Annotated in this window: 106 protein-coding genes, 2 tRNA genes and 3 pseudogenes (2 of these 111 running past the window's edge); 76 read left to right on the top strand and 35 right to left on the bottom strand. The window is 31.0% G+C overall.

Annotation, left to right across the window (positions count from 1 at the left end):
- The 10 genes from NSQ15_RS09220 to NSQ15_RS09175 form a co-directional block, all read left to right on the top strand.
- Positions 1–983, top strand: partial view of a cysteine desulfurase gene (locus NSQ15_RS09220; RefSeq protein WP_176745282.1) — the 3' portion only. Its footprint begins 268 nt before the window's first position; 983 of the gene's 1,251 nt are visible here — the last part of the coding sequence; the start codon falls outside the window, past its left edge; it ends in the stop codon at positions 981–983.
- On the top strand, positions 973–1,434 hold the full coding sequence (sufU, locus tag NSQ15_RS09215) for a Fe-S cluster assembly sulfur transfer protein SufU (protein WP_017637467.1): 462 nt from the start codon (positions 973–975) through the stop codon (positions 1,432–1,434). Before NSQ15_RS09220 ends, sufU begins: the two co-directional genes overlap by 11 nt.
- 160 nt (positions 1,435–1,594) lie before the next feature.
- A complete protein-coding gene (sufB, locus tag NSQ15_RS09210; protein ID WP_017637466.1) occupies positions 1,595–2,992 on the top strand; it encodes a Fe-S cluster assembly protein SufB in 1,398 nt (465 codons plus the stop codon).
- 293 nt (positions 2,993–3,285) lie between these two features.
- A complete protein-coding gene (locus tag NSQ15_RS09205) occupies positions 3,286–4,308 on the top strand; it encodes a hemolysin family protein (protein ID WP_017637465.1) in 1,023 nt (340 codons plus the stop codon).
- A 22-nt stretch (positions 4,309–4,330) separates the two neighbouring features.
- Positions 4,331–5,407, top strand: a complete 1,077-nt coding sequence (locus tag NSQ15_RS09200) for an NAD(P)H-dependent flavin oxidoreductase (RefSeq protein WP_340747117.1) — start codon at positions 4,331–4,333, stop codon at positions 5,405–5,407.
- A gap of 218 nt (positions 5,408–5,625) precedes the next feature.
- Positions 5,626–6,474, top strand: a complete 849-nt coding sequence (locus tag NSQ15_RS09195; RefSeq protein WP_340747116.1) for a DUF72 domain-containing protein — start codon at positions 5,626–5,628, stop codon at positions 6,472–6,474.
- Positions 6,475–6,488: 14 nt separating this feature from the next.
- Positions 6,489–7,316, top strand: a complete 828-nt coding sequence (locus NSQ15_RS09190) for a sulfite exporter TauE/SafE family protein (RefSeq protein WP_017637462.1) — start codon at positions 6,489–6,491, stop codon at positions 7,314–7,316.
- 92 nt (positions 7,317–7,408) lie between these two features.
- Positions 7,409–8,728 carry a bifunctional metallophosphatase/5'-nucleotidase gene (locus NSQ15_RS09185; protein WP_070452360.1) on the top strand — a complete coding sequence of 440 codons (1,320 nt, stop codon included), beginning with the start codon at positions 7,409–7,411 and terminating at the stop codon, positions 8,726–8,728.
- 84 nt (positions 8,729–8,812) lie between these two features.
- Complete coding sequence (gene lipA, locus NSQ15_RS09180) at positions 8,813–9,730, top strand: lipoyl synthase (RefSeq protein ID WP_017637461.1); 918 nt, start codon at positions 8,813–8,815, stop codon at positions 9,728–9,730.
- 145 nt (positions 9,731–9,875) lie between these two features.
- Entirely contained in the window at positions 9,876–10,250 is a 375-nt protein-coding gene (locus NSQ15_RS09175) for a YutD family protein (protein WP_017637460.1), read from the top strand.
- Between the two features lie 99 nt (positions 10,251–10,349).
- On the opposite strand, the gene NSQ15_RS09170 is transcribed toward NSQ15_RS09175, so the two are convergent.
- Positions 10,350–10,616 (bottom strand): DUF3055 domain-containing protein, encoded by a 267-nt coding sequence (locus NSQ15_RS09170; protein WP_017637459.1) that lies wholly within the window; start codon positions 10,614–10,616, stop codon positions 10,350–10,352.
- 104 nt (positions 10,617–10,720) lie between these two features.
- Between NSQ15_RS09170 and NSQ15_RS09165 the strand changes: the two genes are divergently transcribed.
- The 8 genes from NSQ15_RS09165 (at position 10,721) to dltD (ending at position 17,563) form a co-directional block, all read left to right on the top strand.
- Positions 10,721–11,155 (top strand): DUF86 domain-containing protein, encoded by a 435-nt coding sequence (locus NSQ15_RS09165; RefSeq protein WP_017637458.1) that lies wholly within the window; start codon positions 10,721–10,723, stop codon positions 11,153–11,155.
- Complete coding sequence (locus NSQ15_RS09160; protein WP_017637457.1) at positions 11,155–11,934, top strand: TIGR01457 family HAD-type hydrolase; 780 nt, start codon at positions 11,155–11,157, stop codon at positions 11,932–11,934. The genes NSQ15_RS09165 and NSQ15_RS09160 overlap by 1 nt, the downstream gene beginning before the upstream one ends.
- Positions 11,935–11,956: 22 nt before the next feature.
- A complete protein-coding gene (locus NSQ15_RS09155) occupies positions 11,957–12,919 on the top strand; it encodes a 2-hydroxyacid dehydrogenase (protein WP_154835882.1) in 963 nt (320 codons plus the stop codon).
- Between the two features lie 364 nt (positions 12,920–13,283).
- Positions 13,284–13,436, top strand: coding sequence for a teichoic acid D-Ala incorporation-associated protein DltX (locus NSQ15_RS09150; RefSeq protein WP_017637455.1), 153 nt, complete (start codon positions 13,284–13,286; stop codon positions 13,434–13,436).
- Positions 13,437–13,450: 14 nt separating this feature from the next.
- Positions 13,451–14,908: a D-alanine--poly(phosphoribitol) ligase subunit DltA gene (gene dltA, locus NSQ15_RS09145; protein ID WP_340747115.1), complete on the top strand. Its 1,458-nt coding sequence runs from the start codon at positions 13,451–13,453 to the stop codon at positions 14,906–14,908.
- On the top strand, positions 14,905–16,119 hold the full coding sequence (gene dltB, locus NSQ15_RS09140) for a D-alanyl-lipoteichoic acid biosynthesis protein DltB (RefSeq protein ID WP_046466497.1): 1,215 nt from the start codon (positions 14,905–14,907) through the stop codon (positions 16,117–16,119). The genes dltA and dltB overlap by 4 nt, the downstream gene beginning before the upstream one ends.
- Positions 16,120–16,136: 17 nt before the next feature.
- Positions 16,137–16,373, top strand: a complete 237-nt coding sequence (gene dltC, locus NSQ15_RS09135; RefSeq protein ID WP_017637452.1) for a D-alanine--poly(phosphoribitol) ligase subunit 2 — start codon at positions 16,137–16,139, stop codon at positions 16,371–16,373.
- A complete protein-coding gene (gene dltD / locus NSQ15_RS09130) occupies positions 16,370–17,563 on the top strand; it encodes a D-alanyl-lipoteichoic acid biosynthesis protein DltD (RefSeq protein WP_029055600.1) in 1,194 nt (397 codons plus the stop codon). The genes dltC and dltD overlap by 4 nt, the downstream gene beginning before the upstream one ends.
- Positions 17,564–17,631: 68 nt before the next feature.
- Here dltD and NSQ15_RS09125 read toward each other — a convergent pair whose 3' ends face one another.
- Positions 17,632–18,624 carry a YeiH family protein gene (locus NSQ15_RS09125; RefSeq protein WP_017637450.1) on the bottom strand — a complete coding sequence of 331 codons (993 nt, stop codon included), beginning with the start codon at positions 18,622–18,624 and terminating at the stop codon, positions 17,632–17,634.
- Positions 18,625–18,758: 134 nt separating this feature from the next.
- Here NSQ15_RS09125 and NSQ15_RS09120 point away from each other — a divergent pair, with 134 nt between their 5' ends.
- A complete protein-coding gene (locus NSQ15_RS09120) occupies positions 18,759–19,613 on the top strand; it encodes a LysR family transcriptional regulator (RefSeq protein ID WP_046466499.1) in 855 nt (284 codons plus the stop codon).
- A 170-nt stretch (positions 19,614–19,783) separates the two neighbouring features.
- On the opposite strand, the gene NSQ15_RS09115 is transcribed toward NSQ15_RS09120, so the two are convergent.
- Positions 19,784–20,026 carry a NifU family protein gene (locus NSQ15_RS09115; protein ID WP_002433501.1) on the bottom strand — a complete coding sequence of 81 codons (243 nt, stop codon included), beginning with the start codon at positions 20,024–20,026 and terminating at the stop codon, positions 19,784–19,786.
- 99 nt (positions 20,027–20,125) lie between these two features.
- On the opposite strand from NSQ15_RS09115, the gene NSQ15_RS09110 reads away from it, so the two are divergent.
- A complete protein-coding gene (locus NSQ15_RS09110) occupies positions 20,126–20,440 on the top strand; it encodes a YuzD family protein (RefSeq protein ID WP_046466500.1) in 315 nt (104 codons plus the stop codon).
- A 214-nt stretch (positions 20,441–20,654) separates the two neighbouring features.
- On the opposite strand, the gene NSQ15_RS09105 is transcribed toward NSQ15_RS09110, so the two are convergent.
- Positions 20,655–21,719, bottom strand: a complete 1,065-nt coding sequence (locus tag NSQ15_RS09105) for an NAD(P)/FAD-dependent oxidoreductase (RefSeq protein WP_070452342.1) — start codon at positions 21,717–21,719, stop codon at positions 20,655–20,657.
- A 325-nt stretch (positions 21,720–22,044) separates the two neighbouring features.
- On the opposite strand from NSQ15_RS09105, the gene NSQ15_RS09100 reads away from it, so the two are divergent.
- From NSQ15_RS09100 to NSQ15_RS09075, 6 genes are all read left to right on the top strand, one after another.
- Positions 22,045–22,290, top strand: coding sequence for a YuzB family protein (locus NSQ15_RS09100; protein WP_017637446.1), 246 nt, complete (start codon positions 22,045–22,047; stop codon positions 22,288–22,290).
- A gap of 12 nt (positions 22,291–22,302) precedes the next feature.
- Positions 22,303–22,662: a HesB/IscA family protein gene (locus NSQ15_RS09095; protein WP_017637445.1), complete on the top strand. Its 360-nt coding sequence runs from the start codon at positions 22,303–22,305 to the stop codon at positions 22,660–22,662.
- A 261-nt stretch (positions 22,663–22,923) separates the two neighbouring features.
- On the top strand, positions 22,924–24,132 hold the full coding sequence (locus tag NSQ15_RS09090) for an NAD(P)/FAD-dependent oxidoreductase (RefSeq protein ID WP_017637444.1): 1,209 nt from the start codon (positions 22,924–22,926) through the stop codon (positions 24,130–24,132).
- Between the two features lie 182 nt (positions 24,133–24,314).
- Positions 24,315–25,799: a M17 family metallopeptidase gene (locus NSQ15_RS09085; RefSeq protein ID WP_070452339.1), complete on the top strand. Its 1,485-nt coding sequence runs from the start codon at positions 24,315–24,317 to the stop codon at positions 25,797–25,799.
- A gap of 152 nt (positions 25,800–25,951) precedes the next feature.
- Entirely contained in the window at positions 25,952–27,268 is a 1,317-nt protein-coding gene (locus tag NSQ15_RS09080) for a Na+/H+ antiporter family protein (protein ID WP_029055597.1), read from the top strand.
- Between the two features lie 21 nt (positions 27,269–27,289).
- Positions 27,290–27,664: a PaaI family thioesterase gene (locus NSQ15_RS09075; protein WP_017637441.1), complete on the top strand. Its 375-nt coding sequence runs from the start codon at positions 27,290–27,292 to the stop codon at positions 27,662–27,664.
- An 81-nt stretch (positions 27,665–27,745) separates the two neighbouring features.
- Here the strand turns inward: NSQ15_RS09075 and NSQ15_RS09070 are convergent, their stop codons facing one another.
- Positions 27,746–28,903, bottom strand: coding sequence for an NAD(P)-binding domain-containing protein (locus NSQ15_RS09070; protein ID WP_340747114.1), 1,158 nt, complete (start codon positions 28,901–28,903; stop codon positions 27,746–27,748).
- Positions 28,904–29,121: 218 nt separating this feature from the next.
- Between NSQ15_RS09070 and bioB the strand changes: the two genes are divergently transcribed.
- Positions 29,122–30,105 carry a biotin synthase BioB gene (bioB, locus tag NSQ15_RS09065; RefSeq protein WP_017637439.1) on the top strand — a complete coding sequence of 328 codons (984 nt, stop codon included), beginning with the start codon at positions 29,122–29,124 and terminating at the stop codon, positions 30,103–30,105.
- A 71-nt stretch (positions 30,106–30,176) separates the two neighbouring features.
- Here the strand turns inward: bioB and mnhG1 are convergent, their stop codons facing one another.
- The 8 genes from mnhG1 to kapB all read right to left on the bottom strand — a co-directional run bounded on the left by mnhG1 (position 30,177) and on the right by kapB (position 36,456).
- Positions 30,177–30,533, bottom strand: coding sequence for a Na+/H+ antiporter Mnh1 subunit G (gene mnhG1, locus NSQ15_RS09060; protein WP_017637438.1), 357 nt, complete (start codon positions 30,531–30,533; stop codon positions 30,177–30,179).
- Positions 30,511–30,804: a Na+/H+ antiporter Mnh1 subunit F gene (mnhF1, locus tag NSQ15_RS09055; protein WP_070452330.1), complete on the bottom strand. Its 294-nt coding sequence runs from the start codon at positions 30,802–30,804 to the stop codon at positions 30,511–30,513. The genes mnhG1 and mnhF1 overlap by 23 nt, the downstream gene beginning before the upstream one ends.
- Positions 30,801–31,283, bottom strand: a complete 483-nt coding sequence (gene mnhE1 / locus NSQ15_RS09050) for a Na+/H+ antiporter subunit E (protein ID WP_217193806.1) — start codon at positions 31,281–31,283, stop codon at positions 30,801–30,803. Before mnhE1 ends, mnhF1 begins: the two co-directional genes overlap by 4 nt.
- A 2-nt stretch (positions 31,284–31,285) precedes the next feature.
- Entirely contained in the window at positions 31,286–32,782 is a 1,497-nt protein-coding gene (gene mnhD1, locus NSQ15_RS09045; protein WP_124760746.1) for a Na+/H+ antiporter Mnh1 subunit D, read from the bottom strand.
- Positions 32,769–33,116: a Na+/H+ antiporter Mnh1 subunit C gene (gene mnhC1 / locus NSQ15_RS09040; protein ID WP_017637434.1), complete on the bottom strand. Its 348-nt coding sequence runs from the start codon at positions 33,114–33,116 to the stop codon at positions 32,769–32,771. Before mnhC1 ends, mnhD1 begins: the two co-directional genes overlap by 14 nt.
- A complete protein-coding gene (gene mnhB1 / locus NSQ15_RS09035) occupies positions 33,116–33,544 on the bottom strand; it encodes a Na+/H+ antiporter Mnh1 subunit B (RefSeq protein ID WP_017637433.1) in 429 nt (142 codons plus the stop codon). The genes mnhC1 and mnhB1 overlap by 1 nt, the downstream gene beginning before the upstream one ends.
- Positions 33,525–35,948 (bottom strand): Na+/H+ antiporter subunit A, encoded by a 2,424-nt coding sequence (locus NSQ15_RS09030; RefSeq protein WP_070452325.1) that lies wholly within the window; start codon positions 35,946–35,948, stop codon positions 33,525–33,527. The genes mnhB1 and NSQ15_RS09030 overlap by 20 nt, the downstream gene beginning before the upstream one ends.
- 127 nt (positions 35,949–36,075) lie before the next feature.
- Positions 36,076–36,456 carry a sporulation phosphorelay system protein KapB gene (gene kapB / locus NSQ15_RS09025; RefSeq protein ID WP_029055592.1) on the bottom strand — a complete coding sequence of 127 codons (381 nt, stop codon included), beginning with the start codon at positions 36,454–36,456 and terminating at the stop codon, positions 36,076–36,078.
- Between the two features lie 65 nt (positions 36,457–36,521).
- Between kapB and NSQ15_RS09020 the strand changes: the two genes are divergently transcribed.
- The 5 genes from NSQ15_RS09020 to NSQ15_RS09000 all read left to right on the top strand — a co-directional run bounded on the left by NSQ15_RS09020 (position 36,522) and on the right by NSQ15_RS09000 (position 42,107).
- Positions 36,522–37,115 (top strand): peptidylprolyl isomerase, encoded by a 594-nt coding sequence (locus NSQ15_RS09020; protein ID WP_017637430.1) that lies wholly within the window; start codon positions 36,522–36,524, stop codon positions 37,113–37,115.
- Between the two features lie 313 nt (positions 37,116–37,428).
- Complete coding sequence (ygs, locus tag NSQ15_RS09015; protein ID WP_017637429.1) at positions 37,429–37,809, top strand: S1 domain-containing post-transcriptional regulator Ygs; 381 nt, start codon at positions 37,429–37,431, stop codon at positions 37,807–37,809.
- A 235-nt stretch (positions 37,810–38,044) separates the two neighbouring features.
- Positions 38,045–39,172, top strand: coding sequence for an NADH-dependent flavin oxidoreductase (locus NSQ15_RS09010; RefSeq protein ID WP_340747113.1), 1,128 nt, complete (start codon positions 38,045–38,047; stop codon positions 39,170–39,172).
- Positions 39,173–39,562: 390 nt separating this feature from the next.
- Positions 39,563–40,753, top strand: coding sequence for an ornithine--oxo-acid transaminase (locus tag NSQ15_RS09005; protein ID WP_017637427.1), 1,191 nt, complete (start codon positions 39,563–39,565; stop codon positions 40,751–40,753).
- Positions 40,754–40,862: 109 nt separating this feature from the next.
- Positions 40,863–42,107, top strand: a complete 1,245-nt coding sequence (locus tag NSQ15_RS09000) for a Glu/Leu/Phe/Val family dehydrogenase (protein WP_029055589.1) — start codon at positions 40,863–40,865, stop codon at positions 42,105–42,107.
- 75 nt (positions 42,108–42,182) lie between these two features.
- On the opposite strand, the gene NSQ15_RS08995 is transcribed toward NSQ15_RS09000, so the two are convergent.
- The 5 genes from NSQ15_RS08995 to NSQ15_RS08975 form a co-directional block, all read right to left on the bottom strand.
- Positions 42,183–42,476, bottom strand: a complete 294-nt coding sequence (locus tag NSQ15_RS08995) for a TfoX/Sxy family protein (protein ID WP_046466505.1) — start codon at positions 42,474–42,476, stop codon at positions 42,183–42,185.
- Between the two features lie 62 nt (positions 42,477–42,538).
- The gene (locus NSQ15_RS08990; RefSeq protein ID WP_427704023.1) at positions 42,539–43,441 is read right to left on the bottom strand and encodes a glycerophosphodiester phosphodiesterase; all 903 of its coding nucleotides are present in this window, start codon (positions 43,439–43,441) and stop codon (positions 42,539–42,541) included.
- Between the two features lie 381 nt (positions 43,442–43,822).
- Complete coding sequence (locus NSQ15_RS08985) at positions 43,823–44,680, bottom strand: glycerophosphodiester phosphodiesterase (protein ID WP_217193808.1); 858 nt, start codon at positions 44,678–44,680, stop codon at positions 43,823–43,825.
- Positions 44,681–44,935: 255 nt separating this feature from the next.
- A complete protein-coding gene (gene argH / locus NSQ15_RS08980) occupies positions 44,936–46,315 on the bottom strand; it encodes an argininosuccinate lyase (protein ID WP_108016850.1) in 1,380 nt (459 codons plus the stop codon).
- Positions 46,308–47,510 (bottom strand): argininosuccinate synthase, encoded by a 1,203-nt coding sequence (locus NSQ15_RS08975; RefSeq protein ID WP_070452308.1) that lies wholly within the window; start codon positions 47,508–47,510, stop codon positions 46,308–46,310. The genes argH and NSQ15_RS08975 overlap by 8 nt, the downstream gene beginning before the upstream one ends.
- Before the next feature lie 323 nt (positions 47,511–47,833).
- On the opposite strand from NSQ15_RS08975, the gene NSQ15_RS08970 reads away from it, so the two are divergent.
- From NSQ15_RS08970 to NSQ15_RS08935, 8 genes are all read left to right on the top strand, one after another.
- Positions 47,834–49,165: a glucose-6-phosphate isomerase gene (locus NSQ15_RS08970; protein WP_029055583.1), complete on the top strand. Its 1,332-nt coding sequence runs from the start codon at positions 47,834–47,836 to the stop codon at positions 49,163–49,165.
- A gap of 205 nt (positions 49,166–49,370) precedes the next feature.
- Complete coding sequence (locus NSQ15_RS08965) at positions 49,371–49,946, top strand: TVP38/TMEM64 family protein (protein ID WP_017637418.1); 576 nt, start codon at positions 49,371–49,373, stop codon at positions 49,944–49,946.
- 4 nt (positions 49,947–49,950) lie between these two features.
- On the top strand, positions 49,951–50,472 hold the full coding sequence (gene lepB / locus NSQ15_RS08960) for a signal peptidase I (RefSeq protein WP_017637417.1): 522 nt from the start codon (positions 49,951–49,953) through the stop codon (positions 50,470–50,472).
- 18 nt (positions 50,473–50,490) lie between these two features.
- On the top strand, positions 50,491–51,066 hold the full coding sequence (lepB, locus tag NSQ15_RS08955; protein ID WP_017637416.1) for a signal peptidase I: 576 nt from the start codon (positions 50,491–50,493) through the stop codon (positions 51,064–51,066).
- A 462-nt stretch (positions 51,067–51,528) separates the two neighbouring features.
- Complete coding sequence (gene addB, locus NSQ15_RS08950) at positions 51,529–54,999, top strand: helicase-exonuclease AddAB subunit AddB (protein WP_124760744.1); 3,471 nt, start codon at positions 51,529–51,531, stop codon at positions 54,997–54,999.
- Entirely contained in the window at positions 54,996–58,655 is a 3,660-nt protein-coding gene (addA, locus tag NSQ15_RS08945; RefSeq protein ID WP_340747112.1) for a helicase-exonuclease AddAB subunit AddA, read from the top strand. The genes addB and addA overlap by 4 nt, the downstream gene beginning before the upstream one ends.
- 135 nt (positions 58,656–58,790) lie before the next feature.
- Positions 58,791–59,693 carry a fumarylacetoacetate hydrolase family protein gene (locus NSQ15_RS08940; RefSeq protein ID WP_017637413.1) on the top strand — a complete coding sequence of 301 codons (903 nt, stop codon included), beginning with the start codon at positions 58,791–58,793 and terminating at the stop codon, positions 59,691–59,693.
- A gap of 235 nt (positions 59,694–59,928) precedes the next feature.
- Complete coding sequence (locus NSQ15_RS08935) at positions 59,929–60,330, top strand: YisL family protein (RefSeq protein ID WP_070452299.1); 402 nt, start codon at positions 59,929–59,931, stop codon at positions 60,328–60,330.
- Between the two features lie 66 nt (positions 60,331–60,396).
- On the opposite strand, the gene NSQ15_RS08930 is transcribed toward NSQ15_RS08935, so the two are convergent.
- Together NSQ15_RS08930 and NSQ15_RS08925 are read right to left on the bottom strand one after the other, a co-directional pair.
- The gene (locus NSQ15_RS08930) at positions 60,397–61,713 is read right to left on the bottom strand and encodes a CoA-disulfide reductase (protein ID WP_107999944.1); all 1,317 of its coding nucleotides are present in this window, start codon (positions 61,711–61,713) and stop codon (positions 60,397–60,399) included.
- A gap of 76 nt (positions 61,714–61,789) precedes the next feature.
- Positions 61,790–62,614, bottom strand: a complete 825-nt coding sequence (locus NSQ15_RS08925) for a Cof-type HAD-IIB family hydrolase (RefSeq protein ID WP_070452293.1) — start codon at positions 62,612–62,614, stop codon at positions 61,790–61,792.
- A 112-nt stretch (positions 62,615–62,726) separates the two neighbouring features.
- Between NSQ15_RS08925 and NSQ15_RS08920 the strand changes: the two genes are divergently transcribed.
- From NSQ15_RS08920 to NSQ15_RS08905, 4 genes are all read left to right on the top strand, one after another.
- A complete protein-coding gene (locus NSQ15_RS08920; protein ID WP_017637409.1) occupies positions 62,727–63,035 on the top strand; it encodes a metal-sulfur cluster assembly factor in 309 nt (102 codons plus the stop codon).
- Between the two features lie 493 nt (positions 63,036–63,528).
- Positions 63,529–65,331, top strand: a complete 1,803-nt coding sequence (locus tag NSQ15_RS08915) for an acyltransferase family protein (RefSeq protein ID WP_029055577.1) — start codon at positions 63,529–63,531, stop codon at positions 65,329–65,331.
- 298 nt (positions 65,332–65,629) lie between these two features.
- On the top strand, positions 65,630–68,236 hold the full coding sequence (gene clpB / locus NSQ15_RS08910) for an ATP-dependent chaperone ClpB (protein ID WP_340747111.1): 2,607 nt from the start codon (positions 65,630–65,632) through the stop codon (positions 68,234–68,236).
- Between the two features lie 193 nt (positions 68,237–68,429).
- The gene (locus tag NSQ15_RS08905) at positions 68,430–68,945 is read left to right on the top strand and encodes a YbhB/YbcL family Raf kinase inhibitor-like protein (RefSeq protein WP_070452284.1); all 516 of its coding nucleotides are present in this window, start codon (positions 68,430–68,432) and stop codon (positions 68,943–68,945) included.
- Between the two features lie 73 nt (positions 68,946–69,018).
- On the opposite strand, the gene NSQ15_RS08900 is transcribed toward NSQ15_RS08905, so the two are convergent.
- Positions 69,019–69,213: a YjzD family protein gene (locus NSQ15_RS08900; RefSeq protein ID WP_017637405.1), complete on the bottom strand. Its 195-nt coding sequence runs from the start codon at positions 69,211–69,213 to the stop codon at positions 69,019–69,021.
- Positions 69,214–69,526: 313 nt separating this feature from the next.
- Here NSQ15_RS08900 and NSQ15_RS08895 point away from each other — a divergent pair, with 313 nt between their 5' ends.
- Positions 69,527–70,468 (top strand): beta-ketoacyl-ACP synthase III, encoded by a 942-nt coding sequence (locus NSQ15_RS08895; protein ID WP_017637404.1) that lies wholly within the window; start codon positions 69,527–69,529, stop codon positions 70,466–70,468.
- A gap of 11 nt (positions 70,469–70,479) precedes the next feature.
- Positions 70,480–71,721 (top strand): beta-ketoacyl-ACP synthase II, encoded by a 1,242-nt coding sequence (fabF, locus tag NSQ15_RS08890; protein WP_017637403.1) that lies wholly within the window; start codon positions 70,480–70,482, stop codon positions 71,719–71,721.
- Between the two features lie 44 nt (positions 71,722–71,765).
- Here the strand turns inward: fabF and NSQ15_RS08885 are convergent, their stop codons facing one another.
- Entirely contained in the window at positions 71,766–72,140 is a 375-nt protein-coding gene (locus tag NSQ15_RS08885) for a DUF3899 domain-containing protein (RefSeq protein WP_340747110.1), read from the bottom strand.
- A 208-nt stretch (positions 72,141–72,348) separates the two neighbouring features.
- On the opposite strand from NSQ15_RS08885, the gene opp3b reads away from it, so the two are divergent.
- The 5 genes and pseudogenes from opp3b (at position 72,349) to NSQ15_RS08860 (ending at position 78,041) form a co-directional block, all read left to right on the top strand.
- Positions 72,349–73,275 carry an oligopeptide ABC transporter permease gene (gene opp3b / locus NSQ15_RS08880; protein ID WP_046466517.1) on the top strand — a complete coding sequence of 309 codons (927 nt, stop codon included), beginning with the start codon at positions 72,349–72,351 and terminating at the stop codon, positions 73,273–73,275.
- Positions 73,275–74,333: an oligopeptide ABC transporter permease gene (gene opp3C / locus NSQ15_RS08875; RefSeq protein WP_046466518.1), complete on the top strand. Its 1,059-nt coding sequence runs from the start codon at positions 73,275–73,277 to the stop codon at positions 74,331–74,333. The genes opp3b and opp3C overlap by 1 nt, the downstream gene beginning before the upstream one ends.
- A gap of 18 nt (positions 74,334–74,351) precedes the next feature.
- On the top strand, positions 74,352–75,431 hold the full coding sequence (locus NSQ15_RS08870) for an ABC transporter ATP-binding protein (RefSeq protein ID WP_046466519.1): 1,080 nt from the start codon (positions 74,352–74,354) through the stop codon (positions 75,429–75,431).
- A pseudogene (locus tag NSQ15_RS08865) lies at positions 75,424–76,363 on the top strand (ABC transporter ATP-binding protein); the annotation flags it as partial. The gene NSQ15_RS08870 and the pseudogene NSQ15_RS08865, both read left to right, overlap by 8 nt.
- Positions 76,364–76,385: 22 nt before the next feature.
- Complete coding sequence (locus NSQ15_RS08860; protein WP_340747109.1) at positions 76,386–78,041, top strand: peptide ABC transporter substrate-binding protein; 1,656 nt, start codon at positions 76,386–76,388, stop codon at positions 78,039–78,041.
- A 76-nt stretch (positions 78,042–78,117) separates the two neighbouring features.
- Here the strand turns inward: NSQ15_RS08860 and NSQ15_RS08855 are convergent, their stop codons facing one another.
- Together NSQ15_RS08855 and trpS are read right to left on the bottom strand one after the other, a co-directional pair.
- The gene (locus NSQ15_RS08855; protein ID WP_340747108.1) at positions 78,118–78,609 is read right to left on the bottom strand and encodes a GNAT family N-acetyltransferase; all 492 of its coding nucleotides are present in this window, start codon (positions 78,607–78,609) and stop codon (positions 78,118–78,120) included.
- A gap of 97 nt (positions 78,610–78,706) precedes the next feature.
- The gene (gene trpS / locus NSQ15_RS08850) at positions 78,707–79,696 is read right to left on the bottom strand and encodes a tryptophan--tRNA ligase (protein WP_017637396.1); all 990 of its coding nucleotides are present in this window, start codon (positions 79,694–79,696) and stop codon (positions 78,707–78,709) included.
- A gap of 289 nt (positions 79,697–79,985) precedes the next feature.
- On the opposite strand from trpS, the gene spxA reads away from it, so the two are divergent.
- The 4 genes from spxA to pepF all read left to right on the top strand — a co-directional run bounded on the left by spxA (position 79,986) and on the right by pepF (position 84,324).
- Positions 79,986–80,381 carry a transcriptional regulator SpxA gene (spxA, locus tag NSQ15_RS08845; protein WP_002450775.1) on the top strand — a complete coding sequence of 132 codons (396 nt, stop codon included), beginning with the start codon at positions 79,986–79,988 and terminating at the stop codon, positions 80,379–80,381.
- 262 nt (positions 80,382–80,643) lie between these two features.
- Positions 80,644–81,363: an adaptor protein MecA gene (gene mecA / locus NSQ15_RS08840; protein WP_029055569.1), complete on the top strand. Its 720-nt coding sequence runs from the start codon at positions 80,644–80,646 to the stop codon at positions 81,361–81,363.
- A gap of 116 nt (positions 81,364–81,479) precedes the next feature.
- Positions 81,480–82,472 carry a competence protein CoiA gene (locus NSQ15_RS08835; RefSeq protein ID WP_070452270.1) on the top strand — a complete coding sequence of 331 codons (993 nt, stop codon included), beginning with the start codon at positions 81,480–81,482 and terminating at the stop codon, positions 82,470–82,472.
- A gap of 43 nt (positions 82,473–82,515) precedes the next feature.
- Entirely contained in the window at positions 82,516–84,324 is a 1,809-nt protein-coding gene (gene pepF / locus NSQ15_RS08830) for an oligoendopeptidase F (protein ID WP_124760739.1), read from the top strand.
- A gap of 320 nt (positions 84,325–84,644) precedes the next feature.
- Here pepF and yjbH read toward each other — a convergent pair whose 3' ends face one another.
- From yjbH to NSQ15_RS08815, 3 genes and pseudogenes are all read right to left on the bottom strand, one after another.
- Positions 84,645–85,454 (bottom strand): protease adaptor protein YjbH, encoded by an 810-nt coding sequence (gene yjbH / locus NSQ15_RS08825; RefSeq protein WP_340747107.1) that lies wholly within the window; start codon positions 85,452–85,454, stop codon positions 84,645–84,647.
- Positions 85,455–85,470: 16 nt separating this feature from the next.
- Positions 85,471–85,842: pseudogene (locus tag NSQ15_RS08820) on the bottom strand (truncated hemoglobin YjbI).
- A gap of 89 nt (positions 85,843–85,931) precedes the next feature.
- Positions 85,932–86,513 carry a CYTH domain-containing protein gene (locus NSQ15_RS08815; RefSeq protein ID WP_017637390.1) on the bottom strand — a complete coding sequence of 194 codons (582 nt, stop codon included), beginning with the start codon at positions 86,511–86,513 and terminating at the stop codon, positions 85,932–85,934.
- A 260-nt stretch (positions 86,514–86,773) separates the two neighbouring features.
- On the opposite strand from NSQ15_RS08815, the gene NSQ15_RS08810 reads away from it, so the two are divergent.
- From NSQ15_RS08810 to fabI, 7 genes are all read left to right on the top strand, one after another.
- Entirely contained in the window at positions 86,774–87,121 is a 348-nt protein-coding gene (locus NSQ15_RS08810) for a UPF0738 family protein (RefSeq protein ID WP_017637389.1), read from the top strand.
- Positions 87,122–87,137: 16 nt separating this feature from the next.
- On the top strand, positions 87,138–87,773 hold the full coding sequence (locus NSQ15_RS08805) for a GTP pyrophosphokinase (protein WP_017637388.1): 636 nt from the start codon (positions 87,138–87,140) through the stop codon (positions 87,771–87,773).
- Between the two features lie 12 nt (positions 87,774–87,785).
- Positions 87,786–88,595, top strand: coding sequence for an NAD kinase (locus NSQ15_RS08800; protein WP_070452261.1), 810 nt, complete (start codon positions 87,786–87,788; stop codon positions 88,593–88,595).
- Entirely contained in the window at positions 88,592–89,446 is an 855-nt protein-coding gene (locus NSQ15_RS08795) for an RluA family pseudouridine synthase (protein WP_029055564.1), read from the top strand. The genes NSQ15_RS08800 and NSQ15_RS08795 overlap by 4 nt, the downstream gene beginning before the upstream one ends.
- 41 nt (positions 89,447–89,487) lie before the next feature.
- Entirely contained in the window at positions 89,488–90,861 is a 1,374-nt protein-coding gene (gene mgtE / locus NSQ15_RS08790; protein WP_445684189.1) for a magnesium transporter, read from the top strand.
- A gap of 10 nt (positions 90,862–90,871) precedes the next feature.
- Complete coding sequence (locus NSQ15_RS08785; protein WP_017637384.1) at positions 90,872–92,716, top strand: monovalent cation:proton antiporter family protein; 1,845 nt, start codon at positions 90,872–90,874, stop codon at positions 92,714–92,716.
- 212 nt (positions 92,717–92,928) lie between these two features.
- Entirely contained in the window at positions 92,929–93,699 is a 771-nt protein-coding gene (gene fabI / locus NSQ15_RS08780; RefSeq protein WP_340747105.1) for an enoyl-ACP reductase FabI, read from the top strand.
- 193 nt (positions 93,700–93,892) lie between these two features.
- Here the strand turns inward: fabI and cozEa are convergent, their stop codons facing one another.
- Entirely contained in the window at positions 93,893–94,978 is a 1,086-nt protein-coding gene (gene cozEa / locus NSQ15_RS08775) for a lipoteichoic acid biosynthesis protein CozEa (protein ID WP_017637382.1), read from the bottom strand.
- 209 nt (positions 94,979–95,187) lie between these two features.
- Here cozEa and NSQ15_RS08770 point away from each other — a divergent pair.
- The 3 genes and pseudogenes from NSQ15_RS08770 (at position 95,188) to NSQ15_RS08760 (ending at position 98,398) form a co-directional block, all read left to right on the top strand.
- Positions 95,188–96,754: pseudogene (locus tag NSQ15_RS08770) on the top strand (alanine/glycine:cation symporter family protein).
- A gap of 183 nt (positions 96,755–96,937) precedes the next feature.
- A complete protein-coding gene (locus tag NSQ15_RS08765) occupies positions 96,938–97,684 on the top strand; it encodes an esterase family protein (RefSeq protein WP_029055560.1) in 747 nt (248 codons plus the stop codon).
- Between the two features lie 204 nt (positions 97,685–97,888).
- A complete protein-coding gene (locus NSQ15_RS08760) occupies positions 97,889–98,398 on the top strand; it encodes a YjcG family protein (RefSeq protein ID WP_017637379.1) in 510 nt (169 codons plus the stop codon).
- A 105-nt stretch (positions 98,399–98,503) separates the two neighbouring features.
- On the opposite strand, the gene ltaA is transcribed toward NSQ15_RS08760, so the two are convergent.
- The gene (gene ltaA, locus NSQ15_RS08755; protein ID WP_340747104.1) at positions 98,504–99,691 is read right to left on the bottom strand and encodes a lipoteichoic acid biosynthesis MFS flippase LtaA; all 1,188 of its coding nucleotides are present in this window, start codon (positions 99,689–99,691) and stop codon (positions 98,504–98,506) included.
- Positions 99,669–100,844: a diglucosyl diacylglycerol synthase gene (locus NSQ15_RS08750; protein WP_217193815.1), complete on the bottom strand. Its 1,176-nt coding sequence runs from the start codon at positions 100,842–100,844 to the stop codon at positions 99,669–99,671. The genes ltaA and NSQ15_RS08750 overlap by 23 nt, the downstream gene beginning before the upstream one ends.
- 588 nt (positions 100,845–101,432) lie before the next feature.
- Here NSQ15_RS08750 and NSQ15_RS08745 point away from each other — a divergent pair.
- The 7 genes from NSQ15_RS08745 (at position 101,433) to NSQ15_RS08715 (ending at position 110,902) form a co-directional block, all read left to right on the top strand.
- Positions 101,433–102,917, top strand: coding sequence for a UDP-N-acetylmuramoyl-L-alanyl-D-glutamate--L-lysine ligase (locus NSQ15_RS08745; protein WP_340747103.1), 1,485 nt, complete (start codon positions 101,433–101,435; stop codon positions 102,915–102,917).
- Positions 102,898–103,155, top strand: coding sequence for a YueH family protein (locus tag NSQ15_RS08740; RefSeq protein ID WP_231577495.1), 258 nt, complete (start codon positions 102,898–102,900; stop codon positions 103,153–103,155). The genes NSQ15_RS08745 and NSQ15_RS08740 overlap by 20 nt, the downstream gene beginning before the upstream one ends.
- Entirely contained in the window at positions 103,155–104,717 is a 1,563-nt protein-coding gene (locus NSQ15_RS08735) for a peptide chain release factor 3 (protein ID WP_017637374.1), read from the top strand. Before NSQ15_RS08740 ends, NSQ15_RS08735 begins: the two co-directional genes overlap by 1 nt.
- Positions 104,718–105,021: 304 nt before the next feature.
- The gene (locus tag NSQ15_RS08730) at positions 105,022–105,828 is read left to right on the top strand and encodes a TerC family protein (protein ID WP_046466527.1); all 807 of its coding nucleotides are present in this window, start codon (positions 105,022–105,024) and stop codon (positions 105,826–105,828) included.
- 205 nt (positions 105,829–106,033) lie between these two features.
- Positions 106,034–107,875 (top strand): S1C family serine protease, encoded by a 1,842-nt coding sequence (locus NSQ15_RS08725; protein WP_070452242.1) that lies wholly within the window; start codon positions 106,034–106,036, stop codon positions 107,873–107,875.
- A 16-nt stretch (positions 107,876–107,891) separates the two neighbouring features.
- Positions 107,892–109,250: a TrkH family potassium uptake protein gene (locus NSQ15_RS08720; protein ID WP_017637371.1), complete on the top strand. Its 1,359-nt coding sequence runs from the start codon at positions 107,892–107,894 to the stop codon at positions 109,248–109,250.
- A 143-nt stretch (positions 109,251–109,393) separates the two neighbouring features.
- The gene (locus NSQ15_RS08715) at positions 109,394–110,902 is read left to right on the top strand and encodes a bifunctional metallophosphatase/5'-nucleotidase (protein WP_017637370.1); all 1,509 of its coding nucleotides are present in this window, start codon (positions 109,394–109,396) and stop codon (positions 110,900–110,902) included.
- A gap of 156 nt (positions 110,903–111,058) precedes the next feature.
- On the opposite strand, the gene NSQ15_RS08710 is transcribed toward NSQ15_RS08715, so the two are convergent.
- Positions 111,059–111,661: a CPBP family glutamic-type intramembrane protease gene (locus NSQ15_RS08710; protein ID WP_340747102.1), complete on the bottom strand. Its 603-nt coding sequence runs from the start codon at positions 111,659–111,661 to the stop codon at positions 111,059–111,061.
- A 5-nt stretch (positions 111,662–111,666) separates the two neighbouring features.
- A complete protein-coding gene (locus NSQ15_RS08705) occupies positions 111,667–111,852 on the bottom strand; it encodes a YkvS family protein (RefSeq protein WP_002450747.1) in 186 nt (61 codons plus the stop codon).
- Between the two features lie 203 nt (positions 111,853–112,055).
- Between NSQ15_RS08705 and NSQ15_RS08700 the strand changes: the two genes are divergently transcribed.
- Positions 112,056–113,042 carry a lipoate--protein ligase gene (locus tag NSQ15_RS08700; RefSeq protein ID WP_017637368.1) on the top strand — a complete coding sequence of 329 codons (987 nt, stop codon included), beginning with the start codon at positions 112,056–112,058 and terminating at the stop codon, positions 113,040–113,042.
- A gap of 78 nt (positions 113,043–113,120) precedes the next feature.
- On the opposite strand, the gene NSQ15_RS08695 is transcribed toward NSQ15_RS08700, so the two are convergent.
- Positions 113,121–113,339 (bottom strand): IDEAL domain-containing protein, encoded by a 219-nt coding sequence (locus tag NSQ15_RS08695; protein WP_017637367.1) that lies wholly within the window; start codon positions 113,337–113,339, stop codon positions 113,121–113,123.
- A gap of 217 nt (positions 113,340–113,556) precedes the next feature.
- Here NSQ15_RS08695 and NSQ15_RS08690 point away from each other — a divergent pair, with 217 nt between their 5' ends.
- The 3 genes from NSQ15_RS08690 (at position 113,557) to NSQ15_RS08680 (ending at position 114,439) form a co-directional block, all read left to right on the top strand.
- Positions 113,557–114,126 (top strand): competence protein ComK, encoded by a 570-nt coding sequence (locus NSQ15_RS08690; RefSeq protein ID WP_340747101.1) that lies wholly within the window; start codon positions 113,557–113,559, stop codon positions 114,124–114,126.
- Between the two features lie 148 nt (positions 114,127–114,274).
- Positions 114,275–114,349, top strand: a tRNA-Asn gene (locus NSQ15_RS08685).
- Between the two features lies 1 nt (position 114,350).
- A tRNA-Ser gene (locus NSQ15_RS08680) sits at positions 114,351–114,439 on the top strand.
- A 693-nt stretch (positions 114,440–115,132) separates the two neighbouring features.
- Here the strand turns inward: NSQ15_RS08680 and NSQ15_RS08675 are convergent.
- Complete coding sequence (locus NSQ15_RS08675; protein WP_256219674.1) at positions 115,133–115,267, bottom strand: hypothetical protein; 135 nt, start codon at positions 115,265–115,267, stop codon at positions 115,133–115,135.
- 69 nt (positions 115,268–115,336) lie between these two features.
- On the bottom strand, positions 115,337–115,343 hold the final stretch of the coding sequence (locus NSQ15_RS08670) for a DoxX family protein (protein WP_017638419.1). The gene runs 350 nt beyond the window's last position; the window shows 7 of its 357 coding nt (coding positions 351–357); its start codon lies beyond the right edge, outside the window; it ends in the stop codon at positions 115,337–115,339.

Here is a 115,343-nt window from a genome sequence, read left to right as displayed (position 1 = left end):
ATTTTGAGGAAATCATTTTTACAAGAGGAACTACGGCTTCTATTAATATTGTTGCACATAGTTATGGTGATGCTAATGTCGATGAAGGCGATGAAATTGTTGTTACTGAGATGGAACATCACGCTAATATTGTTCCATGGCAACAGTTAGCTAAACGTAAAAACGCATCATTAAAATTCATCCCTATGACAGAACAAGGTGAATTAAATATCGAGGACATTAAAGCCACAATTAACGACAAAACTAAAATTGTAGCTATTGCCCATGTATCTAACGTTCTAGGTACAATCAATGATGTAAAAACCATAGCCGAAATTGCTCACCAACATGGTGCGGTGATTAGTGTAGATGGTGCTCAAGCAGCTCCTCACATGGCTCTAGATATGCAAGATATTGACGCTGACTTTTATAGCTTTAGTGGGCATAAAATGTTAGGGCCTACAGGTATCGGTGTTTTATATGGCAAACGTGATTTATTAAAAGATATGGAACCCGTCGAGTTTGGTGGAGATATGATTGATTTTGTAAGTAAATATGATGCTACTTGGGCTGATTTACCAACAAAATTTGAAGCTGGTACACCATTAATTGCACAAGCAATTGGTTTAGCTGAAGCAATTCGTTATATTCAACAATTAGGATTCGAAGCAATTCATCAACATGAAAAAGAATTAACAGAATACGCCTACGAACAAATGTCTAATATTGAAGGCTTAGATATTTATGGGCCACCTAAAGATCGACGTGCAGGTGTCATTACGTTTAATCTAACAGACATTCACCCACACGATGTAGCAACAGCAGTTGATACTGAAGGTGTAGCAGTGAGAGCTGGACATCATTGTGCACAACCATTAATGAAATGGTTAGGTGTTTCTTCTACAGCTAGAGCAAGTTTTTATATTTATAATAATAAGCAAGACATCGACCAATTAGTATATGCATTGAAACAAACGAAGGAGTTTTTCTCATATGAATTTTAATAATTTAGATCAACTTTATCGATCTGTAATTATGGATCATTATAAAAATCCTAGAAACAAAGGCGTATTAGATAATGGCTCGATGACTGTTGATATGAATAACCCTACTTGTGGTGATCGTATTCGACTTACATTTGATATAGAAGATGGCGTTATAAATGATGCTAAATTTGAAGGCGAAGGTTGTTCAATTTCTATGTCTAGTGCTTCTATGATGACTGAAGCAGTAAAAGGTCATACGTTAGCTGAAGCTATGCAAATGAGTCAAGAATTTACTAAGATGATGCTAGGTGAAGATTACGAAATTACTGAAGAAATGGGAGACATTGAAGCATTACAAGGTGTTTCTCAATTCCCTGCAAGAATAAAATGTGCCACTTTAGCTTGGAAAGCACTCGAAAAAGGAACAGTCGAAAAAGAAGGTAAGACAGAAGGGACAACAGAAGATTAATAGTTATGTTTCTTAATGACATAACGGGTAAACAATAACTAGATATCAATGATGTTGGCTTTTTACTTTCGATAATCATTGTTATAATATGATGACAATTTTATACTTGTAATTAAAAATCTCGCGCATGACGTTTAAATATATATAAGGAGTGATTGAAATGGCTAAAAAAGCACCTGATGTTGGGGATTATAAATATGGTTTCCACGACGAAGATGTTTCCATTTTCAGATCAGAACGAGGTCTAACTGAAAATATAGTTAGAGAAATTTCTAAAATGAAAGATGAACCAGAATGGATGTTAGATTTCCGTCTGAAAGCTTTAAAATTATTCTATAAAATGCCAATGCCTCAATGGGGTGGCGACTTATCAGAATTAAACTTTGATGATATTACTTATTATGTAAAACCATCAGAACACACTGAGCGTTCATGGGATGAAGTACCTGAAGAAATCAAACGTACATTTGATAAATTAGGTATTCCTGAAGCTGAGCAAAAATATTTAGCAGGTGTTTCTGCACAATATGAATCAGAAGTTGTTTACCATAATATGGAAAAAGAATTAGAAGAAAAAGGAATTATCTTCAAAGATACTGACAGTGCATTACGTGAGAACGAAGATTTATTCCGTGAATATTTTGCTTCTGTTATTCCAGCTGCAGATAATAAATTTGCGGCATTAAACTCAGCTGTATGGTCAGGTGGATCATTCATTTATGTTCCTAAAAACGTTAAATTAGATACACCATTACAAGCATACTTCCGTATTAACTCTGAAAATATGGGTCAATTCGAACGTACTTTAATCATTGCTGATGAAGGTGCTTCAGTAAACTACGTTGAAGGTTGTACTGCACCAGTTTATACAACAAGTTCATTACACTCAGCTGTAGTTGAAATTATTGTCCATAAAGATGCACACGTCCGTTATACTACAATTCAAAACTGGGCAAACAATGTTTATAACTTAGTTACTAAACGTACATTTGTTCATGAGAATGGTAATATGGAATGGGTTGATGGTAACTTAGGTTCTAAATTAACTATGAAATACCCTAACTGTGTATTATTAGGTGAAGGTGCGAAAGGTAGTACATTATCTATCGCATTTGCTGGTAAAGGACAAGTACAAGACGCTGGAGCTAAAATGATTCATAAAGCACCAAATACGTCTTCAACAATTGTTTCTAAATCTATTTCTAAAAACGGTGGTAAAGTAATCTATCGTGGTATTGTTCATTTTGGACGTAAAGCTAAAGGTGCACGTTCAAACATTGAATGTGACACATTAATTTTAGATAATGAATCAACTTCAGATACAATCCCTTATAATGAAGTATTTAACGACAATATTTCATTAGAGCACGAAGCTAAAGTATCTAAAGTTTCAGAAGAACAATTATTCTACTTAATGAGTCGTGGTATCTCAGAAGAAGAAGCGACTGAAATGATTGTTATGGGATTCATTGAACCATTCACTAAAGAACTACCAATGGAATATGCGGTAGAAATGAATAGATTAATTAAATTCGAAATGGAAGGCAGTATCGGCTAACTTCCTCTACTAACATCAAGCTATTTTACGTATAGGTATAATAGCTTGGTGTTTTTTAGTTACTAATTTATGATTTGTTTAAATTTAGTATGAAATTAAATAGCAAATAGAAGTGGATAATAAATTGACTAAACTCTATTTATTGTCCACTTTTTATGATTCATGGTTACTCACAGAAGTTGAATATTATATTAATTAAAGCAGCATATTGTAATAGTTTACAAAAGTTTGTTCAGGGGAATAAATTTATAATTCAATATTTATATAATTATTATGAACGGGGAGCATGCTTCATGATTATAGCTATCATATTTTTAATTTTATTATCATTTTTCTTTTCAGGAAGTGAAACTGCATTAACTGCAGCAAATAGAACAAAATTTCAAGCTGAAGCCAAAAATGGAGATAAAAAATCACAGGGATTATCCCGACTATTAGATAAACCAACTGAATTTATTACTACTATATTGATAGGTAATAATGTTGCAAATATCATTTTACCTACATTAGTAACAATTTTGGCAATTAACATTGGCGTCAATGTGGGTATAGCATCTGCTGTAATTACTGTTGTCATTATTTTGGTATCTGAAGTTATTCCTAAATCAATCGCAGCAACATTTCCAGATAAAATATCAAGATTGGTTTATCCAGTTATTAATATTTTAGTTATTATACTTAAACCAATAACTAAAATATTAAATGCTATTACAGATAGTATTAATAAATTATTGTCAAAAGGACAAAAGGAACAAAGTAAGTATTCTAAAGAAGAAATAAGAACAATGTTAATGATTGCAGGACGTGAGGGTGCATTCAATGAAACAGAACAAAATCGACTCAAAGGTGTACTAGATTTTGAAAACTTAAAGGTCAAAGATGTTGATACGACACCTAGAGTGAATGTCGTTGCATTTCCCAAAACTACGTCATTTGATGAGGCATATGAAACGGTAATGAATGAACCATATACAAGGTATCCAATATATGATGAAGATATAGATGATATTGTAGGCGTATTCCATTCTAAGTATTTATTAGCATGGAGTAAGAAAAAATATGAATCAATCACAAAATTTTCATCAAAACCATTATTCGTGAATGAACATAATAAAGCTGAATGGGTACTTAGAAAAATGACAGTATCAAGAAAGCATTTAGCTATAGTATTAGATGAATTTGGTGGTACTGATGGCATAGTATCTCATGAAGATTTAATAGAGACATTGCTAGGTATGGAAATAGAAGATGAGTTAGATAAAGAGGAAGAAGAAAAGTTAAAGAAACAAACATTTCCAAATAGAAATAGAAAATAATTAGTAAGAGTTGGTGAATCAAATGTGGAATAATAATCAATTAACGAGAACATTACAGATTCAATATCCTATTATTCAAGCTGGTATGGCAGGTAGTACGACCCCATCTTTAGTAGCAACTGTTAGTGAAAAAGGTGGATTAGGAACGATTGGTGCGGGTTATTTTATTATTGAAAAGTTAGAAAGTGAAATTCAAACAGTTAAATCATTAACAAAACAACCATTTGGTGTGAATCTATTTGTACCTAAAGAAAACACAGGTGTCAACCCAGACCAAATTGAACATATGAATGCATGGTTGAAACCATATAGAAGAGCGTTTCATTTAGAAGAACCTGTGGTTAATATTGAGGAAAGCCAAAAATTTAAAGATGCTGTAAATAAAGTTATTGAATATAAAGTTCCAGTATGTAGCTTTACCTTTGGAATTCCTGATCATCAAATTATCGAGAAACTAAAAGAAAATAATGTAATATTAATTGGTACAGCTACAACAGTAGAAGAAGCTATAGAAAATGAAAAAGCTGGTATGGATATTGTTATAGCCCAAGGTAGTGAAGCGGGAGGACATCGAGGATCATTTTTACGTTTAGGGGATAGTGAAGAGCCAATGATTGGAACGATGTCATTGGTACCTCAAGTTGTTGATCACGTGTCGATACCTGTAGTTGCTGCAGGAGGTATAATGGATGAAAGAGGTCTATTAGCAAGTATTATGTTAGGTGCTCAAGGTGCACAAATGGGTACGGCCTTCTTAACTTCTAATGAAAGCGGAGCTAATGATTTACTAAAAGAAGCCATATTAAATAGTAAAGAAACAGATACCATCGTAACCAATGTGTTTAGCGGTAAAAATGCACGTGGTATTAATAATCAATTCGTTAAAGAAATGAGTCAATATCAAGGTGAAATTCCTGAATATCCAATACAAAATCAACTGACAAATCAAATTCGTAAAACTGCAGTACAGCAAGGCGAAAGTGAATTAACTCATATATGGAGTGGACAATCACCACGTCTAGCTAAAAAACAAAAAGCAGAAGAATTAATGGATCGTATAATTAATCAAATAAACCTAATAGCAAAGAACTTAAAATAAAATATCACTACGATTTTATAAGTCTAGTGACATATACACGTTAAGTTAAGCTAGGTTGTTCTACCGATTATAGCCTGAGACATACATCATTGTCGCAGGCTATTTAATTTTCGATTGTAATTTTATTATGGTACACCAATTAATAAGAATCTGTAAATTTCGTATTGATAAAGTGAATTGCGAATTTATTCTGTGGTATCATAAGTTTGGTGATATAAATGATAAATATAGGTCTAACTGGTTGGAGAGATCATGATACGTTATACGAAGATTTAGAGAGAAAAACCGATAAACTTAAAACATATGCAAGTCACTTTCCAATAGTTGAACTAGATGCATCTTATTATGCAATTCAACCAGAAAGAAATATTCAAAAATGGATAAATGAAACACCAAAACGATTTCAATTTGTAGTTAAAATTCATCAAGCATTAACATTGCATGCAGATTTTAGAGATTTTGCAGAAACACGTCAAGAATTGTTTGATAAGTTTAAAGAAATGTTAAAGCCATTACAAGAAAATGAAAAATTAGCTATGGTTTTGGTGCAATTTCCACCTTGGTTCGATTGTTCAAGTCAAAACATTAAATATATTTTATATGTGAAACAACAATTAAAAGATTTTCCTATATGTGTTGAATTTAGACATCAATCTTGGTTTAATGAAAGATTTAAAGAAGAGACATTAACATTTTTGACTGAACATCAAATTATTCATGCTGTTGTTGATGAACCACAAGTCAAAGATGGAAGTATCCCATTAGTAAATAGAATAACTAGCGATATTGCTTTTGTAAGATATCATGGTAGGAACGTACATGGTTGGACTAAAAAAGATATGACAGATCAAGAATGGCGAGATGTAAGATACTTATATAATTATAATGACCAAGAATTATATGACTTAGCACAAAAGGTTAAAATTTTAGAACAAAAAGCTAAAAAGGTTTATGTTGTTTTTAATAACAATTCAGGTGGTCATGCCGCACAAAATGCAAAAACATATCAAGATATGCTTGACATTGACTATGAAGGTTTAGCACCACAACAATTAAAACTATTTTAAGAGGCGAAACAAGTATGTTATTGACAATTATTTTATTAATTATTATTGGTGGTCTATCTGCTATTATTGGTTCAATTGTAGGTATTGGTGGCGGAATCATTATTGTTCCTACACTTGTCTATTTAGGAGTAGATCATAATATTTTACACGGTATTACTACTCAAATAGCAATAGGTACTTCTTCGGTTATACTTATTGTTACAGGTTTATCATCTTCTTTAGGATATTTAAAAACTAAACAAGTAGATATTAAAAATGGCTCTATTTTTTTATTTGGTTTATTACCAGGTTCATTATTAGGTTCTTTTTTGAGTCAGTTTTTAACATTAAAATCATTTAACCTTTATTTTGGGATATTTATGATTTTGGTTGCTATTTTATTAATAGTAAGAAACAAAATTAAACCTTTTAAAGTTTTTAATAAGCCACAATATGAAAAGACCTATATTGATGCAGAAGGTAAAACATATCATTATAGTGTTCCACCTTTAATAGCATTTGTCGCAACTTTATTCATAGGTATCCTTACTGGACTATTTGGTATTGGTGGTGGTGCATTAATGACTCCGTTAATGTTAATTGTTTTTAGATTTCCACCACATGTTGCTGTTGGTACAAGTATGATGATGATATTTTTCTCAAGTGTCATGAGTTCAATCGGACATATTATACAAGGACATGTTGCTTGGGATTATTCAATAGTATTAATTATTTCAAGTTATATAGGTGCTAAAATAGGTGTTAAGGTAAATCATTCAATCAAGTCTGATACAGTGGTAACATTATTACGTACAGTGATGTTATTAATAGGTGCTTACTTAATCATCAAATCAATTATTTAAATTAATTGTTAATAGCATAATCTACTATAAAAGTTATTACTCGATAGATTACGTATAGACTTATCAAAACAAATAGAAAAGGGGGAAGTACTGTGAAGTTAACTATTTATCATACAAATGATATTCATAGTCATCTTAATGAATATGCACGTATCCAATCTTATATTGCAGAACATCGTTCCCAACTTCAACATCCCTCACTATATTTAGATATAGGTGATCATGTTGATTTATCAGCACCGATTACCCAAGCTACATTAGGTAAAAAGAATATAGAACTTCTTAATGAGGCGCAATGTGATATTGCGACAATTGGAAACAACGAAGGCATGACCATTTCGCATGAAGCCTTACAAAATTTATATACCGATGCTCAATTTAAAGTAATTTGTGCAAATTTATTTGATGAAGAAGGACATTTACCTAACCACATGTCTTCATCTTATATAAAGGAAATCAACGGAGTACGAATTTTATTTGTTGCTGCTACAGCTCCATTTACGCCGTTTTATAGAGCATTAGATTGGGTAGTAACTGATCCATTAGAAGCTATTAAAGATGAAATTAATGATCATAAAGATCAATATGATATTTTGATAGTGATGAGCCACGTTGGTGTGTTCTTTGATGAAAAATTATGTCAGGAAATACCTGAAATAGATTTAATACTTGGAAGTCACACGCATCACTATTTTGAACATGGAGAAATGAATAATGGAGTATTAATGGCTGCAGCAGGTAAATATGGACATTTTTTAGGTGAAGTAAATTTAGATATTGAAGATAAAAAGGTAACTAGTAAGACGGCTTGTTTGCATCCATTAGAACAATTGCCTCAAGTTGAAACAGATTTTGATAGTGAAGGCAAAGCATTAATGAGTAAACCAGTAGTCAACCATCCTATCAAATTAGAAAATAAAACAGATGTTATCACAAAAACGTCTTATTTATTAGCTGAAAGTGTCTATGAATTTACGAATGCAGATTGTACAATTATAAATGCTGGTTTAATAGTTAAAGGACTAGATTCTGACGAAATTACCGAATTTGATATTCATCAAATGTTACCTCATCCTATTAATGTAGTTAGAGTTAAATTAACAGGTGAAGAATTAAAAAAAGTAATTATTAAAAGTCAGAAACAAGAATACATGCATGAACATGCACAAGGTCTTGGATTTCGAGGGGATATCTTTGGAGGATATGTATTATATAACATAGGTTTTATCGAATCAGAAGGTCGCTACTTTATAAATGGAAATGAAATTCAAGATAATCAATCATACGTATTAGGTACAGTTGATATGTACACGTTTGGTAGATATTTTCCAATGTTAAAAGGACTTCCAACAGAATATATTATGCCAGAATTTTTAAGAGATATATTCGAACAAAAGTTACTACAATTTTAAAATAACTGTAGATTAGATTTTATTTTATGATTAATTTCGTTATAATAACATAAAGAGAGATTAAACAGGAGGGTATGCGTTGTTATGGCTACTAAAAATGAGGAAATACTACGAAAACCGGATTGGTTGAAAATTAAGCTGAACACGAACGAGAATTATACTGGCCTTAAGAAAATGATGCGTGAAAAGAATTTACACACTGTTTGCGAAGAAGCAAAGTGTCCAAATATACATGAGTGTTGGGGAGAAAGACGTACAGCTACATTTATGATTTTAGGTGCTGTATGTACGCGTGCATGTCGTTTCTGTGCAGTTAAAACTGGTTTACCTAATGAATTAGATTTAAATGAACCAGAACGTGTAGCAGAATCAGTTGAATTAATGAATTTAAAACACGTTGTTATTACAGCAGTTGCACGTGATGATTTACGTGATGCAGGTTCAAACGTTTATGCTGAAACAGTTAGAAAAGTTAGAGCAAGAAACCCATTCACTACAATTGAAATTTTACCTTCAGACATGGGTGGGGATTATGAAGCATTAGAAACATTAATGGCTTCTAAACCTGATATCTTAAATCATAATATTGAAACAGTTCGTCGTTTGACACCAAGAGTTCGTGCTCGTGCAACTTATGATAGAACATTAGAATTCTTACGTCGTTCTAAAGAATTACAGCCAGATATTCCTACAAAATCAAGTTTAATGGTTGGCTTAGGGGAAACAATGGAAGAAATTTATGAAACAATGGATGATTTACGTGCCAATGATGTAGATATTTTAACAATTGGTCAATATTTACAACCATCTCGTAAACATTTAAAAGTTGAAAAATACTACACACCATTAGAATTCGGTAAAATGAGAAAAGTAGCTATGGATAAAGGCTTCAAACATTGTCAAGCTGGACCGTTAGTACGTAGTTCTTACCATGCAGATGAACAAGTTAACGAAGCTGCCAAAGAAAGACAACGTCAAGGTGAAGAGCAATTAAATAGTTAATAATATACAATCTGTAGAGCCACTTTTTTATGAAAATAAATAAAGTGGTTCTTATTTTTACTAAATAGTTTAAAGATTTGAATGAAAATATATAGTGTTGTTAAAATAGCGATATAATATATCGTGAAATAGATTAGGTGAAATTATGATAAAAGTAGAGCAACAGTATTTTGAATTAATAGAAGATTATAGAGATTGTTTTGATGAAGAAATATTCGCAAATAGATACTCTGATATTTTAGATAAATATGACTATGTAGTAGGAGATTTTGGTTATGATCAATTAAGATTAAAAGGTTTCTTTAAGGATACTAATAAAAAAGCAGAAATTAGTAAAAGATTCTCTAGTATACAAGATTATTTATTAGAATATTGTAATTTTGGATGTCCCTATTTTGTAGTTAAACATTTATCAGAAAATGAAGTGAAACAACAAGCAGAAGACTTAACCGTTATTGATCAAGATGATAAATTACATGATGTCAAAATACAACCAACTATCCAAGATACTGAAAAGTGATTTATCAATTTTAATTTATAATAACAAATATAAAAAATCTCCCTTCAAATACATTAACGTACATGGAGGGAGATTTACTTTTTATTTATATCAAAATTATTATTGAATCACTTCATTAAGGTATTCAATGATTTCATCGCCTTCTTCTTCAGATACACCTAAAATATGAGCGATATAACCTTCTTCTTCAATATCATCAGATCCAATAATACCAAATTTATTAGTTTGCATATTCAATACCAAAGTTTTACCATAATGTCGGTCTGTTTGAACGAGCATTAAGTCATATCGACTATGTTCACCAACAAATCCAACAAATTGAACTTGGCTTTGTTCTTCATCATCATATAAATACATATCAATCATTTGTAGAACCCCTTTAAACGAAATATACTACGCCTAAGTATAACGAGAAATGAAGTGTACTGCAAAATTATGATATTATAAAGTTAATAAGAGGTGATTAGGAAATGTATTTTGTAGATAAAGATAAACTTTCAGAAAAACTAAATTACTTAAGACAATTAACAGAGGATTATACTCAAAACAAAGATAATCATTATGCTTTTGAAAGAATCGCACAAATGTTAATTGAATCATCAGTAGATATTGGAAATATGATTATTGATGGATTTATTCTAAGAGATCCAGGTAACTATAAAGACGTGATTGATATTTTAGAATTAGAAAATGTTATTTCTAAAGAAACTCAAGAAAATATTAATAAAACTGTAGATGTAAGAAAGCAATTTGCACATAACTATATTCAACTTGATACTAATGAAATTGAACCGTTATTTGATCAAGCAATACCTTACTACAAACAATTTATTGATGAAGTTATTCAATTTTTAAATAATGAAAATGTTCCAATTACTGCATTTGGCAAAGGAGAGAACAAATAGTGAAGCAATACAAGGCATATTTAATAGATTTAGATGGGACGATGTATAAAGGAACTGATGAAATTGATGGTGCAAGTCAATTTATCGATTATTTAAATGAACATCAAATTCCACATCTATATGTAACAAATAATTCTACCAAGACGCCAGATCAAGTTGCAGATAAATTGCATGAAATGAATATCGACGCAACACCTGATGAAATTGTTACATCAGCTTTAGCAACAGCAGATTATATTTCTGAACAATCTCCAGGTGCATCTGTCTATATGTTAGGCGGTGAAGGTCTACATTCTGCATTGACTGAAGCGGGCCTAGTAGTTAAAAATGATGAAAATGTTGATTATGTTGTTATCGGACTTGATGAAAATGTTACTTATGAAAAGCTTGCTATAGCAACACTTGCTGTCAGAAAAGGAGCAACATTTATTTCAACAAATCCTGATGTTTCTATACCAAAAGAAAGAGGTTTCTTACCAGGTAATGGTGCAATTACAAGTGTGGTATCAGTATCTACAGGAGTACAACCACAGTTTATTGGTAAACCAGAAACGATAATTATGAATAAATCTTTAGAACTATTGCAACTTAATAAAGAAGAAGTGGCCATGGTTGGAGACTTGTATGATACAGATATTATGTCTGGTATAAACGTTGGTATCGATACTATTCATGTTCAAACAGGTGTGACTACACTAGAAGAAATTCAGACAAAAGATATTCCACCAACATATTCTTTTAAAGATTTAAATGAAACAATTGTTGAATTAACAAATTAACTTGGTGAGAGGGGCTCAAAGATTGAGCAAAATTGTTGTAACACGTCAAATTCCTCAAAAGTTTATAGCACAGTTAGAAGAAATTGCAGAAGTCGAAGTATGGAATGAAGAATTTATACCCATGCCTAGAGAAAAATTCTTATTATCTATCAAAGATGCAACAGCTTGTTTTGTTACTTTAAGTGAAAAAATTGATGAAATCTGCTTAAATGAAGCACCAAATTTAAAGGTAGTAGCCAATATGGCTGTTGGTTTCGATAATATAGATATTGATGTTGCCAAACAAAAAGGTGTCACTGTGACTAATACACCAGAAGTTTTAACTGAAACGACTGCGGAATTAGGTTTTACACTTATGTTAGCAACTGCTCGTCGCATTGTAGAAGCTGAACAATATATTCAAGAAGGACAATGGAAAAGTTGGGGACCATATTTACTATCTGGTAAAGACGTATATGGTTCAACTGTTGGTATTTTTGGTATGGGAGACATTGGTAAGGCTTTTGCTAAACGTTTGAAAGGCTTTAATACTAAAATTTTTTATCATAATCGTTCAAGACAAGAAGCGACTGAAAACGAATTGGGTGCTACATGGGTTTCATTTGATGAATTACTTGAAAAAAGTGACTTTGTGGTATGTACTGCACCTTTAACAGATGAAACCAAACATAAATTTAATGCATCCGCATTTGAAAAAATGAAATCTGATTCAATATTTATCAATATTGGTAGAGGTGCCGTTGTAAATGAAGAAGATTTAGTAAATGCTTTAAACACAGGACAGTTATTAGCATGCGGTTTAGACGTGTTAGAACAAGAACCAATTGATATGGATCATCCACTATTAAAAATGCCTAATGCTGTGATTCTTCCACACATTGGTAGTGCATCTGAAAATACACGGAATGATATGATTCAATTATGCGTGGATAATATTAAAGCAGTATTAAATGATAAACCTGCAATTACCCCAGTAAATTCATAGTTTTAATTATAATTTAAGCTTATCTATTTAGTTTAATTAAATAGATAGGCTTTTTATTATGTTTAAAATAGCTCAATCTAACAATTTTGTTATACCGTCTGTAATTGTTTAATTACAACGTAAGATTTAAAATAATATTATTCAATAAGTAATATGCTCATACTATATTTATAGCTTACGCAACTTGGAGTAATTAACTTAAATTTTTATGCTAAAAATAATTTTGAATTTTATTCGAAACATGAGTATAATGAATTGTAAAAACAAAATATAAAACGGCTATTATATATTAAAATTATTTACATTGAATACAGACGATTAAGAACTTTGGTTTATGATAAGTAAATTTTAGGAGAGTTGCCCAATGAAAACTAAAGGTAAGGAACCTACGAATAAATATTACCTAGCAATGAAGCCGTATCTTTTAACTTTATTATATTTAGCAATATTTATCGCTTTATATTTAATATATGGTAGTGGAGATACACATAATAACTTCATTTATAATGAATTTTAATGAGGGAGAAAACTATGACAGATATTATTAATATTCTCAGTCAATTGAGTAAAGAACAACCAGATGTAGTAGCAGTTAGACATACGACTGATGAAATAACATATAAGCAATTAGATGAAGTTTCTAGTAAGCTTGCACATCAATTACAAGGCAGTCAACAACCTATGATTTTATTTGGTCATATGTCGCCTTATATGATTGTAGGTATGATTGGTGCGATTAAAGCAGGTTGCGGCTATGTGCCTATCGATACATCTGTACCAGAAGAGCGAGTGAAGATGATAATCGATAAAGTTCAACCAGAATTTATTTTTAACACAACCGATTATGAATTAGATCATCAACATGTACAGATGATTACGATTGAAGATGTTGTTAATTCACAAGACTCAATTATTTTTGATAGTCAAATGAAGGATAATGATGTTGTATATACTATTTTCACATCAGGTTCTACAGGTGAGCCAAAAGGTGTTCAAATCGAATACGCTAGTCTTGTTGAATTTGCTGAATGGATGAATTCATTGAATCAATTAGGTAATGGGAAAGAATGGTTGAACCAAGCGCCATTTTCATTTGATTTATCAGTTATGGCAATTTACCCATGTTTAGTTTCTGGTGGCACTTTAAATCTTGTTGATAAAGACATGATTAAAAAACCAAAACTATTAAATGATATGTTATTAGCTACGCCGATTAACATATGGGTTTCTACGCCATCATTTATTGAAATGTGCTTATTACTACCAACATTAAATGAAGAACAATATGGTAGTTTAAATCATTTCTTCTTCTGTGGAGAAATTCTTGGACACAGAACAGCTAAAGCATTAGTTGATAGATTCCCTAATGGTGTTATATATAATACTTATGGTCCTACGGAAGCTACTGTAGCGGTGACTAGTATACAAATTACGCCAGAGATTCTAAAGCAATATAATCCACTTCCAGTAGGCGTTTCAAGACCTGGCACTAAATTAACGACAACTGATGAAGGTGAATTAGTCATTCAAGGTCAAAGTGTAAGTGTTGGTTACCTAAAAAATGAAGAAAAAACAACTGCCGTGTTTAACTTTGAAGATAGAGTGAGAACATATCACACAGGAGATAAAGCTAAAGAAGAAGATGGTTTATGGTTTATTCAAGGTCGTATAGACTTCCAAATCAAATTGAATGGTTACCGTATGGAATTGGAAGAGATAGAATCACAATTACGAGACTCTGAACTAATTAGAGAAGCTATTGTAGTTCCTGTTTATAAAAATGACAAAGTAACTCATCTTATAGGAGCTGTTGTTGCAACTGAAAAAGTAGAAGATGACAGACAAATGACAAAGAACATCAAAGATGAACTTAAAACGCGCTTACCAGAATATATGATTCCTCAAAAGTTTGTTTGGATGGAACAATTACCACTTACATCTAATGGTAAACTAGATCGTAAGAAGATTGCAGAGGTTGTTAACGGATGATACCTTATGGCACGTTTACATTCTTCTTAATTTCATTCATTGTACTAATTCCTGTTATAATTCTTGGCTTTTTAGGTAAGCGAAGCTATATATATAACGGTATTACGACAGCAATAATGGTTATACTGATATTTTCATCAGATAAACATAATTTGTTTGGTCAAAAGTATTTAAGTGTTCAATTAATCAGTTTTATCATATATGTTATTTGGCAAGTTGGTTTAATCATGTTTTATTATAAATCTAGACAAAAGAATAATACTTTTTCAAAATTTGTGATTATCATGGTTCTGTCAATATTGCCATTAGCACTAGTTAAAGTATTACAAAGTACATGGTTAGGTGGGCATCAAATTCATTTCCATGAAAGTAAATTAATTGAATTTGTTGGTTTCTTAGGTATTTCATACGTTACTTTTAAGAGTGTTCAACTAATCATGGAAATCAGAGATGGTTCAATTAAAGAAATCAAAATTGGCAAATTAATTCAATTTATCTCATTCTTCCCAACTATCTCATCTGGACCAATTGATAGATATAAACGTTTTGTTAAAGATGATAAAAAGGTACCTACTGGTGGGGAATATAGAGAATTAGTGTTAAAAGCAATTCACATGATTATGTTAGGTTTCTTGTATAAATATATTATCGCTTACTTCATTCAAGTATATGCGATTAACCCACTGCAAATGAATTTACATGGATTTACACACATGTGGTTATATATGTATGCATACAGTTTCTATCTATTCTTTGATTTTGCAGGTTATAGTTTATTTGCTATAGCACTCAGTTATTTATATGGCATTAAAACACCACCAAACTTTAATAAACCTTTCCAATCTAAAAATATTAAAGATTTCTGGAATAGATGGCATATGACTTTATCATTTTGGTTTAGAGACTGTATTTATATGAGATCATTATTTTATATGTCTCGTAAGAAGATGTTTAAGAGTCAATTGGCTATGTCAAACATGGCTTTCTTCCTTAATTTCTTTATCATGGGAGTTTGGCACGGATTAGAAGTTTATTATATTATTTATGGCTTATACCATGCAGCATTATTTATAGGTTATGGTTATTATGAAAAATGGAGAAAAAATCATCCTCCACGTTGGCAAAATAAATGGACTAACGCGTTAAGCGTTGTCATCACATTCCATTTTGTAACGTTCGGCTTTTTAATTTTCTCAGGTAAATTTATTTAATAAAGGAGTAATTAATTATGGAATTTAGAGAACAAGTATTAGACTTATTAGCAGAGGTTGCAGAAAACGATATTGTAAAAGAAAATCCAGATGTAGAAATTTTCGAAGAAGGTATTATTGATTCTTTCCAAACAGTAGGTTTATTATTAGAAATTCAAAATAAATTAGATATCGAAGTTTCTATTATGGACTTTGATCGTGATGAGTGGGCTACACCAAATAAAATTGTGGAAGCATTAGAAGAACTACGATGAAATTAAAACCTTTTTTACCCATTCTAATTAGCGGCGTTATATTTATTATATTTGTTCTGTTACCCGCACAATTATTTACAGGGCTAATTAATGATAAAACGCTTGCTAATAATAGAATTTCATTAACAGATCAAGTATTAAAAGGCACGCTCATTCAAAATCAACTATATAAGTCGGATAAATATTATCCAGTTTATGGTTCAAGTGAATTAGGTAAAGATGATCCATTTAATCCAGCAATTGCGTTAAATAAGCACAATTCAGATAAACCAGTATTTTTACTAGGCACTGGTGGGTCAACAGATTTAATTAATGCAGTAGAACTTGCATCTCAGTATGATAATTTAAAAGGTAAAAAATTAACTTTTATTATCTCACCACAATGGTTTACTAATCATGGATTAACAAACCAAAACTTTGATGCTCGTATGTCTCAAAATCAAATTAACACGATGTTTAATCAAAAAAATATGCCTGCTGAATTGAAACAACGTTATGCCAAACGTTTATTGCAATTCCCGCATGTACATAACAAAGCGTATTTAAGAAAAGTTGCTAAAGATCCACATAATGTATCAGGTCACTATATTTCAGCATTTAAAGAAAATCAATTAATTAAGATTGAAGCAATTAAATCATTATTCTCTATCACTAAACCACCTTTATCTCATGTTAAACCTGCAACTGATGAAAAAGCATCATGGGGCCAAATGAAAGACAAAGCAGAAGTAATTGGTAAAAATAATACCAAAACTAATGATTATCATATTAGAGACCCATATTGGAAACTGATCAAAGAAAATAAACGTAAAATAAATCGTGATTATGAATTTAACGTTAATTCTCCAGAGTTCCAAGATTTAAAATTACTTGTTCAAACAATGAATAAAGCTGGCGCAGATGTACAATATGTAAGTATCCCATCAAATGGTAAATGGTATGATCATATTGGTATCGATAGTGATAGACGCCAAGCAGTGTACAAAAAAATTCATTCAACTGTCGTTGATAATGGCGGTAAAATATACGATATGACTGATAAAGATTATGAAAAATATGTCATTAGTGACGCGGTTCATATTGGTTGGAAAGGTTGGGTCTATGTAGATCAACAAATTGCCAAACATATGAATGACAAAAAACAACCTCAAGTTGATAAAGACAAACACAAACAAAAAGAATCAAATTAATAATTAACGCCTTTCAAGAATCTAAGATGACAAATAGTTCATCGAAGTATACTTGAAAGGCGTATTTTTTAGAATAAAGAAGTAGAAATAAAATAGCTTATAATTGATAAACAAATAGATACAAAAATAATTATGAATAACGGTTTTAAAGCTTTTGATTTTAAATCTTTGAATGATACATTTAATCCTAATGCAACCATTGCCATTAATAAGAAAATATTAGTTACTACCTCTATTATTTTTAATAATGCGTGAGGGATAGGAATATATGTATTGATTAATGCCATTAATATAAATCCAATTAAAAAATACGGAAAATCAATATGGTGTGCTTGTTTATCATTTTTATTCTTAAATTTCACAATAAAAATAAATATTAATATAACTGGAATTAATAAAAATACACGTCCTAATTTTGCTAATAAAGCTATTTTAAGAGATTCTACCCCAGCATAATTACCAGCCAAAACAACTTGTGCAATTTCATGAAGGCTAGTTCCAGACCAAATACCAAAATGTACAGGGGAGATATGAATGATTGAATAAATAAATGTATAAATTAATGAGAAGACAGTCCCTACTAATGCAATGATGCCGACACTAATAGCTGTATCTTTGTCTCTTGATTTTATAATTGGTGCTATTGCTGCGATAGCGGCTGCACCACAGATACCAGTACCAACGCCTAATAATGTTGTTATTGAAGTATCTGCTTTTACTATGCGACTAATAAAATAGGTGAATAGGATACTGAAAACAATAACGCACGCATCCATTAATAATAATTGACCACCATGTCCTAATATTTCATCGATATTTAATTTGAGACCATAAAAGACAATCGCAATTTTTAATAAGTATTTAGATGAAAATGTTATTCCACTTTTATAATCTTCTGGATATCCTTTGAAATGTCGATAAAGTATAGCAATAAGAATTGCGATTGATAAACCGCCAATTTGACTAAGGACAGGTAATTTAGATAATACAAGACTTATGATTGCGATGATAAATGTAAATAAGATACCTATAATAAAGTGCTTATCCTTAATTTTATTCATGACATGTTCCTCCTTTACGAAAAGTTTAGCATTACATAATTATATCGTTAAATAAATATTTAACATACTATCTATATCAAATTTGTTATAATCATATTAAAAATATAAATGAGTATAGAACAAGGAGAAAGTACATGGATCCTTACAAAGTATTAATAGAAGTGGTCAAAACAGCTAATTTTACTAAAGCGGCCGAGAATCTATATACATCTCAACCATCGATTAGTCGAGATATTAAAAGATTAGAAGCAAGATATAATGTTAAAATTTTTGAGTTTACTCGGCCAACAATATGTTTAACATCAGATGGAGAAAAGATTCTACGTTATGCGTTGCAACGTGAAAATATTGAACAAGAGTTATGGCATGATCTAAAAAATGACCTTAATATTATTGCTGGATCAATATCGATAGGTAGTAGTTACACATACGGCGAACAATATTTATCTGAAAAATTAATTAAAGTTGCTAATGAATATCCAGACTTACATGTTAATGCTTATTTAATGAATTCAGATACGGTCATAGATAATGTAAAACATAATATTGTTGATATTGGCATTATTGAACGTGAAATTCAAGATAACACACTTGATTTAGCATGTATTTCCCAAGATGAAATGGTTTTAATTTATAATAGGCAAATAGGCTTTGATAAGAATCAAGTATGTTATGTGAGAGAACAAGGATCTGGAACAAGGGTGTATCAGGAAATTGGATTAACTAGATTAGAATTGCATCCTTATTTGGTGGAAATTAATTCAAATCAAGTGATAGTAGATATGGTAAAAGCAGGTAAGGGATTTACAGTAATTTCTAAATCAGTATTAGAAAAAGAACCAAAAGAAGTGCTTGCTTCTATCGAGTTAGACGTGTTTCGTAATTTCTACCTTACTAAGCACAAAGATAAATACGTGGACAATAATTTAAAAGCCATCATAGATCTATTCGAATGCCAATATTATAATGATGAAACGAAAAAAGAATGATTTTATTAACTTTAATAAAAATAAAACAAATCCAAAATTTCAGAGACATAAAAATACCACTCAAATGATTGAATTCAATCCATCTGAGTGGTTACTATGTCTTAAATATCTATAATATATGAAGATTTTCATAATTTGTAAAACAAAGTAAATAATTACTTGTAAACAAATTAGAATACTTGTTCAACTTCGATAACACCAGGTACTTCTTCGTGTAAAGCACGTTCAATACCAGCTTTTAAAGTAATTGTAGAACTTGGGCATGTACCACAAGCACCATGTAGTTGTAATTTAACAATTCCGTCTTCAACGTCAACTAATGTACAGTCGCCGCCATCACGTAATAAAAATGGACGTAAACGTTCTATAACTTCAGCTACTTGATCAAACATTGTCGCATTCTCAGTAGGCATGAGATATGTCTCCTTTCAAGTATATTATTTCATTATCATTATTAGTACATTATAATAGATTAAGAACGAAAAATCTATAAATCAAAACGAGGGATTTCAATGACTAAAATAAGTGTTGTTGTTTATGGGGCAGATATTGTATGTGCGAGTTGTGTTAATGCACCGACATCAAAAGATACATTCGATTGGTTACAACCATTACTTAAGCGAAAATTTCCACAACATCAATTTGAATTTACATATATCGATATTGAAAAAGATACAGAAAATTTAACAGATCATGATCAACAATTTATTGAACGTATTCAAGAAGATGAATTATTTTATCCATTAATTACTATGAACGATGAGTATGTGGCAGATGGATATATTCAAACGAAACAAATAACACAATTTGTGGAGCAACATTTTTAAATATTAAAATGTCTAATTTTTATCTATAGAAAAAGAGGGAGTGGGACAGAAATAACATTTTTCCAAAATTTATTTCGTTGTCCCACCCCGGCAAGGTTGACTAGAATTGAAAAAAGCTTGATACAAGTGCATTTTCAAATCAGTCAACTACTGCCAATATAAAATTTTAGCCTGAGACATTGATTTATGTCCCAGGCTGTCTTAATTTATATTTTTAACCATTATGATATTTATATAACCAAAGTACGCCTGATTTAAGGATGGAAGCAAGTCTACCTGTAACGGTACGATCCATGATATAAGCGAATCCTTGTTTATCACCAAGTGAACCTAAGAAGCCTTGAACTTTAAGTTCTGGCATTTTTTCAGGTAATGGCTCATTATTCCATTGTTTTTTCATGACATCAGCAATTTGTTCACCTTGTAACTCTGCTAATTGAGCACTTGGTGCATGCGGTAAATCTGCACAATCCCCAACTACATAAACGTTTTTGTATGTTGGAATTTGATGATACTGATTTAAAATAACACGACCATTATTGTTAATATCAATTGGTAAATTTCTAACAACTTCAACTGGTTGAATACCTGCTGTCCACACAACTAAATCTACATCTTCAGGAACACCATTATTATATATTTTACCTGGTTCAACTTTATCAATAACTGAGTTAGGTACAACTGTTACATTATGTTTAGAGAACCATTTTGCAATATAATTACTTAATTTTTCTGGGAAGTTTCTTAGGATTCGAGACCCTCTATCGTATAATAAAATTTCCAAATCAACACGGCTTTCCCTTAGCTCACTTGCTAACTCAATGCCGCTTAAACCAGCACCGACAATAGCAACTTTAGCCCCATTAGGTAATTCACTAATACTATGGAATGTTTCGCGAGCCTTTGATAGTGTCTGAATACTATGTGTGTATGTATCAGCACCTGGAACGTTGTGATATTTATCTTCACAACCTAAACCAATCACTAACTCATCATAATCGACTTTTGAATTACCTACTGAAATAATTTGTTCATCTAAATTAATCTCATTAATTTCCCCATAGACAGTATTCATTTTAGAATCTCCAGGAAATTCCATACGAACATCTTTGTCAGATTTTGTTCCAGCAGCTAGTGCATAAAATTCAGGTTTTAAGCCATGAAATGGCATACGATCGATTAATGTTAACCTATAACCATCTGGTAATGAATTAGGCAATATACGAGACATGATGCGCATATTACCGTAACCCCCACCTAATAAAACAATATTTTTCATTTTAGTATACCCCTTTATCCTAAAAATCTTGTTATAAATAAGTGTGCAATTGATTTAGAAAGACACTTATTTAATGTCATTTTATGCAATTATGCCCCTTAAAATGATGAAAAGAATAACCCCTTAACATCTTATTTATAAGACTATGTATTTATATGATTATTATATCGGTTTTTCAAATTGACTACAAACATATATCGAATGAAATTGAATATATTGTTTTATTTGTAAAAATTTCTATTTTTAACATTTTAAGCTCAAAGATAGTCATAACAACTGGTAGTTTGTTATAATATTATAACTATTATTTTAGAGAGGGTGTCGTATGTTTCCGTTAGTTGAATTCTGCATTTCCAATATGGCTAAAGGTGGGGATGTAGTTTATGAAAAATTAGAAAATGATCCTGATATAGATGTTTTAGAATATGGATGTTTACAAAACTGCGGTATATGTTCCGACGGCTTGTACGCACTTGTCGATGGTGATATTGTTGAAGGAGATACACCGGACGATTTGTTAAATAATATATATAAACATATAGAAGAAAATGATTTCACGAACTTATTATAGGAGGTTATGATTATGCAAACAGTTATATTAACTGAAGCAGCAGCTTATGAAGTTAAAGATATGTTACAAAGTAATGATATGCCCGATGGCTATTTAAAAATTAAAGTTAATGGTGGCGGATGTACGGGTTTAACATATGGCATGTCAGCAGAAGCTGAACCAGGCGAAAATGATGAAATATTAGAATTCTTTGGTTTAAAAGTGTTAGTAGATAAACATGATGCCCCAGTATTAAATGGTACGACAATCGATTTTAAGCAATCATTAATGGGCGGCGGTTTCCAAATTGATAATCCAAACGCTATTGCTTCATGCGGTTGTGGTAGTTCATTTAGAACAGCTAAAGTTGCAGGAAACCCGGAAGATTGTTAAAGCGATATACAGCAATTAATTTAATAAATTAAATTTTTCACAAAGTGCACTATTGTCGCTTGAAAATATTGTACAAAAGCTATAGAATTAAACTTGGATTTAATATTGTCTTTTCTGTGAACTTCACGAGAAATAGCTTGATGAAAAAGACGTAATAATTATTGTGTGTCGTAGTTTTAAAATGTGTTACTTATTTAAGTTTAATCATTTTTAGTTATGCTACACTAGAGTTAAAATATTATGAAAGCTTAGGTGAAAATAATGGCTCAAGAACGTAAAAAAGTATTAGTTTTAGGTGCAGGTTATGCAGGTTTACAAGCTGTTACTAAATTACAAAAAGAAGTTTCTGCAGAAGAAGCAGAAATTACTTTAATCAACAAAAATGATTATCACTACGAAGCAACTTGGTTACATGAAGCTTCAGCAGGTACAATTAATTATGAAGATTTATTATACCCAGTTGAAAGTGTATTGAAAAAAGACAAAGTTAACTTTGTAAAAGCAGAAGTTACTAAAATTGACCGTAATGCTAAAAAAGTAGAAACTGACAAAGGTATCTATGACTTCGACATTTTAGTTGTAGCATTAGGATTTGTTAGTGAAACATTTGGTATTGATGGTATGAAAGATTACGCTTTCCAAATCGAAAACGTTTTAACTACACGTCAATTATCTCGTCATATCGAAGATAAATTTGCTAATTATGCAGCTTCTAAAGAGAAAGATGAAAATGATTTATCAATCTTAGTTGGTGGTGCAGGATTCACTGGAATCGAATTCTTAGGTGAATTAACTGACAGAATCCCTGAATTATGTAGTAAATATGGTATCGATCAAAGCAAAGTTAAAGTAACTTGTGTTGAAGCGGCACCTAAAATGTTACCAATGTTCTCAGATGACTTAGTTAATCATGCAGTAAACTACTTAGAAAACCGTGGCGTTGAATTCAAAATCGCTACACCAATCGTTGCATGTAATGAAAAAGGATTTGTTGTTGAAATCAATGGTGAAAAACAACAATTAGAAGCAGGCACTTCAGTTTGGGCTGCAGGTGTACGTGGAAGCCACTTAATGGAAGAATCTTTCGAAGGCGTTAAACGTGGTCGTATTGTTACTAACCAAGATCTTACAATTGCAGGTCATGACGATATCTTTGTTATTGGTGACTGTTCTGCATTCGTTCCTGCTGGTGAAGAACGTCCATTACCAACAACAGCACAAATTGCAATGCAACAAGGTGAACATGTTGCTAAAAACATCAAACATATCTTAAATGGTGAAGCTAAAGAAGAATTTGAATATGTTGACCGTGGTACAGTATGTTCATTAGGTTCACATGACGGTGTAGGTATTGTTTACGGTAAAGATATTACTGGTAAAAAAGCAGCGTTCATGAAAAAAGTTATCGACACTCGTGCCGTATTCAAAATCGGTGGCATAGGTCTAGCATTCAAAAAAGGTAAATTCTAACTTTTTATAATAATGTAAGCCTCCTTACTTAATAGTTTGGAGGCTTTTTTGTATGCTTATTAAGAAAAGATGATTTGTAAGTAAAATACTCAATAGTCATTTCAATAATAATCATTTTTTATATTTTGAAATGATATAAAATGATTTATAAATGAATTAATATAAATAAGGAGGACGCACTTATGAAAATTCACGTTAATTCGACAGCGCACAACGATATACATAATATTATCGTTGGCATCCCTGAACATATAAATCAATTAGAAAATATAAATTATAATGGTCAATCATTAATTGAAGATTTACAAACATTAAAGCAAAATCATATTATCCAAGGTGGCATTGGAAAAATTGCGACTTCAATCATATATATTCAAGAACAACCTAAAAGATTAATAACAGTAGGCTTAGGTAATATCAAACAATTGAATTATGCGGATTTTTTAAAAATATGGGGAAATTTATTTCAATATTTAAAACAAGAATTTATTACTGAAGCGGAGTTAATATTATCATCATTTTTAAATAAGTATATTAATGACAGTATTATAGCTAAAACACTGGGATTACAAAGTGAACAATCTATTTATCAATTTGATAATTATAGATCTGATAAACGCTCACCATATCAACCTAATTTATATATAAGCGTAAATCAAAGACATGAAGACATAGAATCAATGATAAAAGAAGGTAAAATTTTAGGTGAATCAATTAATATAGCACGTGGCTTTAGCCAAATACCACCTAATATTTTAACTCCACAATATTTTGCCGAAAGTGTAGATAAGCTATTTAAAGATACGTCAGTTAGTGTTGAGATTAAAGATGGACAAACTATACAAGATGAAGGATTTGGATTATTACATGCAGTAGGAAAAGGTTCTATTCATAGTCCAAGACTCATTACGTTAAGTTATCAAGGTCGTCAAGATGATGCAGATCCAATCGCATTAGTTGGTAAAGGAATTACTTATGATTCCGGTGGTTATAGCATTAAAAGTAAAACAGGCATGCAAACAATGAAATACGATATGTGTGGTGCAGCTAATGTTGTTGCAATGATAAAGGTTGCTCATCAATTAGCACTTCCTATCAATATTATTGGTGTAATTGCTTCAGCTGAAAACATGATAAATGAAAAAGCTATGAAACCTGATGATGTATACACAGCGTTTAATGGTGAAACCGTTGAAGTTCTAAATACCGATGCAGAAGGGCGACTAGTATTGGGTGATGCTGTAGCCTTTGCTACCCAATTTAAGCCACAAGTTATATTAGATTTTGCAACATTAACAGGTGCAGCTATTGTAGCCTTAGGTGAAGATAAAGCTGCTGCATTTGAATCACATGCTTCTAATCAGCTACAAGAAATTTTAAAATTGGCTAAAAATGTTGATGAACAAGTATTTGAGCTGCCTATTACTCAAACTGAAAGACAATTAATAAAAAATAGCGACGTAGCTGATTTAGTTAATCATACGAATGGACAAGGAAAAGCTTTATTTGCAGCATCCTTTATTAGTCATTTTAGTGGATCAATTCCGCATATGCATTTTGATATCGCAGGACCAGCTACTATAAATAAAATGTCTTATAAAGGACCAAAGGGACCAACCGGTTATATGATTCCTACTATTATAGAATGGTTGAAAACAATGAATTAGTTTATTAAGGGAGGAGGTTTGAACCTCCTTTCTTGTTGTTAATTATAATATGCAATTGGTTTTATTTTTATATTGACTTTATATTATTGAATTGCTATGATATTATCCATAAACGCTTTAGTTCGATAGAGTGATAAAGGATGGTTTTGCTTATGGTAAATGCAGTAGTTATAGCTGTTATATTAATGATTATCTTATGCTTGTGTAGATTGAATGTCGTTATAAGTTTATTTATTAGTGCACTTGTTGGCGGCATACTGTCTGGTATGAGTGTTGAAAAAGTTATAAGTATATTTGGGAAGAATATTGTTGACGGTGCTGAAGTCGCATTGAGCTACTCATTATTAGGAGGATTTGCTGCATTAATTTCCTATAGTGGTATTACAGACTATTTAGTTGGAAAAATAATTAATGCAATTCACTCTGAAAATAGTCGACTTTCAAGAATTAAAGTAAAAATAATTATTATCGTTGCGTTACTAGCAATGAGTATTATGAGTCAGAATTTAATACCTGTACATATTGCATTTATTCCAATTGTTATCCCACCATTATTAAGTTTATTCAATGATTTAAATATTGATAGAAGAGTCATTGGTTTAGTCATTGGATTTGGATTATGTTGGCCTTATGTTTTAATACCTTATGGTTTTGGTCAAATATATCATCAAATTATTCAAAGTGGTTTTCAAAAAGCACACCATCCTATCGAGTTTAATATGATTTGGAAAGCGATGATAATTCCTTCAATGGGCTATATCGTTGGTTTAATTTTAGGTTTAATTGTTTACCGCAAACCAAGAAAATATGAAGAGCGAAATATTAATGATAGAGCAACCGTAACTGAAGTAAAACCATATATTTTAGTTGTTACTATCATTGCGATTTTAGCAACTTTTATTGTTCAAACATTAACAGATTCAATGATTTTTGGTGCTTTAGCAGGTGTTCTTGTATTCTTCATTTCACGTGCATATAGTTGGCACGAATTAGACGAACAATTTGTAGATGGTATCAAAATTATGGCATATATTGGTGTTGTAATATTGACGGCTAATGGTTTTGCTGGTGTCATGAATGCTACTGGAGATATAGATAACTTAGTAAAAAGTTTAACAAGTATTACAGGAGATCATAAATTACTAAGTATAGTAATTATGTATATTATAGGCTTAATCGTTACGCTAGGTATCGGTTCATCATTTGCGACGATACCAATTATTGCTTCATTATTTATTCCATTTGGTTCATCAATTGGTTTAGATACAATGGCTTTAATTGCATTGATAGGTACAGCTAGTGCATTAGGTGATTCAGGTTCACCAGCTAGTGATTCAACTTTAGGTCCAACAGCAGGACTTAATATGGATGGACAACATGACCATATTAGAGATACATGTATTCCAAACTTTTTATTCTATAATATACCATTGATTATTTTTGGTACGATAGCAGCCATGGTATTATAGTATAAAAAGAGGTGTTCTAAGTTGACCAATTTGTTAGAAACATTTGAAATGAATGTTGAAATTGAAGAAGAAGGCAAAGTAGTTATTTCAATGCCAGTTACAGATAAAGTGAAACAACCATTTGGATATTTACATGGCGGTGCGAGTTTGGCCCTAGGAGAAACTGCCTGTTCACTTGGAGCAGCGAATTTAATAGATACGACTCAGTATATTCCATTAGGTTTAGAAATGAATGCTAACCATGTCCATTCAGTAAAAGAAGGAAAGGTTATTGCAATAGCTACTATTATCCACCAAGGTAAATCAACACAAGTTTGGAATATTGAAATTAAAGATGAAAACGATAACCTAATTAGTATTATGAGAGGGACAATGGCAATTAAAGCTTTGAAGTAAAATATATCTCATAAATTTATAAATAATATATACCCCTATAGTTGAAATATAATTTCAATTATAGGGGTAATTTGTTGTTTATTAGGTTACTTTTTCTTTTAGTATGCGATTATATGCATGACAGATTCTTTCAGAAGATTGTCGACCGCCCATAATATTTCTACCAAAGGGACCAAGTTCTAAATCTGCTAGTCCACCAGCTACATATAAATTAGGTAACCATTCTAACTCATATGATATGTTAGGAAAACCACATTTTGTTAATGGAGCGTTCAATTGAGTAATTAAATCTTGGATAATAGGTTGATTCATGACAGTATTTTCAAATCCAGTAGCTAATAAAATATGGTCATAATAAATCGATTTGTGAGTTGTAATGATATGATGATCTTTAATATCTTTAATTTCATTTTTATGAAGAACTAAACGACCATTATTTACATGTTTTTTAATACGAAGATATAGTTCGTGAGGCATTGATCCTTTATGACGTTCTGCCTTAATAATTCTCATTCGTTCCTGTGAAGATTCGATATTTAAGAAATGTTTCATATTCTTAGGACCAAGCCAACCTGGGTCGGCGTCAAAATCATGAATTTCAATATCTTTATTTAACCATAAATGAATTGTTCTTTGATGATTAGTATTAATTAATTTAAGTGTCAAATGTGCGGCTGATATTCCGCTTCCCACGACATGAGAAGTTTGATTAATATTTATTTGCGATTCCGCTTCGTTGAAAATATGCTGGACATCGGGTTGTTGCTGAAACATAGGTGGAATATTCGCGCGATGGTTACAACCATGTGCAATAATTAAAAATTCTGTTTGAATGGTTTGACCGTTTGCCAATTCTAACTGCCATTGATGTTGCTTTCGATTTATATGTTTAACAAATCCTTGTATGTGACTCTCATTTAAATGATATTGATGGATAAGTTCATGAGTATGATGCATAAACATATCACGCTGTGGTCGTTTATAAGGACCGTATGTAGCACCTGTATATTGATTAAATTTAGCATATTGTTTTAAATGAAATGGCTCAGGGTGAATATGATGTACAAATGGAGATCTTAAAAATGGCATACTAATACGTTGAGTATAAGTATTAAATTGTTCACATAATGAAGGATAAGGGTCTATTATTGTCAATTCGTTAGATGATAAGCCGGCTTGTCTTAGTTTTAAAGCTATTGTTGTACCTTGAATGCCACCACCAATAATTGTCCAGTGCATGTTATCAACTCGCTTTCTAATTTATTATATAAGACGTAATTATTACGATTTAAAAATTATAGCACACTTCTACTTCTAATACAATTTCATGACAATAATAATCCATAGCTATAATGTAAACTTTTAAAATAAATTAGTTTACATTATAATAGAATAGTATTTAGATTCTCATATATACATAAAGAAGATTTATTTTATGATAATAGGGGGAAAATTGAATGAAATTATCAGAAAGAGTTATGAAAGAAGACAATTTTACTAAAAAAGAATGGCTAAGTATCTTCGAAAGCGACAGAATAGATACATTGGAGTTATTACATGAAGCATATATCGTTAGAAAACATTACTATGGTAAAAAAGTAAAATTAAATATGATACTTAATGCTAAAAGTGGTATATGTCCTGAAGATTGTGGTTATTGTGGGCAATCTAGAGAAATGAAACAAAAGCAAAGATATGGTTTAGTTGATAAGGAGAAAATAAAAGCAGGGGCAAAAGTGGCTTATGAAAATCAGATAGGAACGTATTGTATTGTTATGAGTGGTAGAGGTCCTAGTGATAAAGAAGTTAAACATATTTGTGATACCGTACAAGAAATTAAAACTATACATCCACAACTTAAAATATGTGCATGCTTAGGTTTAACCAATGAAGAGCAAGCTTCACAATTAAAAGAAGCAGGCGTAGACCGCTATAATCACAATATTAATACAAGTGAACGTTATCATGATAACGTGGTAACTACACATACATATGAAGATCGAGTTAATACTATTGAGGTTATGAAAGCAAACCAGATTTCACCTTGTTCTGGAGTTATATGCGGTATGGGTGAAACGAATGAGGATATTATAGATATGGCTTTAGCACTCAAAGCGATTGATGCAGATAGTATTCCCATAAATTTTTTACATCCAATAAAGGGAACTAAATTTGGAAATATGGACGAATTAACACCAATGAAATGTTTGCGTATCATTTCAATGTTTAGATTAATTAATCCAACTAAAGAAATACGAATTGCAGGTGGAAGAGAAGTTAACTTACGTTCATTACAGCCATTAGCGTTACAAGCTGCTAATTCTATATTTGTAGGTGATTACTTAATAACAGGTGGTCAACCTAATCAATTAGATTATGATATGTTAAAGGATTTAGGATTCGATATAGATGTAGTGAATGATAAAGTTACCCAAATCTAGAATAGTATCAATGATTATTAAAAAGACCAATCGAAGTATGATTTTATCGATTGGTCCTTTTCAAATAATATTTATAATTTTTTATCTTTTAAATCTTCTTTAATTTCGTCAACTTTAGTATTTTTACTATAAGGTGTATTTGTATTATAAGCTGCTTTCATTATCATGTGACTTGATAGGGGGCCAGTAATTAAGACGAAGATAATACCAATGATTAATTGCATGTTTGTATAACCTTCAGTACCAATAAAATATAAAAATGCTCCCATTAATAAACTCATTGCTCCCAATGTAGCGGCTTTACCAGCAGCGTGTGCACGAGAATAGATATCTTCAAGTCTTAATAAACCAATAGCAGCTACAGCACTGATGATTGCTCCAATAATGATTAAGATAAGAGAAATACTAATGACTATCGTTTCTATCATGTTCTATCACCTTACCTTTATCCATGAATTTTGAGAAAACGGCTGTACCTAAGAAGGCTAAAATACCTACTAATAAAATAACTACAATCATATATTTAATATTCATTAAAATACTGAAGAGTGCAATAACGGCCATTAGTTGTAGGCCCAAGGCATCTAATGCAACTACTCTATCTGCTAGAGAGGGTCCTAAAATAACTCTAACTAGCATAGCCAACATAGATAAAACGACTATGATTAATGCAATAATAATTATTGTTTTAATTGTCATTGTTCTTCGCCCACCTCTCTAACAACTTTTTCTAAAGAAGATTTTATTCCTTCAATTTCTTCTTCGGTTGTACTAAAGTCAATAGCATGTATATAGATTTTGGTACGATCATCACTAACACCAAGAACTACAGTCCCAGGTGTTAATGTAATTAAATTGGAAAGTAACACTATTTGCCAGTCTGTCTTCAAATCTGTTGGATATACAAAGAATCCCGGCTTATTAGTGATTTGTGGCTTTAAGATGATTTTTAAGACATCTAGATTAGCTTTTATTAATTCTAATAAGAAAATAAAGACTAATCGAATCATTCTATATATACGAATTAAGTAAAACTTTCCTGGCATTACGCGATGAAGGAGATAAACCAATATGAGACCAAATAAATAACCTAATACGAAATTGTTTAATGTATAGCTATCTGAAATGAGTAACCACACAATTGAAACTAATAAATTAACAACAATTTGGACTGCCATCATTATTTACCTCCCAATACACTATTAATATATACGCTTGGATCATAGAATGTTTCTGCGCCATCTTTAATAATTGGGTATAGGACATCCGCTGATAATCCAAATAATACAGTAATGGCAACAGCAATCACTGAAACAGTAATTAAACCATAACTATTTACTTTAGTTGATATATCATATCCTTTAGGTGTTCCGAAGAATCCTTTTAAGAAGATTCTTATAACAGAATATAAAACTACTAAACTAGAGATTAATACTACGATACCTGTTAAATAAAATCCTTTTTCAAATGTAGCTTTTACGATATACAATTTACCGTAAAAACCACTAAGTGGCGGTATACCTGCCAAACTTAACGAAGCTATAAAGAATGTCCACCCAAGAACAGGATATCGTTTAATTAGTCCACCAAATTGACGTAAATCCGTAGTTTTTGTAATTTTATACATGACACCTATTAAGAAGAAAAGGGATGTTTTAACTAACATATCATGAATAGTGTAGTAAATAGCACCAATCATGCCCGTTTCATTCATCATAGCAACACCGACTAAAATAACGCCTACTGCAATCATGATATTATATAAAATGATTTTTTTCGTATCATAGTAGGATACTGCGCCAACACAACCAAAAATAATTGTTAATAACGCTAAGAATAATATGACATAGTTAGAAAAACCTACTGAACTATTAAAGAATAAACTTAATGTTCTGGCAATGGCATATACGCCTACTTTTGTAAGTAAAGCACCAAAGAATGCCATAATAGCAAACGGTGGTGCATAGTAAGCACCAGGTAACCATACATACATTGGGAAGACGCCAGCTTTAGTAGCAAAGACGAAAATGAATAGTATAAATACAATATTTACTAAGCCACTTTCATGTGCTGATAATTCATTCAAACGTTGACTGATGTGTGCCAAGTTTAAAGTTCCGACAACGGAATATAAAATAGCGACACCCATAACAAAGAATGATGAAGAAACAACATTAACTAATACATATTTAATCGTTTCTTGTAGTTGTATTTTTGTAGTGCCAATAACTAAAAGGCAATATGAAGACATTAAGAATACTTCAAAAAATACAAATAAGTTAAATATATCTCCTGTTGTAAAGGCACCAATAATACCTATAAGCATGAACATTACAGAGAAATAATAATAGAATCTTTCTCGGTCAACACCAATCGAATTATAAGAATATAGAATGATGAGTGCAGTAATAATAATACTTGTAATGATTAGTAATGCACTAAAAGTATCTAATACAAATACAATACTGTAAGGTGCTTTCCATGAGCCTAATTCCAATTTAATAGGTCCATTTTTAAATACATTATACAAATTAATAATAGATATAACTAAAGTAATCATTGTACCTGCTAAAGCGACATAACGTTTTATATATGTTCGTTTTCCAATAAAGACGAGTAATATTGCCGTTAGAATAGGTACAACTAAAGTAAGGGCTAGCATATTACTCTCTGACATCTTCTGGAACTCCTTTCATACTTTCCACGTTATCAGTACCTAACTCTTTGTATGTTCTAAAGGCTAGTACTAAAAAGAAAGCCGTAGTAGCAAATGCGATAACGATAGCTGTTAATATAAGTGCTTGAGGGATTGGATCAACATAGCTATGAATTCCTTTTTCGTGGATAGGTGATGCGCCATGTTTTAATCCACCCATAGTAATTAGAAATAAATTTGCTGCGTGTGTTAGTAGCGTAGTTCCCATAATGATTCGTATCAAACTTTTAGATAAAACGAGATAGACGCTGATTGCTGTAAGTATGCCACTAACAAATATCATAATAATCTCCACTATTCGTTCTCTCCAATCGATAAAATAATAGTCATTACAGTTCCTACGACTGCACATAAAACACCAAAGTCAAAGAATACAGCGGTTGTCATATGCATTGGTTGTAACAATGGAAGCGGAATATCAAAAGTAACATGTGTGAAAAAGTTATTAGACATAAACCAACTAGCCATTGGTGTACCAACACAAAATAATAACCCAATACCTATAAGTATTTTAAAATCTATAGGGAAAATTTTTCGCATCGTTTTAATATCAAATGCGATAGTAATGATAACTAAGGCACTAGAAAATAATAAACCACCGACAAAGCCGCCACCAGGAGTGTAATGACCTGCAAGGAATAAAGAAAAACCAAACATCATAATCATGAAGAAAATAATGACAGCTGTATATTGAAACATTAAATCATTTTTCTGTCTGTTCATGACGTTTCACCTCACTCGTTTCTGTATGACGTTGATGCTTTTTGCGCAGTTTAATCATTGTATAAATGCCTAATCCTGCAATACCTAATACTGATGATTCAAATAACGTATCCATACCACGGAAATCGACTAATATGACATTGACCATATTCTTACCAGAAGCAAGATCATAGACATGGTCTTGATAGTAATGAGTAATAGATTCAAAGTGTCGGTTACCATATGCAATTAATCCTAAAATAATCACGACAAGTCCAATTCCTGCTGAGATTAATGCATTTGTTACTTTAAATGAACGTGTTTCGTTGTAACGGTTAAGATTAGGTAAGAAATAAAAACATAGTAAAAATAATGCAGTAGAAATTGATTCTACGACAAATTGTGTAAGGGCTAAGTCAGGTGCTTTAAAGAATATGAATAGCACAGATACTGAATAACCCACTGCACTTAACATAATAATGCTAAACAAACGAGATTTAGCAAATATAATTAAAAATGCTGCTATAACAAGTAAAGCGATAATTCCAACTTCAAAAATTCTAATATGACTAACATTTTTGAAATTAATAGTAAATGGCACGCTAAGTAATACAACAGTTGTTAATAATATTAATAAGCCAAAGATAATGACCAGATTATTTCTAGCAGAGCCAGTCACATAACTATTAGTCATATTTTTAGAATAAGTTGGGATATATTTTCCTAAACCGTCGTACCAATAATTAAAAGTAATTTGTTTAGGTTGTGCCTGTAATAATTTAATCCAATAAGCAAACGTTAAAATTAATAAAATTCCTACGATATAAATACAAATTGTAGTGATAAATGCTGGAGTTATACCATGGAATAAATGGAACTCAGCACTCACTTGAGAAGTTTGACTCATTGAAGCTGTTGCTGGTTCTATGATTGATTGTGTTAAAATTCCTGGGAATAAACCAAATACAATAACTAATATTGCTAATATAGCAGGCGAAATAAGCATTAATATCGATGCTTCATGAGCTTTATGAGGTAATTGATTTGGTTTATATTGTCCAAAGAATATATGCATAATAAATTTAATTGAATATACAAAAGTAAAGATACTACCAACAATAGCTAATATTGGAAAGATAATACCTATTGTATTTAAACTCATGGTATTTGCATGCGTTAATTCAATAACGGATTCAATGAATTTTTCTTTTGATAAAAAGCCATTGAATGGGGGTATGCCAGCCATACTTAAAGAAGTAATCACTGTAATTGTGAATGAAATTGGCATAATCGTTAATAAACCGCCTAATTTTCTAACATCACGAGTACCCGTACTATGGTCGACTGCACCAGTTATCATAAACAATGCACCTTTAAACGTCGCATGGTTAATTAAGTGAAATGCAGCTGCTGTGAAAGCCGCGATATATAATTGACTATCCTGACCTTCAAAGTGATAGCTAACAGCACCAATACCTAGCATAGACATAATCATTCCCAGTTGTGACACAGTAGAAAATGCTAAAATCCCTTTGAGATCTTGCTGTTTCGTAGCGTTTAATGATGCCCAAAACAAGGTAATTAATCCAACTAGAGTAACTGTCCAAATCCATCCTTGTGACACTGCGAAAATAGGAGTCATTCTAGCTATTAAATATAAACCAGCTTTTACCATCGTTGCAGAATGTAAATAAGCACTTACAGGTGTAGGTGCTTCCATTGCATCTGGTAACCATATGTAAAAGGGAACTTGTGCTGATTTAGTAAACGCACCAATTAGTACAAAAATCATTGCTAAGATAAAGAAAGGACTACTTTGTATATCAGCTACATGCTGAATAATATAACGAATACTTAGCGAATCTGCAGAAATAGAAAGTAAAATAATACCGCCTAGTAAACTTAGTCCTCCAAAAACAGTAATGATTAAAGACTTTTGAGCGCCATAAATGGAAGCTTGCTTGTCTCTCCAAAATGAAATAAGTAAAAAACTTGAAAACGAAGTTAACTCCCAGAATAAATATAAAACGATAAGGTTATCTGAAAGTACAACGCCTAACATTGCACCCATGAAAAGTAATAAATAACAGTAAAAATTCCCTAATTGTTCTGATTGGCTTAAATAACCAATGGAGTATAAGACAACTAAACTGCCGACACCTGTTATCAGTATACTAAATAATAATCCTAATCCATCTACATAAAGGTTAAAATTCATACCGACATGTGGCATCCACTTAAAAATTTTCATTACGGTATTACCTGACATAGTAGTCGTAATAAAAGTTAAGAAATATATAAATAAGACGACGGGGACAGGTAACACGAACCAACCTATGTGAATTCTTTTAAAGAATCTATATAAGATTGGGATAATGAGTGCAAATATTAACGGTAATAGTACCGCAATATGTAACAAACTCACTAAATTGTCCTCCTTTAAAAATGTTTATGATATTTATTATACATGAATCATATCATTCTGAAAAACGTGATACTGCTTGAAATCACTGTATTTCAATCGCTTTTAAATATGAAGAAACACGTCATTTTTAATAAAATTTTTGTTTGTATTGAATTGAATAATCATGTTTAAGTTGCTCTAAATTTTGCAATGAACGTTTCGCGTGGGCATCATTCTTTTCTTTAAGTTGTTCTTCTAAATTGGAAATGGCTTGTTGTAATGATTCCTCATATGACATTTTTTCAACATTAAAGTCACGTAATTGTGAACGCTTAGCATATCTCTTTTCAAAGTGACTTAATGCTCTACGTTCATGAAAGAATACATCTTCTGATTCATTTGGTGAATGTAAATCTCCCTGTTTAGGATGTTTGATCACTTGTTCGACTTGAACTAAGACTTGATCATCATCTTCCTCTTTTATGGAAACGCCATAACTTCCAGTCTTGTGAGAAAATCGATATAACATTCTATATTACTTCCTTTCAAATATGTTAATATATACATATATCATAACATGAATGGAGAATTTTAATGACGAACTATCCTCAGTTAAATAAAGAGATTCAAGAAGATGAAATTAAAATTGTAATGCATACTAATAAAGGTGATATGACATTTAAGTTATTCCCTAACATTGCACCTAAAACAGTTGAAAACTTTGTTACACATGCTAAAAATGGTTACTACAATGGTGTGACTTTCCACCGTGTCATCAATGACTTTATGGTACAAGGCGGTGACCCAACAGCAACTGGTATGGGTGGAGAAAGTATTTATGGCGGTGCATTCGAAGACGAGTTTTCATTAGAAGCATTTAACCTTTATGGTGCTTTATCAATGGCAAATGCTGGTCCAAATACAAATGGATCACAATTTTTCATTGTTCAAATGAAAGAAGTTCCTCAAAATATGTTAAGTCAACTAGCTGATGGTGGTTGGCCAGAACCTATCGTTAAAGCATATGGTGAAAATGGTGGAACACCATGGTTGGACCAAAAACATACAGTATTCGGACAAATTATTGAAGGGGAATCTACGTTAGAAGATATTGCTAACACTAAAGTAGGTCCACAAGATAAACCAGTTCACGATGTAGTTATTGAATCTATAGACGTTGAAGAATAAAAATTGATACGAGATACTTCTTATTGTTTTTTTGAAAAAGTCAAAAAGTATCGCGTGAGAATTAAATATAAATTAAAAATCACGATAGTAGGTTGATTACCTGTTATCGTGATTTTTTAATAGTTATTCTTAGGAGTTAAACGATATTAAAAATTCTGAGGGATAATTTGTTTTACTATGTGAAAAGCTATTGATTTATATTTTGTTATATTTATTGCAAAATAATTCAAAAAATTCAACGTTATAGTTAGTCCCTTAATTTGTTTTATGCTATGATAATAGTGTTAAGAAAACGAAATAAGGGGTTATCAAGTTGAATAATCACTATAAAGAAGGTCAACATATTAAGGTACGTGTGACTGGTATTCAACCGTATGGCGCATTTGTTGAGGCCCCTGACCATACTGAAGGACTTATCCATATTTCAGAAATCATGGATGATTATGTCCATAACTTGAAGAAATTTCTATCTGAGGGACAAGTAGTAAAAGCAAAGATTTTATCTATTGATAATGAAGGCAAACTTAACTTGTCACTTAAAGATAACGATTACTTTAAAAATTATGAACGTAAGAAAGAAAAACAGTCGGTGCTAGATGAGATAAAAGAAACAGAAAAGTATGGGTTTCAAACACTTGAAGAACGCTTACCGGTCTGGATCAAACGGTCTAAACGTACTATACGTCAAGATTAAATTGACGTAATTTAAATTCTTTATATTTCAAAAGTATAGAGAACTTATAGAAACGATAATTTCCAATAAATATTGGAAGTTATCGTTTTTATTTTGTATTTGATAAATAGTACAACTTAAAAATCATAGTATGAATAAACTGAAAAGTTTTGTGTATGACTGTAAGCAAAAAAATAGAGCGTACATATATTTCGTGATATAGTCGCATGTATTATTAAATGTGGAGGTTAAATATATGAACAGTAAATATAATCGATTGTTTGAGAGTGTAACATTACGTAATGGTGTAGAACTAAAAAATCGTTTTGTTTTAGCGCCATTAACACATGTTTCTTCAAACGATGATGGAACCATTTCTGATGTTGAATTACCTTATATTGAAAAACGTTCTAAAGATGTAGGACTTGCAATTAATGCAGCTAGTAATGTAAATGATGTGGGTAAAGCATTCCCTGGACAACCTTCAGTAGCACATGACTCTGATATAGAAGGACTAAAACAATTAGCACAAGCAATGAAAAAGAATGGTGCAAAAGCATTAGTTCAAATACATCATGGTGGTGCACAAGCTTTGCCTAATTTAACACCTAATGGTGATGTCGTTGCACCAAGCCCAATCTCATTAAAAAGTTTTGGACAACAAGAAGAACATGACGCGAGAGAAATGAGCGCTGAGGAAATTGAACAAACTATTAAAGATTTTGGTGAAGCAACAAGACGTGTTATTGAAGCAGGATTTGATGGTGTAGAAATACATGGTGCTAACCACTATTTAATTCATCAATTCGTTTCTCCTTACTATAATAGAAGAAACGATGTTTGGGCAGAAAACTTAAAATTCCCTAATGCTGTTATTGATGAAGTTTTAAAAGCTAAAAAAGAACATGCTTCAGATGACTTTATCGTAGGTTATCGCTTATCACCAGAAGAAGCAGAATCTCCTGGTATTACAATGGATATCACAGAAGAATTAATTAATTCAATTACTAAAAAAGATATTGATTATATACATGTATCTCTTATGGACATTTATTCTAAAACACGTGAAGGTCAATACGAAGGACAAAATAGACTTAAATTAATTCATAAATGGATTAATGGACGTATGCCTTTAATAGGAATAGGTTCAGTATTTACAGCAGATGATGCTTTAAATGCTATTGAAGATGTAGGTGTAGAATTAGTTGCAGTAGGTCGTGAGATACTTCTAGATTATAACTTTGTAAGTAAAATTGAAGAAGGTCGAGAATCAGAAATTATTAATAACTTTGATCCTGAACGTGAAGATAATCATGAATTACCACCAAATTTATGGGAACAATTTAATAAAGGCTTTTATCCATTACCAAGAAAAGATAAATAATATTTAAATGACTAGGATGATATCAAAAACCAATTGATATCATCCTAGTTTTTTATATAGAAACAAAAAGAAAATTATCATAATTTTTCAGATGAAAAATGTACTAATAATACTGTTATCACAATGTTTTTAAAACTTAAAATTATATATAATGATGAATTTTTAAACTTTTACTTGTACAACATAGTAGGCTTGTGTCATTATATTTGTAAGGGCTTTCAAAACTAAAAGTTGATTCTATTTTCTTGAGCATTTTAATAGAAAATCTCAACTAATCTTTATAATTAGAAAATTTTGAAATATATTTGTATAAACAGTTTGAGAGCCGGTAAAAATCAGTTATGATATTGGTAATTAGCTTTAATATTTATTAAACAAAGGGGAGATATTATGACTAAGTCAGAAGAAATCATTGAATTAACAAATCATTATGGAGCTCACAACTATGTGCCACTACCGATTGTAATTTCAGAAGCGGAAGGTGTATGGGTGACAGATCCTGAAGGTAATAAATATATGGACATGTTATCTGCTTATTCAGCAGTAAACCAAGGTCATAGACATCCTAAAATTATTCAAGCACTTAAAGACCAAGCTGAAAAGGTCACTTTAGTATCACGTGCTTTCCACAGTGATAATTTAGGCGAATGGTATAAGAAAATTTGTGAATTATCAGGTAAAGAAAAAGCATTACCAATGAACACAGGTGCTGAAGCTGTTGAAACAGCATTAAAAGCAGCACGTCGTTGGGCTTACGATGTAAAAGGTATTGAACCAAACCAAGCTGAAATTATTGCATTTAATGGTAATTTCCATGGTCGTACAATGGCTCCAGTATCATTATCATCTGAAGCAGAATATCAAAGAGGATATGGTCCATTACTTGATGGTTTCCGCAAAGTTGATTTTGGTGATGTTGAAAAATTAAAAGCAGCTATTACTGACAATACTGCAGCTATTTTAGTTGAACCTATTCAAGGTGAAGCTGGTATTAATGTTCCTCCAGAAGGTTATTTAAAAGCTATAAGAGAACTTTGTGATGAACACAATATTTTATTTATTGCCGACGAAATTCAAGCTGGCTTAGGTCGTTCTGGTAAACTATTTGCTACTGATTGGGATAATGTTAAACCAGATGTTTATATTTTAGGGAAAGCATTAGGCGGCGGTGTATTACCAATCTCTGTTGTATTAGCTGACAAAGAAGTGTTAGATGTATTTACACCAGGTTCTCACGGATCAACATTCGGTGGTAATCCATTAGCATGTGCTGTGTCATTAGCAGCTTTAGATGTCATTGTAGATGAAGACTTACCTGGTCGTTCATTAGAACTAGGTGAATACTTTAAATCAGAATTACAAAAAATTGAACATCCATCTATTAAAGAAGTACGCGGACGTGGATTATTTATCGGAATCGAGTTAACTGAAAATGCAAGACCATACTGTGAATCATTGAAAGAATTAGGTTTATTATGTAAAGAAACACATGAAACAGTTATTCGATTTGCACCACCACTTGTGATTACTAAAGAAGAATTAGACATTGCTATTGAAAAAATTAAACAAGTATTTCAATAAGTTCAAAAAGTTGTAACAATCATTTTGTAACCCCTTTAAAAAGGATAAAGTTGTGTTACAATAATGAATGAAAGCGAAATCATTAGTTAAAAAAGAGGCGAAAAGGATCATGACTGAGAATAATAATTTAGTGACTTCTACTCAAGGAATTATTAAAGAAGCTTTGCATAAATTAGGTTTTGATGAGGGTATGTACGACCTTATCAAAGAACCACTAAGAATGTTACAAGTACGTATACCAGTTCGTATGGACGATGGAACTGTTCAAACATTTACTGGATATCGTGCACAACACAATGATGCTGTAGGTCCAACTAAAGGGGGCGTACGTTTCCACCCAGATGTTGATGAAGAAGAAGTTAAAGCTTTATCAATGTGGATGACATTAAAATGCGGTATTGTTAATTTACCATACGGCGGTGGTAAAGGCGGAATCGTTTGTGACCCTCGTCAAATGAGTATTCACGAAGTAGAACGCTTATCACGCGGCTATGTTAGAGCTATCTCACAATTTGTAGGGCCGAACAAAGATATTCCAGCACCAGACGTATTTACAAACTCACAAATTATGGCTTGGATGATGGATGAATATAGTGCGTTAGATAAATTCAATTCACCTGGATTTATCACTGGTAAACCAATTGTATTAGGTGGCTCTGAAGGTCGTGACCGCTCAACTGCATTAGGCGTAGTTATAGCTATCGAACAAGCAGCTAAACGTAAAGGTATGGATATTAAAGATGCTAAAGTTGTTATCCAAGGTTTTGGTAATGCTGGTAGTTTCTTAGCAAAATTCTTATATGATTTAGGTGCTAAAGTAGTAGGTATTTCAGATGCTTATGGCGCGCTACATGACCCTAATGGTTTAGATATAGATTATCTATTAGATAGAAGAGATAGTTTCGGTACTGTTACTAATCTATTTGAAGAAACAATCTCAAATAAAGAATTATTTGAATTAGATTGCGATATTTTAGTTCCAGCTGCAATTTCAAACCAAATTACTGAAGATAATGCTAATGACATTAAAGCAAGTATCGTAGTTGAAGCAGCAAATGGTCCAACTACTCCAGAAGCAACACGTATTTTAACTGAACGTGGTGTATTATTAGTACCAGACGTGTTAGCAAGTGCTGGTGGTGTAACAGTTTCTTACTTCGAATGGGTTCAAAATAATCAAGGTTATTACTGGACAGAAGAAGAAGTTAATGAAAAACTACGTGAAAAATTAATCACAGCATTTGATACTATTTATGAATTATCACAAAATAGAAAAATTGATATGCGTTTAGCAGCCTATATCGTTGGTATTAAACGTACTGCTGAAGCTGCACGTTACCGTGGTTGGGCATAAACACAAATTGTTATAATTTTAAATTAAATTAAAACATTCACTCAAAGACAATTGAGTGAATGTTTTTTTGATTAATTATGTTAAATCCTTTTTAATTTGGGATAAAACTTTTAAAATCATATCGCTATCTTCCGTAAAAGGATAATGTATCATTTTTTTGGCATTAGGATAAGGCTCTACTAATTCATAATTAGGTAATGTACTTAGTGAAGAATTTGTAGCTTTAACTAGTAAACGATTGTCATACAAACCGCCAACGACTGCCTTATCATAATATATAATATATTCTCCCATCATTTTACGAGTAGTAATATGATCGTCTTTTAAATGATCCAAAAATTGATTTAATGTTTCTTCGCTTGTTGCCATTTTTTCACTGCCTTTTTAATATATGAATATTATTAATATATACCCTATATTCTTCATATATTTCATTCGTGACTTATATTTTTATATTTATCAGCATAGTTGGTAAACACACCATCAACACCATAATCATTTAGACGTTGCATATCTGTTTCGTTATTAACAGTAAATGGATGAATGAGGAAACCTAAATCTTTTAAATGTTTTGTATTGTTTTCGTTTAAATCTGTATATTCTGGTCCTACACCAATAGCATATGATTTGATTCGTTTTAAGTCTGATTCAGTTTGAGATGTTAGTTCTCCTTTATCTAATAAACGAATTAATGGGATATTAGGACTTAATTGTTTCATTTTTTGTAAACTCGGTTCAGAAAATGATTGAACTATGACGTGACCATTTTTAAGGGATTGATTTGTCAGCATACCATGTTTATTTAATGATTGAATTAATTGATTTTCCATACCTGGATAGACATCTGGTGATTTTGTTTCTATATAATAATTAGCATTTTTACCATAGCGACTTAAAATTTCATCTAAAGTAGGAACTTTAGCATTTTTATACTCTGATTTAGCTAAATTAGGGTGTTGTTTATTGAACCAACTACCAGCATCAAGTTTCTTTAATTCGTCTAAAGTATAATCTTCAACACGACCATGTCCATTTGTAGTACGATCAACAGTTTCATCATGCATAGCTACAAGATGCCCATCTTTCGTTCTTTGTAAATCAATTTCTATGTATGAAGCACCTAATTCTCTATGACTTTTATCATATGAATTGAATGTATGTTCGGGTGCATATCCGCTTGCACCTCTATGCGCAATTGTAGTATGTGCTTCTCCGGTTAGGTTTTTTTGCCAATTTGTTGATTGATTTTGATTTGAAGAGGACTGTGTGGATTGCTGATCATATTGACCATTATTAGTTTGTCCATTACCGCTTGCATATACAGGATTAGCTATACCTAATAAAGATACAGTTGCAACACTTGCGAAAACCCATTTGTTTATTTTCATCGTAATAACATCCTTTCAATAAGTGTGTTATCACTATCATGACAATATTTCCAAATACTAGAAATAGAATTTACTGAATAATTAATTAACTCTAAAAAAATTAATACATTCTTCAAAATATCATTAAAGTTTAACTGTAATTTTACATAAAAACAGCCTGGGACATAAATCAATGTGTCAGGCTACAATTATATATAGGCAGTAGTTGACTGAATTGAAAATGCACTTGTATCAAGCTTTTTTCAACTCTAGTCAACCTTGCCGGGGTGGGACAACGACATAAATTTTGAGAAAATATTATTTCTGTCCCGCTCCCTTTGTAATAAATTAATGTGATACCTTTTTGTATTTATCTGGATAATTGGTGAAAACACCGTCAATACCATAGCCATTTAATCTTTTCATATCTGCAGTTTCATTAACAGTAAATGGGTGGATAAGAAATCCTAAATCTTTGATGTGAGAAGTATTAGAACGAGTTAAGTCACTGAATTCAGGACTAATTACAGTTGCATAACTTTTAATATGTTTAAGATCTTTATCTGTTAAATGTTGTAGCTGATGCTTTTTGATTAATCTAACTAGGGGAACATTTTGATTAGACTTGTGTATTTTTGTCAAACTTTCTTCAGAAAATGATTGAATCATAACGTGACCGTTTTTTAAAGATGTCTTGGATAATAAACCATGCTGTTTAAGTGTTTGTAATAGTTGAGATTCCATTCCAGGATAAACATCAGGAGATTTTGTTTCGATGTAATAATTTGCTTTGTTACCATAGCGAGTAAGTATCTCATTTAAAGTAGGGACTTTGGCATTTATATATTCTGATTTAGCTAATTTAGGATTTGCTTTATTAAACCAACTTCCAGCATCTAATTGCTTTATTTGAGATAAGTTTAAATTTTTTACTTTACCATACCCATTGGTTGTACGATCTACTGAGTCATCATGCATAGCTATAAGTTGTCCATCTTTCGTTCTTTGTAAATCAATTTCGATATATGAAGCACCAATTTCTTTATGGCTTTTATCGTAAGAATTAAAAGTATGTTCAGGTGCATAACCACTTGCACCTCTATGAGCGATAGTTACAAATTTTTCGTTTGTAGGGTTGGATAACCAATGTTTTTTAGAACTTTTTGCATCAATTGTTGGTTGAAACTTTGAATAAATAAAATACACAAATTGTAGATACTAAAATAAATAATAAGACAGCTTTTAGAAATTTATACATAATATGACCTTTCCAATAATTTTAAAATACTTATCAATTATGCTATAAGTTGTATAACAATATAATGTTTATTTTTAAAAGTTGGTAAACTATTAAGTATAAATATAAAAAAAAGTGGTGTCTACGCAAAATGAAAAAGCCTAAAACAAAGCAATGTCTCAGGCTAAAACTTTATAATTCTGAACGACTTCCTACAAAATAACTTATGATTTTAATAATTTTTCAGCAACTGATAGTTGATGTTTAACTGCATCTTGACCAGTCGAACCATAACTTTTACGTCGTTTTAAACAATTTTCTGGTTTTAGATAATCATAAATATCAGATTCTATACTCTGGTGATAGGATTGATAATCTGTTAAAGGCACATCGAGTAAATAAATACCGTTATTAATACAATCTAATACAATTTTTCCAACAATCTCATGTGCAGTTCTAAATGGTACATTTTTACTTACAAGATAATCAGCTAATTCTGTTGCATTTGAAAAGTCTTTTGTAACTGTTTCATTAAGACGATCAGTATTAACAGTCATCGTATCTAACATACCATCGAAAATTTTGAGTGAACCTTTAATTGTATGGATAGCATCGAATAAACCTTCTTTATCTTCTTGCATATCCTTATTATAAGCTAATGGTAGGCCTTTAAGTGTAACTAACATACTCATTAAATGACCTGTTGTACGACCCACCTTACCTCTAATTAATTCTGCCATATCTGGATTTTTCTTTTGAGGCATAATAGACGAACCAGTAGAAAAAGCGTCTGATAACGTAATGAATTTTGCTTCATCAGTGGACCAGAAAATAATTTCTTCAGAAAATCTTGATAAATGAACCATAGTTAATGAAATATTATGCAGTGTTTCGACAATATAGTCACGATCACTGACAGCATCTAAACTATTTTCATATATAGCACTAAAATTAAGCAGTGATTGTGTTTCGTGACGATCAATAGGATGTGTTGTTCCGCTTAATGCTGCAGCACCAAGAGGGGAGATGTCGATTCTTTTGATGCTATCTTGGAATCGAGATTTATCACGCTCTAACATCCAAAAATAAGTCATAATATGATGCGCGAAAGATATCGGCTGAGCACGTTGTAAGTGCGTATAACCTGGCATAATTGTGTCTATATGGGTATTAGCAATTTTTAATATCGTTTGCTGCAATGATTTAATTAATTCAATAATTTCTAGAACTTCTTCTTTAGTGTATAAATGCATATCAGTAGCGACTTGATCATTTCTGCTTCTACCAGTATGAAGTTTACCGCCAACTTCTCCTACACGTTGAATTAGCTCATGTTCAATGTTTAAATGAATGTCTTCTAGCGATGCTTTAAATTCAATTTTATTTTGATGCGCATCTACTTGGATTTCTTTTAAGCCTTCTATAATGGTTTTGGCATCATCTTGACTAATAATATGTTGATTAGCGAGCATTGTTGCATGTGCAATGCTACCTTGAATATCTTGGTCTATTAAATTTTTGTCGAAATCAATTGATGCATTAAAGTCATCAACCCAATCTTCTGGTTGAGCTTCGAATCTTCCTCCCCAAGCTTTTTTACTCATTACTGTAGCCTCCATGTAACATAGAATTAACTTGCGTTGGTAAACCATAAATATCGATAAATCCGACAGCTGCTTCTTGATTAAACGCATCTTCTTTTGTATAAGTAGCTAACTTTTCATCGTATAAAGTATAAGGTGATTGTCTACCATTTACGATAGCATTGCCTTTGAATAATTTAACTCTTACATCTCCTTCGACATATTGTTGTGTACTGTCAATAAATTGTTTTAGGCTATCAGTTAAAGGTGAGAACCATAAACCATTATATACTTGTTCAGAAAATTGCTTTTCAATCACTGGTTTAAAGTGTGCAACGTCTTTAGTTAAAGTAATTGTTTCAAGTGCTTTATGAGCTTTTAAAATCACTTCTGCACCAGGTGTTTCATAAATCTCTCTTGATTTTATGCCGACTAATCTATTTTCAACATGGTCAATTCTACCAATACCATGTTTACCAGCTAATTGATTTAAATAAAGGATTAAATCGTCTAAATCATAATCTTTGTCATCTATTTGAACAGGTATACCATTTTTAAATGAAAGAATAATTTCGTCGGATTCATCAGGTGTATTTTCAAGTGCATTCGTTAAATCAAATGCATCTTCAGGTGGGGCAGCATAAGGATCTTCTAAGATACCGCACTCGTTAGCTCTACCCCATAAATTTTGATCAATTGAGTAAGGAGAATCATGATTAATTGATACTGGAATATTATGTTTGATTGCATAATCAATTTCTTCTTCACGACTCCATGCCCATTCTCTTACAGGTGCAAATGCTTTTAGTTTTGGATTAAGTGCTTTAATTGCGACTTCGAAACGTACTTGGTCATTACCTTTACCAGTACATCCATGAGCAATACCGACTGAATTTGTTTTTTCAGCAATTTCTACTAACTTTTTAGAAATTAGTGGACGTGATAATGCTGATACTAATGGATATGCATTTTCATACATTAAATTACCTTTAATAGCATAACTTACATAATCATCACTAAATTCCTTTGTAGCATCAATAATATGACATTCTACTGCGCCCATTTTTAACGCTTTTTCATGTACAACATCTAAGTCTTTTCCTTCTCCAACATCTAAACAACATGCTACAACATCGTAACCCTTATCTATTAACCATTGTACTGCTACGCTTGTGTCTAATCCTCCAGAATATGCTAAAACAATTTTCTCTTTCATATTTACACCTCAAATTATTTTCAGAATTTTAATATAAATTCATCATAACAGACTGCTAATGAAAAATAAACCATAAAACTACATAAATATACATTTAATAGATGAGATGTTTTCAATATTATCTTTAATATATGCTGATATAAAAGAATTTTTAAAGTTATTAAATTTTTAGAAAAATGCATATTGTATTGATAAGAGATTACATTTGGAAACTGAAATGACACTGAAAGTTCATTTTTAATAGTAAAAAGGAGACTTGTGAATTGAATAGCAAATATAAACTTAGTAGAATTAAAGTAGTAAAAACATAGGAGGCTTTTTAGATGACTCATATTCAATTAGATTATGGTAAGACTTTAGAATTTTTTGGAGAACATGAATTAGAACAACAAAAAGATATCGTGAAAACATTACACAAAACGATACATGAAGGTACTGGCGCTGGAAAAGATTTCCTTGGTTGGGTTGATCTTCCTGTTGATTATGATAAAGAAGAGTTTTCAAGAATTGTAGAAGCTTCTAAACGTATTAAAGCCAATTCTGATGTATTAGTTGTTATTGGTATCGGTGGTTCTTATTTAGGTGCACGTGCCGCTATTGAAATGCTTACTTCTTCATTCAGAACAAATAATGACTATCCTGAAATTGTATTTGTAGGTAATCACTTATCTTCTAGTTATACAAAAGAATTAGTTGATTATTTAGCAGATAAAGATTTTTCTGTAAACGTCATTTCAAAATCAGGAACAACAACTGAACCAGCAGTTGCTTTCCGTTTATTTAAACAATTAGTAGAAAATAAATATGGTAAAGAAGAAGCTAAAAAACGTATTTTCGCTACTACTGATAAGAAAAAAGGTGCTTTAAAACAATTAGCTACAAATGAAGGTTATGAAACATTTGTAGTACCAGACGATGTTGGTGGACGTTATTCAGTATTAACAGCCGTTGGTTTATTACCAATTGCAGCTGCAGGTATTAATATTGAGGCAATGATGATTGGTGCAGCAAAAGCACGTGAAGAATTATCTTCAGATAAATTAGAAGAGAATATTGCTTATCAATATGCTACAATCCGTAACCTTTTATATAGCAAAGGCTACACTACTGAAATGTTAATTAACTATGAACCTTCTATGCAATATTTCAATGAATGGTGGAAACAATTATTCGGTGAATCTGAAGGTAAAGACTTTAAAGGCATTTATCCTTCAAGCGCGAACTATACTACAGATTTACATTCATTAGGACAATATGTTCAAGAAGGCCGTCGCTTCTTATTTGAAACAGTTGTTAAAGTTAATAATCCTAAACATGATCTTACAATTGAAGAAGATAGTGATGATTTAGATGGATTAAATTATCTTGCTGGTAAAACAATTGATGAGGTAAATACTAAAGCATTTGAAGGTACATTATTAGCACATACTGATGGTGGAGTTCCTAATATCGTTGTTAATATTCCTCGATTAGATGAAGAAACATTTGGATATGTTGTTTACTTCTTCGAATTAGCTTGTGCTATGAGTGGATATCAATTAGGCGTAAATCCATTTAATCAACCTGGTGTTGAAGCTTATAAACAAAACATGTTTGCATTATTAGGTAAACCAGGATTTGAAGAAATGAAAAAAGATCTTGAAGCACGTCTATAATCTATAAAAAATATATTTTATAATAAATAAATGTTATAATTACAAGGCTAGGACTAACTTGTCCTAGCCTTTCATGTTGTAAAGTGGTTTTGTTTTCTCAAACTTCAGATGTATTTATTGCTTTAAAAGAAGATTGCTATTTCAAAATACTATAATTACAACTATAATAAATAAGGTAATGTTTACCAAGAAAGGATTTGATGTTTTGTCGTTTGAACAATTAGAAGAATGGTTTGATTTATTTCGGCAATTCGGATATATTCCTGGGTTTGTGCTAATATATTTTAGAGCAATCATCCCCATTTTACCCTTAACGCTTTATGTCATTTTAATTATGCATACATATGGTGCGGTCGTAGGCATTATAATTTGTTGGCTAGGCATTGTAGCAGGTACATTTACAATGTTTTTAATCTTTAAAAGGTTAGTCAATACTAAAAAAATGAAACAATTCAAAACTAAAAAGTCAGTACAAAGATTAATTAGTTTTATAGATAGACAAGGCTTAATACCACTATTTATTTTATTATGTTTTCCATTTACGCCAAATACATTGATTAATGTGGTAGCAAGTCTTTCACATATTAAAACAAAGTATTATTTTATCGTTTTAACATTATCTAAATTGATTTCCATAACTGTATTAGGGATAATGGGTCGAGAGGTAACGACGATTTTCACTAATCCGATAAGAGCTATTGTGACGTTATTATTATTTGTCTTACTTTGGTTTGTAAGTAAAAAGGTAGAAAAACATTTTATGGGCTCTACTAAGGAGTGAAAAGTTGAAAACTGTTATTAAATATTTGATTTCCTTAATATTTGCGATTATTATTGTAATGTTCATTCAAACATTTATCATCAGAGGTGCTGTTGTACAGGATCAAAGTATGGCACCTACATTAAATGAAGGTGACCGATTGATTGTTAATAAAATTAAAGTCACATTTAATTTATTAGATACTGGTGATATAGTGATGTATAAAGATAATGGACGAATCCATTTTAGTAGAATAATTGGGAAACCAGGACAATCTATTGAAATTAGAAATAACAAGCTTTATCGAGACGATAGAGTAGTTCAAGATAAGTACGCTAAAAATAGAGATTTGAATAATGTTTCGTTAAGAAATATGAAACATTCAGATGGAGATATCATTTCACCCAAACACTATTTTGTATTAAATGATAACGATAGTGTAAAATCAGACTCAAGACGTTATGGTCTAATTGATAAAAGTAATATTATTGGTGATGTAAGTGTAAAATATTATCCGTTTGATGCATTTACGACAGACTTTAAATGAATATAAGAGGTGTGTAATTTGAAAAAGGAAATTATAGAATGGATTGTCGCCATCGCAATAGCAGTTTTGCTTGTATGGTTTATAAAGGATTTTGTTGGTCAACCTTATACAATTAAAGGTGACTCAATGGATCCAACATTAAAAGATGGGGAACGTGTTGGCGTAAACATTATGGGTTATAAAATTGGCGATGTGAAAAAAGGTAACGTTATTGTTTTCCATGCTAATAAAAAAGATGACTACGTTAAACGTGTTATTGGTACTCCAGGAGATAAGGTAGAATATAAAAAAGACCAATTATATATAAATGGTAAGAAACAGGATGAACCTTATTTAAATTATAATGAGAAACGAAAACAGATTGAATATATTACTGGTACTTTCCAAGTGAAAGATTTACCTAATGCTAACCCTAAATCAAATGTCATCCCTAAAGGTAAATACTTAGTATTAGGGGACAATCGTGAAGTAAGTAAAGATAGTCGTTCATTTGGTTTGATTAATAAAGATCAAATTGTTGGTAAAGTTTCATTCAGATTCTGGCCATTAAATGAATTTAAAGCTAACTTTAATCCAGATAATACTAAAAATTAATTTTGAAAGCGATAGACGCTAAGTCTATCGCTTTTTGTGTGTAAAATTGTGTAGATATATTAATGAATAAATATGTATAACGGAAAGTCATACTTTTTGTAAAACAAATTAGTATGACTTACCTAATAGTGATAGCTATTAGGTTCAATAATGTAATTCTGTGAAAATGAAGTGAACTTAAAAAATAGAAATAAGTTACAAATTGGCAGTAGTTGACTGATAAAGTAATTCTTTTTCTTTAGAAATTAGAATTACTTATGCATGAGTGTTAACTCATGTAATCCTTAGTTGAACACTTTAGCTAAAGCTAATGTGTAAGTATCACTAAACTATTATAAATAGTAGTGATACTTTACTAACTTAGTCAACCTTGCCGGGGCGGGACAACGAAATAAATTTTGTAAAAATGTTATTTCTGTCCCGCTCCCATGTTAAAATGTTGTCAAAGGAGTGAGGGTTGTTATGGAATTAAATGCATATATAGGGAGAGCTGGGACAGGGAAGTCTACAGCTATGGTTAATGAAATCAAAGATAAAATGAAAACTGACCCACTTGGTGATCCAATTATTTTAATCGCTCCAACTCAAAGTACTTTTCAATTTGAACAAGCATTTGTTAATGATTCAACATTAAATGGAAGTTTGAGAACAGAGGTACTTCACTTTGAAAGATTAAGCCATAGAGTGTTCCAAGAAGTTGGGGGATTTACGGAACAACGATTATCTAAAGCGGCAACTGAAATGATGATTTATCATTTAGTACAACAATATCAATCAGATATGAAATTATATAAATCACAAGCCAAATACTTTGGGTTTAGTGAGAAATTAGCCGAACAAATTCAAGATTTTAAAAAATATTCTGTCTTACCTGAACATATTGATGAATTTCTAAATACACACGATATTCAAACCAGAACTAAACATAAATTAGAAGATATTTCTTTAATATACAAACAATTTGAGTCTCGAACTCACGGCAATTTTATTACAGTTGAAGATTCGTTACGAAAATTTATCGAACAAATGGATAAATCTGAATGGCTAAAACGCTCAGAAATATACATAGACGGTTTCCATAACTTTTCAACTCTTGAATACGAAATGATTCAAGCATTAGTAAGAAATGCTAAAAAAGTAACGGTATTATTAACTACTGATGGTAATCAAGATGCTTTCAGTTTATTTAGAAAGCCATCTGAAGTTTTAAATCATTTAGAAGAGATTGCTCAAGATTTACATATCCAACTTCAAAAGCGTCTTTTCAATGAAGTCTATCGATTTAATCACAATGATCTAAAAGCTTTAGAATCCCAATTCGACGCATTACAACTAACGCCTCAACAAAATCAGGGGCATATCGATATTCTTGAATCTTCTAGTATGAGAGAAGAAATTAATGAAATTGCAAGACAAATTCTTAAAGATACACGTGATAACCAATTGAGATTTCAAGATATTGCAATCTTATATCGAGACGTATCATATGCCGATTTATTTGAATCTATTTTACCGCTATATCAAATTCCTTTTAACATAGATACAAAACGTTCAATGACACATCATCCTATTATGGAAATGATTCGTTCACTAATCGAAGTAATCCAAACTAATTGGCATATCAATGCAATGATGCGTTTATTGAAAACAGATGTGCTGACTAACCAATATAAAAATAGTACACACCTAATAGATTTATTAGAAAATTTTGCTATAGAACGTGGTATTTATGGAAAAAGATGGTTAGATGACGATTTATTTAATGTAGATAATTTTAGAAAAATGGGTCGTAAAGAACATCAACTTACACAAGAAGAAAGAGAGACATTCGAACAAGTTGTTAAATTAAAAAATGATGTGATTGATAAAATTCTTCATTTTGAACAAGCAATGAATGAAGGTAACACAGTTCGTGAGTTTGCTACTGCATTTTATGAAAGTATGGAATATTTTGAATTACCCAATCAGTTAATGACACAACGAGATATTTTAGATAATGATGGTTACCATGAAGAAGCTGAAGAAATTGATCAAATTTGGAATGGTTTAATTCAAATACTAGATGATTTGGTAACTGTGTTTGAACATGAAAGCATGACATTAACTCGCTTTTTAGAAGTATTTGATATTGGATTAGAACAATTAGAATTTGTGATGATTCCTCAAACACTTGATCAAATAAGCATTGGTACGATGGATTTAGCTAAAGTAGATAATAAAAAGCATATCTATCTTGTCGGTATGAATGATGGTTCTATGCCTCAACCTATTTCTTCTTCAAGCTTAATTAGTGATGATGAGAAAAAATTATTCGAACAAAATGCTCAAATAGAATTAAGCCCAACGTCAGATATCTTACAAATGGATGAAGCATTTGTATGCTATATTGCTATGACTCGTGCAACAAATAGAGTTACATTTTCATATAGCTTGATGGGATCATCAGGTGATGAAAAAGAAATGAGTCCATTTTTAGCACAAATAAAAGATATTTATGACAATTTAGATGTAATAAATATTCATCAAATGCATCAAGAACATCCTATTTCATTAATTGAGCATGTTCATCAAACAAAAATTAATTTGTTTGAGTCACTAAGAGCTTGGTTAGATGAAGAAATTGTAGCAGATACATGGCTTGATGCATATCAAGTAATGAGTGACGATGAGCGTCTTAATGAGGGATTGGATTATTTAATCACTTCGTTAACTTACGATAATGAGACGAAGCAGCTTAGTGAAACACTGGCACAGGATTTATACGGTAAAACGATTAATGCGAGTGTATCTAGATTCGAAGGGTATCAACAATGTCCATTTAAACATTTTGCTTCACATGGTTTAAGATTAAATGAGCGAACAAAATATGAACTACAAAACTTTGATTTAGGTGATATTTTCCATTCTGTATTGAAATATATATCTGATCGTATAGATGGAGACTTTAAACATCTTGATCAGAAAAAAATCAAAACATTAACATCAGAAGCGCTTGAACAAATTTTACCTAAAGTTCAATTTAATCTATTAAATTCATCAGCTTATTATCGTTATTTATCCAGAAGAATAGGCGCAATTGTTGAAACAACTTTAAGTGCTTTGAAATATCAAGGAGACTATACGAAATTCAAACCACAACAATTTGAAACGGGCTTCCGTAAATCACCTAAATCTGATGAAGAATTGATGGCTAAATCATTAACAACTACACAAGGTGTTCCTATTAATATACGTGGTCAAATTGACCGAATAGATACTTATACAAAAGAAAATCAAAGTTACGTTAATATCATTGACTATAAATCATCAAAAAATAGTGCAACACTTGATTTAACAAAAGTTTACTATGGTTTACAAATGCAAATGATGACTTATATGGACATCGTATTACAAAACCAAGAAAGATTAGGCTTAACAGATATCGTTAAACCAGGTGGCTTACTATACTTCCATGTTCATGAACCAAGACTCAAATTGAAAAATTGGTTAGAAATTGATCAAGAAAAATTAGAAAAAGAGCACATTAATAAATTTAAGATGAGTGGATTAGTTAATAGTGATGAAAATGTGTTAGATGCTTTAGATATTAGATTAGAACCTAAATTCAAATCTGATATTGTGCCAGTTGGTTTAACTGCTAAAGGAACAATAAATAAAGCTAGTAGTCAGGTTGCAGATGAAAACACTATTTACAAATTTATAGAACATAATAAAAAGAATTTTATTGAAACGGCAAGTCATATTATGGATGGACATACAGAAGTAGCACCACTCAAATATAAACAAACATTGCCATGCCAATATTGTAGTTACCAATCTGTTTGTCATGTAGATGGCATGATAGATAGTAAAAGATATCGCACTGTTGATGAGTTTATTAATCCAATAGAAGCGATTCAACAAATGGAAGAAAATGGAGGTGGAACTGAATGATACCTACGAAACCACAAGATGTTATTTGGACAGATGCACAATGGCGCAGTATTTATGCCAAAGGTCAAGATATTTTAGTAGCTGCAGCTGCTGGTTCTGGTAAAACAGCTGTACTGGTTGAAAGAATTATTCAACGTATTTTAAGAGATGAAATTGATGTAGACCGTTTACTAGTAGTGACATTTACTAATTTAAGTGCAAGAGAAATGAAACATCGAGTTGACCAACGTATTCAACAAGCTTCGATTGAAGATCCAAATAATGAACACTTGAAAAATCAGCGTATCAAAATACATCAAGCTCAGATTTCCACTTTACACAGTTTTTGTTTGAAATTAATTCAACAACATTATGACGTACTAGATATTGATCCTAATTTTAGAACGAGTAGTGAAGCAGAAAATATCTTACTTTTAGAACAAACGATTGATGAAGTGTTAGAGCGACATTATGATTATTTGAAACCAGAATTTATTGATTTAACTGAACAATTATCTAATGACCGTAGTGATACACAATTTAGAAGTATTATTAAACAACTTTATTTCTTTAGTATTGCTAACCCGAATCCTCAAGAATGGTTAAATCAACTTTCAACACCATATATGGATGAATCACAGCAAGATGAGTTATTAAAATTATTAAATGATTTGGCAATGATTTTTATAAATGCTGCACAAGAATCACTTGATAAAAGTTATGAGTTATTTTCAATGATGGAAAGTGTAGATAAGCAGTTAGAAGTCATAGAATCAGAACGACGATTTATGAGTCAATTATTTGAAAATGATACATTACAAATTGAAACGCTTATAAATCGTCAATTTGCAAGTAGATTTCCAGCTATAACAGCAAAAATCAAAGAAGAAAATGCCATGATGGTAGATGCATTAGAAGATGCGAAAGCTGCGTACACTAAATATAAAGATATGATTACTAAAGTTAAAAGTGATTATTTCTCAAGAACTGCAGAAGATTTGAAACATGATATGCAATTGTTAGCGCCAAGAGTTTCATATTTATCGGATATTGTGAAAGATGTTATCAATGAATTTGGGAAACACAAACGCCAAAGAAATGTATTAGACTTTGGGGATTATGAACATTTTGCCTTACAAATTTTAACTAATGAAGATGGTTCACCTTCACAAATTGCTGAAATGTATCGTCAACATTTTTCTGAAATATTGGTTGATGAATACCAAGATACCAACCGTGTTCAAGAGAAGATTTTATCTTGTATCAAAACAGGTGAAGAATCTAATGGGAATTTATTTATGGTTGGTGACGTTAAACAATCGATTTATAAATTCAGACAGGCCGATCCAAGTTTATTTATCGAAAAATATAACCGTTTTAATACCGAAGGACAAGGAGCAGGTATGCGTATAGATTTGTCTCAAAACTTCCGATCTCGAAAAGAAGTATTATCAACGACAAACTATCTATTTAAACACATGATGGATGAAGAAGTAGGAGAAATTACTTATGATGAAGCGGCACAATTATATTATGGTGCGCCATTTGACGATGTTAATCATAATGTAGAATTACGTACAATGGTTGAAGCGAGTTCTGAAGATAGTGATTTAACTGGTACTGAACAAGAGGCTAATTATATAGTTGAGCAAGTTAAAGACATTTTAGACCATAAAAAAGTATATGATATGAAATCTAATTCATATCGACCTGCGACATATAAAGATATCGTTATATTAGAACGCAGTTATGGTCAAGCGCGTAATTTACAGCAAGCTTTTAAAGATAATGATATTCCATTTCACGTGAACAGTAGAGAAGGTTATTTCGAACAGACAGAAGTACGACTTATATTATCGTTTTTACGTACAGTTGATAATCCGTTACAAGATATCTATTTGGTTGGATTAATGCGCTCAGTTATTTATCAATTTACAGAAGATGAATTAGCAAATATTCGTGTATTTAGTCCTAATGATGATTATTTTTATCAATCAATTCACCAATATATTAATAATGATGTTGCTAATAAAAAGTTAGTTAAAAAGTTAAAACACTTTTTAGATGATATTCAACACTATCAAGAATATAGCCAACGTTATCCGGTTTATCAATTAATTGATAAATTTTATAACGATCATTTTGTTATTCAATATTTTAGTGGCTTAATAGGTGGTAGAGGACGTAGAGCAAATTTATATGGACTATTTAATAAGGCTATTGAATTTGAAAACTCCAGTTTCCGTGGATTGTATCAATTTATTAGATTTATAGATGAGCTAATTGATAGAGGTAAAGACTTTGGTGAAGAAAATATTGTAGGGCCAAACGGTAACGTAGTACGTATGATGACAATTCATAGTAGTAAAGGTTTAGAGTTTCCATTTGTCATATATTCTGGTTTATCTAAGAAATTTAATAAAACAGATTTAAGAGGACAAGTTGTTTTGAATCAGAAATATGGATTAGGGATGGATTACTTTGATGTAGAAAAAGATATTGCTTATCCATCGTTGTCTTCAGTCGCTTATTCTGCAATTAATGAAAAAGAAATGATTTCTGAAGAAATGCGTTTAATCTATGTAGCATTAACAAGAGCCAAGGAACAATTGATATTAATAGGTAGAATTAAAGATGAAAAGGAATTAGATAAACTAGAAAGATTGCCTATTTCGGGAAATCATATCGCTGTTAATGAACGTTTAACTGCATCTAATCCATTTACAATGATTTATAGCATATTATCAAAATATCAATCGTCTAGTATTACAAATGATCAAAAATTTGAAAAAGAAGTTGAACAATTGGATAGTAATGTAAAACCAAGAGTGACATTATTTATTGATCATTTCGAAGATATTTCTACAGAGATTGCAACTACTGATCAAGAACATAGAAGTATAGAAGATATTGAAATGTATCAAAGTGGAAACGAAGATGTTAAAGCTAAAATAAAAGACAAGTTAACTTTCGAATATCCTTATTTAGCCGACACTGAAAAACCGTCAAAACAATCTGTATCAGAATTAAAACGTCAACTTGAAACGGAAGAAAGTGGGACTAACTATGACAGAGTGCGACAGTATAGAATAGGTGTCTCAACATATGAACGTCCTAAATTTTTAAGTCAACAAGGAAAACGCAAAGCGAATGAAGTGGGTACATTGATGCATACAGTAATGCAACATTTACCATTTAACCAAGAAAGAATGACTGAAGATGATTTAGATCAATATATCAATCAGCTTATAGATAAAAATATCATTGAATCTGATGCAAAAGAAGATATTAGATATAAAGAAATTATGCGTTTTATAAATAGTAATTTGTATTTAGAAATAGCAAACGCTGATCAAGTTTATAGAGAATTACCTTTTGTAGTGAATCAATCTAAAGTTGATCAATTAGAACTGAAAGATGAAGACGTTTCAATTATTCAAGGGATGATTGATTTAATCTATGTTAAAGATAAAGAATATTATTTTGTAGATTATAAGACAGACGCTTTTAACCGTCGAAGAGGATTAACAGATGAAGAAATCGGTCAACAATTGAAGGATAAGTATCGCATACAGATGAAGTATTACCGCAATACTTTAGAAACGATACTTCAAACTAAGGTCAAAGGTTATTTATATTTCTTTAAATTTGGCATGTTAGAAATTGATGACAATTAAGATACTCTTACTTACGGATAATTTGAAAAAACGAATATGTAGAAACTTTCTTAATTTTCTTACTTATATATTTGTTATTTCATGGTCATAACAGTTATAATATGTATTAAGATATAGATGAGGAGTTGATTATGAATGAAATTTTTATCATTCAAGCATAATGACAGAACTTCATATGGTGTTAAAGTTAAACGTGAAGATGCTGTTTGGGATTTAACATTAGTATTTGCAGATTTTGCAGAAAGTGATTTTCATCCGAAAACATTATTAGCAGGATTACAACAAAACCAAACGTTAGATTTCCAAGAACAAGTACGTAAAGCAGTTGTAGCTGCTGAAGATAGCGGTAAAGCTGAAGATTATAAAATTTCATTTAATGATATTGAATTTTTACCACCGGTTACTCCACCAAATAACGTTATCGCATTTGGTCGTAACTATGAAGATCATGCAAGTGAATTAAACCATGAAGTACAACGATTATATGTTTTCACTAAAGCAGCATCATCATTAACAGGTGATTTAGCAACAATTCCAAATCACAAAGATATTACTGATCAATTAGATTATGAAGGCGAGTTAGGTATTGTAATTGGTAAATCAGGAGAGAAAATTCCTAAAGCATTAGCGTTAGACTATATTTATGGATATACAATTATCAATGATATTACTGACCGTAATGCCCAAAATAACCACGACCAAGCATTCTTATCTAAAAGTTTAACAGGTGGTTGCCCAATGGGACCATACATCGTAACTAAGGATGAACTACCTACACCTGAAAACGTTAATATTGTTACTAAAGTAAACAATGAAATTCGTCAAGATGGTAACTCAGGTGAAATGATTTTAAAAATTGACGAATTAATCGAAGAAATTTCTAAATACGTTGCTTTACATCCTGGAGATATTATTGCTACTGGTACGCCAGCTGGTGTTGGTGCTGGTATGCAACCTCCAAAATTCTTACAACCTGGTGATGAAGTTAAAGTAACTATCGATAATATTGGTACGTTAACTACTTACATTTCTGAATAAGATTAAACTAGTTATAATTAATTAGATAATATAGTTAAAGGCCTGGGACATAAGTAAATGTCTCAGGCTATAATTATGTTTGGGCTTAGGGTTAGAGTTTTATATTTTTGTTTATTACTATGACGAACAATCTCTTAAAAAGGGTAATAAATTATATACTTATATCATTTAAAATAAATTGTTCGTTTTGTGGTATCATTAGTTAAGTAAAATATTAAGTGGGGGGAACATTGATTTGTTACATGTTCATATTTTAAGTTGGGTATTAGCAATTATTCTTTTTATTGCTGCATACTTAAACATTTCTAAAGCACAAGGAGCTACACCATATTTTAAACCATTACAGATGGCATTAAGATTGTTTATGCTATTAACATTAATTTCTGGTTTTTGGGAATTAATTAAAGAATTTGCTGCAGCCAGTAATGGTGAAGGCGGCAATCATATACTTTTAACATTGAAAATGTTGTGTGGTTTAGGTGTTATTGCATTAATGGAAATTTCTATTACTAAAAGAAAGAAACACGAAGATTCTACAAAATTATTTTGGAGTACAATTGTCTTAATTATTATAACAATGGCAATTGGTGTTATTCTTCCTTGGGGTCCTATCTCAAAAATGTTAGGTTTAGGATAGGTCATTAAATCATTTATAAACTTAAAAACATGCAAAACGATTTTAATTAACCGTTTTGCATGTTTTTTATTGTGCTTTATATCCAATCATATTAATAAGATCTTTAGGATGACTATAAGGTGGGGCATACGCAACTTCAAACTCTGTTAATTCATCAACAGTCATATTATTTTGCATTGCCATAGATAATACATCAATACGTTTATCAGCACCTTCTTGCCCAACTGCAGCTGCACGTATAATTTTTCTAGTATCTTGATCAAAGTATACTCTCAGATGTAATGGTGTATTTCCTGGGTAATAACCTGCATGTGCGCCTTGTTTAGTTTCTACCATTTTATAATTGAATTGAGATAATTCTTCTGGTTTAACACCAACGCTAGCAAACGTATAATTGAAAAATTTAACAATATTAGATCCTAGATATCCTTTAAATTTAATATTATCATTTCCTACTAATTGTTCAGCAATAATACTCGCAGCACGATGTGCGCCCCAGGCTAGAGGAACATTTGCTTTTAAATCAACATGTCTGTAATGTGATGTAATGACATCTCCAAGAGCATAAATGTTATTTATATTTGTTTGGAAAGCATCATTCACTGGAATAAATCCTTTTTCATCAAGTTGAACGTTAGAACTTTTTATAAACTCAGAGTTAGGTTTAGTACCTATACCTTCAATAATGATATCGTAGTCTTCTTTTATTCCTGATTTGAATGTAATTTCATTACCATTTATATCAGCAATTTCTTCATTTAAACGATATTGAATATGTTTATCTTTTAATTCATCAAAGATAGGTTGATTCATATCTTGATCCATTAATTTATTTACCTGTTCAGAACGATGAATAAGTGTGATATCTAATCCTCTATGATATAAATTTTCTAATACTTCTAATGAAATATACCCAGCACCTACAATTAATGCTTTTTGAGCATTATTTTTATCAATAAATGAATTGATAGCGTCTGTATCTTCTAGGTTTCTTAATGTAAAAGCTAAGTCTGTATCAAAATTAAGTCGGTTTGCACTACAACCAGGGCTTAAAATTAAGTAATCATATGATTCTTCAAACGATTCATTTGTATTTTTATTTTTAACGGTTACAGTTTGTTTGGTATCGTTAATTGCAATGACTTCATGATACGTTTTAACTGATATTTGTTTTTTATCGAAAAACTTATCCGGAGTATAAGCTAACACTTTTTCTCTTTCAGTAATTGTATCACTCAAATAGTAAGGCAATGCGCAGTTGGCAAAGCTCATATCTCTATCTTTTTCAAAAATTATAATCTCGCTTTCAGAGTCTAAACGTCTAATTTGACTTGCACAAGTTGCACCACCTGCAACTGCACCGACGACAACTATTTTACTCATGCGGTTATACCCCCTGATATAATAAAATTCTGAGACAGCATAGTATATCTATCTCAGATGTGTTGAAACGCTATTCTTATGAATAATAACGTATATTCAAATCAAAGAAATTATTTAAATATCTTCCAATTCCATCTTCATTATTACTAAATGTTGTTTCATCAGCAATATCCTTAAGTTCTTGAAGACCATTGTCCATAGCAATACCATAATGTGCGTATTTAATCATTTCGATGTCATTATCTTCATCACCAAAAGCAATAATATGTTCTGGTTCAATATTTAAAAATTGTCTAACTTGGTCAATACCACGAGCTTTGTTAATACCGCGTTTAACAATTTCAATGACAGGAAATGGTGCACCCCAACGACGGTGTTCAATATTTTCAGCATAAAACTGAGTTAATTTATCTTTGATTTCTGGAATTTTGCTTTCTTCTGCTTCAACTAATAGAGATGTTGGTGCTTCGTTAAGTTGTTCTAATAAATTACCAGTTTGTATTCTAGGATTTCCCATTGAGAAACCTTCAAATAAACGAGGATCATGGTTGTTAATAAACACATAATCTTTTACTTCAGCAATAATATTAGTTACATGAAATTGCTGTAATTTTTCGATAATATTTTTTGAAATATCTATATCTAAAACTTCATGTATTGTATCAAAATCGTTTGATTTAGGATGATGTACATACGCACCATTAAAGTTTACTACAGGCGTATCCATATTTAATTCATGATAATACATTTGACTGGCACGATATGGACGGCCTGTAGCAATCATGATTAAATGACCACGTTGTTGTAATTCTGTTAAAACTTGTTTTGTATAATTAGAAATTTCTTTATTATCATTTAATAATGTTCCATCTAAGTCTAAGCAAATTAAATGAGGCTGCATAACGTTCTCCTTATGTCGTAATAATATATTGTAGTTGTATCATAGCATTTTATTGGCGTTTTGTCGGATATTTGATATATTAGTATAAAGAAAATATAGAGAGGTGATACTAATGGAAGAGGCATTAAAAGATAGTATCCTAGGAGCTCTAGAAATGGTAATCGACCCTGAATTAGGTATTGATATTGTTAATTTAGGATTAGTATATAAAGTTGATGTAGATGACGAAGGACTTTGTACTGTTGAGATGACATTAACTTCTATGGGTTGTCCTTTAGGACCGCAAATTATTGATCAAATTAAAACTGTATTAGCAGAGATTCCAGAAATTCAAGATACTGAAGTTAATATCGTATGGAATCCACCTTGGAATAAAGATATGATGTCTAGATACGCGAAAATTGCTCTAGGTGTTGGTTAATCTAATTCTGATAATAAGAATGGTTATGTAGTAATATACACATTGCGTGTATACATTACATACCATTCTTTTTTATGTGGTCTAAATTAGAGATGGCAAATTAAGATGAATTAAATTTAAAAATTTACGCTATCTAAACGATAAGAAACCAATATTCTGAAAATAAAAATGTATTTATTAATAAATTTAAAAAAATCCAATCGTCATTAAATAAATAATATTCAATTGCTATTTAAATTGAATTTATATTACGGTTGTATTACAATAATTAAGACTAATTGTAACTTGAATGCAATAAATTTAAGTAATAAATAAGTTGTTGCAAGTTTATTTTAACCAAATCATTATTAGTCATAAGATTTATCAAGTTGTTTTAATTATTTCTCAATAAGTAATGAAACTTAGATTAAATACAAGATACATGACTATTTTAATATAAAACTTAAACTACTATGAATATTCGAAAATGATTTGATGGGGAAGAAAGTGTAATATGAATAAGGAATATAAAAGCACTAGAAATAGGGGAAAGAAATTAAGATATATGCCTGGTTTAGATGGTTTAAGAGCAATTGCTGTTATCGGCATTATTATTTACCATTTAAATAAACAATGGTTAACAGGCGGATTTTTAGGTGTAGATACATTTTTTGTTATTTCAGGTTATTTAATAACGAGCTTATTATTAAAAGAATACGAAGAAAATGGCATAATCAATTTAAAGAATTTTTGGTTACGTCGTTTGAAAAGGTTAGTTCCAGCTGTATTAGCGCTATTATTAGTAGTTGGTATAGCCACATTACTTTTTAAATCAGAAGAGATAGTTAGAGTAAAACATGATATTATTGCTGCAATATTTTATGTTTCAAATTGGTGGTATATCGCTAAGGATGTTAACTACTTTGAACAATTCTCTTTTATGCCACTTAAACACTTATGGTCATTAGCTATTGAAGAACAGTTTTATTTAGTTTTTCCAATAGTTTTAATTACTTTATTACTAACTTTAAAGAAATACCGTAATGTGACGCTCATTTTTTGGATCATTTCATTATTATCACTTATGTTAATGATTATCATTTCAGAGCCACATCTGAACCATTCAAGAGTATATTTTGGTACAGATACGCGTTTACAAACATTATTATTGGGTGTCATATTGGCATTTTTATGGCCACCATTCAAATTAAAAGCACAACCTCCTAAAGCGTTACAACGTGCAATAGATATTGTAGGCATATTAGGATTAGCATTTTTAATTCTATTATTTGTAACTGTTCAAGACGAAAGTGACTGGATTTATAATGGTGGATTTTATATTATTTCTGCTATGACTTTATTTATCATTGCTAGTGTGGTGCATCCAGCAACATTTGTGTCTAAACTATTAGGTAATACTTTGTTTGTATACATAGGTAAACGGTCTTATAGTTTATATTTATGGCACTTTCCGATTATTAGTTTTATTCATAGCTATTATATTGATGGACAAATTCCTTTATATGTCTACATTATAGATATTGTTTTAACATTTGTTTGCGCTGAGTTGTCATATCGTTATGTAGAAACGCCATTCAGAAAACAAGGTTTAAAGGCATTTACTTTGAAACGTAAGTATAAACCTGCACTTATTAGAACGATTACGATTATTATTTTAATTATTCCATTTGCTTTTATTATGATTGGTTCATTTGATGGATTAGGTAAAGATAAAATTAATCATAAGTCCAATTCATTTAACACAGATTTAGAAGATAAGTATTTAATTAGAATGATTCCTATTGATAAAATTGGTCAAAATGGAAAAAATGATACAGATGTAGATACAGATATTAGTCCATTATTAATAGGTGACTCAGTAATGGTAGACATAGGGGAAACTTTTAAAGACAGTGTACCAAAAGCTAAAATTGATGGTAAAGTTGGTAGAAATTTATATCAAGCGATTCCATTAGCAGAACAAAATTATTCTCATTATAATAAAAAATCTGATCAAGTTGTATTAGAATTAGGTACTAATGGTGATTTTAATAAAGAACAACTTGATGATTTAATTAGTAAATTTGGTAAAGCTCAAATTTATTTAGTCAATACACGAGTACCAAGAGGTTATGAAAATCACGTTAATAAGCTAATGGCTGATGCAGCAAAAGAAAAGAGCAATGTGACTTTAATTGATTGGTATAAAAGATCAGAGGGTCATACAGAATACTTTGCACCAGATGGCATTCATTTAGAAAATAGTGGCGTAAAAGCACTTACTGACGAAATTTTAAAACATATTAAAAAGAAATAATCTAATCACATAAAGGAGTAGTATTGAAAGATGTTTATTAAACTAAACGTACTCAATACTACTTCTTTGTTTATATTTTAAAAAATGTGAATTCAATACATAAAGAGGTTTTAGTTTGAGTTTTTCGGTATTATCCATTCAAAATTTAATTGATTAAAATTAATAAAAATTTTAGGTTCAAGTTGTTGATTAATTTTAAAAAGAGGACTATAATATAGTTAAGGTCAAAGAAAGTCAAAGTCAAAAATAAACTTTGATGAATGAATGACTGACTCTAAATAAATAGAGGTGAAAACAATTGGATATAAATAAAATGACATATGCTATTCAAGGCTCATTACAAAGAGCAATTGAATATAGTAAAGAATTTGAATTACAAAATATAGAAATAGAAGCAATACTAAAAGCAACGTTAAACGAAAGTGAAAGTTTATTTAAAAGTGTGTTAGAACGTGCAAATATTGACGTAGACCAATTAGAAAAAGCTTATGATAAGAAGTTAAAATCTTATCCAACTGTTCAAGGTGATAATGTTCAATATGGACAATATATCAGTTCTAAAGCAAACGAATTAATGAACAAATCTGAAACTTATATGAATGATTATGATGATGAATTCATTTCTATGGAACATGTATTAAGAGCAGCTATGGACATTGATCAAACAACTAAAGAATTCATAGGTAATAAATCTGAAGTTATCAAAGAAATTATAAATAAAATAAGAGGGGGAAATCATGTGACTAGCCAGAACCCAGAAGTAAATTATGAAGCATTAGAAAAATATGGACGTGACTTAGTAGAAGAAGTGCGTCAAGGTAAAATGGATCCTGTCATTGGCCGTGACGAGGAAATACGTAATACGATTCGTATTTTAAGCCGTAAAACAAAAAATAATCCAGTCCTTATAGGTGAACCAGGTGTAGGTAAAACAGCAATAGTTGAAGGTTTAGCTCAACGAATTGTTAAAAAAGACGTGCCTGAATCATTATTAGACAAAACTATTTTCGAGCTTGATTTAAGTGCCTTAGTTGCAGGTGCAAAATTCCGAGGAGAATTCGAAGAACGTTTGAAAGCAGTACTTAAAGAAGTTAAAGAATCTGATGGTAGAATAATCCTATTTATTGATGAAATTCATATGTTAGTAGGCGCAGGAAAAACAGATGGTGCTATGGATGCCGGCAACATGTTAAAACCTATGTTAGCACGTGGTGAATTACATTGTATTGGTGCTACAACATTAAATGAATATAGAGAGTATATTGAAAAAGATTCTGCCTTAGAACGTCGTTTCCAAAAAGTAGGCGTAAGCGAACCAGATGTTGAAGATACAATTTCAATCCTACGTGGTTTAAAAGAACGTTACGAAGTATATCATGGTGTACGTATTCAAGACCGTGCTTTAGTTGCAGCAGCAGAATTATCTGATAGATATATTACTGACAGATTTTTACCAGATAAAGCGATTGATTTAGTTGACCAAGCTTGTGCAACTATTCGTACTGAAATGGGCTCAAATCCTACTGAATTAGATCAAGTTAATAGACGTGTAATGCAATTAGAAATCGAAGAAAGTGCATTGAAAAATGAATCTGATAATGCTAGTAAACAACGTCTTGAAGAACTTCAAGAAGAATTATCAAACGAAAAAGAAAAACAAGCCTCATTACAATCTCGTGTTGAACAAGAAAAAGAAAAAATTGCTAAATTACAAGAAAAACGTGCTGAATTGGATGAAAGTAGAAAAGCTTTAGAAGATGCGCAAACTAATAACAATCTTGAAAAAGCAGCAGAATTACAATATGGCAAAATACCACAATTGGAAAAAGAATTAAAAGAATTAGAAGATGCCTTCCAAGATGAACAAGGTGAAGATAACGATAGAATGATTCGTGAAATCGTTTCTGACGAAGAAATTGGAGATATCGTAAGTCAATGGACTGGTATTCCAGTATCAAAACTAGTAGAAACTGAAAGAGATAAATTACTTCATTTAGGTGATATTTTGCATAAACGTGTAGTAGGTCAAGATAAAGCAGTAGATTTAGTTTCTGATGCTGTAGTACGTGCCAGAGCAGGTATCAAAGATCCTAATAGACCAATTGGTAGTTTCTTATTCTTAGGACCAACTGGTGTAGGTAAAACTGAATTAGCTAAATCATTAGCAGCGTCATTATTTGATTCTGAAAAACACATGATCAGAATCGACATGAGTGAGTATATGGAAAAACATGCTGTGTCTAGATTAATTGGTGCCCCTCCAGGCTATGTAGGTCATGATGAAGGTGGTCAATTAACTGAAGCGGTAAGACGTAACCCATACTCAGTTATCTTACTTGATGAAGTGGAAAAAGCCCACAGTGATGTATTTAACGTATTACTTCAAATTTTAGATGAAGGTCGATTAACTGATTCTAAAGGTAGAAGCGTTGATTTTAAAAATACAATTATTATTATGACAAGTAATATTGGCTCACAAGTATTGTTAGATCAAGTATCTGAAACAGGTGATATTAGTGAATCTACTGAAAAAGCTGTTATGGATAGCTTACATGCATACTTCAAACCAGAAATTTTAAACCGTATGGATGACATCGTATTATTCAGACCATTATCAGTTGACGATATGAGTATGATTGTCGATAAAATTATTGGTAACTTGAATATGAGATTAGTAGATCAAAGAATAACTATTGAAGTAACTGAAAAAGCGAAAAAATGGTTAGGTGAAGAAGCTTATGAACCTCAATTTGGTGCAAGACCATTGAAACGATTTGTACAAAGACAAATTGAAACACCATTAGCACGTATGATGATTAAAGAAAACTTACCAGAAGGTACTAAAATAGATGTAGATTTAGATGAAAACAATGAACTAACATTTGATGTTAACAAACCTGAATAATAAATAACTAAAACCAAGAATTTGAATGAAAATTCATCTTCTTGGTTTTTTATTTGTGATGTAAATGGTGGATTTCAGTATTTAAAAGTATGGATTGATTCACATAATGAACTAAACAAATGATGCATATACTTTAATTAGTTAATTTATAATATAATAAGAAATAATAGTAATTATTCGAGGAGTGAACATCATGAAAATCAACACAGAATTTAAAAACAATTTTATCCCATATGCCTATGCAGCTGGCGCAAATGAAAGTGACATAATCAATGGCAATCCAATCAAATCATTTCCTTTTGAAGTGACTGAACTTCCTAAAGATACTCAATATCTTGCTTGGTCATTAATAGACTATGATGCTATTCCAGTTTGTGGATTTACCTGGATTCATTGGAGTGTAGCAAATCTTAAAGTTTCAAATTCAAATATTTCTGTAAAAGAAGATTTCTCTAGAATTACGACTGACGGTATTCAAGGAAAGAATAGTTTCACAAGTGGCTTATTAGGAGAAGATTTCTCAGCAATTGATAAGTATTATGTAGGACCCACACCTCCTGACAAAGATCATCAATATGAATTAACAGTTTATGCATTAAAAGAAAAATTAGATTTAGATAATGGATTTTATTTGAATGACTTTTTAAAACAAGTAAACAAACATAAAATTGACGAAACAAGTGTACAATTGACGGGGAGAAAAATTTAAAAATAGTAAATTTATGATATAAATTATAAAAAAACTGGTAGCAACTGTATAAAAGTCTGCTACCAGTTTTTACTTATTCGTATTGTTCAGATTTATTTTTAGGACTAATTATTGCACCTAAAATAGCAGTTGTTATTGTAAATATAACTGCCATAATGATAGGTGAAACAACATTTAAGCTGTTACCTTCACCATTTAAACTGTTCAATACGAAATTGACCATTTGTAATAAAACGAATGCCCAAAAGAATGTCATGAGGTATTTCATTGCATGCAACCTCCAATATAGTATATATACATATATTTTAATGGAAAAAAGATTGTTTGTATAGAGTGAATCCAAATGAGTTTGAAACAGTGGTATCAAACTTATATATGATATGATTTAATTAAAGCATTTTTGTATTAGTTGAAATTAAAAAGCTATTTAAATGACGGTATTATATGATTGTATAGCTAATCATATAAGTATGTGTAGAGATAGCAGCTATTCAATTAGATTTCTATATACTTGAGTTTAAAATGAAAAATATGTTAAATTAATACCTGGTATTAAAAATTTATTAAGAAGGTGTACAACCATGGATGTGGGTATTAAAGGTTTCGGGGCATACGCTCCAGAAAATATTGTAGACAATGCCTATTTTGAACAATTTTTAGAAACATCAGATGAATGGATTTCTAAAATGACTGGAATCAAAGAAAGACATTGGGCTAATGAAGATCAAGATACATCAGATTTAGCTTACGAAGCTAGTGTAAAAGCAATTAAAGATGCTGGTATTCAACCAGAAGATATAGATATGATTATAGTAGCGACTGCGACAGGTGACATGCCATTCCCAAGTGTTGCTAATATTTTACAAGAACGTTTAGGTACAGGAAAAGTACCTACAATGGATCAGTTAGCAGCTTGTTCTGGTTTTATGTATTCAATGATTACTGCTAAACAATATATTCAATCAGGTGATTATAAAAATATACTAGTAGTAGGCGCAGATAAATTATCTAAAATTACTGATTTAACTGACCGTTCTACAGCTGTCTTATTTGGCGATGGCGCTGGTGCAGTTGTTATTGGCGAAGTATCAGAAGGTCGTGGTATTATTAGTTACGAAATGGGATCTGATGGTAGTGGCGGAAAATACTTATATTTAGATAAAGAAACTAAGAAATTAAAAATGAATGGTCGTGAAGTATTTAAATTTGCTGTAAGAATAATGGGCGATGCGTCAACACGTGTTGTTGAAAAAGCAGGTTTAACTTCAGAAGATATCGATTTATTTGTACCTCATCAAGCAAATATAAGAATTATGGAATCAGCTCGTTTAAGATTAGGTATTGAACCTGAAAAAATGAGTGTATCTGTTAATAAATACGGTAATACATCTGCTGCTTCAATACCGTTAAGTATTAATCAAGAGTTACAAAATGGTAAAATTAAAGATGACGATACGCTAGTTTTAGTAGGTTTCGGTGGCGGACTTACTTGGGGTGCAATGGTTATTAAATGGGGAAAATAGGAGGATAACTAATGAGTGAAAATAATAGAGTTGTTATTACTGGTATCGGAGCCTTATCTCCAATCGGTAACGATGCTGAAACAACATGGCAGAATGCACTAAAAGGAGTTAATGGTATCGATACTATTACAAGAATTGATACTGAAAATTATAATGTGCATCTAGCAGGCGAATTAAAAGATTTTAATGTAGAAGATTTTATTGATAAAAAAGAAGCACGTCGTATGGATAGATTTACGCAATATGCAGTTGTTGCTGCTAGAGAAGCAGTACAAGATTCCCAATTAGACGTTAAAGCGAATGCAAATCGTATTGGTGTGTGGATTGGTTCAGGTATCGGAGGAATGGAAACATTCGAAAAAGCCCATACTCAATTAGTTGAACGCGGACCAAGACGTGTAAGTCCATTCTTCGTGCCAATGTTAATTCCAGATATGGCGACAGGACAAGTATCTATTGATTTAGGTGCTAAAGGTCCAAGTGGCTCAACTGTAACTGCTTGTGCAACAGGAACTAACTCAATTGGTGAAGCATTTAAAATCATTCAACGTGGTGATGCGGACGCAATGATAACTGGTGGTACGGAAGCTCCTATTTCACATATGGCTATTGCTGGTTTCAGTGCGAGTCGTGCATTATCTACAAATGATGATAAAGAAACGGCTTGCCGTCCATTCCAAGAAGGCAGAGATGGCTTTGTTATGGGTGAAGGTGCAGGGATTGTAGTTATAGAATCTCTTGAATCTGCAAAAGCACGTGGTGCTAAAATTTATGCAGAAATTGTGGGCTATGGTACAACAGGTGATGCTTACCATATTACTGCACCAGCGCCAGAAGGTGAAGGCGGTTCTAGAGCAATGCAAGCAGCACTTGATGATGCGGGCATTGAAGCAAAAGATATTCAATATTTAAATGCGCATGGTACAAGTACTCCAGTGGGTGACTTATACGAAGTACAAGCTATCAAGAATACTTTTGGTGATGCAGTTAATACATTAAAAGTTAGCTCAACAAAATCTATGACAGGTCATTTACTTGGCGCAACTGGTGGTATTGAAGCGATTTTCTCTGCTTTATCTATTAGAGATTCAAAAATTGCTCCAACAATCCATGCAGAAACACCTGACCCAGAATGTGATATAGATTATGTGCCTAATGAAGCTCAAGACTTAGAAATTACACATGCAATGAGTAATAGTTTAGGTTTTGGTGGACATAACGCAGTACTGATTTTCAAAAAATTCGAAGACTAAAATATACAAAACGCAAGTGTCGGCTTAATGTGACACTTGCGTTTTTAAATAGTGAAAGAAACAATAATAGTGACGATAACTAACAATATATTAATACAAAGACTAGGGAGCACCCATGAGGAAATTATGTAGTGTTCCTTTTTTGCGTTTTTAGGATTAAAAAACGCATCATCTTTCATACTTTTCTTTTTCGAATTAGATGAAAGTTGGTATGTTAAACGTCGAAAACCATAACTAGTGACATCGAATATGCCTTCTTGCACTAAAAGAATAATGAACAATAGTATGAAAGAAATTAATGATACATAAAATAAGACGTTAATATAATCAGTCCATGTATGAGAAGTCCAAATCCAAAATAGAAAAGATAAGATGACTGTTATGATTAACGGTAATAAATAATTTTTTATCGATTTCAATAAAACCACTCCGATTAAGTATTGTCTATAGTTTAACTCAACCAAATTATTCTGAAAACAAAAAAATATATTTTTATAAAATGATTGCTTTATTGCATTAACGCAAAACTATATTGATTTTATATGCATTGTAAATATATAATACTAGTTAAGTATTCAGAAAATTTTGAAGGGAATGTCAATTTTGAAAATAATCGGGAGGAATTAGATGGGAAAATACATATTTAAACGATTAGGATATATGTTTTTATCGTTGTTTATTATTATTACAATTACTTTTTTCTTAATGAAAATGATGCCGGGATCACCGTTTAATGATGCTAAGTTAAATGCTGATCAAAAAGCAATTTTAAATGAAAAATATGGATTAAATGATCCGGTAGCTGTACAATACGTACATTATTTAAAAAATGTAGTAACTGGGGACTTTGGTTATTCATTCCAATATCATAATCAACCAGTTTGGGAACTTATTAAACCTAGATTATTACCATCATTTGAGATGGGTATTACAGCAATGATTATTGGAATTATTTTTGGCTTGGTATTAGGGGTTGCGGCAGCAACAAAACAAAATACATGGGTTGATTATACGACAACAGTAATTTCAGTTATAGCAGTTTCAGTACCATCATTTGTATTAGCAGTATTATTACAATACGTTTTTGCAGTTCGTTTGAGATGGTTTCCAGTAGCTGGATGGGAAGGTTTTTCTACAGCAGTATTACCGTCACTTGCTTTATCCGCAGTCGTACTAGCTACAGTAGCAAGGTATATCCGAGCAGAAATGATTGAGGTACTTAGCTCTGATTATATTCTATTAGCACGTGCTAAAGGTAATTCAACAATGAGAGTGTTATTTGGTCATGCGTTACGTAATGCATTAATTCCAATTATCACGATTTTGGTACCGATGTTAGCAGGAATTTTAACGGGGACATTAACAATTGAAAATATCTTTGGTGTACCGGGCTTAGGGGACCAATTCGTACGTTCAATAACTACTAATGATTTCCCTGTTATTATGGCAACAACAATTCTGTTTAGCACATTATTCATTGTTTCTATTTTTATAGTAGACATTTTATATGGCGTAATTGATCCTAGAATTCGTGTTCAAGGAGGTAAAAAGTAATGACAGAAAAACGAATGGATAAAGATTATTCAAATGCAGCAATGTCACATACCTCTGAAGGGGCAGTTTCTACTGATTTTGTTATTAGAGAATTAGATTTAAATCAAGAACCAGAATTACAACGCGAAAGTAAAAATTTCTGGCAAGATGCTTGGGCGCAATTAAGAAGCAATAAATTAGCAGTAGTAGGTATGATAGGTCTGATTATCATTGTATTATTTGCATTTATTGGACCTCTAATGAACAACAGAGATTATGCAGCTCAAAACGTAGAGCATAGAAATTTACCTGCTAAAATAGCAGTTTTAGATAAAGTACCATTCTTGCCTTTTGATGGAAAAGGGACAGATGGTAAAGATGCATACAAAGAAGCGCATGCCAAAGATAATTATTGGTTTGGTACAGACCAACTTGGTAGAGATTTATGGACAAGAACTTGGAAAGGCACTCAAGTATCGTTATTCATAGGTATCGTGGCAGCACTTCTTGATATTTTTATTGGGGTTACTTATGGTGCAATATCAGGATTCTTTGGCGGTCGTATTGATAATGTGATGCAGAGAATTTTAGAGGTTATTGCCTCAATTCCTAACTTAATTGTCGTTATTCTTTTTGTGTTAATTTTTGAACCTTCAATTTGGACAATTATTTTAGCTATGTCTATTACTGGTTGGTTAGGCATGAGTCGTGTGGTTAGAGGTGAATTTTTAAAACTCAAAAATCAAGAATTTGTATTAGCTTCTCAAACACTAGGTGCATCAAAATTCAAACTTATATTCAAACATATTTTACCTAACACGTTAGGTGCTATTGTTGTTACTTCAATGTTTACTGTACCAAGTGCGATTTTCTTTGAAGCATTTTTAAGCTTTATCGGAATCGGTGTGCCAGCACCTCAAACTTCATTAGGTTCACTGGTAAATGATGGGCGTGCAATGTTATTAATTCATCCACATGAATTATTTATACCAGCGATTATTTTAAGTTTATTAATATTATTCTTCTATCTATTTAGTGATGGATTACGCGATGCATTTGATCCGAAAATGCGTAAATAAAAGGGGGGAGTGCAGTTTATGTCAGAAAGAATTTTAGAAGTTAATAATTTACATGTATCTTTTGATATTACAGCTGGAGAAGTACAAGCTGTGAGGGGTGTGGATTTTTATCTCAACAAAGGAGAAACTTTAGCAATTGTAGGGGAATCAGGTTCTGGTAAATCTGTAACAACTAAAGCAATTACTAAACTTTTCCAAGGTGATTCTGGTCGTATTAAAGAGGGAGAAATAAACTTTTTGGGAGAAGATCTTGCGAAAAAAAGTGAAAAAGAATTAATCAAATTACGTGGTAGAGATATCTCAATGATATTCCAAGATCCAATGACATCGCTTAACCCCACAATGAAAATAGGAAAACAGGTCATGGAACCTCTAATTAAGCACAAAAAAATGAGTAAATCAGAGGCAAAACGTAGAGCATTAGAAATTTTAAATTTGGTAGGGTTGCCAAATGCTGAAAAAAGATTTAATGCATATCCACATCAATTCTCTGGTGGCCAAAGACAAAGAATTGTAATTGCTACAGCGCTTGCTTGTGAGCCAAAAGTACTTATTGCTGATGAACCTACAACTGCATTAGATGTAACCATGCAAGCTCAAATATTAGATTTAATGAAAGAACTACAACAAAAAATTAATACATCTATCATTTTTATCACCCATGATTTAGGAGTAGTAGCCAATATTGCTGATAGAGTTGCTGTTATGTATGGTGGGCAAATGATTGAAACAGGTAATGTGGATGAAATATTTTATGGACCTAAACATCCATATACATGGGGGTTATTGTCATCAATGCCTGATTTAACTACAAGCAATGAAACTGATTTAATAGCGATTCCAGGAACACCACCAGATTTATTACATCCTCCAATAGGTGATGCATTTGCACGACGTAGCCAATATGCTTTAGATATTGATTTTAAAGAAGAGGCACCATGGTTTCAGGTATCTCCAACACATTTTGTGAAATCATGGTTATTAGATGAACGTGCACCTAAAGTAGAACCGCCATTGGCAGTACAAAAGCGATTTAAAGATTTACCGAATCGTTATGAAAAACCCATCAAAGTAGAGAGGGTGGCGTTTAATGAATAATAACAAAACTAAACTTTTAGAAGTGAAACATTTAAAACAATATTTCAATCAAGGGAAAAAGAATGAAGTCAGAGCAATTGAAGATATTTCTTTCGACATTTATAAAGGTGAAACATTAGGTTTAGTTGGTGAATCTGGTTGTGGTAAATCAACAACTGGTAAAGCCATTATTAAATTAAATGATATCACTAGTGGTGAAATAATATATGACGGTATAGATATTCATAAAATTAATAAACGAAAAGATATGTTGAAATTTAACAAGAAAATTCAAATGATATTCCAAGACCCATATGCTTCATTAAACCCTCGTCTAAAAGTGATGGATATCGTTGGCGAAGGTATTGATATTCATCATTTAGCGACTGATAAACGCAATCGAAAAAAGCGTGTATATGATGCTTTGGAAACAGTAGGTTTAAGTAAAGAACATGCCAATAGATACCCGCATGAATTCTCTGGAGGACAACGCCAGCGTATAGGTATTGCAAGAGCATTAGCTGTAGAACCTGAATTTATTATTGCGGATGAACCGATTTCTGCATTAGATGTATCTATCCAAGCACAAGTTGTAAATATCATGTTGAAATTACAAAGAGAAAGAGGAATCACTTTCTTATTTATCGCTCATGACTTATCTATGGTGAAATATATTTCTAACCGAATAGCAGTTATGCATTTTGGTAAAATTGTCGAATTAGGACCAGCAGATGATATATATAACCACCCATTACATGACTATACAAAATCATTACTATCAGCTATTCCTCAACCTGATCCTGACGTTGAAAGACAAAGAAAACGTATTACATATCAACCTGATGATAACGATATTGAAAATAAACAATTGTATGAAATAAGACCAGAACACTTTGTCTTAGTCACAGAGACTGAAGCAGAAAAATTAAAACAACAAATTAATACTGCAGGATAATAAAAGGGAGGGGGATACATATGAAAAAGTGGATAACACTGATAGTAACTTTAATCATTACATCATCGATACTGTCAGGTTGTAGTAATAGTAAAAGTTTATACTCAGATGAAGGACAAGTATTTAGAAAAGTAATACCACAAGATATGACAACTTTAGATACTACAATGATTTCAGATGCAGTATCTGGTGATATAGCGGGACAGTCATTTGAAGGTTTATATTCAATGAATAAACATGATAAGGCAGAACCTGCTATTGCTACGAGCTTACCTAAGAAAAGTAAAGATGGTAAAACATTAACAGTAGACTTACGAAAAGATGCTAAATGGAGTAATGGGGACCCGGTAACAGCTGATGACTTTGTATTTGCATGGAGAAAAGTTGTTAATCCTAAAACAGCTTCAGAATTTGCATATATTATGAGTGATATAAAAAATGCTGATGACATTAATGCTGGAAAGAAACCAGTTAAAGACCTTGGAATCAAAGCATTAAATAAATATAAATTACAAATTAATTTAGAAAGACCTGTCCCATATATAAATGAATTATTAGCATTAAATACATTTGATCCTCAGAATGAAAAAGTAGCCAAAAAATATGGTAAAGCATACGGTACTACTGCTGATAAAGCAGTATATAATGGTCCATTCAAAGTAGTAAACTGGAAAGTTGAAGATAAAATTCAATTAGAAAAAAATAATCAATATTGGGATAAAAAACATGTGAAACTTGATAGAGTCAATTATAAAATTCTTAAAGATAATCAAGCTGGTGCAGCACTGTATGATACCAACTCAGTTGATGACGCAATTATTTCATCTGAGCAAGTAGACAAATATAAAAAGTCACCTGCCTTAAGAAAAAGATTAACAACTGCAACTTTTTACATTAAATTAAATGAAAAAGAAGTGCCAGAATTTAAAAATAAGCATTTGAGATTAGCAATTGCACAAGCGATTAATAGAAAAGAATATGTTGATTCTGTATTTAATGATGGTTCATTACCTTCAAGTAATTTTACTGGTTATGGAACTGCTACAACTCCAAGTGGTAAAGATTTTGCTAGTACAATTAAATCACCATTGAAATATAACAAACATGAAGCTGCAGATAATTGGAAGAAAGCTCAAAAAGAATTAGGTAAGAAAAATGTAACCTTTACTTTAAATGTTCAAGATACTCCTGTTCAAAAGATTTCAGCTGAGTTTATTAAATCTCAATTAGAGACTAATTTACCTGGTGTAGAAGTGAAAGTGAAGCAATTACCATTCAAACAAAAAATAAATCTTGAATTATCTAATAACTATCAAGCATCTTATGCTGGATGGTCACCTGACTATCCTGATCCAATGGCATTTTTAGAAATTATGAAAACTGGTAATCCTCAAAATAATACTGATTGGGGTAATAAAGAATATGACCAATTAATCAAAGATGCTAATGGAAAATTATTACAAGAACCAGAAAAGAGAAATGAAGCTTTACAACAAGCTGAAAAAATTCTATTAGAAAATGCTCCGGTTACACCAATTTATCAAAAAGGGGAAGCACATTTAACAAACCCTCAAGTCAAAGGTTTGGTTTACCATAAAGTAGGTCCTGATACGACATTAAAAGATGTTTATATCGATAAATCAATCGATAGAGAAACTGGTAAAAAGAAAAAATAATTAAATTAAAAATGGCGGAGAAAAGCGTATCGATACGTTTTTTCTTCGCCATTTAATTTATATCATTTATGATTAACTAATGTTTAAATTCCTTCATTAAATTAAACCATTTTATACCACCATGTTGGGAACTAGAAACCCCTTTATTAACGTAACCATATTTTTCATAAAATGGTATCAGTTCTTCTTTACAGGTTAATGTTATACCTAAACGATGGTGTGTTTTAGCTCGTTGTTCTATTTCATTTAGTAATTTACCAGCAAGACCTTGATTTCTTTGTGATTGATCAACGACTAATCCTAATATAGCTACATAACCTCCAGTTGTTGGATTCTCATCTATACTTTCAAATAAATCATCGGTAATGAATGGTTGATTAATTACCGGTCCATTAATATAACCAACAACCTTTTCATTCAATTCAGCGATAATAAATGTATCATTAATCATTTCAATTCTTTTTATTAAAGCTGATTTTGTTGCTGCTTCTTCTGGTGTAAAACCTTGGTTTTCAATAATTAAGATTTCTTCTAAATCTTCTGTTTTGGCATTTCTAAATTGATACAAAATAGCTTCCCCCTAAAATACTTTATGAAATTTTGATATAAAAGAAACCATTCAAAGTGTTAACACTTTGAATGGAAAATTAATTTTCGATAATAATTTATCTTTTACGTCCTAAGCCCATAGCTTTTTCCATTTTTTTCAACGTTTTAAATGAGGCTTTTTGAGCTTTGTCTCTACCTTTATCTAAGATATCATCTAGTTCATCAGAATTATAATAAGATTCATATTTTTCTTGGAAATCGATTAAGAATGATTTTACAATTTCTGCTAAATCACCTTTGAATTTACCATAACCCTCTCCAACGTATTTCGCTTCAATATCTTTAATTGTTTCATTAGTTAGTCCTGAATAAATAGATAATAAATTAGAAACGCCTGGTTTATTGTCACGATCAAACTTAATAACACCATCGGAATCTGTGACAGCACTTTTAATTTTTTTAGCTGCAACATTTGGTTCATCTAATAATGAGATAAAGTTCTTTTGGTTATCGTCACTTTTACTCATTTTTTTAGTAGGGTCTTGTAAACTCATAACACGTCCACCGACTTTAGGCATACGAATTTCTGGTTTAGTCAATACGTCGTTATATTTACTATTGAATCTATCTACTAAGTTACGAGTTAATTCCATATGTTGCTTTTGATCTTCTCCAACAGGAACAATATTTGTATTATAAATAACGATATCAGCTGCCATTAAAGGTGGATATGTAAGTAATCCTGCTGGTACTCCGTCTGTTCGTTTTTGCGCTTTGTCTTTAAATTGTGTCATACGTTCTAATTCACCGATTGAAGCGATTGTAGTGAGCATCCATCCAGCTTGGACATGTGCTGGTACTTCTGACTGAATAAATAGTGTTGATTTATCAGAATCAATGCCTGATGCTAAATAAATCGCAGCTAATTGTCTGATTTGTTTACGTAACTTCAAGCGGTCTTGTGGTACTGTGATAGCATGTTGGTCAACAATACAAAAGAAACATTCATAGTCATTTTGAATTTCTTCGAATTGTTTTAATGCACCTATATAATTACCAATTGTAGGTATACCACTTGGTTGAATGCCTGAAAATAATGTTTCCATATAAGATGCCTACTTTCTCAAATAATATTTACATATCATTATAACAGTATTTCTTTAAAATGTAAGTTGTGTTAAGATGAATGTATATTTAAGCATTGAAATATTTTGAGAGACTATTTTGAATTATTTCAAAATTTCTCAGAAAAATTAGGATTTTCTCATTTAATTTTAATGTTAGATGGGTATAATGTAAAATGTAAGGTTAAGAAAGCAAAAGAAACATAAATTTCTTTAATCTATAACATATTTAAAAATAACGAATGAATCCAATTATAGGAGAGTGAGATGTATGGTAACATTATTTACTTCACCAAGTTGCACATCTTGCCGTAAAGCGAAAGCATGGTTACAAGAACATGACATTCCATATACGGAGCGTAACATTTTTTCTGAACATTTAACAATTGATGAAATTAAATTAATTTTAAAAATGACTGAAGACGGAACTGATGAGATTATTTCAACTCGTTCTAAAACATACCAAAAATTGAATGTTGATATTGATTCTTTACCATTACAAGATTTATACTCAATTATTCAAGATAATCCTGGTTTACTACGTCGTCCAATTATTTTAGACGATAAACGTTTACAAGTTGGTTATAACGAAGATGAAATTAGACGTTTCTTACCAAGAAAAGTCCGTACGTTCCAATTACAAGAAGCTCAACGTTTGGTTGACTAATAACTTTAATAACTATGTGATTTAATCACTTTACTAAAAGATATTACAACAACACTATTTTTGAAATGGTGTTGTTTTTTGTATATTATAGAAGTTGAATTGAGTCATAGATGGTTGTTTTTTACCTATGAAAATGGGGAATATAACACTATAAGAACCCCATAAAAATATAGTTAAATTTAATCAAACAAATAGATTGTAATTTAAGTCACGTTCTAATACAATATGGTTACTATTCATCGACTGTAAGGAGTGAGATGATATGAGAATAGAACGCGTAGATGATACAACAGTTAAATTGTTTATAACATATAGCGATATAGAAGCGCGTGGCTTTAGTCGTGAAGATTTATGGACAAACCGCAAACGTGGAGAAGAATTCTTTTGGTCTATGATGGATGAAATCAATGAAGAAGAAGATTTTGTTGTTGAAGGTCCATTATGGATTCAAGTACATGCCTTTGAAAAGGGTGTGGAAGTGACTATTTCTAAGTCTAAAAATGAAGAAGCTATGAATATGGCTGATGATAATCATTTTGATCAATTTGATGACCAAGTAAATGAACTTCTAGCTCAAACACTTGAAAGTGAAGATAATGTAGAAAATATATTTGAACAACGCGATCAACAAAAGAAAGCACAACAAGAACAACCTCAAAGACAGCGTAAACAAGCAAGTATGCGTACTGTCATAGTTAAATTTGAAGATCTAGAGCAAGTAATAAATTATGCTTATCACAACAATCAAAGTACAGTAGAGTTTGAAGATTTACTTTACATGATTGATTCACAATATTATTATGCTATCCATTTTGATGAAAATGTAGATCAAGAGACAATTAATGATAGTTATAGTCAATTGTTAGAATTTGCTTATCCAACAGATAAAACTGAAGTGTACTTGAATGACTACGGTAAAATCATTATGAGTCACAATGTCACTTCTCAAATGCGTCGTTATTTTACTGACGCAACTGAATAAAATAACATTTTAGACGAGACATGAAAATGTCTCGTTTTTTTATGGACTTCTTTAAACTTATGTGTTGTCAAAAGTAAAAATAGTGTTTGCTTCGTTAACATTTATGAGGTGAACGTATGTTAGAAGCTTTAAATCATAACAATGAACATATCTTAGCTAAAAATGCCATTAAAAATGTGGATTATTATTGTCCTTATTGCCATTCAAAATTAATTTTGAAAAAAGGAATAAAAGTTATGCCTCATTTTGCACATGAAAGCCAGAGTCAAAGATGGTGTGCAAAAGGTGAATCAGAACTTCACTATCACGCAAAATACCAATTAGCAACTATGTTAAAACGATTAGGATATACTGTCCGAATTGAGCCATTTTACAAATTGATTAATCAATTACCAGATATAGTAGTTAACGATAAAATAGCGTTAGAATTACAGTTTTCTATGATTAGTTTATCCAAGATACGACTACGTAGTGACGGTCTGAATAGTATTGGATTACATCCCATATGGATTGTTAAAGATATTAAATATGATAAAAGCAAAATGATGCTAAGTCTAAGTGACTTTCAAGCAAGTACTATTGATTGTGAAACTAAGAGACTTTTAACTTGGAATGAACAAGATAAGTCACCTATAGTTTATTCAGATATACAACATATTGGTGGTAAGACGTTTAAAGCAAGAAGACAAACATTGATAAACTATTTAGATAAGGCTAATAAACTTAGTCATAGTTCAAATACAATTTATAAACTGAGTAATCAAAAGATTTTAAAATATATACAACGATGTCGTTGGAAGAATTCAGTATTAGAGCCTACTTTAAGTGCGATGTATCAATTACAATTGTTTGAGGATAAGGTGGCGTATAAAGTGGGATTTATCGTACCTCATCAAATATATATCAAAACCCATCCTATCGAATGGCAACTTCAATTATTGTTATTAGAGAAAGAAAAACGATTGAATTATCAATACTTTGAAAAATGCCTTGATTTCAGACAATTTTCAAATTCTACAAAAGCTAAAATTGATATTATTAAGGCAATAATAATGGAATATCAATATGCTATAAATCTTAACAGTAAAGACGTGCAAATTATCTACTAAAATGAGAAAATTAAGTTATTGAGAATTTCGAGGAGGTTTATTTATGAATCAACAATTAACTAGAGAAGAACAGGAACGTAAATATCCTGAATATACATGGGATCTAACAACGATTTTCCCAAACAATGAAGCATTTGAAGAAGCATTTAAAGAAGTTGAAAATGATATCGTTAAAGAAGAGCAATTTAAAGGACACTTAGGTGACAGTGCCGAAACTTTATATGAAGCATTAGCATTAGAAGATGAAATAGGTACTAAATTAGAGAAGGTATATGTTTATGCTCATCTTAAACAAGACCAAGATACTGCTAATGATCAATATACTGGTATGGAATCACGTGCACACCAATTAATTATTAAATATAGTTCAGCATGGAGTTTCTTAGTGCCAGAGATTTTACAAATTGATGAAGCGACAATTCAATCGTTTATTCAATCTAATGATAAATTGAAACAATATGAGTTCGATTTGCAACTTATTAATGAAAAACGTCCACATATTTTAGATGCTGATACTGAAAAATTACTTACTGAAGCTCAAGATGCTTTATCAACACCATCAAATGTATATGGAATGTTCAGTAATGCTGATCTAGAATTTGAAGATGCTATAGATAAAGATGGAGAAGCACATCCACTTACACAAGGTACTTTTATTAAATATCTAGAATCAGATGATAGAGTATTAAGAGAATCTGCTTTCAGAAATGTTTATAAAGCTTATGGAGCACATAATAATACTTTAGGTGCAACATTAGCAGGTGAAGTTAAGAAAAATGTCTTTAACGCTCGTACACACCATTACAATTCTGCACGTGAAAAAGCTTTAAGTAATAATCATATTCCGGAAGAAGTTTATGATAACTTAGTGAAAACAGTTCACAAATACTTACCTTTACTTCATAGATATACTAAATTGCGTCAAGAGTTATTAGGTATTGATGATTTGAAAATGTATGACTTATATACACCATTAGTAAAAGACGTTAAATTTGAAATGCCTTATGAAGAAGCTAAATCATGGATGTTAAAAGCACTTGAACCTATGGGTGAAGAATATTTAAATGTAGTTAAAGAAGGACTAGAAAATCGTTGGGTAGATGTATATGAAAATAAAGGTAAACGTTCAGGCGGCTACTCATCAGGTGCGCATTTAACAAATCCATTCATCTTATTAAATTGGTCAGATACAGTATCTGATTTATATACATTAGTTCATGAATTTGGTCATTCAGCTCATAGTTATTTCAGTCGTCAAAACCAACCTTCAAACTTAAGTGATTATACTATATTTGTAGCAGAAGTTGCTTCAACTTGTAATGAAGCATTACTAAGTGACTATATGGATAAACATCTTGACGATGAAAGACGCTTATTACTTCTAAACCAAGAATTAGAACGATTTAGAGCAACTCTATTCCGTCAAACTATGTTTGCTGAATTTGAACATAAAATTCATCAAATTGAAGAAGCGGGTGAACCATTAACACCTAATCGTATGAATGAAGAATATGCCAAATTGAATAAACAATATTTTGGAGATGCTGTCGAAACTGATGAAGATATCAGTAAAGAATGGTCTCGAATTCCACACTTCTATATGAATTATTATGTATATCAATACGCAACAGGCTATAGTGCTGCACAAAGTTTAAGTCATCAAATTTTGACAGAAGGGCAACCAGCTGTTGAAAGATATATTAATGAATTCTTGAAAAAAGGTAGTTCAAATTATCCAATTGAAATACTAAAAAATGCAGGTGTAGATATGACAACACCAGAACCAATTGAACAAGCATGTGAAGTCTTTGAACAAAAATTAGATGCTTTTGAAAAGCTAATGAAAGCTTAATATGATTGAATTCGCTTACATTATGAACAGATTGTGACAATTTAAAATTTAATAAACTGAATGGTTGAAATGGGGTATGTGTCGTGTTATATTATGAACATGAAATTAATCACATAACAAACATACCCCTTTGTTTGAAGTGAAAAATTTCTCCCATCCCCTTTGTTTAGCGTCGTGTAATCAGACACGGCGTTTTTTTTATTTATTATAAAATTATACGTTAAACAATATACATAAATTATACAATTAATGAATAAACAAAAAGCCAGCACAAAAGATTATTTAAAATCATTTTGTGTTGGCTTTATTAATATTTATATTTAACAATTAGGTTTGGGCATTTTTGATTTCCAAAATTTACCTTCAGGATAATTAAGTTTTTCAACTTTTTGTTGAAGCATTAATTTTTTTAGTTCTTTATTAAGTAATTTCTCAGGCCATTCATATATAGTAAGCAATTCTTCCATTGTAACAAGTTGCTTTTGTTGAATGTATGTCTCTAATTTTGGTGGTAAGTTCTTTTCAATAGGACTACCCATAAGTTCGTTAATAATATATGTGTATATATGGTAAGGATATAATCCTTCAACTTTTAAACCTTCTTCGTGCACATCTTCATTGAAAAAGACGAGAGAAGGGGATTGTTCAATTTCCATTTCACGTGCTATATGCAAGTCAACTTTTAAACTTTCAGTAAGTTTACTTTTTTGTAAGTCTTCTTTAAACACTTCATAATCTATTCCAGCATTTTTTACACAATCACATATCATTTCTTCAGTGATAATATCACGCTTTGGAATAATTTCATTTTGTATTAAATGAATAAAACGCTCAGCTCTTAAACGACCTTGTAATTCAGCCGCTTTATAAGCAAGGGCAATATTATCAAAATCAGAGGTGCTTTGTGCTTGGCATTTTGTTAAAACTTTTAATGAAGGATTAAGAATATGTCTAACACGTATATATTGATTATATTCAATTCTTAATTTAGATAAAATTGCAGATAATTTAAAGCAATCTTTACTAAAGGGATCGAAAAAAGAGTAAATTTCTATTTTGCATACAGGTGATAGATCAGTATTTGCATCTTCACAACTCTTATTCTCCATTACTCTTAACTCTTCAGCCATGTCATTTCACCTACAATTAATTTTCGGAATTTACCATGTGATTAGCTGTTAGTCGCAATCTTTCATATAAATAGTCTCCAACCCCATCGGGAAAATTAGCGTGGGTAATCGCAATAGACATATTTTCTAACCAAGCATCGCGTTCAAATTCAGTAATTGTAAATTCCATATGTCATCTTTTTAACATGGGGTGTCCATGTTCTTGAGTATATAAATCAGGGCCACCTAAAAACTGAGTTAAAAATTGTTTTTGCTTTCGACTCGTTTCTTTAAAATCACCAGGGAATAAATGATTAATTCTATCGTCTTGTTCAACTAACGAGTAAAAATGATCAATCATTTGATATAGTGCGTCTTGCCCGATGATGTCATAAGGTGTTCTAGGCATATTATCACCGTGTTCCATTAATATATATCTAATATAACATGAATTTTTACATATGAAAGTAATTTGCATTATAGCTATTTTTTGCTAATTTAAGATAATTCTTTTTTTCGTTCAAAGAATCGTTGAACTTTATTCAATGGTTTTTGGTGAGCCAGATTAAATGACTGAAGTAACTCATTGAATTTTGTTAAACCTTCTTCATATTGGTTAACTTCAAATTCAAGTTCATAATCCTCAGTGCCCAGATATTCACTTTTATCCAGTACAAGTAATTCATTTTTATAATTGGTTTCCATTCGATATGTTGTTAATGCACCTAAAATAGATAAACTACCATCTTGAATGCCGTATTTTTCAGATATAATATGTCTAATGTCTGATGGTAATTGATCGTGGCTAATTACTTTATTAATTTTAGGTTCTATAGATACATCAAAATTATATTCTGTTAAACCGACTTCTGCTGGAACTTTAAGCGTCATTTCATAAGTATCGTCTTTCACACGTATTCTTAAAGCCGATTGATTTGATTTTAATTTAAAATCCTCAGTGTCAATATAATAGTTAATTTGTTTAAAAGGAGTATCGTCCTTAAAGTATTTGTGTTTAATGTCATTATATACATTTTCATTTAGTATTTGTTTAAATTCAATTTCATTATTAGTTGCCATGATAGAGATACACCCCGATACTTTTCTTTATGTTTATTTTAAATTTATCAATATTATGACGTAAATCATCCATGATTTAAAGTAATTTTGATCATTTTGACGATGTACATTTTTACATATATTTTAATAATATCAGACATATACTTTTGGTTTTAATTTGAACAATCATAAACCTAATAATAATGTAAGAATAATGTCATAGATATGTGTGTTGAATGGCCAAATTATGTTAAACTAATATGGAATAAGGAGGGGCAAGCATGCGTATATATATAAATGAGATAAAAGTGAAAGATGATACAATTTATTGTTATTCAGAAGATTCTATTGAAGGATTAGAAGAAGTAGGACAAATGCTTGTTGACAGTGATAACTACGGATTTGCTTACATATTAGATGATGGACAATCCTATTCGTATTTGATCTTTGTTGAAGAAACATGGTCAATGCTACATGAAAATAAAGGTAAAAAACTAGTCGTAAATGAAACGTTAGAACTTAAACATTTCCAAGAAGAATTAGATTACATATTGGATAATATAGAAGGTAATAATAACTATGGTAAGGAGTTTGTTTCTGCTGTTGAAAAAACTTTTGAACTAGAATGAAGCGGAGTGAATGAATATGAACCAGTGGGATCAATTTTTAACACCTTATAAACAGGCCGTTAATGAATTAAAAGTAAAATTAAAAGGATTACGTAGACAATATGAAATTAGTGAACATAGTTCTCCCATTGAATTCGTAACAGGCCGCGTAAAACCTATTTCAAGTATAATTGATAAAGCCAATAAACGTGGAATTCAATTTGATAGATTAAGAGAAGAAATGTATGACATAGCTGGGTTACGAATTATGTGTCAATTTGTTGATGACATCGATGTAGTTGTCAATATTTTACGTCAACGTAAAGACTTTAGCGTCGTTGAAGAAAGAGACTATATTCGTAATACTAAAGAAAGTGGTTACCGTTCTTATCATGTCATCATTGAATATCCAATTGAAACATTGAGTGGACAAAAGTCGATATTAGCTGAAATTCAAATTAGAACATTGGCAATGAACTTTTGGTCAACGATTGAGCATACATTGCGTTATAAATATGATGGGGATTATCCAAGTGAGATACAACATCGTTTAGAAAGAGCAGCTGAAGCGGCATACTTATTAGATGAAGAAATGTCTGAAATCAAAGATGAAATTCAAGAAGCACAAAAATACTATACACAAAAGCGTGCAAAAAAGCATGAAAATGACTAATGAGGTGTAAAGATGCGTTATACAATCCTAACTAAAGGTGATTCAAAATCCAATGCGTTAAAGCATAAAATGATTAGCCATATGAAAGATTTTCAAATGGTTGAAGATAAAGAAAATCCAGAAATAGTCATATCAGTTGGTGGCGATGGTACTTTACTTCAAGCCTTTCATCAGTATAGTCATATGTTATCGAAAGTAGCATTTGTCGGTGTTCATACTGGCCATTTAGGATTTTATGCTGATTGGTTACCTCATGAAGTCGAAAAATTGATTATTGAAATTAACAATTCAGAATTTCAAGTCATTGAATATCCATTATTAGAAATCATAGTCCGATATAATAATAATGGTTATGAAACAAGGTACTTAGCTTTGAATGAAGCAACCATGAAAACTGAAAATGGATCAACATTAGTTGTGGATGTTAATATTCGCGGAAAACATTTTGAGCGTTTTAGAGGTGATGGTTTGTGTATATCTACACCATCAGGTTCTACAGCCTATAACAAAGCATTAGGTGGAGCGTTAATTCATCCTTCTCTTGAAGCAATGCAAATTGCTGAGATTGCGTCAATTAACAATCGCGTGTTTAGAACGGTAGGGTCACCACTTGTGTTACCTAAACATCATACTTGTCTTATTACTCCAGTGAATCATGATACGATACGTACGACTATTGACCATGTCAGCATTAAACATAAAAATGTGAATGCGATTCAATATAGAGTAGCAAATGAAAAAGTAAGGTTTGCACGCTTTAGACCATTCCCATTTTGGAAAAGGGTACACGATTCCTTTATTTCAAGTGATGATGAAATATGATATTCCGTTATACAATTACGCAAAAAGAAACGCTTAAAACATTTTTAAAACGACATGATTTTTCTAAGAAAACGATTAGCGCCATTAAAACTAATGGCGCTTTACTTGTAAATAATAAACCTGTAACAGTAAGGTTTGAACTTGATATCAATGACAAATTAGAAGTGCGTTTACCAAAGGAAGTTCCGAGCGCTAACTTAGTTCCATATTTGAAACCATTAGATATTTTATTTGAAGATGACTACATTATTATTGTCTTCAAACCTAATGGACAAAATTGTGCACCTTCTCGTGAACATCCACATGAGAGCTTAGTTGAACAAGTTTTAGGTTATTTACAAGACAAAGGTGAAAATACTAACCCACATATTGTTACACGATTAGATCGTAATACGACTGGTATTGTTTTATTTGCAAAATATGGATATATTCATTACTTATTTTCAAAAATTAATATGAATAAAAAATATATATGTTTAGCCCATGGTTTAACAAAACCAAGTGATGTGATTGAAGCGCCCATTTCAAGAACTAGTCATAGTATTATTGAAAGACAAGTATCAGAAAATGGTAAGTATGCTAAAACCATATATCAGACGATTAAACAAAAGAGTCATGTAAGTTTATGTGAAGTCCAATTATGTACTGGTCGGACTCATCAAATAAGGGTGCATTTTCAACATTTAGGTCATCCTTTAATTGGTGATACATTATACGGTGGTAAACATGATAAAATAGAGGGGCAATGTTTACAGTGTTACAAACTAACATTTGAACACCCAGTAAGTAAAAATACAATTGAAATAACAACTGATTATAAACAACTAAATCAATGGTATGACATGATATAAAAAGCATTTTGGAGGTGTTTAAATTGTCTAACGACACAGAAATGAAAGAGAAAGAATACGCTAGCGAAGATGTGTACGATAAAGACTTATTAGATCAATTATTACAAAATGAAGATATAGATGCATTTAGAGAAGAATTTTTATCAATGCATAATTACGAACAAAGTGAATACTTTGAAGACACTGATGATGAGAATAGACAAAAAATATTCCAATTCTTATCACCACAAGAAGTTGCTGATTTCTTTGATCACTTGGATATAGACGATGAGGATTACGAAGAATTATTTGAAAAAATTAATGCAAACTACGCAAGTCATATTTTAGAAGAAATGTCATACGATAATGCAGTAGACATTTTAAACGAATTAACTAAACCTAAAGTCGCTAGTTTACTTACATTAATGAATAAAGAAGATGCCAATGAAATAAAGGCATTACTACATTATGAAGAAGATACCGCCGGCGGTATTATGACAACAGAATATCTTTCATTAAAATCTACTACTCCTGTTAAAGAAGCATTAATGCATGTTAAAGAACAAGCGCCAAATGCTGAAACAATTTACGTGATTTTTGCTATCAATGAAGATGATCAATTAGTTGGGGTTTTATCTTTAAGAGATTTAATCACAGCTGAGAACGATGCTTATATTGAAGATGTGATGAGTGAACGTGTTATTAGTGTAGATGTCGCAATTGACCAAGAAGACGTTGCACAAACAATGAGAGACTATGATTTCATTGCAGTACCTGTTGTTGATTACCAAAATCATCTATTAGGTATTATTACAATTGATGATATTTTAGATGTTATGGATGAAGAGGCAAGTGAAGACTACTCTCGTTTAGCCGGTGTCTCTGATATTGATTCTACTAATGATTCAGTAATCAAAACGGCAACAAAACGTTTACCTTGGCTAATCATTTTAACGTTTTTAGGTATGATTACTGCAACAATTTTAGGTAGCTTTGAAGACACTTTAGCAAAAGTCGCTTTATTAGCAGCCTTTATACCAATTATTAGTGGGATGTCAGGTAATTCTGGTACGCAATCTTTAGCCGTATCTGTACGTAATATTTCAACTGGTGATATCGACGAACAAAGTAAATTTAAAGTTGCTTTAAGAGAAGCGGGAAGTGGCTTTTTATCAGGAATTGTTTGTTCCATCATTTTAATCATTATAATTATTGCTATTTATAGACAACCCTTATTAGCAGTCATTGTTGGTGGCAGTTTAACGTGTGCTATGACAGTTGGTACATTAGTTGGATCAATGATTCCATTATTAATGAATAAATTAAAAATTGACCCAGCAGTTGCAAGTGGTCCATTTATTACAACAATTAACGACATTGTAAGTATGTTAATTTATTTCGGCTTAGCAACATCATTTATGTCATATTTAACTTAAGGAGGAACTAATGGAGTTCTTATCACTTGTGATTGTAGTTGTAGCTGCATTCTTAACACCTATTATAATAAATAGGTTGAATATTAATTTTTTACCTGTCGTAGTTGCTGAAATATTAATGGGGATAATTATAGGTAATTCATTTTTAAACTTAGTAACCAAAGATTCTATGCTTAGTATTTTATCAACATTAGGCTTTATCTTTTTAATGTTTTTAAGTGGATTAGAAATTGATTTTAACGCCTTTAAAAAAGATTCTCGTCCTCGACAAGGTGAAAGAAAAGAAGAGAAGAAATTACCAGGTCATTTAAACCTCGCAATGACAGTATTTGCATTAATCATGATTGTTTCAATTATTTTAGCATACGCATTAAAATGGTTTGGTTTAATAGATGATGTATTATTAATGATAATTATCATATCTACTATTTCATTAGGTGTGGTAGTTCCGACATTAAAAGAAATGAATATAATGAGAACGACTATTGGACAATTTATCTTGTTAGTTGCGGTATTAGCCGATTTAGTAACAATGATATTACTAACAATTTATGGTGCGGTTAACGGTCACGGTGGTAGTACCATCTGGCTTACAGGCATTTTGGTAGTATTTACAATTATTTTCTACGTTATTGGAGTACTATTTAAACGAATGTCATTTTTACAAAAATTAATGGGTGGTACTACACAAATTGGTATACGTGCTGTATTTGCATTGATTATATTACTTGTTGCATTAGCAGAAGGTGTTGGTGCTGAATACATACTTGGTGCATTCTTAGCTGGCGTAGTTGTATCATTATTAAATCCTGATGAAGAAATGGTTGAGAAATTAGACTCATTTGGATACGGATTTTTCATTCCTATATTCTTTATTATGGTGGGTGTAGATTTAGACATTCCATCATTAGTGAAAGAACCATCATTGTTAATCATTATACCTATTTTAATTTTGGCTTTTATAGTATCTAAGCTAATTCCAGTATTTCTTATAAAACGATGGTTTGATATGAAGACGACTGTTGCTTCAGCATTCTTATTAACGTCAACGCTATCATTAGTTATTGCTGCAGCTAAAATCGCTGAACAATTAAAGACAATTTCAGCAGAAACATCAGGGTTACTTATTTTAAGTGCAGTCATTACTTGTGTCTTTGTGCCTGTTATTTTTAAAAAGCTATTCCCAGTACCTAATGAAATGAATCGTCGTATTGAGGTAAGCTTGATAGGTAAAAACCAACTGACTATTCCTATCGTACAGAATTTAACTTCCCAATTGTATGACATTTCACTTTATTATCGTAAAGATTTAAGTGATAGTCGTAAATTATCCGATGAAATTACTATGGTCGAAATCGCTGATTATGAACAAGGAATACTTGAAAGATTAGGGTTATTCGATCGTGACATCGTTGTATGTGCGACTAATGATGATGAAATCAACCGAAAAGTCGCTTTGATGGCTAAAGAACATGGCGTAGAACGAGTGATATGTAGACTTGAAAGTACAAATGAAGACTTAGAAATGAAATCGTTAGGCATAGAAATATTTAGTAATTATCTAAGTAATAAAATATTACTTAAAGGATTAATAGAAACGCCGAATATGCTTAACTTATTAAGTAATGTAGAAACATCTCTATATGAAATACAAATGTTGAATTATAAATATGAGAACATTCAATTACGAAATTTCCCATTCGGTGGAGATATTATTTTTGTAAGAATTGTGCGCAATAATGATTCTATTGTTCCTCATGGTGATACGCAATTACGTTATAAAGATAGACTTATTGTGACAGGTTCAAAAGAATATGTAGATGAGTTAAAACAAGAATTAGAATTCTATTATTAATAAAGGATTATGGATCTGTAAGTATACATCATACTTACAGATCTTTTTAATTATATAAATAATATGAAATTTAATATAAGTATAGTGTGAACTATAGAGTAAATCTAAAATGCTTTATTATCAGGTACTAAAAATGTTAAAATATATTGAGTGAAAAATTTAGAAACGTTTGAAATGATTTATTATATATCTTATTAAAAGGAGTTATTTGCATGTTAAATCTTGAAAATAAAACTTATGTCATTATGGGAATTGCCAATAAACGTAGTATTGGTTTTGGCGTTGCCAAAGTACTAGATCAACTAGGTGCTAAATTAGTATTTACATATCGTAAAGATCGTAGCCGTAAAGAATTAGAAAAATTATTAGATCAACTTAATCAATCAGAACAACGTTTATATCAAATCGATGTTCAAAGTGATGAAGATGTTGTTAATGGCTTTGCTAAAATCGGTGAAGATGTAGGCAATATTGATGGCGTTTATCATTCAATTGCTTTTGCCAACATGGAAGATTTAAGAGGACGTTTCTCTGAAACATCAAGAGAAGGTTTCTTATTAGCGCAAGATATTAGTTCATATTCACTAACTATTGTTGCAAATGAAGCTAAAAAATTAATGCCTGAAGGTGGAAGCATTGTTGCTACAACTTATTTAGGTGGAGAATTTGCTGTACAAAACTATAATGTTATGGGCGTAGCTAAAGCAAGTTTAGAAGCAAATGTTAAATATTTAGCACTAGACTTAGGTGAAGATAACATCCGTGTAAATGCAATCTCAGCTGGTCCTATTCGTACTTTAAGTGCTAAAGGTGTAGGTGGATTTAACACAATTCTTAAAGAAATTGAAGAACGTGCACCATTAAAACGTCACGTTGACCAAGAAGAAGTAGGTAAAACTGCGGCTTACTTATTAAGTGATTTTTCTAGCGGTGTTACAGGTGAAAACATCCATGTTGATGGTGGATACCACGCAATTAAATAATAAAGCTAGGAATTTTAAAACGAAAGCTACAAAATAAATCAAATGACCAAGTGAGATGTCTTTACGACCCACTTGGTTTTTGTTTTATGTGATTAGTTGAAGAAGTATTGGAAAACAATAAAAAACTGTGAAGAAGGCTATAGGCATCTTCACAGCTTTTTTAGTTATAATTTTATGTTATGTGAAAGAATATCTAATCTTTAACGTTACTATTCGCTTTATCGATAATTCGTTGACGATATTTAAAGATATTGCTAATTATTGTTTTTAATACTGCATATAAAGGTACAGCGATTAATATTAGTGTAAAACCACCTAAATCTCCAGCTGCTAAAATAACCACAATGATTGTTAATGGATGCATGCTTAGTGATTTACCCATAACATTTGGTGTAATGACATTTCCTTCTAATTGTTGTGCAATTAAAGTGATAACACACACCCAAACAAAAGTCGTCGGACCATCGATAATACCTAAAATAGCTGCTGGCGTGAATGAAAGCCATGGACCTAAGAATGGTATTAAATTAGCTACACCAGCAAATAATACTAATAATGGTGTATAAGGTAATCCAATAATTGTATAACCAATATATAAGATAATACCTAAAATAACACTAACTGTTACTTGTCCTTGGATATATGACTTCAACGTGTAGTTTAAATCTTTCAATAAATCTACTACAAATACTTTACGTTCTCCTTTGAAAAATTTACCAACTGCTGGAATGAATTTTTCGTGATCTTTTAACATATAAATAAGGAAGAACGGTACCATAATCAATAAGAAAATAGTAGAAATTAATGATGTGATATATGAAAGTGAGTTTGATAAGACATCTGTTACGCCATCACCCATTGATTTAACCATATTATTAATACGGTGAGTGACATCATTTGGTAATTTATCAATTTGAGTTAGTGCGAAATTAACCAGACGCTCAGTTTCTCTTTGTAATGCTGGTGTTTGTTTAATCAAATTATTCATATTTGAAATTAAGATTGGTGCAATAAAGGCTACAACTATAGCAATTATTGCTATTAACACGACAAATATAGTTACAATACTAGCCCATCTTGGAAATCCCCATTTTTCTAATAAATTTTGAAATGGTAAACATATATAAAATAAGAAACCACTAATAATAAATGGAAGGAAAACAGATCCAATAATGGTAACAATAGGGGTAAATACTTCATGCACTTGCATAAATAGTTTGATGAGTATGAACAACATAATTAAAGCTATGCCAGTTCGGAACCAAACTTTATTTAACATATATGATAGTCCTCCTGAAATTTTTCATTTTTTGATAGTCTTATATAGTATATCTCAAAATTCAATACTACAAAAGAGCCATATCGTTTAAATAAAGCGCACAAATAGATAATAATATAATACATTTTATATAAAATTCTAAAAATATATTGATAAGTGTAAATATACATCGTATAATTTTTTTAATCTATTGATTAGGGAGGTATACGATGATTGAAAATATCGTTGCATTTTTAAATGAACTGGTTTGGAGTAAACCATTAGTATATGGATTATTATTTACGGGTATATTTTTTAGTTTAATGATGCGCTTTTTCCAAGTAAGACATTTTTAAAGAAATGATTCGTTTAATGTTTCAGGGAGAAAAATCACCTAGTGGTATTTCTAGTTTTCAAGCTATAGCCATGTCATTAGCGGGGCGTGTTGGTACTGGTAATATAGTTGGTGTATCAACAGCAATCTTTATTGGAGGTCCTGGTGCAGTATTTTGGATGTGGATGAGTGCCTTTTTAGGAGCGAGTAGTGCATTTATTGAATCAACATTAGGACAGATCTTTAAACGTGAAGTTAACGGTGAATATCGTGGTGGTCCAGCATATTATATCGAATATGGTATCGGTGGTAAGTTGGGTAAGATTTACGGATTAGCATTTGCAATAGTTACGATTATATCTGCCGGATTATTATTGCCTGGTGTACAAGCAAATGCAATCACAAGTTCTATGAATAACGCTTTCAATATACCTAATTGGGTAGTTGCTGTGATCGTCGTAATTATTTTAGCGTTAATCATTTTTGGTGGATTACGTTCAATTGCTAATGTAGCTACTGCTGTCGTACCATTTATGGCTGTAATTTATATTTTGATGGCAATCATCATTATTGTGATTAACATTCAAGCTGTTCCAGCATTATTAGCTGAAATATTCAAATCTGCTTTTGGATTACAATCAGCATTTGGTGGAATTGTAGGCGCTATGATTGAAATTGGAGTTAAAAGAGGACTGTTTTCTAATGAAGCGGGGCAAGGTACTGGACCGCATCCAGCTTCAGCTGCAGAAGTATCTCATCCAGCAAAACAAGGATTAGTTCAATCATTTTCAGTTTATGTGGATACTTTATTTGTATGTACAGCGACAGCGTTAATTATTTTGCTTTCAGGTACATATAACGTTACAGATGGTCAAAATAATGCTAATGGCACACCACATTTAATAAAAAATGGTGGTGTATTTGTAGAAAATGCAGATGGTAGTAAAGATTATTCAGGTACAGCTATGTATGTACAAGCAGGTATAGATAAAGCATTTCATGGTAGTAGTTACCATTTTGATACTCATTTTTCTGGAATAGGTTCTTATTTTGTAGCAATTGCGTTATTCTTCTTTGCTTTTACGACAATAATAGCTTATTACTATATTGCTGAAACAAATGTAGCTTATATAACTAGAAAGCAAAACAATCATACAACCAATATTGCATTTATTCTCATAAGATTAGGAATCATTATTGCAACATTATATGGTGGTATTAAAACTGCAGATGTTGCTTGGGCTTTAGGTGATTTAGGGGCAGGTCTTATGGCGTGGTTAAACATTATAGCGATATGGATACTACATAAACCATCTATAGAAGCATTAAAAGATTATGAAGTACAGAAGTCACGTTTAGGTTCAGGTTATCATGCATTATATAAACCTGATGCGAAAAAACTACCTAATGCTATCTTTTGGTTGAAAACCTATCCTGAAAGATTGAAAAAAGTAAGTAAATAAAACAGGATGTTATATATATAACGTTAATGAATTTATTTACGGAAAATAGTTGTTTATTAAAGAATTAAAATTACAATTAACAACTGAATTTCTTAATTTATTAAAAACTTTAAAATCTACATAATTTAAAAATATAACGTCTCTTGGTACAATGTTATTAATACTACTAGGGGGCGTTTTAACATGTCTGAATTTAAACCAGGTAAAATCAATAAACATCAATTTTATAGCGATATTTTAGAAAGAGAAGTTACGATATCGATTTATTTACCTGAAGATTATACAGATTTATTTAAACATCAAGTGATTATTTGTTTTGATGGATTAGATTTTTTAAGATTTGGAAGAATTCAAAGAGAATATGAAAGATTGCGTAAAGATCAGGAAATACAACGAGCTATTATTGTAGGATTTCATTACGAGAGTGTTGAAAAACGACGTGAAGAATTTCACCCACAAGGTAGTCGATCACATTTAACTGTTAAAGCAATCGGCAAAGAGTTATTACCATTTATTGATGCTACTTTCCCTACTTACAAAGTAGGTAATGCACGATTATTAATGGGTGATAGTTTGGCTGGAAGTATAGCTTTACTTACTTCATTAACGTATCCAACTATATTTAGCCAAGTAGCTATGCTTAGTCCACAATATGACGATATCATTAAAGAGAAATTGATTGATTGTGAAACAAAAGAACAACTTTCAATTTGGCATGCTATTGGTTTAGAAGAAGAAGATTTTACCTTGCCAACCAATGGGAAACGTGCGAATTTCTTAACGCCAAACCGAGAATTAAATCAACTTATTAAACAATACCATGTGAAGTATGAGTACCAAGAATTCGATGGCGGCCATAACTGGAAATCATGGAAACCAATGTTAGGCGATATACTAAAATACTTTTTAAATGAAGAAATTCCGGACTAACTTAATGAATGAGTATAAAAATAGGTATGTTTTTTAAAGATATAATTTGAAATAATACTGTTTAAAAAATCATAATCAACTTTACATCGTATAAAAATTTTGAAGAATATAGTTTAAAATAGAAAAAATATTTTTAAGTTTAAAGTAACGGTTTTCATGGAATTTTGCTATAATGGAAATAGGTTAAACAAAGGAGGAATTCAAATGATTTTAGGATTAGCGTTAATCCCATCAAAGTCATTTCAAGAAGAGGTAAATGCATATCGTAAGCGTTATGACACTCATTACGCACAAATTATGCCACATATTACTGTGAAATCTCAATTTGAAGTTAATGATGCGGATTTAGATTCAGTTAAAAAAGAAATTGAAACTCGAATTAAAGGTATCTCATCAATCGATATCCATGCTACTAAAGCATCAAGTTTCAAACCAGTAAATAATGTTATTTACTTTAAAGTTGCTAAAAACGACGAACTTGAAGAAATTTTTAATCGATTTGATACAGATGATTTTTATGGTAAGGCTGAACATCAATTTGTACCTCATTTTACAATTGCACAAGGTCTTTCAAGTCAAGAATTTGAAGATATTTATGGTCAAGTAGAATTAGCAGGGGTAGATCATAAAGAGGTAATTGATGAATTATCGTTACTTCAATATCATTCAGAAGATGACAAATGGAACGTTATCGATACATTTAAATTAAATTAATTAGATTTTGAAAACCAATAATTATTAATAGTTAAAACATAAACAAAATGGAGTGAGATAGTGGTATCTATTTTATAATAGATGTCTATCTCACTCCATTTTCTGTTATTTTGCATGTTTTCGATTTATAAAGTAATAACCGTAAAATAAGGCTAAAACTAAGAAAATAAATGCAGAAAAATAAAATGTATTATTTAAGTTATTTGTGAATTGAGTAATTAAACCGCCTAATAATGGACCAATCATAGAACCGAAACCTTGTACACTATTAAAAACGCCCCAAGTTTCTTCTTGTTCTTTAGGATTAATATGGACTGCCATGAATGTATTCCAAGCTGGAAGTAAAATACCATACATTAATCCAATAAATAAAGCGATACCCCATACAATATAAATATTTGTGATTAAAGATAATCCAAATATCATTAATGTATATAAAATGAAACCGCCAAATATAATACTATACATAAAGCCTTTGCTGTTTTTATCTATAATTTTTGAAAGGAATAACATAGAAAAAGCACAACCTATGCCACCAATCATAATTGCTAGTGTATATTCAACAGTTGATACATGTACGATTTTAGTTGCGTATGTAGGTAATATAGGGACTAGTGCTGAAATAGCTGCACCTTGTAATAAGATGCCTGGGAATAAAATCATATGTCGTTTAGTTACATCAACAATTTGGAATAATTGTTCTTTTACAGGTTTAGTATTGTAGTTTGTGAGTCTTATATTGACAAAGTAGTATAAAACCCAAGCAATTAAAACTACTAGCGACATCATAAATACAAAATGTAGGGGATGAATTTTAATTAGAAAATTCATGACTACCCAACCTACTAATAAACCTAATAACCAAGCAAAATAAACATAGCCCATTTGTTTGCCTCGTTTATCTTCTTGAACACTTGATAACATAATCACCCATATGGGGCTAACAGCAATACCGAGCATAATTGCACTAATAATGATGATAATTGATGATGACGGAAACCAGATGACTAAGAATAAACTTAGAAATGCCATTAAAAAGCCTGATGTTAGCACTAATCTAGCACCGAATTTTTTTAATAAAAAGCCAATAACAAAATTTGTCGCAGCATCTGCAATAAAATGAATAGAAAAAGCAAGTGATGTCACTGCAACTGCAATTGATGTAACAGTAGGTAAGTAATTAATATAACTTAAAATATACATACCTCTAGCAAATTCCATTAAAAATAAAATGACTAACATAATAATAAAGTTTTTATTATTAGAATAATTATTTAACGAGGAATCTGGCATATAAAGGTACCTTTCCATATATCTCTTCAGGTTGTGAAGAGTGGCCTAATAATTCTAATAAGTCTTTACATAATTTCAAAGTAGAATATTCAATTCTAGATTCTTTCATATTAGAAGTCATTTTATTTAATAAAGTTTCATCATTTGTAATCTGCGTAACGATATCAATAGCTTCTTCTGGCGTATTAGCAATTTTACCCATATTCATTTTTTCAAAATAATGCGCATTTTCTAATTCTTGACCAGGAGCAGGATTTAAAAATACCATTGGAATACAGCGAGTATATCCTTCTGAAATAGTTATTCCGCCTGGTTTAGTAATCATTAATTGGCTTGATGCCATCCATTCATTCATATGTTTAGTAAATCCTAATATTAAAACATCAGAATTATTTTTAAATTTAGCTTGTAATGAACGTTTTAATTCTTTACTGCGTCCACAAATCATAACAACTTGTGAATGTTTACTTTTCTCTAAGATTTCAATAATCATTTGGTCAAAACCTTTTGAAACTCCAAATGCGCCTGCAGACATTAAGATAGTTGGTCTATCTGGATCTAAATGATGTTTACTCAACCACGCTCTTTGATCAATATATTCTTCAAATTTACTAGAAATAGGGATTCCAGTGACTTTAATGTTAGAGGCAGGAACGCCTACTTCCATGAAATCTTCTTTAGTTGTTTCAGTAGCAACATAATAACGTTCTGATTTTGGTGTAATCCAATTTTTTTGCATTCGATAATCAGTCATTACCGTCGCAATTGGAATATTAATATTGAATTGTTCTGTTAATACAGACATTACTGGTGTTGGGAATGTTAACAAAATTAAATCTGGTTTCTCATTAATCAGTATATTTATTAATTTATTTAGACCATAATACTTATAAAAACATTTATCTAGTTGATCAGGGCGGCTATAATAAAAGTTTTTATACATGTTTCTAAAATATTTAAAACTATTGATATACCATTTTTTACATATAGAAGTTAAAATCGGATGTGCTTCCATAAATAAGTCGTGTTGAATAACACTTAAATGGTCCAAATTCATTTCATTTAATTGGTTTACGATACTTTGAGTAACTTGCATATGACCGTTACCGAAAGAACCAGTAATAATCAATATTTTTTTATTTTGAGTAACCATTAAAAGCCACCCTCCGTTAATTTTTAAAATTTATAATAAGTGTAACGTATTTTAATACATTATAAAAGGAATATCACGATTTCCGTTAATTTCATTACCATTGACTTGAAGCAATTTTCTTGTGATTAAACTACAAGTAATACTTTATATGTAGATGTAAAATTTGTATTTATGCATTATACCATAACTATCTTAAAATAAAATTCGAAATTACTTAATAATGATGAAGTATTTTCTTCATAATTACATCAAATAAAATGTTTATCTATACTTTATGTTAGCATGATTCAATTAATAAGTATCATTAATTTCCTAAGCTAACAGTATTTTTAACCATTTTTAATGTTAGATTAATAAATGAGCTTTTAATTTACATTTAATTGTTGAAAATTTTTTGAAAGAAATGGCGATTAAAATCGTATAATCAACCAATTTACTACATATATAATAGAATAATGTTAATTTTTGTAGAGAGTATTACTATAAAAAAGTCGATAACAATGATTACATTTAAATATGAAGAATAAATTTATCATAACCATTAAAACGTGTATAATAGACTTATTGTAAAAAAAGGAGCGATTCATTTTGAATGCGAGTGTATTGTTCGAAAAAATTCGAGTAAAACAAGTAATTGGAACATTAGAAAGAAAAGTAGAAGATATTACTACTGATTCAAGAACAGCTAAAGAAGGCAGTATTTTTGTCGCATCAAAAGGTTATACAGTAGATAGTCATAAATTTTGTCAAAATGTAGTTGATCAAGGATGTAAAATAATTGTAGTTAATAGAGAACAAGAATTAAATGGTGAAGTAACACAAGTCATTGTGCCAGATACATTGAGAGTAGCGAGTCTATTAGCACATACGTTATTTAACTTTCCAAGCCATCAACTAGTTACATATGGGGTAACAGGTACAAATGGTAAGACATCTATTGCTACAATGATTCATCTAATATATAGAAAACTAAATAAAAATAGTGCTTATTTAGGTACAAATGGTTTCCAGATTAATGAAAAGAAAACGAAAGGCGCAAATACAACTCCTGAGACAGTATCTTTAACTAAAAAAATTAAAGTAGCTGCTGATGAAGGTGCTGAAGCTATGACATTAGAAGTATCAAGTCATGGTTTATCACTTGGTCGTTTAAGAGGTGTTGAATTTGATGTTGCTATATTCTCCAATTTAACGCAAGACCATTTAGATTTTCATGGAACAATGGAAGCATATGGACATGCTAAATCATTGTTATTTAGTCAGTTAGGTGAAGACTTAGCAAAAGAAAAATACGCCGTTATAAATAACGATGACTCTTTTTCAGAATATCTTGCTTCTGTGACACCTTATGAAATATTTACATATGGTATTGATAATGAAGCACAGTTCATGGCGACAAATATTAATGAATCATTGCAAGGCGTGAAATTTGAATTTAAAACGCCATTCGGAAGTTATCATGTTGAAAGTCCATATGTCGGCAAATTCAATATATCGAATATTATGGCAGCAATAATTGCGGTTTGGAGTAAAGGAATTTCATTTGAAGAAATTATTAAGGCAGTTAAATCACTTGAACCAGTTGAGGGACGTTTAGAAGTACTGGATCCTAGTTTGCCAATTGATTTAATCATCGATTATGCACATACAGCAGATGGAATGAATAAGTTAATTGATGCAGTTAAACCATTTGTTAAACAAAAATTAATATTTTTAGTGGGTATGGCCGGAGAGCGAGATATGACAAAAACTCCTGAAATGGGTAGTGTCGCTTGTCGTGCAGATTATGTTATTTTTACGCCTGACAATCCCGCTAATGATGATCCGAAAATGCTTACAGCTGAATTAGCTAAAGGCGCTACACATTCAAATTATGTAGAATTTGAGGATAGAGCAGAAGGAATTAAACATGCAATTGACATCGCTGAACCAGGTGATACTGTTGTTCTCGCATCTAAAGGTAGAGAACCTTACCAAATTATGCCGGGACATATCAAAGTTCCTCATCGAGATGATTTAATAGGTCTAGAAGCAGCATATAAAAAATTTGGTGGTGGACCAGTTGAAGATTAGGGAATATACAGATGATTCGAACAAATTTTATGTATATTTTCAAAAATTAAATCAAACACTATTGATAGCAATACCTGATCAATTTTGGTCAGTTGAAATTTCAAATGACTTAAGTATAGAAGAAATTAATGAAACATTATTAATGCAATTTTTTACATTTAATGATGAAAATGAAGCAGAAAATCTTGCTAATAAAGTAACAAGTTGGATTGAAACAATACTAAAGGAGAATGATTAATGAATTTAAAGGAAGAAGTAGAGTCAAGAAAGACCTTTGCTATTATTTCCCATCCCGATGCTGGTAAAACAACATTAACTGAAAAACTATTATATTTCAGTGGAGCCATTCGTGAAGCGGGTACAGTTAAAGGTAAAAAATCTGGGAAATTCGCTACAAGTGACTGGATGAAAGTTGAACAAGAGCGTGGTATCTCAGTAACAAGTTCAGTCATGCAGTTTGATTATGATGATTATAAAATTAATATATTAGATACACCTGGACACGAAGACTTTTCAGAGGATACGTATCGTACATTAATGGCTGTCGATAGTGCTGTAATGGTTATCGACTGTGCAAAAGGTATCGAACCACAAACACTTAAATTGTTTAAAGTTTGTAAAATGAGAGGTATACCTATTTTTACTTTCATTAATAAATTAGACCGTGTGGGTAAAGAACCATTTGACTTATTAGAAGAAATTGAAGAAACGTTAAATATTGATACTTATCCAATGAATTGGCCTGTAGGAATGGGACAAAACTTTTTCGGTATTATCGATAGAAAAAGTAAATCAATTGAACCTTTTAGAGATGAAGAAAATATTTTACATCTAAATGATGATTATGAATTAGAAGAAGATCATGCCATTAAAAATGATAGTGCATTTGAACAAGCTATCGAGGAGTTAATGTTAGTAGAAGGAGCAGGGGAAGATTTTGATAATGATGCATTATTAAATGGTGAATTGACTCCAGTATTTTTCGGTTCTGCTTTAGCTAACTTTGGTGTTCAAAACTTCTTAAATGCATACGTTGATCATGCACCAATGCCTAATGCAAGACAGACTAAAGAAGAAATCGAAGTGAGTCCATTTGATACTGACTTTTCTGGATTTATCTTTAAAATACAAGCTAATATGGATCCTAAACACCGAGATAGAATTGCATTTATGAGAGTTGTTAGTGGTGCATTTGAACGTGGTATGGATGTTACATTACAACGTACTAGTAAGAAACAAAAAATTACACGTTCAACTTCATTTATGGCAGACGATAAAGAAACTGTTAACCATGCTGTAGCTGGAGATATTATTGGGTTATACGACACAGGTAATTACCAAATTGGAGATACGTTAGTAGGCGGTAAGCAAAAATTCAGTTTCCAAGATTTACCACAGTTTACTCCAGAAATATTTATGAAAGTTTCTGCTAAAAATGTAATGAAACAAAAGCATTTTCATAAAGGTATAGAACAACTTGTTCAAGAAGGTGCCATTCAATACTATAAAACGTTACACACTAATCAAATTATTTTAGGTGCTGTTGGTCAGTTACAATTCGAGGTATTCGAACATCGTATGAAAAATGAATACAATGTAGATGTTGTCATGGAACAAGTAGGACGTAAAATTGCTAGATGGATAGAAAATGAAGATGATATTAAAGATAATATGAATACATCTCGTTCTATACTTGTAAATGATCGTTATGATAATAAAGTATTCTTATTTGAAAATGAATTTGCAACACGTTGGTTTGAAGAAAAATTCCCAGAAATTAAATTATATAGTTTACTTTAAGATGTTTGATATTGAGTGGTTTGGGTATTAAACAGTATGTTATTACAATTTTATAAAAAAATAAATTGTCATTATGCACATATGTCTGTATAATAACCATATTCACAAATAAATACCTATGACATTTATGTCAGAGGGGAGTAACTTGATGGTCACTTTAACAATTAAGTGATTTTACACTTTATCGTCATTACGAAGTCTTATCTTCCGGTAAAGTGGGCAATAATATTTGCTAAGTGAGACCTTTGCTATTTTTTAGCATAGGTCTCTTTATTTGTAATTTAAATCAAAGGAGTTGTCCACAATGGAATTTGAACCGAGTATGTTATTATCCTATGGATGGGTTCTAATTGTACTAGTATTTTTAGAGGGTTTACTAGCTGCTGATAATGCCATCGTAATGGCGGTTATGGTAAAACATTTGCCACCTAAACAAAGAAAAAAAGCATTATTTTATGGTTTATTAGGTGCATTTGTATTTAGATTTATAGCATTATTCTTAATAAGTATTATAGCTAATTTTTGGTTTATTCAAGCAATTGGTGCGATCTACTTAATTTACATGTCTATTAAAAACTTATGGGATTTCTTCCATAAGACTGAAGAAGACCATCAAAAACATGAAAATGATGACCATCATTTTGATGAAGAAGGCCAAGAGAAAGCTGTTGGACCGAAAGAATTTTGGGCTACAGTATTTAAAGTTGAATTTGCAGATATCGCATTTGCAATTGACTCAATGTTAGCTGCATTAGCAATAGCAGTTACCTTACCTGAAATTGATATTGATTTCGGAGGTATGGATTTAGGTCAATTTGCAGTAATGTTCCTTGGCGGAATGATTGGTGTTATTTTAATGCGTTTTGCTGCTACATGGTTCGTTGAACTATTAAACAAATATCCTGGTTTAGAAGGCGCAGCATTTGCGATTGTAGGCTGGGTAGGTATTAAATTAGTAGTACTCGTGTTAGCACATGAAGATGTTGGTATATTACCTGAAGAATTCCCACATACTGTTTTATGGCAATCAATCTTCTGGGCAGTACTTATTTTACTTGTTGTTATCGGTTGGTTAACATCAGTAGTGAATAATAAAAAGAAAAAGAAATAGTATTAATTGACTTCGTTCAAATTAGAACGAAGTCTTTTTTGTTACTATACAACATTGCAGTTTTAATTATAAAATATTAAAATTTACGTATACATAGGACTTTTTCTTAGGAATATACAATCTTTTCTAGAAAATATTACCTCATTATTATTTGAGTATGTCATAATAAAGATAATTGAGTGAAATGATAGGAGTGAACTATCTAGTGGATAAAAATAAAAAACAAGTCATCCCTCGTAAAAACTATCGACGAGAACGTCGTGAATTCTTCCATAATGAAGAACGAGAAGCTAGAGTAGAACAACAAAAGGAAGAAGAAAGAATTCAAGCAAAAAAAGACGAATATCAATCTAAAGTTAATGAAGAAAGAGTCAAAGACAATTTAAGAAAAGCAAGAATAGAAAAATTGACTAAAGATGAAATTCAACAACAACAAAATATCGCTTCACAATCTAGTAATAAAATGGACAACGACCAAGACTCATCATCACATAATGAATCAAATTTAACGTTACCTGAAGAACATCAATTAAAGCGATCCAAAAATCAATCAAAAGATAACACGAACGATTTAAAACAAACTGACGAAAATGGTATTAATACTGATAAAAGTATAAATACTAGCTCAGAGTTTAATAATTTGGATGAAAATAAGTCAAAAAATAAAATAGATACTGATAAAGATTCTAGTGAAAATAACATAGAATCTAATAGTAAGCATAAATCAAAGAATGAAAAAGAAAATGCTACAAATGACAACGAAACACGTTCAGCTAAAAATAGTGGTTTAACAGAAAGTAAAGAGAGAAGTCATCATCAAAATGAAAAAGAACGCGATAAAGATCACAACAATAAAGCTAAACATATGAGCGCATCTTCATCAGAAAATAAATCTAATAATAAGAATAAAGATTATATTGATATAATTAAATCATTCTTTATTGAACATTGGCCTAAAATTGCTATTATTATTGGTATTATTTTATTAATAATTATCCTTAACGCTATTTTTACTAACGTTAATAAAAACGATCACACCAATGATAGTGCTTTATCACCAACGAATAAACATTATACAGATACAATGAAAAGTGCCAATAGTTCAGTTAAATCTGTTGTTACTGTGGAAAATGAAGAAGTAAAAGATACTTCGGTTCCTAATAACACATCTAAAGCAGATAATGAAATTGGTTCAGGTGTCGTCTACAAAAAAGTGGGCGACTCTCTTTTTATTATGACTAACGCTCACGTAGTGGGTGATAAGGATAAACAAAAAATTACATTTGGAAATAATAAATCAGTTGAAGGTAAGGTTGTTGGAACTGATAAATGGTCTGATATTGCAGTTGTAAAAGCCAAAAGTGTAGATAAGTCCGTTAAAGCAATTAAAACTGGAGATTCCAATCATTTAGTTTTGGGAGAGCCTATATTAGTAGTAGGTAATCCTTTAGGTGTAGATTTTAAAGAGAGTGTATCAGATGGTATCATTTCTGGTTTGAATAGACATGTACCAGTAGATATAGATAAAGACGATAGCTATGATGTATTAATGAAAGCATTTCAAATTAATGCGCCCGTAAATCCAGGGAATTCAGGTGGTGCAGTAGTTGATAGAGATGGTAAACTTATAGGTATTGTATCGCTTAAAATAGATATGGATAACGTTGAAGGAATGGGATTTGCTATTCCTATTAATGAAGCTCAAAAAGTGGCTAGACAGTTAGAAAAAGATGGTAAAATTGAATATCCTAATACTGGTATTAAAATTAAAAATATTGCTGATATAGACAATAGTGAACGTCAATCGATCAATTTACCTGATCAAATTAAAAATGGCGTTTTAATAGGTGAAGTTAAACCTAATTCACTTGGAGATAAATCAGGGTTGAAAAAAGACGATGTAATAGTAGAATTAGATGGTAAAAGATTAGAAGACAATTTACGTTATAGACAAATTATTTTTAGTCATAGGGAAGATAAAGATACATTAAAAGCTAAAATATATCGAAACGGTAAAGAGAAAAGTATAGATATTAAATTAAAATGATGTTGAGGTGAAATGAATGTCGATTTTTGGTCAACTATTAAAAAGGTCCAGTCCTCAACAAGGGATAGTACTTTATTATTTAGCAGCTATAATCGTCGCATTTTTATTATTGAATTTACCATATGTGCATAAGTCTGGCGTTGACGTAAATCCAATAGATACACTTTTTGTGGCTGTATCAGGCATAAGTGTGACTGGATTAACACCAATCAGTATTGTTGATACTTATTCAACTTTTGGTCAAATCATTATATTAGTAATTTTAAATATTGGTGGAATTGGTGTTATGGCTATTGGAACCTTGTTGTGGGTTGTTTTAGGTAAGCACATAGGTATTCGTGAACGTCAACTCATTATGCTTGATAATAATAAAGATACAATGAGTGGAACAGTTAAGCTGATACTTGAAATAGTTAGAACAATAATCGTTATTGAATTTATCGGCGCAATATTGCTTGCATTTTATTTTTACAGAGACAATCCAGATTTAAAATATGCTATTATGCAAGGAATATTTGTTTCTATTTCTGCAACAACAAACGGTGGTCTTGATATTACTGGTGATTCGTTAGTGCCTTATGCAAAAGATTATTTTGTACAAACGATAGTAATGTTTTTAATAGTTTTAGGTTCGATAGGATTCCCAGTATTACTTGAAGTTAAAGCATATATAAAAAATAGAGTAACTAACTTTAGATTCTCATTATTTACGAAAATTACTACTTCAACATATTTATTTTTATTTGTATTTGGTGTGATAATAATATTTCTTTTAGAACATAATCATGCATTTAAAGGCATGAGTTGGCACCAGTCATTGTTTTACTCTCTGTTTCAATCTGCTACAACGAGAAGTGCAGGATTGCAAACTATAGACGTTTCACAATTTAGCGACCCCACAAATATTATTATGAGTTTATTAATGTTTATCGGGTCATCTCCTAGTTCGGTAGGTGGTGGTATACGTACTACTACATTTGCTATTTTAATACTATTTGTTATTAATTTTAGTAATTCGGCAGATAAAACATCCATCAAAGTGTTTAACCGTGAAATTCATATAATGGATATTCAACGTTCATTTATGGTGTTTACAATGGCTTCAATTTTAACATTCACGAGTATGATAATTATATCCGCAGCAGAACAAGGTAAACTAACTTTCTTACAAGTGTTCTTTGAAGTGATGTCAGCATTTGGTACGTGTGGACTCACATTAGGTGTTACAGATGATATTAGTAATTTAACTAAAATTATTTTGATGATATTAATGTTTATCGGACGTGTAGGGTTAATCTCCTTTATCATAATGATAGGGGGACGAAAAGAACCTAAAAAATATCATTATCCTAAAGAACGTATTCAAATTGGTTAAATTCTATATTAAAGGCATTTCAAGTATTAAAAGCTATTTTTACTTGGAATGTCTTTTTTAATTAAAAATTATAGGTATAGTAAAAGTGTTATCGTAAAGATATGATTACATGTTAAACTATGCATAATGAGAGGTGTTTTAAGATGGAGAGAAACGAAAATATAAACGTAGATGTAATCGTAACTTCGGATATGCATAGTCATTTTTTAAATGGGGATTATGGATCAAATATCTATCGTGCTGGAACATTTGTTAATAAAGTAAGAGAGAATAATCAAAGAGTTATTTTATTGGATAGCGGTGGTAGTTTAGCCGGCTCACTAGCGGCATTTTATTATGCAATTGTTGCGCCATATAAACGTCATCCAATGATAAAATTAATGAATGCAATGCAATATAATGCAAGTGGTATTAGCCCAAATGAATTTAAATTTGGATTATCGTTTTTAACACGTTCAGTTGCTTTAGCAAGATTTCCGTGGTTATCAGCTAATATAGAATATATCAAAACTAAAGAACCATACTTTTCAACACCATACTCAATTCAAAATTTTGATAATTTGAAAATAGCTATCGTTGGACTAACTGCAGATGGACTTATGAAAAATGAATATGCAGAAATGGAACAAGACGTTAGTATTGAAAAAACAATACTGTCAGCTAAAAGATGGATTAGATATATTCATGAAATAGAAGAACCTGACTTTTTAATTGTAATATATCACGGTGGATTAGATAAATTTAGTAATTCAGAAAAGAAAAATGAAGATAACGTTAACCAAGCTGAAATATTGATGAAAGAAATTGGTGTGATTGATTTAATTATAACTGCACACCAACATCAAACACTTGTAGGACAAGACCATGATACAGTCTACGTTCAAGCCGGACAAGATGCCGAAGAACTTGTTCATGTGAAAATTAAATTTAAAAAAAGAACGAATACATATGAAGTGGAAGAAATATCGCCAGAGGTCATTGATTTAAATGATTATGACGAAGATGAAGATCTACTTAAAGTAACGTATTATGATAGAAAAGCAGTTGAACATTGGGCAAATGAAGTTATAAATGATGAACATGTTAATTTACCTGTTAAAGATTTAGCTGAGTTAGTAGGTCAACCACATCCATTTGCTCAATTATTACATGATAGTATTAGATTAGCTTATGATTACCCAATTAGTTGCGTTCACGTACCTAAGAATGGCGAAGAAGGGCTGCATGGTATTATATCTAATCGTCAAATTTATGAGGCTTATCCATATCCAGATAAACCTGTAGATTTAACAATAAAAGGTCAATGTATTAAAGATATATTAGAATTTTCTTATTCATATATTGAGTTTGAAGCGGATACACTAAAATCTACGCTTATTGACGAAACACTATGCACATTGTGGCAGGGATTTGATTATAAAGTAGATATGACTAAAGAACCTTTTAATCGTGTCACGTTGGATAATATTAATCCAAATAATTTATATAGAATAGTAATGACTGATTATTGTTTCAGAAACTATCAATCGTATTTAAAAGATGCAACGATTCATCATACTAGTGAAGAAACTATGAGCATGTTAATTGCTAAAAATTTAGCTGATTCAAAATATAAGATTAATTTAGAACAAAACTTTGAGGTGTTTAAATAACATTTTTAATATTTACCCTCTCACTTATAATAACGTTGTAAAAATGAAAATTACTTTATTTATTATAAAAGAGCTCCAAATCGAGTTACTATAACCGATTTGAAGCTCTTTTATAATATGTTATGTTTTAATATTTCTGAAAAATAAAATCAGAATCTATCCATGAAAAATTAATAATAAAATGATAGCAACAATTTGTGCAATTGATGTTGTAACAATACGTCTAGAATATTCGTAACTGATTGATAATAATAATTGAGTTATAAAAATAAATATCACTATCGACCAATTATCTAAATATATAAATAGAGAGCTTGAACAAATTGCAGTGATTAAAATAGATAACCAGTTAGGCAAATTGTATTTATCTAACTCACTTTGTAAAACAGTACGCATATATAATTCATGACATGGTATAACAAATAATAATGTAATTAGCATTTGCCATTTCCAATGAACGCCTGTTTTAGTTAATTCTCGAATCAATGAAGCATAGGTTAAATCAGATGTTATCAGTGATAAAACCAATTGAATAATAATTAAAATAATACTGGCTATAATACCAATGCCTATAGAGGTTAATAAACGCTTTGATTTGATATCTCTTTGATAAAACACATAACTAATACCAGCAATAAGCATAATTCCTGTATATAAATACCAGTATTCTTGATGCTCGCCCCACATGATAAGTAAAATAGCATGAAAAACTATGAAACTAATTATAAACCATAGCAAAGCTTTCGAAACTTTTTTCATTTCAATTAACCTTCTTGTTCAACAATTTTATAACGTTTATGGTTAATAACCGTTTTTTCAGGTAAATCAAGTGAATTGAAGTTTTCCATAATAGTTAAGTCAACGATAACTGAGTTGTCATTTATTTTTTCTACACGGCCTCTTAAACCATCATAAAATTCTACGATATTACCTACTTCTGCAACAGTCATTTCGAGTCCTCCCTTAATTCATAGCTAGACTATATTGTACTAAAAATTACGCTACAAATAAACTAATAACACTAAAAACCCTACAATTTAATTCATAAATTATGAAAAATTTGTCATTATTGAGTAAATAATTGGAATTTTAAATGTAAATAAGGCATAAATAAAGTAAGGGCATATATAGAATCTATTAAGGAGAGTTTTATATGAAATTTATAAGTAACAATAATATAACTGATCCAACATTGAATTTAGCTATGGAAGAATATGTCTTAAAAAACCTTCCAGCTGAAGAAAGCTATTTTTTATTTTATGTTAATCGCCCATCAATAATCGTAGGTAAAAATCAAAATACCATTGAAGAAGTTAATAAAACATACGTTGATGAAAAAGGAATTGACGTAGTACGAAGAATTTCTGGTGGTGGTGCAGTTTACCATGATACTGGTAATTTGAATTTTAGTTTTATCACTGATGATGACGGTAATAGTTTCCATAACTTTAAAAAGTTTACAGAGCCTATTGTGCAGGCTTTACAATCACTTGGCGTCAATGCGGAAATGACAGGCCGTAATGATATTCAAGTGGGAGCTGCAAAAATTTCTGGTAATGCAATGGTTAAAGTGAAAGATAGAATGTTTAGTCATGGTACTTTGATGTTAAATAGTGAGTTAGATGAAGTTCAAAATGCATTAAAAGTAAATCCAGCAAAAATTAAATCTAAAGGTATTAAGTCAGTACGTAAACGTGTTGCAAACATTGAAGAATTTTTAAATGAGCCAATTAATATTGATCAATTTAAACAAATTATATTGAAAACGATATTTGGTGAACAACAAGTTGAAGAATATATTCTAACAGATGAAGACTGGAAAAATATCGAAAAACTCAGTAATGAGAAATACCGCACATGGGATTGGAATTATGGTAAAAATCCTAAATATAATTTTGAACGTGAAGAGAAATTTGATAGAGGTTTCATTCAAATTAAATTTGATGTAAAAAAAGGAAAAATAGAACACGCTAAAATATTTGGTGATTTCTTTGGGGAAGGGGATATTACCGAATTAGAACATGCATTGGAAGGTTGTTTACATGACTTTAATCACTTGGAAGAAGCTTTAGCAAATTACGATTTATATCATTATTTTGGTGATATAGATAGAAATGAAATATTAAGATTAATGTCTTAATTAATATAAATTAAAAGGTCTATTCTCTAGCTCAATTAAGTAGGGAATAGACCTTATTTTGAATGACTCGAATCTAAATTATTCACTGAGTAATGCCTCCAAATTTTTATATTCTACCATGTACTCGTTGAATGCATTTTCGTCTTTATTGACTAATGCTTCATCGATTAAAGTTCTCAGTTCTTTTTTTCTTACTTCTCTAAGTGCTTCGTCAATGACAAGTTCAACGCCTAAATCATTAACAGTAGTTACAAATTGTTCTAGTGTCGTATGCTTCACATGAGTATTATGATTCATAAAGATCTCGACCTTTCAATTGTATTTATTATATAAATATTATACATATTTTGAATTTTGAAATCAATGAATTTTCTGACTTTTTATCAAGAAATATGTATATTATTACACCGAAAGGAGAACTTGACTTTACACAATTTTGTTATAAAATAAAAAATGTATTATTACTCAAAAAATTAAGGGTAATAATAAAACTAAATAAAGTGAGGTTTTCCCTATGACAACTCAGAGTATTTACGTTATTAGAAAGGGAGATATGGTTATCAGACCTAACTATGATGAAAATAATCAGCAAAATGGTTCTGAAATATTAAGGTATGATAAGTCAATTATTCAGAGTGCATTTAAGGTTCAAAAGATTATTGAAAGATCATGCAAATTTTACGGTAATAATTATTTAAGTAAAAAAGCAGAAACTAATCGTATTACAGGTATTTCTAATAAACCCCCGATTTTATTAACACCCATTTTTCCTACTTATTTTTTCCCAACACATTCTGACAGGCAAGAAGAAAATTTATGGATTAACATGCATTATGTTGAATCAATTAAAGAATTAAAACATCGTAAATGTAAAATCACATTTGCTAATAATGAAACGATTATTTTGAACATATCATTTCACAGTTTATGGCATCAATACACCAATGCAATTATCTTTTATTACATGGTTGATAAACAATCCCGCATGAAATCAAATGACCCCGATAAACGTATTGATTATGAAAAATCCTCTTTAAATATCTTTGAAGCACTTTCACGTTATTCCCTATTTGTAGACAAATAAAAATATGTTGAAGTTTATAATATGTGGAACGTTATATTAATTTAGTGTAAATGTTCCGCATATTTTTTTAAGTTATCTCTTGAAAATTTGTACAATATTGATATAATAATATTTGTGCTTGATAGAGATATCAATAAAATTTAATTAATCCGCAGTAGCTCAGTGGTAGAGCTATCGGCTGTTAACCGATCGGTCGTAGGTTCGAGTCCTACCTGCGGAGCCATGGAAACGTACTCAAGTTGGCTGAAGAGGCGCCCCTGCTAAGGGTGTAGGTCGCGAGAGCGGCGCGAGGGTTCGAATCCCTCCGTTTCCGTATTTTAGTAAAAATCAGTGAAAATCTGATTAACACTATTTCCGAAGAACGTTGTTAAATCAACGTTCTTTTTTATTTTGGCGAAAATCTGTTTTGAATTAAAATGTCAACGAATTCGACAACATTTAAATTTTCATTCAATATTGTCGGTTTGGTTGTCGGCTTAGACTTCAAAAGCCTAGAATGGTCTAAATCCATTCCAGGTTTATTTTTTGTTTACAAATAAGCCTTTATAATAAAAATAGAAATTCAGTAATCATAAGATTTACTTTATATTTAGCATTGTTTTAGTGAACATTTATTTTTTAGACCAAGTATTTGTTATTGCAGTCTTATAAGAGGTGGTATTATTAGACAAAAACATATTTATCTCATATTAATTATATTAGTAGGGGTTGCCCTAATTTGTATTCCTTGGACAGATACCTATGAAATAATAAGACGATATTTAATGTTGTCATTAGCTATACTAATACCATTATATTTTTTATCACCAACTAAAAAAGATAAAAAATAAAAATAAGATAGACTATTCAGTTAGTCTATCTTATTTATTTAATAATTATAAAATTATTAGTTATCCTTTTGATACGTGGCTTTAATCTATTAAATTTGGTTAATTATTTCAACTCAATTCGATTCTAATCAAAATGTTTCTAAATTTAATCGTTTAAAATACACTACTAAGTTATATTACTTCCTATATTCTTCTTTAACGTATTGTTTAACTAAAAACTCAAGAATGAGTTCAGTCATCAATTCATTTTCTTCATATTCTTTGCGTAGCTCTTTTACTTTTTCAATCAATTTATCTTCAGGTGTCTGCAAAATCAATTCTCCTTTTGCTTAAATAATTTGTTTTGATATATTAAAATCACAACAGCCAAGTTAATTTATTTAATAA

Source organism: Staphylococcus sp. FSL W8-0774, from assembly GCF_038006785.1.
GTDB lineage: Bacteria > Bacillota > Bacilli > Staphylococcales > Staphylococcaceae > Staphylococcus > Staphylococcus pasteuri.
Note: the sequence above shows the minus strand (reverse complement) of the source record. Positions and strands in the feature narration are given on the sequence as shown.

Excerpts from the sequence above, each read along its gene's own strand:
- NSQ15_RS09190 (WP_017637462.1), top strand. The coding sequence starts at position 6,489 with ATGTTATTGACAATTATTTTATTAATTATTATTGGTGGTCTATCTGCT.
- addA (WP_340747112.1), top strand. The coding sequence starts at position 54,996 with ATGATACCTACGAAACCACAAGATGTTATTTGGACAGATGCACAATGG.
- NSQ15_RS08925 (WP_070452293.1), bottom strand. The coding sequence starts at position 62,614 with ATGCAGCCTCATTTAATTTGCTTAGACTTAGATGGAACATTATTAAAT.
- NSQ15_RS08700 (WP_017637368.1), top strand. The coding sequence starts at position 112,056 with ATGAAATTTATAAGTAACAATAATATAACTGATCCAACATTGAATTTA.
- NSQ15_RS08915 (WP_029055577.1), top strand. The coding sequence starts at position 63,529 with ATGAATAAGGAATATAAAAGCACTAGAAATAGGGGAAAGAAATTAAGA.
- fabI (WP_340747105.1), top strand. The coding sequence starts at position 92,929 with ATGTTAAATCTTGAAAATAAAACTTATGTCATTATGGGAATTGCCAAT.
- NSQ15_RS09100 (WP_017637446.1), top strand. The coding sequence starts at position 22,045 with ATGTTTCCGTTAGTTGAATTCTGCATTTCCAATATGGCTAAAGGTGGG.
- ltaA (WP_340747104.1), bottom strand. The coding sequence starts at position 99,691 with ATGCCAGATTCCTCGTTAAATAATTATTCTAATAATAAAAACTTTATT.
- NSQ15_RS08715 (WP_017637370.1), top strand. The coding sequence starts at position 109,394 with ATGGAGAGAAACGAAAATATAAACGTAGATGTAATCGTAACTTCGGAT.
- argH (WP_108016850.1), bottom strand. The coding sequence starts at position 46,315 with ATGAGTAAAAAAGCTTGGGGAGGAAGATTCGAAGCTCAACCAGAAGAT.
- pepF (WP_124760739.1), top strand. The coding sequence starts at position 82,516 with ATGAATCAACAATTAACTAGAGAAGAACAGGAACGTAAATATCCTGAA.
- NSQ15_RS08795 (WP_029055564.1), top strand. The coding sequence starts at position 88,592 with ATGATATTCCGTTATACAATTACGCAAAAAGAAACGCTTAAAACATTT.
- NSQ15_RS09200 (WP_340747117.1), top strand. The coding sequence starts at position 4,331 with ATGTGGAATAATAATCAATTAACGAGAACATTACAGATTCAATATCCT.
- NSQ15_RS08835 (WP_070452270.1), top strand. The coding sequence starts at position 81,480 with ATGTTAGAAGCTTTAAATCATAACAATGAACATATCTTAGCTAAAAAT.
- opp3C (WP_046466518.1), top strand. The coding sequence starts at position 73,275 with ATGACAGAAAAACGAATGGATAAAGATTATTCAAATGCAGCAATGTCA.
- bioB (WP_017637439.1), top strand. The coding sequence starts at position 29,122 with ATGAAATTATCAGAAAGAGTTATGAAAGAAGACAATTTTACTAAAAAA.
- NSQ15_RS09095 (WP_017637445.1), top strand. The coding sequence starts at position 22,303 with ATGCAAACAGTTATATTAACTGAAGCAGCAGCTTATGAAGTTAAAGAT.
- dltA (WP_340747115.1), top strand. The coding sequence starts at position 13,451 with ATGACAGATATTATTAATATTCTCAGTCAATTGAGTAAAGAACAACCA.
- mnhB1 (WP_017637433.1), bottom strand. The coding sequence starts at position 33,544 with ATGAACAGACAGAAAAATGATTTAATGTTTCAATATACAGCTGTCATT.
- cozEa (WP_017637382.1), bottom strand. The coding sequence starts at position 94,978 with ATGTTAAATAAAGTTTGGTTCCGAACTGGCATAGCTTTAATTATGTTG.
- NSQ15_RS08895 (WP_017637404.1), top strand. The coding sequence starts at position 69,527 with ATGGATGTGGGTATTAAAGGTTTCGGGGCATACGCTCCAGAAAATATT.
- NSQ15_RS08805 (WP_017637388.1), top strand. The coding sequence starts at position 87,138 with ATGAACCAGTGGGATCAATTTTTAACACCTTATAAACAGGCCGTTAAT.
- NSQ15_RS08810 (WP_017637389.1), top strand. The coding sequence starts at position 86,774 with ATGCGTATATATATAAATGAGATAAAAGTGAAAGATGATACAATTTAT.
- NSQ15_RS09165 (WP_017637458.1), top strand. The coding sequence starts at position 10,721 with ATGTATTTTGTAGATAAAGATAAACTTTCAGAAAAACTAAATTACTTA.
- mgtE (WP_445684189.1), top strand. The coding sequence starts at position 89,488 with ATGAAAGAGAAAGAATACGCTAGCGAAGATGTGTACGATAAAGACTTA.
- NSQ15_RS08705 (WP_002450747.1), bottom strand. The coding sequence starts at position 111,852 with ATGACTGTTGCAGAAGTAGGTAATATCGTAGAATTTTATGATGGTTTA.
- NSQ15_RS08940 (WP_017637413.1), top strand. The coding sequence starts at position 58,791 with ATGAAATTTTTATCATTCAAGCATAATGACAGAACTTCATATGGTGTT.
- dltB (WP_046466497.1), top strand. The coding sequence starts at position 14,905 with ATGATACCTTATGGCACGTTTACATTCTTCTTAATTTCATTCATTGTA.
- NSQ15_RS08760 (WP_017637379.1), top strand. The coding sequence starts at position 97,889 with ATGATTTTAGGATTAGCGTTAATCCCATCAAAGTCATTTCAAGAAGAG.
- NSQ15_RS09080 (WP_029055597.1), top strand. The coding sequence starts at position 25,952 with ATGGTAAATGCAGTAGTTATAGCTGTTATATTAATGATTATCTTATGC.
- NSQ15_RS08765 (WP_029055560.1), top strand. The coding sequence starts at position 96,938 with ATGTCTGAATTTAAACCAGGTAAAATCAATAAACATCAATTTTATAGC.
- NSQ15_RS09120 (WP_046466499.1), top strand. The coding sequence starts at position 18,759 with ATGGATCCTTACAAAGTATTAATAGAAGTGGTCAAAACAGCTAATTTT.
- addB (WP_124760744.1), top strand. The coding sequence starts at position 51,529 with ATGGAATTAAATGCATATATAGGGAGAGCTGGGACAGGGAAGTCTACA.
- mnhE1 (WP_217193806.1), bottom strand. The coding sequence starts at position 31,283 with ATGGCAGTCCAAATTGTTGTTAATTTATTAGTTTCAATTGTGTGGTTA.
- NSQ15_RS08995 (WP_046466505.1), bottom strand. The coding sequence starts at position 42,476 with ATGGCAACAAGCGAAGAAACATTAAATCAATTTTTGGATCATTTAAAA.
- NSQ15_RS09090 (WP_017637444.1), top strand. The coding sequence starts at position 22,924 with ATGGCTCAAGAACGTAAAAAAGTATTAGTTTTAGGTGCAGGTTATGCA.
- NSQ15_RS08930 (WP_107999944.1), bottom strand. The coding sequence starts at position 61,713 with ATGAGTAAAATAGTTGTCGTCGGTGCAGTTGCAGGTGGTGCAACTTGT.
- NSQ15_RS08735 (WP_017637374.1), top strand. The coding sequence starts at position 103,155 with ATGAATTTAAAGGAAGAAGTAGAGTCAAGAAAGACCTTTGCTATTATT.
- NSQ15_RS09170 (WP_017637459.1), bottom strand. The coding sequence starts at position 10,616 with ATGATTGATATGTATTTATATGATGATGAAGAACAAAGCCAAGTTCAA.
- sufB (WP_017637466.1), top strand. The coding sequence starts at position 1,595 with ATGGCTAAAAAAGCACCTGATGTTGGGGATTATAAATATGGTTTCCAC.
- spxA (WP_002450775.1), top strand. The coding sequence starts at position 79,986 with ATGGTAACATTATTTACTTCACCAAGTTGCACATCTTGCCGTAAAGCG.
- NSQ15_RS08785 (WP_017637384.1), top strand. The coding sequence starts at position 90,872 with ATGGAGTTCTTATCACTTGTGATTGTAGTTGTAGCTGCATTCTTAACA.
- dltD (WP_029055600.1), top strand. The coding sequence starts at position 16,370 with ATGAAATTAAAACCTTTTTTACCCATTCTAATTAGCGGCGTTATATTT.
- NSQ15_RS08800 (WP_070452261.1), top strand. The coding sequence starts at position 87,786 with ATGCGTTATACAATCCTAACTAAAGGTGATTCAAAATCCAATGCGTTA.
- NSQ15_RS09110 (WP_046466500.1), top strand. The coding sequence starts at position 20,126 with ATGACTAAAATAAGTGTTGTTGTTTATGGGGCAGATATTGTATGTGCG.
- NSQ15_RS08900 (WP_017637405.1), bottom strand. The coding sequence starts at position 69,213 with ATGAAATACCTCATGACATTCTTTTGGGCATTCGTTTTATTACAAATG.
- NSQ15_RS08710 (WP_340747102.1), bottom strand. The coding sequence starts at position 111,661 with ATGAAAAAAGTTTCGAAAGCTTTGCTATGGTTTATAATTAGTTTCATA.
- NSQ15_RS09195 (WP_340747116.1), top strand. The coding sequence starts at position 5,626 with ATGATAAATATAGGTCTAACTGGTTGGAGAGATCATGATACGTTATAC.
- NSQ15_RS09105 (WP_070452342.1), bottom strand. The coding sequence starts at position 21,719 with ATGAAAAATATTGTTTTATTAGGTGGGGGTTACGGTAATATGCGCATC.
- mnhD1 (WP_124760746.1), bottom strand. The coding sequence starts at position 32,782 with ATGTCAGAGAGTAATATGCTAGCCCTTACTTTAGTTGTACCTATTCTA.
- NSQ15_RS09010 (WP_340747113.1), top strand. The coding sequence starts at position 38,045 with ATGAACAGTAAATATAATCGATTGTTTGAGAGTGTAACATTACGTAAT.
- NSQ15_RS09085 (WP_070452339.1), top strand. The coding sequence starts at position 24,315 with ATGAAAATTCACGTTAATTCGACAGCGCACAACGATATACATAATATT.
- sufU (WP_017637467.1), top strand. The coding sequence starts at position 973 with ATGAATTTTAATAATTTAGATCAACTTTATCGATCTGTAATTATGGAT.
- NSQ15_RS09020 (WP_017637430.1), top strand. The coding sequence starts at position 36,522 with ATGACGAACTATCCTCAGTTAAATAAAGAGATTCAAGAAGATGAAATT.
- NSQ15_RS09070 (WP_340747114.1), bottom strand. The coding sequence starts at position 28,903 with ATGCACTGGACAATTATTGGTGGTGGCATTCAAGGTACAACAATAGCT.
- kapB (WP_029055592.1), bottom strand. The coding sequence starts at position 36,456 with ATGTTATATCGATTTTCTCACAAGACTGGAAGTTATGGCGTTTCCATA.
- mecA (WP_029055569.1), top strand. The coding sequence starts at position 80,644 with ATGAGAATAGAACGCGTAGATGATACAACAGTTAAATTGTTTATAACA.
- NSQ15_RS08970 (WP_029055583.1), top strand. The coding sequence starts at position 47,834 with ATGACTCATATTCAATTAGATTATGGTAAGACTTTAGAATTTTTTGGA.
- mnhG1 (WP_017637438.1), bottom strand. The coding sequence starts at position 30,533 with ATGATAGAAACGATAGTCATTAGTATTTCTCTTATCTTAATCATTATT.
- NSQ15_RS09205 (WP_017637465.1), top strand. The coding sequence starts at position 3,286 with ATGATTATAGCTATCATATTTTTAATTTTATTATCATTTTTCTTTTCA.
- NSQ15_RS08815 (WP_017637390.1), bottom strand. The coding sequence starts at position 86,513 with ATGGCAACTAATAATGAAATTGAATTTAAACAAATACTAAATGAAAAT.
- mnhF1 (WP_070452330.1), bottom strand. The coding sequence starts at position 30,804 with ATGACAATTAAAACAATAATTATTATTGCATTAATCATAGTCGTTTTA.
- NSQ15_RS08720 (WP_017637371.1), top strand. The coding sequence starts at position 107,892 with ATGTCGATTTTTGGTCAACTATTAAAAAGGTCCAGTCCTCAACAAGGG.
- yjbH (WP_340747107.1), bottom strand. The coding sequence starts at position 85,454 with ATGGCTGAAGAGTTAAGAGTAATGGAGAATAAGAGTTGTGAAGATGCA.
- trpS (WP_017637396.1), bottom strand. The coding sequence starts at position 79,696 with ATGGAAACATTATTTTCAGGCATTCAACCAAGTGGTATACCTACAATT.
- NSQ15_RS08860 (WP_340747109.1), top strand. The coding sequence starts at position 76,386 with ATGAAAAAGTGGATAACACTGATAGTAACTTTAATCATTACATCATCG.
- opp3b (WP_046466517.1), top strand. The coding sequence starts at position 72,349 with ATGGGAAAATACATATTTAAACGATTAGGATATATGTTTTTATCGTTG.
- NSQ15_RS09005 (WP_017637427.1), top strand. The coding sequence starts at position 39,563 with ATGACTAAGTCAGAAGAAATCATTGAATTAACAAATCATTATGGAGCT.
- fabF (WP_017637403.1), top strand. The coding sequence starts at position 70,480 with ATGAGTGAAAATAATAGAGTTGTTATTACTGGTATCGGAGCCTTATCT.
- NSQ15_RS09125 (WP_017637450.1), bottom strand. The coding sequence starts at position 18,624 with ATGAATAAAATTAAGGATAAGCACTTTATTATAGGTATCTTATTTACA.
- NSQ15_RS09115 (WP_002433501.1), bottom strand. The coding sequence starts at position 20,026 with ATGCCTACTGAGAATGCGACAATGTTTGATCAAGTAGCTGAAGTTATA.
- NSQ15_RS08975 (WP_070452308.1), bottom strand. The coding sequence starts at position 47,510 with ATGAAAGAGAAAATTGTTTTAGCATATTCTGGAGGATTAGACACAAGC.
- NSQ15_RS08695 (WP_017637367.1), bottom strand. The coding sequence starts at position 113,339 with ATGAATCATAATACTCATGTGAAGCATACGACACTAGAACAATTTGTA.
- NSQ15_RS08905 (WP_070452284.1), top strand. The coding sequence starts at position 68,430 with ATGAAAATCAACACAGAATTTAAAAACAATTTTATCCCATATGCCTAT.
- NSQ15_RS08730 (WP_046466527.1), top strand. The coding sequence starts at position 105,022 with ATGGAATTTGAACCGAGTATGTTATTATCCTATGGATGGGTTCTAATT.
- lipA (WP_017637461.1), top strand. The coding sequence starts at position 8,813 with ATGGCTACTAAAAATGAGGAAATACTACGAAAACCGGATTGGTTGAAA.
- NSQ15_RS09000 (WP_029055589.1), top strand. The coding sequence starts at position 40,863 with ATGACTGAGAATAATAATTTAGTGACTTCTACTCAAGGAATTATTAAA.
- NSQ15_RS09175 (WP_017637460.1), top strand. The coding sequence starts at position 9,876 with ATGATAAAAGTAGAGCAACAGTATTTTGAATTAATAGAAGATTATAGA.
- NSQ15_RS08750 (WP_217193815.1), bottom strand. The coding sequence starts at position 100,844 with ATGGTTACTCAAAATAAAAAAATATTGATTATTACTGGTTCTTTCGGT.
- dltC (WP_017637452.1), top strand. The coding sequence starts at position 16,137 with ATGGAATTTAGAGAACAAGTATTAGACTTATTAGCAGAGGTTGCAGAA.
- NSQ15_RS08870 (WP_046466519.1), top strand. The coding sequence starts at position 74,352 with ATGTCAGAAAGAATTTTAGAAGTTAATAATTTACATGTATCTTTTGAT.
- NSQ15_RS08920 (WP_017637409.1), top strand. The coding sequence starts at position 62,727 with ATGGAAGAGGCATTAAAAGATAGTATCCTAGGAGCTCTAGAAATGGTA.
- NSQ15_RS08690 (WP_340747101.1), top strand. The coding sequence starts at position 113,557 with ATGACAACTCAGAGTATTTACGTTATTAGAAAGGGAGATATGGTTATC.
- NSQ15_RS09150 (WP_017637455.1), top strand. The coding sequence starts at position 13,284 with ATGAAAACTAAAGGTAAGGAACCTACGAATAAATATTACCTAGCAATG.